Source organism: Paraburkholderia fungorum, from assembly GCF_902833645.1.
Lineage (GTDB): Bacteria > Pseudomonadota > Gammaproteobacteria > Burkholderiales > Burkholderiaceae > Paraburkholderia > Paraburkholderia fungorum.
In genome coordinates this window covers 1-115,343 of sequence record NZ_CADFGE010000008.1, presented here as the reverse complement: position 1 = coordinate 115,343, position 115,343 = coordinate 1, and the positions used below count along the sequence as shown (strand labels likewise).

The following is a 115,343-nucleotide window of genomic DNA, read 5'->3' as shown; positions in this document are numbered from 1 at the left end:
ATCGAGGCCTTCCAACGCTTTGCCGGTTCGTTCGGGCATCCGTTGATCGGTTATGAATTTGCCTCGACGCCACGGAGTCAGGTCGAGGGCGCGGTGTACACGTCGACGGAATATCCGCCGCATCGCTCGATTCCGCTGCATAACGAGCAGTCGTATACGCGCGAGTGGCCGTTGCGCATCTGGTTCCACTGCGCGCTCGCCGCGCGTTCGGGCGGCGCGACACCGATTGCGGACAGCCGCGCGATCTATCGCGCACTCGATCCGGCGCTCGTCGAGCGCTTTGCGAAGCGCGAGTTGCTGTACATCCGCAACTTCGGGCAAGGGCTCGATCTGCCGTGGGAACAGGCCTTCGGTTCGGACGACCCGAGCGTGGTCGAACGGATTTGCCGCGCACGTGGCATCGATTGCGAATGGCGCGACAGTGAAGACGGCGAACGGCTGTTGCGTACGCGTGAGCGCTGTCAGGCGGTGGCGCGTCATCCGCGCACCGGCGACAGGGTCTGGTTCAACCAGGCGAATCTGTTCCATCTCTCGTCGCTCGATGAAGACATGCAGGAAGCGTTGATCGATTCGGTGGGACTTGAAAACGTACCGCGCAACGTCTATTACGGCGACGGCGAGCCGCTCGAAGCGGATGCGCTCGCGGAGATCCGCGGTGTGCTCGATCAGCAGCGCATCGTATTTCCATGGCTGACGGGCGACGTGCTGATGCTCGACAACATGCTGACGGCGCACGCCCGCGATCCGTTCGAGGGGCCGCGCAAGGTGGTCGTGGCGATGGCGCAGAGCTATAGCGAAGGCCACGGCAAAGACGCTGGTTCGGACTGGATCGAGGGCGGGCAGCGGATGGCCGCGCCATGACGAAATCGCAGGGCGCGGCACTCGCGGCGCATTCGCTGACGGTCGGCTACCGCGATCATGTCGTGCTCCACGGTTTGAACCTGACAATCGCGGCCGGCCGCGTCACCGCCTTGTGCGGACCGAACGGCTGCGGGAAAAGCACCTTGCTGCGCACGCTCGCCGGTTTGCAGCCGGCGCTTTCCGGCAGCGTTGAAGTCGACGGCAAGCCGCTCGCTTCATACCGGCGCCGTGCGTTGGCACGCACGCTGACGATGCTTGCGCAGTTCAACCAGATTCCTTCCGGGCTCACCATACGCGAGCTGGTCGCGTACGGCCGTTACGCATATGGTGGCTGGCTGCGTGGACTTTCGCGCACGGACCATGCGGCCATCGACGAAGCGCTCGTCGCGAGCGGACTCGCCGACGACGCCGCGCGCGACGTCGCCACGCTCTCGGGCGGCGAACGCCAGCGGGCATGGATTGCGATGGCGCTCGCGCAGCAGGCGCCGATCGTGTTGCTCGACGAGCCGACCACGTACCTCGACATCCATCATCAACTGGACATTCTGCGGGAGTTGCGGCGCCTGAATCGCGAACGCGGGCTTACCATCGTCTGGGTGCTGCACGACCTGAATCAGGCGGCGGCCTACAGCGACGAAATCGTGCTGATGCGGGCGGGCCGCATCATCGCCCATGGTTCTCCCGATGCGATGCTCGACCCACGTCATCTGAGCGACACCTTCAGTGTGCCGATGCTCAAGATCGCCCATCCGCACACGGGTGCGCCGATGTGCGTGCCGGCATACGAGGACAACACCGCGGATATGGTCAGCGCTGGATTCGACGACGAGGTCTTGAGCGATGCCGCGTCGACGGGCAAGGACCTTGCCGCATGACCACGCTTGCAGCGCGCAAACGGCTGCGCCGTCACGAGTCTTCAATCGACGGCTGGCGCGCGCCCTTAAAAAGCCGCGCAGCAATGATCGGCGGCGCGCTCGTCGCGTTGATCGTCGTGGTGGCCGCATTGCGCCTCGCACCCGGTTTTCGCACGTGGCTCGCCGCGCCCGCGGGCAGCGACGCCGCGCAACTCGCCGGCATTCTGCTGTTCGACCTGAGCGCGCCGCGCATTCTGGCGGCGTTGATCGCAGGCGGCTGCCTCGCCGTGGCTGGCACATTGTTTCAGTCACTGACGCGTAATCCGCTGGCTTCGCCGGATCTGCTGGGGATCACCGGTGGCGCTCAACTCGGCTTGCTGGCCGCGATGCTCGTGCCGTCGCTGGCGGGCGTGGCGTCGGTGCCGCTCCTGTTCGTTTGCGGCCTCCTGGCCGCCGCGTGCGTGGCCGCCGCGGCCGGCGGCTGGCGTGCGACGCCGTTGCGGCTCGTGCTTGCCGGCAGCGTCTGCATGCTGCTGTTCTCCGCGCTCACCACGCTGATTCTCGCGTTTTTCGAGCAAAGCATTGTCGGCATGTCGCTGTGGGCGAGCGGCAGTCTCTATCAACCGGGCGCGGCGGGTTTGAAGATCGCGGCCGCCTGGCTCGTGTTGCCGCTCGCTGCGCTGCCCTTCGTGATCCGTCCGCTCGACCCGCTCGCACTCGGCGACGACGCTGCCGCGTCGGCGGGCGTGCGCGTCGACGCGACCCGGTTCGCGGCGATGGTCGTGGCGGTGGGTTTCGCGAGCGTTGCGGTAAGCGTGGCGGGACCGCTGTCGTATGTCGGCCTGATCGCGCCGAATCTGCTGCGCCAGGCGCGTGGCGCGAAGGCCTCGCGCCTGGCCGTGCTCGTGCCGTTGTCCGCGCTGGTGGGCGGCGCGCTCGTGCTGTGCACCGATAGCGCGGTGCTGGCGCTCGATCTCGACACGACTCTCTCGACTGGCGTCGCGATCGCTTTCGTCGGCACGCCATTGATGCTGGCGATGATTCGCAGCGGCGCGGCGTGGTCGGGTGCGTTGCCTGCTGGCCAGGACCGCGCCGCCGTGCGCGCCGGGACGCGCTTTGTGCGGATGCTCGATGCGTGGCCATGGCCGCTGACGGCGGCGGTCTTGCTGATGTTCGGCGTCCTCGTCGTCTGCGCCGGTGCGTCGTTCGGACCGACCACGATCGATGTGCATCGCTGGTTAGCCGTGCTGGATCAGCGTGATGAACTCGCGCGCATGCTACTCGATTTGCGCCTGCCGCGGCTCGTCTGTGCGTTGCTCGCCGGAGCATTGCTGGCGGCGAGCGGCGTGCTGATGCAGAGCATCGTGCGCAATCCGCTTGCCGGGCCAGAAGTGCTAGGCGTGACGCAAGGTGCGGGCCTCGCCACGCTTACGGCGCTCGTCGCGTGGCCGCTCGCTGGACATTCGACGTTGGCGGTTGCCTCGCTTGCGGGCGGCGGCGTGACGCTGGCGCTCACGCTCCTGCTCAATCGGCGGCATCGCTACGCGCCGCTGGCTGTCGCCCTGACCGGCATCGTCATCGGCACGCTTTGGACCACGCTGTCTCAATGGCTCATCACGCAACAAAGCGTGCAACCCGCACGGTTCGTGGTGTGGCTGGTCGGCGGCACATACGGACGCAGTTGGGGTGAAGTGACGGCGCTCCTGCCGTGGTGCGTGCTGGCCGCGCCGGTGTTCGCGCTGCTTGCGCGGCCGCTCGATCTGCTTGCACTAGGCGATGACCAGGCCGCCGCGCTCGGTTTGCCGATTGGCGTGCTGCGCCCGCTGGTGCTGACAGTGGCGACGCTGGCCGCATGCGCCGCGGTGGCGGCGGTCGGGCCGGTCGGCTTTATCGGCTTGATGGCGCCGCATCTTGCATCCATGCTGGGGGCGCGTACGCATCGCACGCGTTTGTGGCTAGCAGCCATATGCGGTGCGCTGGTGCTGGTCGCCGCCGATCTCGCGGCGCGCACACTGCTGGCACCGCGCGAAATTCCCGCTGGTGTGCTGACAGCGTTGATCGGCGCGCCTTATCTGCTTGCGTTGCTGATCGGGGAGGCTCGGCGCGAGAAGCGGGGTAAGCGGTGAGACGGCAAGCGGTGAGACGGCCAGCGGCGCATTCGTTAAGCGCCACATCGAGCGACGATTTCTGCGCACAGTGCTTCGCGGCCCATGCGCCGGAATCGATCGCACACTATCTGGAGCATGTTTGGCTCGGCGTACCCGACGCGAGTGGCGAATCGGCGTTGGCGCAGGACGAAACCGGCGAGCCCGTCGTCATCGCCGTAACGGACCTGGCGCACTATCGCGCCGACCTGCTCGATGCCATGCATCAGGTCTACGGCGGTGAGCGTGAAACGCATGCACGTGCCTTGCTTTCGCAATGGAGCAAGTATTACTTTGGGTTCGCGGCGACCGCCGGCTTTGTGGCCGCGGCGTTGCTGGGCCGTCCGCTCGATCTGTCGCCGGAAAGGACACATCTGGTGCTGCGGGGCGGCCTGCCCGTCGCGCTCTATCTCGCGCAGGACGCATTGCAACCGCCCGCAACCGACCCGGCAGACCGCTACGCACCGCTCGTCGATCATCTGGACGCGGTGATCGCCACGCTCAGTGCGATGACGAAAATCGCACCGCGAGTGTTGTGGAGCAATGCCGGCAATCTGCTGGATTACCTGTTCGAACAATGCGCGTCGCAATTCGATTTGACCAGCGATGCCGCCTGGCTCTTCGGCCCGCTCGCCGCCAATGGCGAGGCCAATCCTCTGCGCATGCCGGTGCGGCAAGTCACGCCCCGCGCTGCAAGCCTGCCGAATCCGTTTAGCGCGCGGCGCGTGTGCTGCGTACGTTATGAAATTCCTGGAGAGACGCAACTGTGTGGACGCTGCCCCTTGCTGTTAACCATGAGCGACGCGGAAATCGCCTTGCAGGAGGCTTCGCATTGACGAGCCGCGCAAGGTCACCGCAACGGTTCAAGCGGGTTGGCGCGGCCATCGCGGCGGCGGCTGTCTTGCTCGCCCACGCCCACGCGTTCGCACAGAACAGCGAAGCCAAGGCCGTTCGCGCCGCCGCGCACGCACGGTCAAGCTGTACACCACTCGCCGACAACCCGATCGTCTCGCAAGCCAGTCCGTCGTTGCCCGCGCAGCCCACGCGCATTGTCGTGCTTGAATTCATGTTTGCCGAAGACCTGGCCGCGCTCGGCCTCACGCCCGTCGGCATGGCGGACCCCGGGTACTACCCGGTGTGGATCGGCTACGACGAAGCGCGCCTCGCCTCGGTACCGGACATCGGCACGCGCCAGGAGCCGAGCCTCGAAGCCATTGCGGCGGCGAAGCCGGATCTGATCCTTGGCGTCGGCTTGCGCCATGCGCCGATCTTTGCGGCGCTCGAGCGAATCGCGCCCACCGTGCTGTTCAAATACGGCCCGAACTTCACCGAAGACGGCGCCCGCGTGACCCAGCTCGACTGGAGCCGAAAAATTCTCCGCACCATCGGCTGCCTGACCGGTCGCGAGGCGGCAGCGCAGGCAGTCGAGGCTAAGGTCGATGCGGGTTTTGCGCGTGACGCGCAACGCCTCGCGCAAGCGGGCCGCCAGGGCGAACAGGTTGCGTGGTTGCAGGAGCTGGGTCTGCCCGACCGTTACTGGGCATTTACCGGTAACAGCACGGCGGCCGGCGTCGCGCAGGCGCTTGGCCTCGAGTTGTGGCCCGCCGCACCCACGCGCGAAGGCACGTCGTATGTTACGTCGGAAGATCTACTGAAGCAGCCGAAGCTCACGGTGATGTTCGTCAGCGCGACCGAGCCCGGTGTGCCGCTCGCGAGCAAACTCGATTCGCCCATCTGGCGCTTCGTGCCGGCTCGCAGCGCGGGGCGTGTGGGTCTCGTCGAACGGAATATCTGGGGTTTTGGCGGGCCGATGTCCGCGCTGCGGATGGCCGATACGATGACGGAGACACTGCTCGCTCTTCCGGCGCCGTCCGCCAGCAAGTAAGCGGCCAGGTTGGCGGCTAGCCAGGCGGCTGAAGACCGCTAGTCGCTGGCCGGCCCGCTTCATCCGTGGTGCGCGCTCAGCGCTGGGCGTTCGCGTCGACACGCCCAGCATGAACTTCACCTGACTTAAGTTATCCCAGCGTGCCGTTTGCGACGGCGGTGTTCTCCACGGCTTGCGCAGTGCCGATTGTCTCGCTGACGATACTGCCGTTATCCAGCTTCAACACGCGGTCCGCGAGATGGAAGTAGCGATCGTCATGGCTGATCACGAGTACCGTCTTGCCGCGCGAGCGCAGTTCCGGCAGCAGTTGTTCATAGAACACCGCCTTGAACTGCGGGTCCTGATCGGCGGCCCATTCGTCGAACAGGTAGAACGGCCGGTCTTCCAGATACGCGATGACCAGCGCCAGACGTTTGCGCTGGCCGGTGGAAAGCTCGCGCGTGGAGAATGCGCCGTTCACCACTTGCACCTTGTGGTCGAGCGCCAGTTTCGCGACCAGTGCGTTCGCGCGGGCGTCGGCTTGCGAGCGCGACGCAGCGTTCGGATCGACGATGCCCAGCAACGCGTCGAACAGATGAAAATCGTTGAATACGGCGGTAAAACGCTGCCGGTACGCGGCGCGTTCGGCGAGGCCAATCGGCTTGCCGTCCAGTTCGATCGTGCCGCCTTCCGGTTCGTACAGACCCGTGAGCACCTTCGCGAGCGTGGTCTTGCCGCTGCCGTTGCCGCCGACGATAAACACCAGTTCGCCAGGCCTGAAAGTCAGATTGACGGGTCCGACGCGGAACATCCGTTCGTCGCGCTCGTGGAAATACGCGTGCGTGACGTCGCGTAATGTCAGGGTCTGGTACGGCGCGTGCGATGCGTTTTCATCCGGCGGCGGCGCGGTGCGCAGCGCGCCGAACTCGCTCATCACCTTTTCGATGCGATCGAGCGACACGCGCGCGGCATTCAGCGTCGGGACGTTGTTCAGCAAGCCGTCCAGCGGCAGCAGCATGAACAGAAACACCACGACGTAGCCCGATGCGGACGGCGCATCGGCATGCACGCCGAGCGCCGGCCAGAACGCGGCCACGCCCAGAAACACGTAGAACAGGAACACGATCCAGCCGACCCCGACCGCATAGGCGCTGAACGCATGGCGCCGGTGGTCGCGCACTTCGTCGATCGCCGAGCCGAGTTGACCGTCGACGAATTGACGCGAGCGGGCCTGGTGCAGCTTCAGCTCTTTCGCGCCGGTGAACAGCGCGCCGAGATAGCCGAACAGTTTGTCCTGCGAGCGGCCGGCGGCTTCGAGCGAGGCAATCGCCCGCTTGTCGCCGGCGTGATAGCCGAGTGAGCCGACCAGGATGGCGGCGAGCGCGAGCAGACAAACCGGCCAGGAGAGCCACGCCAGATAACCGAGGCAGCCGAATACGATCGAGCCGTGCATCACGAGATTGGGCAGCGCGAAGAACAGCATCGACACGTTGGTGGCGTCGTCGGTCAGTACCGACTGCACGGGCGCGGCGCCAATCCGTTCGACGTCGCGCAGTTCTGCCTCGGCGACCCGCCGCGCGACGTGCTCGCGCAACTGCGCCATCGTGTCCTGCGAGAGTCGCGCGAACAGCACGCCGGTGATGACGCGCGTGACGAGCGCGATCACCGCGCATAACGCAAATCGCATCGCAAGCGACATGTCGGCGGCGCCGGGTTGCGACAGCGCGCGGCTCAAGGTCGCGACGAGCAGCACGCTGGCGATGCCGTTCAGCACGCAGGCGGTGAGTGCGATCGCGAAGGCGCCTCGCGAGCGCTTGAGCAACGCAATGATCAGCCGCATGGCCGGTTTGCCGGCGGCACGCGCGGCGGTTGAGGGAGAAGAGGAGGGGGGCGCGTCGTAGCGCTCGTTGGCAGCGGTCATCGGCAGTGTGTCGCAGTGGGTCGCAATGGATCGGTGAAATGCAGCGCATTCAGGTGGCAAATGCGGTGACAAACGCGGTGACAAATGTGGAGACAAATTCGGGCAGCAAATGCGGGCAGCAAATGCCGGCGGCAAATCAACGGGGCGCAAAGACACGCCCCTCGCCTGATAGACGAATGGCCGCTGCAAACATTTACCGTCCGGCGCGAGTTGTCTCATCAAAGTGAGGCAGTCCGAATAATTTGACGGTGACGGTAAAGATTTGCAAGCGCGGATCGTCACACCAATGAAGCAGCCCATTGCGGCCTGCGACTTGGCCGACGCGGCCAGTTCTAACGGATTTCATGCCCATGACGAGCTTCCCGATTGCGTTGCACCACCGAATCCGCGCTTTGGCGCGTGTCGAACCCGATGCGCCCGCGTTGGCGTCGTTCATGCCGCATACCGTGCGACTTACGCGCGGCGAACTGGACAGCCGCGCGGCGCGACTCGCCGCACAGTTGCGTGAAGCGGGCGTGACGACGGAGGTGCGCGTTGGCGTATGTGTTGCGCGTTCTTGCGATCTGTTTGTCGCCTTGCTCGCCGTGCTGAAGGCGGGCGGCGTGTTTGTCGCGCTCGATCCGCGTCATCCGGCGGCACGCCTCGACTGGGTCGCCCAGGACGCGGGTCTCGCTCACGGCATTGTCGATGCTTCGGCCGATGCGGTCATGCGCGCACGTTTCGCGCAATGCTTCGACATGGCAAACGATGCTTTGGCAGACGCCGCCGCACCGCGTTTCGAGGGCGACGACGAACCGGTGCATCCGCGCGCAGCCGCGTACATGATCTACACATCGGGTTCGACCGGCACGCCGAAAGCGGTTGCCGTCGAGCACGGACCGCTCGCCGCGCACGGCGACGCGCTCGCTGAGTCGTTGCCGATTGGCGCGACCGATCGCGTATTGCATTTCGCCTCGGTGAATTTCGATGTGTCGATCGAAGCGTGGCTCGTGCCTCTCGCCGTGGGCGGCAGTGTGGTGATCAGCGACCCGCCGCCGTTTCCGCCGGAAGCCACGCACGCCTTCATGCTGCGTGAAGGGGTGACCAACACCACCTTGCCGCCCGCTTATCTACGCGAATTCGCGAACGTTTGCGAGCGCCTCGGCGTACCGCCATCGCTGCGCGTGCTGCTGTTCGGCGGCGAAGCGATGTCACAGGACAGCTTCGACGAGATTCGCCGCGTATTCCCGTCGATCAGGCTCGTCAATGGCTATGGACCGACCGAGGCGGTGATTTCGCCGATGTTGTGGCCGGTCGACCCGGATACGACGCCGATGCTCGAAGCGGGTAACGGTTACGCCTCGCTGCCGATCGGCTGGCCGATCGGACGTCGTGCGGCGCGTATCGACGGCGCAGTGCGGCGCGGCGAGGCCGGTGAATTGCTGCTCGGCGGCGTGTGTCTCGCGCGTGGTTATCATGGGCGCGCTGCGCTTACCGCCGAACGCTTCTTGCCGGACGCAAGCGGCGAACCGGGGGAGCGGATCTACCGTACCGGCGACCTCGCGCGCGAACGCGCGGACGGCTCGTTCGATTATCTCGGCCGCATCGACGATCAGGTGCAAGTGCGCGGCGTTCGCGTGGAGCCCGGCGAGATCGCGGCCTGTCTGCTGACGCATCCGGTGGTTGCCGATGCGGGTGTGATCGCCGATGCGACGGCAGGCAGGACGCAACTGATTGCCTGCGTGGTGCTGAAAGGAGCACTTGACGACGCAGCATTGCAGGCGCATCTCGGCGCGCATGTGCCACAGGCGTGGCTGCCGCATCGTTTCGCGCGCTTTGAACGCCTGCCTTACACGCTGAACGGCAAGCTCGACCGCGCCGCATTGCGCGATGCCGTGGCGGCGCTGCCGGTTGCGGCCGCCGCCGATTATGCCGCGCCCGCAACGGTCACTGAGCAACGTCTTGCCGATATCTGGCAAACGCTCCTGAACGATCCCACACCGATTGGCCGTACCGACCGGTTCTTCGCACGCGGCGGCGATTCCCTCGCGGCCATGCAATTGCAGGCGGCGATCCGGATCGAATGGGGCGTGAATTTGCGGCTCGATACGCTGTTCGACGATCAGCCGCTCGAAACACTCGCGGTGCTGATCGACACCGGCGAGACGGAATCGACGGTGAGCCGGCACCAGCAGATCACGGTGCTGCAGCCTTCGGCCGCTGCGTTCACCGACCGGGCTGCTTCGTTCGCCCAGCAGCGTTTCTGGGTGCTGGCGCAAACGCGCGATGCCGGCTCGGCCTATCACGTCGCCGTGCAATGGGACGTGCGGGGCGCGCTCGATCTCACGACCCTGCAACGCGCGCTTGATAGTCTGATCGCGCGTCAGGAAGCCTGGCGCACGACACTCGTCGAAACCGACGATGGCATGGTCATGCAGCGCATTCACGCAGCGTTGCCGGTGCGGATTGCGGAAATTGACCTGCATGCCTGCGATGAGGCCGAGCGCGTGTTGCGGCTCGCGGAGTTGACGGAGCAACACGTCGGCGCGTCGTTCGATCTATCGAATGGCCCGCTCGTGCGTGCCACGCTCATTACGCTCAGCCACAACGCGCAACGTTTCCTGTTGACGACCCATCATGCCATCAGCGACGGCTGGAGCTCGCGTTGCGCGTTCGACGAACTGCAGGCGGCTTACTCAGCGTTTGTGGCAGGACGCACGCCGCAGTTGCCTGTGCTGCCGGTCCAGTACGCGGACTATGCGCAGTGGCAGCGCGACTGGCTCGCCGCGGGCGAAGGCGAGCGTCAGCTTGCCTATTGGCGCAATGCGTTGCGCTCGGCGCCCGAACCGCTTGCCTTGCCACTCGACCGGCCGCGTGCGCCGCAACGCGACTATCGCGGCGGCCGGCTCGCATTGCGGCTGCCGCAAACGGTCTCCGCCGCGGTGCGCGAAGCCGCGCGGCGCGCCCAGGCATCGCCGTTTACCGTGCTGCTGGCGGCATTCGACGCGTGGCTGTATCGCCTGACCGGTGCAACCGACATCGTGGTCGCCGCGCCGATTGCGCATCGGCAACGCGCGGAAGTCGCGCCGCTGGTCGGCCTGTTCCTCAACACGCTGGCTTTGCGCGCGCGTGTTGCGCCAGACCAGTCGTTCGCGGCGTTGCTCGACGGCGTACGCCGCGTTGCTTTCGATGCCTTCGCGCATCAGGACGTGCCGTTCGATCAGGTGCTCGACGCCATCAAGCCGCCGGTGCGGCGTGGCGAAGAATGGCTCAAGGTCAAATTCGCGCAGCAGTTCGATCTGGAATTGACGGCTGAATTGCCGGGCGCGTCGGTGCGGATGTCGCCGGGGCTCGATCTTGCCGCCCGCTTCGACCTGGCACTCGATTTCACGGACGATCCGCGTGGCATTGAACTGGTGATCGCGTATGCGCTCGACGGTATTGATGACGCGACCGCGCAGGCCTGGCTGAATAGTTACGCCGCGCTGGTTGCCGACGCGGTGCGTGATCCGCAATGCGTGATCGCCGAACTTGATTGCGCGGATGGGCCGGAATACGACGCGGCCCGGCAGGGGCGAGCGCTTCAGCCGGAGGCGGATAGCGTGCTCGCGCTGTTCGCACGTCACGCGAGTGAAACGCCGCATCGCATCGCGCTTGCGGACGCCGATACGCAGCTTACGTTCGCCGAACTCGACGACGCGTCCGGGCGCATTGCACTCACCTTGCAGCAACGCAACATCGGCGCGGAGCAGCCGGTCGCGATCTGCATTGAGCGCTCGGTGCGTTTCGTGGTGGCGCTGCTCGGCGTGATGAAGTCGGGGGCCTGCGCGGTGCCGCTCGATCCGGCTGCGCCGCACGAGCGACTGGCGGCCGCTGTGGATGCCTGCGGCGCGCAATGGATGCTGAGCGCGGGTGGTGCGGTGGCCGCGTCAGCGTCGGGTAATGCCACGACGCTCGATATTGATTCGTTAGCGCAGACGGATGTTGCCGTTAGCGCCAACGCGAACACGAGCACTCACGCCATCCGTCCGGCACCGCTGCCTGACCAGGCCGCGTATCTGATCTTCACCTCAGGGTCGACCGGCACGCCCAAGGGCGTTGTGATCTCGCATCGCGCGCTGGCCGATTACGTCGCAGGCATGCTGGACGAACTCGCCTTTGCCACCGATGCCTCGATGGCGATGGTCTCAACCGTCGGCGCCGACCTCGGTCACACGACGCTGTTCGGTGCGCTGTGTTCGGGCCGCACGCTACATCTGTTGCCGGCTCAATGCGCGTTTGACCCCGATCGTTTCGCACACGAGATGCGCGCGCGCAAGGTCGGCGTATTGAAGATCGTGCCGAGCCATCTGCATGCGCTGCTCGACGCACAGCAAGCGGCTGACGTACTGCCTGCGCATGCACTGGTCACGGGCGGCGAAACGCTGCCGTGGTCGCTGGTCGAACGGATCGCGGCGCTTAAGCCGGCGTGCCGCGTGATCAATCACTACGGTCCGACCGAAGCGACCGTCGGTGCGTTGATCTTCGACACGTCTGCTCCGTCACACGCTGCCTTGCGTTTTCCGGAAGCTCGCCCCGCGCAAGTGCACACGGCCACGCAACCTGTGCGGATCGCGCAGATCATGCAGTCGGTGCCGCTGGGCTTGCCGCTGCCCAACGCCTACGCGTGTGTGCTCGACAGCCACGGTGCGGGTGTGCCGCCAGGTGGGATCGGCGAACTGTATCTCGGCGGTCCGGGACTCGCGCGGGGCTATCTGAACCGCGCCGCCGCGACCGCGGAGCGTTTCGTACCGCATCCGTGCGCGCCGGGCGAACGTCTCTACAGAACGGGCGACCGCGTGAAATTGCGCGCTGACCGTCGACTAGCGTTTCTTGGCCGGCTCGACGACCAGGTGAAAATTCGCGGCTATCGGGTCGAACCTGGCGAGGTCAGCGCCGCGCTGCGCGCGCTCGAAGGTGTCGCTCAGGCGGAAACGCTTGCGGTGGAGCATGAAGGGCGCTTGCGGCTTGCATCGTTCGTCGCTCCGTCCGATGGTGCGCGTCTCGATGAGCCCGCATTGCGTGCGGCGTTGGCCGCGCGTCTGCCGGATTACATGGTGCCGGCAGTAATGCTGATCGTTGCCGCGCTGCCTGTGACCGCGAACGGCAAAGTCGACCGTGCCGCATTGCGCGCGCTTGCCGCCGCGCCGGCGCCGGCCGTTGCCGAAGGCGGCGCGCCGCAAGGGGCAACGGAAGAGGCGCTTGCCGCGGTCTGGAAGGAAGTGCTCAAAGCCGAACGCGTGGGCCGCGACGACAACTTCTTCGAATTGGGTGGAGATTCGATTCTGGTATTGCAGGTGATCGCGCGTTCACGCAAACGCGGTGTGCGCTTTACGCCGAAACAGCTATTCGACGCGCCGACGCTGGCACAACTCGCCTGCGTTGCGACAACGGTGGATGTGGCTGCGCCGGCGACGCACGCCATGGCCTCCACAGTTAAAGCACAAGCGGTGTCGTCACAGACCGAACAAGCCACGACCCTTACGCCCGCGCAACTGCGCTTCTTCGCGCTGGATATTGCGCAACGTGGTCACTGGAATCAATCGATCGAACTCGATGCCGAGGCGCCGTTCGATTCCGATGCGTTCGCCCGCGCATTCGAAACGCTGCTGACGCATCACGAGATCTTCCGTCACCGTTTCGCCCCGAGTGGTCCCAGTGGAGAATGGCAACTCACATTTGCCCCACGCGCGTTCGAAACCCTCCCGCTCGCAGTCGCTTGCGCAGGTGACGAGAACGACGCGCTCGCCCGGTTCGACGCGCTGCAAAGCACGCTCGATCTCACGCACGGTCCGCTCGTGTGCGCGCTCGCCGCGCTGCTGCCCGATGGGACGACGAGGCTCTATCTGGCGATTCACCATCTGATTGTCGACGGCGTATCGTGGCGCGCGTTGCTGGACGATCTCGACGCCGCTTATCGCGCCGCGCGCGAGCGCCGCACGGTACGTTTGGCGTCGACGGGCACTCGCGCGCAGGACTGGGCGGCGCGGCTCGCTCGTGCCGCGCTCGACGTCACGAACTCGCCATTTGCCGCCGAAGTGCCGTATTGGGCGGCACTGACGGCGCCTTACGACGATCTGCCGCTTGACCATCCACAAGCCAGGGCGACGAACGCAGACGCACAAACTGTCGTCCAGACGATTGGCGCGGATTTGACGCGCGCCGCCTTGACGGAGGCAAACGCGGCCTACCGTACACAGATGCTCGAACTGCTGATCGCCGCTTTGGCACAGTCGCTCGGTCTGCCTCGCTGCCGTATCGAGCTCGAGGGCCATGGCCGCGAGGCATTGTTCGACGACGTCGACGTGAGCCGCACGCCCGGCTGGCTGACGAGCCACTATCCGCTGCAGTTCACTGTCGAAAGCACGTCGGCGGCGACGCTCTGCGTGGTCAAGGATGCGCTGCGCGCGGTGCCGAATAAGGGGCTTGGTTTCGGTGTGCTGCGCCACTACGGCGACGCGACCGTGCGCGCTGCGCTCGCCGCCGTGCCGCGGCCGCGCGTGACCTTCAACTACCTCGGGCAGTTCGATGCATCGCGCGAGGCTGCGCTGGTACCGCGCTTCGGCGGCGTGGGTTGCGAGCGCGATCCGGCCGGTCCGATCGGTAACGCGCTGGCGATTCACGCGTATGTCGATGGCGATACCGCGCGCACGCTGAAAATCCATTGGGTGTATGGCGCGACGCAGTTCGAGCGCGCGACGATCGAAGCGCTCGCCGAGCGTTTCGAAACGGCGCTGGGCGAGTTGACCACCGCATGCGCGGCGCGTCTTGCGCAACGCGGCGGCGGGGCAACGCCGGGTGACTATCCGCTCGCGCGCGCTGGGGGGCTCACGCAGGCTGCATTGGAGCGTTTGCCGCTCGATCTGCGCACCGTTGACGATATTTACCCGCTCTCGCCGATGCAGCACGGCATCCTGTTTCACTCGCTGTTCGCGCCAGAGCAATCGACGTATGTGAATCAACTGATCGCGACGTTGATCGAACCGGACGTCGAGCGTTTGCGCGCCGCGTTCGAGGGTGCGGTGCCGCGTCACGATATTCTTCGCACCGGATTTACGCCGGATGAAGCCGCGCCGATGCAGATCGTGCACCGCCAGGCGCGCATGCCGGTCGAGATCCTCGATTGGCGCGATCGAGGCGCCGCGGCACTCGATGCATTTGAAACATGGCTCGCGGAAGACCGCACGCGTGGTTTCGATCTGACGTCACCGCCTTTGATGCGCGTCGCGCTGATCCGGGTGACGGATCAGGCATGGCGTCTTGTCTGGACCCGTCACCATCTGCTGCTCGACGGCTGGAGCACGGCACGCTTTTTTGCCGACGTGTTGCGCGACTATATTGAGCCGCGGCGTCCGCAACCGTTCGCCGCGCCGGCGAAAACGCGCTACCGCGATTTCATCGCATGGCTCGCGGCACGCGACACCGAAGGGGAGCGTGCGTTCTGGATGGAGCGTCTCGCGCTTATCGACGAGCCGACCCTGATCGCCGACCGTGAGTCCAATCACAACGGCGAACCGGAAAACCCGCACGCGCCGCAACACCTCACGCGGCGTGAATCCTTTGATGCCGATACCACGGCACGTCTCACTGAAACGGCGCGCCGCCTGAAAGTCACCGTCAACACCGTGGTGCAGGGAGCATGGGCGCTCGCGCTGCAACGCATGACGCATCACAGGGCTGTCTCATTCGGGGCGACCGTGGCTGGCCGGCCCGACGCGCTGCCGGACGCCGGCACGGTGCTGGGCCTGTTCATCAACACGCTGCCGGTCATCACGGCACCGTTGCCGCAACGTTCTGCATCGACATGGCTTCAGGAACTGCAGCGCGACAATGCCGCGGCAGCGGAGCACGCGCATACGCCGCTCTACGAAATCCAGCAGTGGGCAGGCCAGGGTGGCGGGGCGCTGTTCGACACGCTGGTCGTGTTCGAAAACTATCCAGTCGATGAAGCCTGGCAAGGACGCGACGAACGCGCGCTCAAGCTGCGTGAGTTGCGCAATATCGAAGCAACCGACTTCGCGCTCACCCTGGTGATCGAGGCTGGCGCAACGCTCACGATCGACTACGGCTACGACGCCGCACAACTCGATGCAGCGCGCGTGGCCACTTTGCATCGTGCATTTGCCAATTGCCTGAGCGCTCTGATCGCCGATCCACACGCGCTGCTGGGCACGATCTCGATTGCGACCGCCGACGATCTCGCGACGCAGGCGAGCGCCAATGCGACCACTCGATCCTGGCCGCAAGCGCGGCAACAACCCCTGCACCGGCAATTCGCGCAGACGGCCGTCGCGCACCCTGACGCCATCGCGCTCGAATTCACCGATCCTCAAGGACGCGTGCAGCAGATGACCTACGGCGCGCTCGATGCGAACGCCAATCGGGTCGCGGCCGCGCTTATCGAAGCGGGCGTTCGGCCGGATACGGCGGTCGCGTTGTGCGTCGAGCGTTCGTTCGACATGGTGATCGCGCTGCTCGGCGTGCTGAAAGCAGGGGCAGCCTATCTGCCTGTCGACCCGGACTATCCGGCCGAGCGTATCGCGTATCTGCTCAACGACGCCAAACCGGCAGTCGTGTTGACGCAGCCGCATCTGCGGGACCGTGTGACCGCCGCGGTCGAGCATGTCGACGTCAAGACGCTGACCGTAGACGAACTGCTGGGCAGCGAGGTCGCGCTCGCCGCGGCGATGGAAGTGGCGCCGGAACAGCTCGCCTATCTGATCTACACATCGGGTTCGACCGGCAAACCGAAGGGCGCGGGCAATACGCATCGTGCGCTCGCGAACCGGATCGCGTGGATGCAGGACGCGTATCGGCTCGATGCGAACGACGTGGTGCTGCACAAGACGCCGTTCGGCTTCGACGTATCCGTATGGGAGTTTGTCTGGCCGCTCACGGTCGGCGCGAAACTCGCGATCGCGGCGCCGGGCGACCATCGCGATCCGGCGCGGCTGGTCGCGGCAATCGAAACGCATCGCGTCACGACGCTGCATTTCGTGCCGTCGATGCTTGCCGCGTTTGTCGCCCATCTGGAAGATTTCAAAGCGGCGGCGCGTTGCGCGAGCATCGAGCGGATCGTGGCAAGCGGCGAAGCGCTCGCACCGGAACTGGTGGCACGTGTCGCGCAACACTTGCCGAATGCGCGGCTCTACAACCTGTACGGCCCGACCGAAGCCGCCATCGACGTCTCGCACTGGACCTGCGACGCACGCGATGCAAGCGCGGTATCCGTGCCGATCGGCCATCCGATTGCGAATCTGCAACTGCATGTACTCGATGAGGCGCTGCAGCCGTTGCCGCCAGGCGCTGTCGGTGAACTGTATCTGGGCGGCGTGGGACTCGCTCGTGGCTATCTCGGCCGTACCGCGCTGACGGCGGAGCGGTTCATCCCCGATCCTTTCGTGCAGGGCGCACGTCTCTATCGAACCGGCGACCTCGCACGCCGTCGCGCGGATGGCGCGCTCGACTATCTCGGTCGTATCGACACACAAGTGAAGCTGCGCGGCCAGCGCATCGAACCGGGTGAAATCGAAGCCTTGCTGCGTGCGCAGCAAGGTGTGCACGACGCGGTGGTGGTCGTGCGTGACGAGCAACTGATCGGCTACGTTGCGCGAGGGGCGGACCATATGATCGACACGGAGGCTTTGCTCGAGACGCTGCGTGCTCAATTGCCCGCGTACATGGTACCCGCGCAACTGATCGACCTGGCGGTGCTGCCGGTGACGCCGAACGGCAAGTGCGATCGGCATGCACTGCCGCCGCCAGTTCGTCGCCAGTCTTCTGGGGAAGAGGCGGCAACGTCTTTGCAAACCGGCACGGAACGCGAACTCGCTGCGATCTGGGCGCGCGTACTGCGTCTCGAATCGGTCGGCCGCGACGACGACTTCTTCGCCCTCGGCGGCCACTCGCTGCTGGCCACGCAGGCCAACGCGCAGGCCAATCTGCATTGGACGCTGGTTCTGCCGCTGCGCACGCTATTCGACGAACGCACGCTGCAACGCTGTGCCGCCGCGATCGATCGTGCGCTGGCCGAACGCGATGCGAGCACCGGCGGGGACACCGCGAGTGCGATCGACGCACTCCTCGGTGAACTCGAACTGCAATGAGCGAACCTGCGCCCCGCCATCACGCATCACGCCCGCCTGCCCGCACTGAGCACTGAGCACTGAGCACTGAGATCACCCAGCATGACGACAGCCAAACCGGACCTGCTTTCCCTCGCGACCCGCTTCGCGCTCCTGCCGGACGCGCAGCGCAAGGCTTTTCTCACGAAGCTCGACGCCGCCGGCATCGATTTTCGCGTGCTGCCGATTCCGCCGCGCGCCGACCGGGCTGCCAGCGCGCCGGCTTCGTTCGCGCAAACGCGGTTGTGGCTGCACGCGCGCATGATCGACGAACCGGCAGCGTATCACATCACCGAGCGTCTGCGGCTCGACGGCGCGCTCGATGCGAACGCACTGCGTCTTTCATGCGACGCATTGATCGCGCGCCATGAGGCGTTACGCACGACCTTCGCCGAGGGCGCGGACGGGGTGTTGCAGACCGTGCATGCGCCGTCGCGCTGCCCGTGGCATGCGAGCGACGTGAGCACATTGCCGGCGCACGAGCGGGCGGCGCGCGCGGCCACCATCGCGCAAGCAGATGAAGCGCAGGCTTTCGATCTGTCGCTCGGTCCGCTGATGCGCGCGCATCTGATCCGGCTCGACGCAACGACGCATTGGCTCGCGCTGACGACGCATCACATCGTGTCGGACGGCTGGTCGGCGGACGTGCTGCTCGCGGAGCTGGCGTCGTTCTATCGCGCGTACGCGAAGAATGAAGCGGTATCGCTGGCGTCCTTGCCGATCCAGTATGCGGACTACGCGCTATGGCAGCGCCGCTGGCTCGATGCAGGTGAACGGGAGCGCCAACTGGCATTCTGGCGCGAGCGGCTGGACGCGGGCCGCGATGTGCTGATACTGCCGGGCGCCGCACCGCGTCCGGCACGACGGAGCGCGCGTGGTGCGCGGCACCGCTTCGTGCTGAACGTCGAGCTTGTCAAACAGGCCAGGGCGCTCGCGAATACCCGGCGTGCCACGCCGTTCGCGGTGCTGCTTGCGGCGCTCAATGCCCTGCTCGCGCGTTCCTCGGGCGAAGCGCAGATTCAGATCGGCGTGCCCGCCGCGAATCGCGAGCGCGGTGAAACGGCCGGCCTTGTCGGCTTCTTCGTCAACACGCTGACGCTCGCGACATCCGTTGCTGCCACGCAATCGTTCGCCGCCTTGGTGGATGCGACCCAGCAAACGCTCATCGACGCCCAATCGCATCAGGACGTGCCGTTCGAACACGTGGTTGAAGCGCTCGGCGTGGTGCGCAGCGCCAGCCATCATCCCTTGTTTCAGGTGATGGCAGCCTATGGCGCGCGTCGTCGTTTGCCTTCGCTTGCCGACGTTCGCATGACCGAATTGCCGTCCGGGATGCCGTTCGCCAAGTTCGATCTAACGCTGGGTTTCGAGGAAAGCGACGACGGTTCCATGGATGCCTGCTTCATCTACGCGCTCGACATTTTCGAGGCGGATGCGATTGAGCGGCTAGCCGCGCGTTTCGTCACGTTGCTGTCGAATGCGACTGCGGCGCCCGCAACGCCGGTTGGCGATTTGCAATGGCTGCCAGACGCCGAGCGCGCTCAACTGGATGCGTGGAACAACGACACAGCGGTCGATCGTCAGGATGCTTTCAGACCGGTTCATCAGCGCGTGGCCGATCATGCTCACGCACGACCGGATGCACGCGGCGTTGCGGATCTCGAACGCTCGCTCACACGCGGCGAGGTGGACGCGCGCGCCACACGGCTGGCACAACGGCTTGTCGCCGCCGGCGTGAGCGCGGAGATGCGCGTTGGGGTGGCGTTGAGCCGCTCGGTCGATCTGCTGGTCGGCCTGATCGCCGTGTTGAAATCAGGCGGCGCATTCGTGCCCCTCGATCCGGGCCATCCGCGCGAACGCCTCGCCCAGATTCTCGACGACGCCCGAATCACTCACGTCATTACCGAGCGCGCCAGTCTGGCCGCGTTGCCGGCGTCCGATCGCTTGCATCTCTGGCTGATCGACGAAGAGCCGCAGCGTGACGATCATTCGCTTACACCGATCGCGTTGCCGGCCGTATCGCCGTATCAGGCGGCCTATGTGATTTACACCTCGGGTTCGACCGGCAAGCCGAAGGGCGTGGTAGTCGATCACGGGTCGTTCGCGCGGCATTGTGCGGCGATTGCCGAACGTTACGGCGCGGGGGAAAGCGACGTCTTCCTGCTGTTCCAGTCGGTCAATTTCGACGGCGCACACGAGGGATGGTTCTCGCAGTACATGTCCGGCGCCGCGGTGGCGATCACTGCCGATACGCTATGGCCGCCCGCGCAAACCTGCCGGATGATGGTCCGCGAGGGCGTGACGATGACCTATGTGCCGCCCGGTTGTGCGACGCAGCTTGCTGAATGGGCACTCGCGCACGGCGCGCCGCCAACGCTGCGGTCGCTGACGGTCGGCGGCGAGGCGACTTCACGCGAGGCCTTCGCGCTGATGCGCCGCGCGTTTCCGAACGCGCGCATCGTCAACGGTTACGGACCGACGGAAACCGTCATCACGCCGATGCTGTGGATGTTCTATCCCACTGACGATGTCGCGAAGCTCGCCGACAGTGCGTATCTGCCGATCGGCACGCTGGTCGGCGCGCGCTCCGCGCATGTGCTCGACGCCCGACTGAATCCGCTGCCGGTGGGGGTGATCGGCGAACTGTATCTGGGTGGCGAAGGCGTGGGCGTTGCCCGTGGCTATCTCGATCGGCCCGCGCTTACTGCCGGGCGCTTCGTGCCGGATCCGTTCGGGGCGCCGGGAGCGCGGCTCTATCGTACGGGCGACCTCGTCAAGCGGCGCGCGGACGGCGTATTCGACTTTATCGGCCGTGTCGATCATCAGGTGAAACTACGCGGCTTGCGTATCGAGTTGGGCGAGATCGAGGCGCAACTCGCCGCGCATGACGACGTGCGCGAAGCGGTGGCGATCGTGCACGGCAAGGGGGCACAAGCGGCGCTGGTGGCGTATGTCGAATTGAGCGCGGAGGCCGGCAAGCGCACCACGCGTGCGGATGCTGCCGAACTCGACGCGCATCTACGTCACACGTTGCCCGATTACATGGTGCCCGCGCATATCGTCGTGCTCGATGCGTTGCCGCGCAACACGAACAGCAAGGTGGACCGCGCCGCATTGCCGGAGCCGCAGCGCGTCGCGCGGACCTATCAGGCGCCCGCCGCCGGACTCGAAACGGCACTTGCGACGATTTTCTGCGAAGTGCTGGACGTGGAGCGCGTCGGTCGTGGCGATCATTTCTTCGAACTCGGTGGGCACTCGCTCGCGGCGGTGCGAGTGGCGACGCGCGTAGCCGAGCGGCTCGCACGCGACGTGCCGGTGCGCGCGCTTTTCGAAGCGCCGGTCCTGGCTCAGTACGCGCAGCGGGTGATGGCCGCGGCGCCGAGTGAGACGGTGGTTGAAGCGAATCTCGAGTCCGGTGGACAGGCGGAATCAGGAAACGAAGCAGCGACGCATCATCCGCGCGTGCTCGCCGATGCGCAAGGTGTGTTGCCGCTGTCCGCAGCGCAATTGAGTCTGTGGTTTCTGTGGCGCGCGCAACCGCACAGCGCGGCCTATAACATTCCTGTCGCGCTGCGTCTGCGCGGACCGCTCGATCTCGACGCATTGCGCGAAGCGTTTGCCGGCGCCGCTGCGCGGCATCCGGCGTTGCGCACGCGCCTTGTCGAACGCAACGGGGCGTTGCCGGGCCAACGGATTGCGGCGCTGACGCCGTTCGAACTGCCGGTGATCGATCTGCTTTCGCGCGAAGCGACGGCCGCCGCACGAGAGTCTGCCGCTGTTGCGCTCACGGATGAAGACGCGCTGACCCCATTCCACCTGATCGACGACGCGCCACTCTGGCGCGCGCGGCTATTGCGTCTCGACGAACACGATCATGTGTTGTCGCTGGTCGTGCACCACATCGTATCGGATGGCCATTCGATCGATCTGTGGCTCGAGGAAGTCCGCACGATTTATGTGGCCATCGTGCGTGGTGCGTCACCGGCAGCGCCGGGTCGTTCATCGTCCTTGCCTCAAGCGTTGATTTTGCCGGTCGCGGCGCCACGCGCGCGTCTGTCATTCTGGCGCGACGTGCTGGCCGACGCGCCCTCGCACGTTTTACCCCCGCCGACGTCCGGCCGTTCCATGGCGCCGCGCTGGAGCGCAGGCCGCTTCGCTTTTGTCTTCTCCCCAGACGTCGTGCGGCGCGCCCGCGCAATGGCGCTCGACGTCCACGCAACCCTGCCGATGCTGCTGCACGCTGCGTTGAACGTCGCGTTCTATCGCGCGACCGGCGCGACCGATCAGCCGGTCGGCGTGCTCGCGTCGACCCGCGAATTGACGGGTGAGGCCGCGCGCCGCGCACTCGGGCTCTTTATCAACGCGGTGGTCGTGCGCACCCGGCTCGCTGAAACGGACACCCCCGCCGCGCTGCTGGCTGACGTTCGCGACGCCGCCCTCGCCGCCTATTCGCACGCGGACACGCCCTTTGCCGAGGTGGTCGCCGCGTTGCGCGCGCCGCGCCCGGAACCCGGCAATCCGCTCTTCTCGGTGATGTTCAACTATCTGCGCCCGGCTGGCGCCAAGGCACACGACTGGGCCGGCCTGACGCTCGACGATTTCAACGACGTGCGGCATCGCGTTGTATTCGAACTGGAACTCGACGTGGTCGAGCATCCGGATGGTCGCGTGACGGGGGCGTTTTCGTATGCGGACGAGCTGGTCGACGGCCGCTTCGTCGAGGCGTTGGCCGCTGACTATCTCAACGTTGTGCGGCAGTTCCTCGAGGCGCCGCATGAAGCGCTCGGTGAGTCGCCGGCGCGCTTTGCACTTGCCACGCCCGGCGTTTTTGCCGACATGAACGTTCGCGGCGCGTTGCACAACGAAGCGGCCCGACGCGCCGAGGCGCTTGAGCGCGTCTGGAGCGATCTCTTCAAAGGCAACACGCCTGCTCATCACGACGATCTGTTCGAAGCCGGTGCGACGTCGTTCGACGTCGTGCGTTTCGTCGACGCGGCGCAGGCGGCGGGGCACGCGCTCTCGATTGCCGACGTGTTCGCTGCGCCGACTTTCGCCGGTCTGAGTGCGCGGATCGTGGCGGCGGCATCGGCTGCTATCGAGGCGCGGGATGCCGGCTAAAGCCCGCGCCGCCCGACCAGCATTTTTCTCCGGCCAGCCCCACGGCGCGCCGGCTCACACCGATAAGGACATGCGACATGCACAGAGATACCGTATTTGATCTGATCGGCATCGGCTTCGGGCCGTCGAATCTGGCGCTTGCCGTGCGCCTCGCCGAGGAGGCCGGCAAGGGACGCCACGCGGACCTCGCCCACTGCTTCATCGAACGCCAGCCTGAGTTCGGCTGGCACCGCGGCATGCTGCTCGACGATTGCCGGATGCAGATTTCTTTTCTCAAGGATCTTGTCACGCTGCGCGATCCGACCAGCCGCTTCACGTTCATCAACTATCTGTTCGAGCGGGGACGTCTCGCGGATTTCGTGAACCTGAAGAGCTTCTACCCGACGCGTGTCGAGTTTCACGATTACCTCAGTTGGGTGGCCGCATCGTTCGATGAACGCGTGCATTACGGCCAGACGGTGATCGGTATCGAAGCGGTTAAGGCAATCGGTAACGTGAACGAGGTCGAAGCGCTGCGTGTATTCTCGCGCGACGAGGAGGGCCGCGAGTGGCAGCGCGTGACGCGCGCGCTGTCGGTCGGTATCGGCGGTGGCGCACACGTGCCGGAGGCCTTTGGCGCGCTCGGTTCGCACAATATCGTGCACTCGTCGAAGTATCTGACTTCGATCGACCGCGTGGTGGGCGACGCCGGCGGTCCGCGCAAACGGGTGGCCGTGATCGGCGCGGGGCAGAGCGCGGCCGAAGTATTCGTCGATCTGACGCGCCGCTATCCGCACGTCGACGCGAGCCTCGTGATCCGTTCGAGCGCGCTCAAGCCCGCCGACGACAGCCCGTTCGTCAACGAAATTTTCAGCCCGGCTTTTACCGACATCGTCTACGCGCAGCCGAGAGACGGCCGCCGTTCGTTGATCGAGCGCTTTCGCGATACCAACTATGCGGTGGTCGACCGTCCGTTGATCGAGCAGATCTACGAAATGCTCTATATGCAGAACGTGTCCGCGGAACCGCGCCACCGGCTGCTGGCGAATACGGGTATCGAGACGGCGATGCGCACGGCCAGTGGCGAGATCGAACTCACGCTGCGCGATCGCTTGAGCGGCCACGCGCGCGCCGAGCAGTTCGATGCGCTCGTGCTGGCGACGGGGTATCGCCGCGACACGCATTTTGAATTGCTCGAAGGTCTTGCGCCGCATCTGGGCGACGCGCTTGCGCAAGGCAATGTCGAACGCGATTACCGGCTCGCCACACCCGCGAGTTTCAAGCCGCGCATTTACCTGCAAGGCTGCTGTGAGGACAGCCACGGGCTTTCCGACACGTTGCTGTCGGTTCTCGCGCTGCGCTCCGACGAGATCGCCGCATCGCTTGCTCACCACACCTCACAAGACCGGTCGGCCAGCCGGACGACGCAAACAGAAGAAAACGGGATGAGCAAGGGTCGCATGGTCTTCGCTCTTTGATAAAGCACGGCCGGTTGGGCGCATAACAACCTGGAGCATCGAGAGATGGAGTGGGCAACAGGCACGAGGAATCTGATGCTGAACGCGGCGATTTATCAGATCAACCAGACCACCGTCGTCACGCCCGACCTTGCGCTCGATCCGACAGGCAGCACGTCGGTGCAGACGGGCGAGGTGCGCTCGCGCGGCATCGAACTGAGCGGCGTGGGTAACGTGACGCGTAATTTCTCGTTGATCGCGACGGCGAAGTACGACTGGTAAGCGGAAGGCGTTCGCGACGGATTGGGCTGCTTTCACGTGCCGTTCGAACGCCGCTGGTTTTTTTATCTCATTTGCAACTACTGATACGTGTTCGAATCGACTATGCCGAAGAAAAAGCTCGTTTATATCTGGTCTCTTAGAAACGCGGCCGCCGATAAGGCGGGGCAGGATATCGCTTACAGGAGCGGCACGCGCTACATGAAGTCGGTGCTGGAGTCGCTCGTGGAAGCGCTTAACGATACCGAACTCGGTGAGCAGTACTCGCTTGAGAAAGTGATCTACGACGATGATCCGGGTTCTGCGCTCGATCGCGAGAAGCTCAAGGAGTATGGGTTTTTCTACGAACCTGGCAAGCGGTGGTTCTATCCGCCGGATTTGCAGGTGCAAGGGAAGGCTGTCAACGCGCTATTGCTCGCGATTCCCTCTACGTATCGGCGTGAGCCGCTTGGGGCTGAGGGGCGGGCTGCCGGGAAGAGCCGTTTTGAGAAGCATCTGCTCGATACCTTGATTGAGCTTGAGGCTGATGTTGTCGTGCTGGATGGGTTGTTGATTATTCTCGATGAGCTGGTGCGGCCCGGAGCGCCGTTCTATCGCAAGATCGTGAACATTCACCCGGGGGTGACGCGCGAAGAATCGCCGTATGAACGGCGTGGAGCTTATGCGACGCTCGATGCTTTGTATGGGGCGCGGGGGAAGAAGGTGGTGAACTGGAAGACCATGGAGACTGTGGCTGTGGAGCCGCTTTATCTTACGGGGGCGTCGTTTCATTACGTCGATGAAGGGATCGATTCGGGGGAGGTGATTCATGATGTGCTCAATACCGAGATCGATGAGGACGATACTATTCTTGAACTACGGTGGAATAATTTTAATCGCAGTTTGTTTCCGGCTTTGAAGGAGGGGTTGGCTGTGTTGGCCGGGTGAGGGTTTGTTTGGCGTGCGCGGTGCTTTTTTTTGTGCGCTGACGGGGGTGGCCTTTCCTTGATTTGTTAGTGGTCTATTAGCGTTGCCCCTGTGCGGGGCGGCACCTACTTTTCTTTGCCGGCCGCAAAGAAAAGTAGGCAAAAGAAAGCGGCTCAAACCGCTAATTTTTAAGCGGGTCCCCCGCGCAGCCACGGTAGTGGTGCATCTGGAATCTGTCTCCTCGCGCATTCCGCGTCAGTGACAAGGCAGTCATACTTCCGGCGGCGCTGCGCGCGCCGACGCTCATTTCTTACCGCCGATCTCGATTCAGGTCTCGACCTCTTTGGGGCCATGTGTTGCCGTCATCGGATGAACCTCGGCGGTCTGTCAGTCTGATGCTTCAGCACGAATCGCAGCGGGCGACTTGTTGTGCAGGACGGGTTGCTACTTTTCCTGGCCGCCTCGATGCGCTGCCCGAAATCACAAAACTCAGCACCGCGAGCACCCATACGCCAGCGCCGCCGTATAGCATCACCCAGCCAAAGCCGTCGATTAATGCGGCGTGAACCGCTGTTCCCGTGGGATCGATTTGCGCTAGCACCGGTATTCCCGCTTTGACAGCTTCGGCATCCCCCGCGGCAACCTTCTCGGCAAGTCGGGCAAGCAGGCCCGCGTCGATCGTTGCAGGCAATCTCGCCTTCAGGTGGAACAGGATGCCGGCAATCAGGATCGCACCCATCAACGCAATGTTGATCGCGAGCGTAATCATCCGCGCACTCATGTCAATGCCAGATGCCATGCCGGCTCGCTCCACAGGAACGGCACCCGTCGTCGTGTTAGTTACGGGTGTATTCGTCAAGCCAAGACCGGCCCCGGCGAGTATGCAGCCAGGCAGCATCGTCAGCGCGCTCGGATGCGCAACGCTGCTGCCGTACTTCATCAACATGAAACCGAGGCCGATGACGAAGAGCCCCCCAGGAATCGCGATTCCCGAGCCGTAGCGCAAGATAAGTCGCTCGCCCAGCGGAGGAAACAGCAACGTCGGCAGCGTGTATGCAAGCAAGGCCAGCCCCGCAGTCACGCTGTCGTAGCCAAGTCCGATCTGGAAGTAGATCGGAATGTAAATCATGAAAGGCCAGAAACTGAAGTTCATGCCGGCGGAACCCATCAACGCACCGGAAAACTGCGGAATCCTGAATACCGAAAAATCAAACATTGGGCGTGCGCTGAGTCGCTCCGCGTACAGGAATGCCACGAAGGCAAGCACCGTCGCCACGAGAATGAAAATCGCACGCGAACTGGTAAAGCCAAGGGCGGGGCCCTGGGTGATGAAATACACCAGGCCAAAAACCGCTAGGGACAACGTGGCCATGCCCGCCACGTCGAACGTATGCGCGTGCGGATCGCGCGATTCCTGCACGCCGCCAAAGACTAGCGCCAAGGTCGCGATGGCGAGCAGCGCATGTACCCAGAAGACCCATTGCCATCCCGACACCGCCACGATCATCCCGCCAATGATCGGCCCAAAGCCCAAGCCGATGCCGAGAACAATGCCCCACGCGCTGAATGCCCGGGCGCGCTCAGGCCCCTCGTTGAACTGGTGCGAGAGCACGGCGACCTGACAGATCAGCATCGCGCCGCCACTCGCGCCTTGCAACAAACGCCCGACGATCAGCGTCGGCACGCTCTGCGCAAGCCCGCATATCAACGAAGTCAGGCCAAACAGCGCAATGCCAATGACGAAAATCCGCCGGCGGCCGAAGCGGTCCGCCAGCGTGCCGGTCGCCATCAGGACCGTGGTTACCGCAAGCGTGTAGGCGTTCATGATCCATTGCATGCCCTTGAAGTCGCCGTGCAGCACGCGCTCGAGAGTGGGCAGGATCACCGGCACACTCGAGATTTCGAGGCTGAACATCAGTGAGGCAAGACACACGGCGCCTAACGCCAGCGTGTTCTTGCGGACGGAGAAGCGGGTTTTTTGCGCCGCTTCGTTGGACGTGGGCCGGTCGGCGCACGATTGCCGCGTGGTGGAACCGGCGGCGGTCGCGGCCGTCGTGGCTGTTGTGGCCGCCGTGCCGCCGGCGCGCGGCGGTTCGTCGTGCCGTGGCGACGCGTTCCGATATCTGGACATAGGAATTCACCTCGATAGTCGATGGGCTGGGCCACCAGAGAGTGTGTAATATAGAGGGGAATTCCTGTCCCTATTGACGCCATTAAATCCAATGAGTGTGTCTTTAAAGGAACCAATTAGGTGAGGCTATGAGCGACATGCTTGATGGCGTAACGACCTTCGTGCGCGTGGTCGAAACGGGCAGTTTTGCATTGGCGGCGGAGCGCATGAATCTGACGCGCTCGGCTGTCGGCAAGGTAATCGTGCGGCTCGAAAAACGCCTCGGCGTGCGCCTGCTCAACCGCACCACGCGCAGCCAGAGTCTCACCGAAGACGGGCAAGCCTATTACGACCGCTGCGTGCGGGCATTGGCCGAACTCGAGGCGGCCGAAGCCGATCTGGATTCAGGCCGGCGCGAACCGAAGGGACGTCTACGGGTAAGCGTGCCGCAAGCCTTTGGCCATTATTGCGTCGCGCCGGTTCTGCTCGGACTGGCGCGCAGACATCCGCAACTGAAAGTCGAAATTTCGATCAGCGATCGCTTCGTGGACATGGTGGAGGAAGGTTTCGATCTGGTCGTGCGGATCGGACCGCTGCCCGACAGCGCGAGTCTCGCGGCGCGTCGGCTGGGTGTGCAGTACGCGAGCATTGGCGCTGCGCCGTCCTATCTCGCGCAACGCGGCATGCCACGCAACGTGGACGAATTGCGTGGCCACACGAGCGTCGCCTACCTGCGGGCCGGCGTCGTGCAGCCATGGGATGTGGTCGATGTCGACGGGCAAATCCGCCGCGCGCAGGTCGAGCCGCAACTTAGCTTTGACGACATGCAGGGGATTGTGGACGCCGCGATTGCCGGCTTCGGTCTGGCGTGGCTGCCGTGCTGGTTGCTGACACGTTATATGCAGACGGGCCAACTGGTCGCGGTCATGGAGAACTGTTTTCGACCCTCGCAGGACATCAACGTGGTGTGGCCGAAGAGCCGATATCTGCCGTTGAAAACGCGCTGTGCGATCGATGCGCTGGTGGCCGAGATTCCCGCCATGGTCAGGGCGCCCAGCGTGGACGCCCTGCCTCGCGCGTAGTGGTTAGAACTGCATCGTCGCGCTAGCCACGGCCGTGCGGGTCGGGGAAGGCGAGACAAAGGAGCCCCACGCGGTGGTCCAGTAGCGGCGGTTGAACATGTTGTTGATGCCCGCGCGCAATGTCACGTCCTTGCCGGCGATCTTCGTCTCATACCGGCCGCTCAGATCGAAGGTGGTATAGGCGGGCACGAACTGCGTGTTGGCTGCATCCACGGCCTGGTTGCCGACATACTTGCCGCCGAACGCCAGCGTCAGCGGACGCAGATACGACGGGTTGTACTCGATGCGTCCCGTGAAGGTAAAGCGCGGCGCGCCATAAATGCGCTTGCCTTCGATAGCCGGGTCGTCGATGTCGACGGCCTTCGTATCGAGCCACATCATGCCGCCCATCACGCGCCATTCGCTCGTCAACGCGAGCCAGCCGCTCGCGTCGATACCGGTGTAGCGCTTGGTGCCGTCCTGCACGAACAGGTTGGCCGTGTTCGTGTAGTAGTAGCCCTGGTCGACGCGGAACAGCGCGAGATTGGCGCCCCATTTCGCGTGATCCGTCTTGAAGCCGATTTCGTACTGCTTGCTCCTCAACGGTCCATACGTGGCCGGATAGTTGAGGTTGGTGTTCGACGCGGCGCCGCCCTGTTCGAGTGATTGCACATAGCTCGCATAGACCGTCGAATACGGATCGGTCTTGTACATGAGCGCGAAGGTCGGCGTGACCGGATTCGCACTGTATTGCGACGTGACGGCGCTCGACGGATCGTACTGGTGCTGGCGGAATTGCGTGTAACGCACACCGGCCAGCGCGGACAGACGCGACGTCAATTGCACGGTATCGCTGGCGTACAACGCCGCCTGCGTGATGCGTTGCTGACGATAGAGATCCGAGCCGATGCTGACTTCGTCGTTGGTCAGCAAGGTGCTGTTGTACAGATTGCCGGTGCCGAGGAAATAGCCGTTGTTCCAACCGGTGCTGTTGCTGTACTCGGCGGTTTGCGTCTGGTAGCTCGCGCCGGCCACGACGTCATGCTTGATGCTGCCGGTGTTGAACTTGCCCTCCACCATCGCGTCGACGTTCTGATAGAAGTAGCGCGTCATCGCCGCATAAAGCGTGTTCGAATAGTTGCCGGCGGCGTCGGTGACGTACAGGAAGCTATCCGAGTTGGTGCGATTCTCCTTGGCAAAGCGATACTTCACGCTCGCATGCCAGTTCTCGGAAAGACGGTAATCGAGGCCCGTGCCGAACGAGGCCATCTCGGTCTGATAGTAATTCTGCGGCTGCGTCAGCGCGTGGGTGACGGTGCTCGCGTCGGGAATCCCCAGACCGCTGCCGAAGCCGAGGCCAAACAGCGTGCCGTTGGTTTTACGCTTCTGATAGAAGGCGTCGACCGTCCATGTCAGGTCCGGCGTAATGCGGAAGTCCAACGCGAGCGACGCGACCTGGCGGCGAATATGACCGTTCTGCTCGGCGGTGTTGCCGTCTTCGTTGACGAGGTTCAGGCGATAGCCGAAACGGTTGTCGTTACCGAAGCGGCCGCCCAGATCGATCGCCTCGGTGAACACCCCGGCCGATCTGTAGCCGACCGAAATGCTGCGGTATGGATCGTCGGTCGGGCGCTTCAGCACGTAGTTGACGATGCCGCCCGGCGAGCCGAAGCCGTACATGAAACCGGATAGGCCCTTCAACAATTCCACCTGCTCGAATGGTTCGAGCGAAAGGTCGGTGTCCCACGACGGGAAAGTCTGGCCATCCACCTTGATGCTGTTCAGCGTGTCGATCGGCATGCCGCGCACCTGGAACATCGAGTTCTCGGCGACCGCGTTCTCGCTGCTGACCGACACGGCCGGGTCGTACTTGAACAGATCGTTGGCGGTCGTCGCGAACAGGTCCTTGCCTTCCTCGCTGGTCACGGTGCGAGTCGAAAACGGCGTGTCCACCGCCTTGCGCGTACCCAGCGCGCCGGCGCTGACCGTATCGGCCTGCGCCACGGCAGTGTCTTTCGCGGCGGAGACGCTTACGGCGGGCAGCGTACCGCCGGCTTCGCTTGCCGCGGCCTGCGCCCATCCCGATGACGATAGCGTGGATAACGATAATCCGACGCTGACGAACAGCCCCGCACTGAGGAGAGACGGTGTGCGGCGATGGCCGCGCATCAGCGTTGGCCGCGCTGGGCGGCTGGCGACGAGAAGATTCTGCATATTGTTTGAGTTGGGCAGGACGGTTGGGCAGGACGGCGCAACGCACCAGAAATGTGCGCGACGGCATCGTTCGGCGAGTAATGATTAAACGGATGGTCCAGACTTCGACTGCGCATGAATAGTAATGCATCTGATTCGCATTAACAATATGATTGTCTCTCAAGTCCTCTATAAGACATCTGTCTTAAGACATAGGCGAATTGGCTGTAAGCCTTGTCTGGTGGGGCTCGACCCTGTCCGCGCCGGTTCGGCGATATGTTTGTTTAGCAGCGAGTACTGGAAAACACGCATATACTCACGGTCGGGCCGTAAAAAGTAGTGCCGTGGGTCGCGCTGCGTTCCTGCTGCTTTGCCGCCATCTCGCGGCTCAGCGCCACCAACGCTCTGTCTAACACTTCACCAAGCAAAGCATCAAACATGTCCACATCGCCGAAGATCATCTACACCCTGACCGACGAAGCGCCTGCTCTGGCGACTTATTCGCTGCTGCCGATCGTCAAGGCGTTCACGCGCTCGTCCGACGTGATCGTTGAAACGCGCGATATCTCGCTCGCCGGCCGGATCATTGCTGCATTCCCGGACTACCTGAGCGCGGAACAGAAGGGTTCCGACGATCTGGCGGAACTGGGTGGACTCACCACGCGTCCGGAAGCGAACATCATCAAGCTGCCGAACATCAGCGCTTCGGTGCCGCAACTGAAGGCGGCGATTGCCGAACTGCGCGATCAGGGCTTCAAGCTGCCGTCCTATCCGGACGAAGCGAAGACCGACGAAGAGAAAGACGTCAAGGCGCGCTACGACAAGATCAAGGGCAGCGCGGTGAACCCGGTGCTGCGTGAAGGCAATTCGGATCGCCGCGCGCCGCTGTCGGTGAAGAACTACGCGCGCAAGCATCCGCACAAGATGGGCAAGTGGAGCGCGGACTCGAAGTCGCACGTGGCGCACATGAGCGGCGGCGATTTCTACGGCAGCGAAAAATCGGCGCTGATCGCAGCGGCCGGCACCGTGAAGATCGAACTGACCACCGCCGACGGAGCGACCAGGGTCCTGAAAGAAAAGACGGCCGTGCAAGCGGGCGAGATCATCGACGCATCGGTGCTAAGCAAGAACGCGCTGCGCAACTTCATTGAAGCGGAAATCGCCGACGCGAAGGCCAAGGGCGTGCTGTTCTCGGTGCACCTGAAAGCGACCATGATGAAGGTGTCGGATCCGATCATCTTCGGCCACGTGGTCTCGGTGTTCTACAAAGACGTGCTGACCAAGCACGCCGATGCGCTGGCGCAAGCCGGTTTCAACCCGAACAACGGCATTGGCGATCTGTACGCGCGCCTGAAGGATCTGCCGGCCGAAACGCGTGAGGCGATCGAAGCCGACATCAAGGCGCAGTACGCGCAACGTCCGCAACTGGCCATGGTCAACTCGGACAAGGGCATCACCAGCCTGCACGTGCCGAGCGACGTGATCGTCGACGCCTCCATGCCGGCGATGATTCGCGAGTCGGGCAAGATGTGGGGCGCGGACGGCGCGCTGCACGACGCCAAGGCGGTGATTCCGGATCGTTGCTACGCCGGCGTCTACCAGGCGGTGATCGAAGATTGCAAAAAGAATGGCGCATTCGACCCGGTCACGATGGGCACGGTGCCGAACGTCGGTCTAATGGCGCAAGCCGCTGAAGAATACGGTTCACACGACAAGACGTTCCAGATCCCGGCGAGCGGCGTGGTTCGCGTAACCGATGCAGCCGGCAACGTGCTGATCGAGCAGGCGGTTGAGGCCGGCGACATCTGGCGCATGTGCCAGACCAAAGACGCACCGGTCCAGGACTGGGTCAAGCTCGCGGTCAACCGCGCGCGCGCCACCGGCGCGCCGGCTATTTTCTGGCTCGACGCGGCACGTGCGCACGACGCGCAGATCATCAGGAAGGTCGAGCAATACCTGAAGGACCACGACACCAGCGGTCTGGACATTCGCGTCATGACGCCGGTCGAAGCCACGAAGTTCTCGCTCGAGCGCATCCGCGCGGGCAAGGACACGATCTCGGTCACCGGCAACGTGCTGCGCGACTACCTCACCGACCTGTTCCCGATCATGGAACTGGGCACCAGCGCGAAGATGCTGTCGATCGTTCCGCTGATGGCAGGTGGTGGCATGTTCGAAACCGGCGCTGGCGGTTCGGCGCCGAAGCACGTTCAGCAACTGGTTGACGAGGGCTTCCTGCGTTGGGATTCGCTCGGCGAATTCTTGGCATTGGCGGCTTCGCTCGAACACCTGAGCGGTGCGTATCACAACCCGAAAGCGCAGGTGCTGGCCAAGACGCTGGATCAGGCAACGGGCAAGTTCCTCGACAACGACAAGTCGCCGGCGCGCAAGGTTGGCGGTATCGACAACCGCGGCAGCCACTTCTACCTGGCCATGTACTGGGCTGAGGCGCTCGCTGCGCAAACCGAAGACGCAGCCTTGCAGGCGCAGTTCGCCGGCGTGGCCAAGGCGATGGCCGACAACGAAGCGAAGATCATCGAAGAGTTGGGTGCGGCGCAAGGTAAGCCGGTGGATATCGGCGGTTACTACCGTCCGAATGTCGAACTGACGAGCAAGGCCATGCGCCCGAGCGCGACGCTGAACAAGATCGTGGACGCGATTGCTTAAGATATTGAATGACGTGCTGAATGCGGTACTGAAACCGCCGCTCACGGTGGCGAGACGAGTACGGAAATAAGCCGTAAGCAAGACGATGGCGCTCTTCAGGAGCGCCATCGTCGTTTCTACGCGTGCCGAATCGGTCATGCCTGCCTTCACACGTGAACGATTTCCCAATCGCTGAGCTTCTCAGGAATTTCGAGCGTCGACGTGTCGACTTCGGTCAGTTGCGGGCAGGTGAGGCCGCGTGCGACTTCGTCGGCGGCCTTTTCCGGGCAGGAAAACTCACCAAGCGTCTCGTTGCCGTAAATGGCCTCCCAGCCACCTTGGCCCGGCAAAATGTAGAACGCTCCCTGGGTCGATCCAAAGCGAAAGCCTTTCATTTTTAGTCTCCCAATTGCCAATTAAAAACCGCGATGCCGTGGCGGCTTCAGGTAGGGGCAGGGGACTCGCTGCGACTGCGCTTTCGTCCCGTCTTTCACTGCACCCTTTTCGCTGCATCCTATGAAGCGTCGGCTCTTGTAAAAGAGTCTACGTCAGCAGGTCGTGGCGCAAGAGTGTGTTAGACGGTTCTCTCGATAAAAGAATGTCGTTTAAAAATATATGGTTACGTTCTGCATTTCGCGATGTGCAACGTGGGGCGACATTGCGAAATGGCAAATTTGTGCCACGCACCACGATTTTTTACGAAGCAAGGGCTCATGCCACATCGTGAAATTTTCGCGTGTTGGCCACATAGTGGGGCGCCATGCATTCGCCGCACAGCCAAACGTCGCGCCTGATCGCCCGGTTCAGGGAAGCACGCGCTTCAGAAAAGCGAGCATTACGTGATTGAATTGCGCCGGCCGTTGCAGCGGGGCGAAATGGCTCACGCCGGGCAGGAGAATCAGCGCCGCGCCGGGAATGCTGCGGGCGAGATAGTCGGCGTGGTCCGGTTTGATGAATTCGTCGTGCTCGCTTTGCACGATGGCAACCGGCACGCGAATCGCGGCCAGATCGCGCGCGGAATAGTTGGGCTCGGTTCGCATCATTTCGCTGACCGCGCCAACGAAGGCATCGAAGTCGTCGGGCGTGGCCGAGAGCTGCGCGTAGTCCTTGGCATGCCTCGCGAAACACCGGTCGATGATCGGCGTCGACACGAATTCTTTGGTCCCGCTCGGATCCATGTTGCAGCCGAAGAAGAACACGCCCGCAACCCGCTCCGGAGCCCGACTGCCCAGCACCATCGCGACGCAGGCGCCGTCGCTCCAGCCGACCATGGCGGCGCGCTCGAGTTGCAGCGCGTCCATCACGGCCAGAACGTCGGTGGCCATCAGCTCGTATTTATAGGGGCGCGCGTCGCGGGTGCTACGGCCATGGCCGCGGCTGTCGATCACCACCACGCGATGCCCCGCGCCAACCAGCGCCGGGACCTGGTAGCCCCAGTTGCCGCTGTGCCCCAGACCGCCGTGCAGCAGGATCACCGGTTTGCCGGTCCCATATGACGCGTACCAGATTCGCGCGCCTTCGTGCTCGATGTGGCCTTGGCTGTTCGAAACCGGCAGCGGGGCAGCGCCATGGGCTTCGAAATGGGCGAGGTCGTCGTCGTGGAATTCCATGAAGGGTGCCTTCCCGGTGAGTTCGGTAACTGAAAGTTCGGTCACGTTGCCTGTGACGCCATCAGAAAATCAACAAAGCTACGAATTTTCGCGCCTGGACGGCGCTCGGGCGGTGTCAACGCGACCGGCCGGCTGCGATTTCGATTTCAGTGAGTCTCCAACCCGGTCAGACTAGCAGGAACCGTCGCGATCAGATGGCGCGCCAACTGTTGAGCTCGCTCCTTCTCTGCCGCAGTGAGACTCGCGCCGACGCGCTGCTCGACAACGCGAGTGGCGTCGGCATAGGCACGCAAGCCAGGTTTGGCAGCAAAGCTCGCCTGCGCGCGCTGAAGCCACGCGTCGCCGAGTGCTTTGTCGCGCGTCACACCGTCACCCGAAAGATAGCGGATACCAGTTTCGTATTGCCGCAATGGCTCGCCCTCCAACGCTTCGGTCAGGGTCGAGAGTGCGTTCCAGGTGGCTTCGCTATTGTCTGCAGCAGATGTCTGCAAGCCGCTGCCCGCACTCCACCGTGTCTCGTCGGTGGTTAGCGCGAGCCAGTGCGTCGATCGTTGATTGAGCGAACGTGTCTCGCCTGCCGCCTGAGCACGCAGGGCGAGCGCGATCGTCGCCCCATCGCATCCCAATGCAGCGGCTTTGCGATGCCAGCTTAGCGCCAGCGTGTCGTCAAGCGGCACACCGGTGCCGGTTTCGTGCAGATTCGCGAGGTCGCTCGCCGCTTCACACGAGCCGGCGGCCGCAGCCTTCTCGAGCCATGCGCGTGCAAGGGTCGCATCTCGCGCAACGCCGTGTCCGGTGAGATACGCCTTTCCCACCATTTCCATCGCAGCCGAACTGCCGGCCGTTGCACGGCTCGCTGACGCAAAGGCCTCTTGCTCGTCCCGTTCACCGCCGAGTCCGGTGAAGAGGTGCCACGCGAGCGAGGCCTGCGCCGCGGCGTTGCCCTGCGCTGCCGAGCGGCGCAGCCAGTACATCGCCGCACCGAAGTCAGCCGTGACGCCGTAGCCCCGGTCGTACGAGTCGCCGAGGATCGATTCATAGACGGCGTCACCGGTACTGGCGAGGCGCCATTGCCAGTAGACCCGCTCGCGGGCTGCTGTGTCGCGGTCGGGTGTGATGCCTGCAGCCAACTGACGCATCGCGATTGCATCGCCCGCCTGCGCGGCAGCGCGGCACCAGCGCTGCGCCATCGGCGCATCGCGCGCGACACCCGCGCCGTTCGCGTAGGTGAGACACAACACACGCTGCGATACGAGATCGTTTGACTCCGCGCCACGTGTGAACCATTTGACCGCGCTCGCCTGATCGGGCGTCATGCCTTCGCCCCTGGCGTAGAGACTTCCCATTGCGGCGTAAGCCGGGCCGAATTTTTGCGCGACCGCCTTGACCAGCCATGCCTTGCCGGAGCCCTTGCTGACCGGCGACGGACGATTGAGGAGAGCCACGCCGAGCATCGTCTGTGCCTGTGGGTCGCCGGCTTGCGCGGCGAGTTCCAGATAATGCTCGGCAAGTGCATCGTCGCGCGGTGTGCCGATAGCGTACAGGTACTGCCATCCCGTTACGCGTTCGCCCTCGATGTTGCCGAGATCGGCCGCCTTGCGATACCAAATCAACGCTTGCGCTTTGTCGGCGGGCACGCCGTCGCCGGAGAACAGCATTCTGCCCACCATCACTGCGGCCGGCGCATAGCCGCGGTCCGCGCCCGTACGCGCGAGCTGGAAGGCGAGCGCCGGGTCTCTCGGCATGCCGAGCCCAGCGTCGGCGAGCGACGCGAGATTGAACGACGCGACCCCGAGTCCCTGCGCGGACGCGCGTTCGTACCACTGTTTTGCTTCAACGAGATTGCGCGTTTCGCCCTCGCCATGCTGCAGCATGACGCCGAGATCGTTTTGCGCCGGGGCAACGCCTGCCCGCGCGGCGCCCCGCATCCAGCCGATTGCAGCATCCAGGTCGATGGGGCCGCCAAGCCCGAAGCGATACTCGACCGCCAGTTCGAATTGCGCCATGGCATCGCCCTCGAGCGCGGCCTTTCGATGCCATGCGCGTGCCAACGCTGCACTGCGCGTGATACCGGCGCCGCTCGCGTACAGCTCGCCAAGCCGGCGTTGTGCGTAGATCGACCCGCGGCGAGCCGCAGTCGACATCAAGGCAAAGCCGCGTTGGGGATCACGTGGGACGCCCGTGCCGGTCAGATACAGATCGGCGAGTGCGGCACGCGCTTCGATATGGTCCTGCGCGACTGCCGCGTTGAGCCAACCGGCTGCGTTGTGCGTATCCTGCGCAACACCCCAGCCGCGCAATAGCGAGGTGCCGAGCAGAAATTCTCCGTCGGGGTCGCCGTGCGCCGCGCCTTGCATGAACCACGTGACGCCGCCCTGGACGTCGCGCGACACGCCTGGCCGGCCGCTAATCAGCAGTCGGCCGGCATTGGTTGCGCCATGCGGGTCGCCATGTCCAGCGGCACGCACAAACTCGGCGTACGCGGAGGCCAGATCGACCGCACCGCCTTCACCGTTGTAGTCCATCAGACCGAGCGTATCGGCTGCGGCGCCGTCGCCGTTGTCCGCGGCGAGCGCGAGCCAGCGCCGGGCTGCGGCATAGTCCTTCGGCACGCGCAAGCCGTCGCGGTAAAGCGAGCCGACGACGCGTTGCGCGGCTGCAGAACCGTCCACCGCGGTCTGCTTCAAAATGGCCAGACCGACGTCGTTGGGCCGCATCGCGAAGCCGAACAGCACCATCTGTCCGTAGACAATGCGCGCATCCGGATTACCGGCGGCGGCATCTGCACGACACATTGCGAGTAGTTGCTCGGGCTTCGCGAGCGGCGAGGCGGCCCACTCCTGGCCCGCGCCGAAGCGCAGTACGCAAGGCGTCGTTGGATCGCTGAACGAGGTGGACGGTGTGCTCGCGAACGAAAATGTCGGCCGGCCGGCGTCCTGCACAATCAGCGGCATGGCGCTTGCGACTATCGGCGTCACGGCCGCAGTTAGCGCGAGCGACAAAAGCACCGAAAACATGCGCGGAAGGGGTGGCGGCGCGCGATGAAACCGGCTGACGAACGCGAATCTCACGCACCGCCTCGCCGGGCCAGCATCCACTCGTTGGTGCCATAGGGTTGCAGGTCGTTCAGGCGGCCGACAAAAGCGCGCGCTGCGCCGTCGTCGTGTTTCACGTACCGCGCATAGGCGGCGGCCATGAACCAGATTTCGGCAAGCGCATTCTGGATAGTGGCCTGATTGCCGAGCGAGACGACCTGGATATATACCTGGTCGATCGTGAGCCTGCCCTGCATGTACAGCAGTAGCTCGCGGCGATAATTTCCGATTACCGGTTGCGCGGCGCGCCGAATGTAGTCATCGAAGTAAGGACTAGCGGGCGCTACCCCTGCGCTTTTTGCTCGTACGTAAAGGTACATCGTCGCCATGTAGTCCTGATCGTAGACCTCCGCACCCTTGGCGCGATCGACCAGAGCGTCGATCGCATCGGACCATTTTCCCTGCTGGATATAGGCCACTGCGGCCGAGCCCGAGACCTCGCCGTATTTTTTGTAGACCGCGAACGGGGTGGTCGCCGTTGCGGCTTCTTCATGCGCCTGCTTGCGAATCGGTGCGGCCAATCTCAGCGCGTCGTCGATGCGATTCAGCGAAACGAGGGTCGTGACTTTCGATTGCTTATAGCTTGTATTGTCCGGTGCGAATGCGATCGCTTTGTCGATCGCCGTCAGTGCCTCGGCATGCTGGCCGGTGTCGTCCAGGAACGCGGAAATGTCGCCGTATGCCTCGGCCTTCGACTGGGGCGTGGTAGCGGCTTTCAACGACTGCCGACCCTGCTCGAGCAGTTCAGCGTTCATCTCGCGCAGCGGATTGGCGTCGCCGAACGGATGGTGTCGCTCGCTAGCGGGGTTGATGCCGAGCGAAGTCAGTTTGGCGCGCATTGGTGAATCGATTTCCTGGTCGAGTGCCCAACGCGCGAACTGCACGTAGTCCGTCCGCGCTCCAGCGGCGTCGCCCGATGCTTCGCGAGCGGCGGCGCGTCTGCGATATATCTCTGCGAGAGCGGGTTCAAGTGAGACGGCCTTGGAGAACGCGTCGATGGATTCCTGAAAACGTTTCTCCGCGGCCAACGCGGAGCCGAGTTCCTGATAGTAGGGCGCGCCAACCGTCTGATCGAGGTCGTGCTTGGCCTCGTGTGCTATCCGAATCCGCTCAAGCGTTGCGCGGCTCTCGTCGTTGCGCTGATTGATTCCATATAGATGCGCGAGCAGCACGAGTTGCTGATCGCTCGGGACCGGTGTCAGTTCGATCGCGGCAAGCTGCGAATCGAGCGCGGCCTGGTTGTCCCGAAGCCCGATATTGATGAACGTTAGCGCTTGCAGCATTTGCGTCCGCATCGCGACCGGCAGGCTGTGCGAAGCAACGCATTCGTTCGCGAGACGTGCGGCCTCCGCCAGATGACCTGCAGCCATTTCACCCGCACTGTGTTGGCAGGTGGCGAGCACGTCCGGCGGCACATTCGCGGTGAGGTTCGCGGACGGCCCGGACTGCGGGCCGGTTGTTGTATGTTTTGCCGCCGTGGAGACCGGCGTCGAATTATGCGCGCACGCGCTCATGCACAATGCGGCAACGACAGCTGCTGCGCGTCGGCTTGCGGTGTTCTTCATTTTCATTTTCGAGTGGTGAAGAGGCCGGCGCTGCGTAAATGATTCTGCGCCCCAGCATCCATATCGGCAGGAAAACGAGGAACTTGAGAACGCCGGGTCAACTGCGGATTCGCGCGATGGATGTCAGAAGCAGCACCGACATCCATCGCGCAGAAGCACTACCCCTCAGCTCGAAACATAAGCTACATACGGCCCCGTCCCCCCACCCGTGGATGCCTTGCCCGAAATACCGTAGTACACGTGCCGGCCATAGAAGAACGGCATGCCGAAGTCGAACTGCCGCGTCAAATAGATGCCGAGATTATTGAACGCGTAATTCCCCGACGCGTTCAGCGTCACGCCGTTTGCAATATTGAAACCGAGCACCGTGCTCGCCGGGCTGGCTCCCACCAGTATCGAGGTTCGGCCCACCGTCGTCGTGGGGGCGTAATAGCCGCTCGCGCTGTCGACCGGAATGCTCAGGTCCGGGAAGAACATGACCGTCGAGCCGGAATCGAAGAACGTCTTGGTTTGCGCGGTTCCGTTGTACATCGACGTGAAGTCGCCGTTTCCATTCGTCCGCATCAATGTGGCGCTCGTGCCGGCCAACGCGTTGTTGGCCTGGGTGTCGATGCCGAACACCAGCGTACCCTGAGCGTTCGGGCTGCCGGTGTCGGACACCTGCGCCATCTCCAGAATCACGCCGTTGTTGTCCTGCGCGAACATCGAGACCGGATTGGTGACCTGTCCGTTGATGGGCACCGCAGTGCCGACGCCGGCGTTGGTGTAGTAGAACGTCGACACCGGTCCTTGCTGGCACGCGAGGCCACAGTCGTTCGGGCTCACGCCAATGCCGAGAATGCCGTTTGCACCGAGATCGGCCGTGGTGACCAGCGGACGGCCAACCTGACACTCGGACGGGGCGGCGGTCGTCAGTGTGCTGTCGCCGATCACCTGGATCGGCACGTTCTGGGCGGTTTCACCCGAAAGCGACACGTCCGCGTAATGGACCGTCCCCCACGCGTAGCCGCTGCCGAACAGCGCGCATTCGGCGAGCGGTTGGCCACCCACGACTTCAGGCGTCAATGTGCTGAAGGTGGATGGCTGAATTGCGGAGCTGACCAGACGCAGCCCGAACGACGCGGTATCGACGATCACATTCGGAATCTTCACGCAGTTTCCGCTGCCGTTGGTTCCTGGGGTGCAGAGCGTGACGGTGACCATGGGCTGATTATGGATGCCCGTCTTGCTGACCGTCACCCCGATCGTATTGCCGGGGCCGACGAGGGTAGGCACCGCCGAAGCGTCCGCCGCGAGGACGTTGGGTGTCGAATTGACGGTGTTCGTCGGGGCGGGCGAACTGGCGGCGGCCGGTGCGTTTGCCGCCGTGTTGCTGTTACCGCTGCTGCCGCCCCCGCCGCCACCGCAGGCAGCCAGACTGAGCCCGAGCGCCGCGGCAATGATCCATGCGATTTTGCGCACTTTTATTCTCTCGATTGATTTTTAATAGACTTACTTGATGTCGTCAGCGCTCACGCCTTGCGGCAACGTTTGCGGGAGATAGGCTCGCCCAACGAAGGAGCCCATATGGCCGCCGGTCTCCACGACCAGCGCCGACTGATGCACGACGGCTGCTCCGTAGCCGCCGCCTTGCACGGCATGTGCGTCGGTGAGGCCCTGCACGTAAGACGGGAAGTAAGTGGCGAGCAGCGTCTTGAGCGGCGGCATGGTCGGGCCTTCCCAGCTCAACGCGAATACGGTATTGGCCGCCGTGATGTACTCGTTCACCACCGTGCCCGACGGCAGCGTGGTCTGACTCACGGTGTAAGCCGGCGCGGCCGCATTGCCGCTTGCCGCGTAGCGCGCCACGGCGGCGCCGCCCAGGCTCAGTGCCCCTGCACTGGTGCTGCTGGCGGTGACGGGGTAGGTCGGCGCGCCGCCCAACCCTGCGTATGCTGGAACGACCGCGGCGAATGAGGCAGTGGCCACCACGAGCATTCGAAATTGACTGATTATCATTTTTTGGTCTTCGGCGATTTTTGGAAAATGCGCGCGAACGTTATCCTCGCGTCCACGCGATGTTAATACTAGCTTGAGTCTGTTCGATTAAAACAAACGAATAGCGAGGCGATTCGGGTTCTATTTGAAAATGAAAGATCGCCTGCCGGAAAATCAGCGATATTCAAGCCGGATATTATTCAGCACCTGGCTGCCATGCCACGCGGTTGCGTCCAGCGGCCTTTGCGGCGTACAACTGGGTATCGGCCGCGGCAAGCAGAGCGGCCGCGCTGCCGCCCCCGGGCGGCATGCATGATGCGCAGCCCACGCTGATCGTCACGTGGCCGCGTTCAGTGTCCTTGTTCGCAAGCCCTGCCGCCTCGATGCGCTCACGGATCGTTTCCGCGACCTTGACCGCGCCGTCGAGCGATGTATTCGGCAACACCACCGCGAACTCCTCGCCGCCATAGCGTGCGGCAACATCCACTGCGCGCCGGGTGCCCGACATGATGCGCGCGGCTACCTCGGCCAACACCTCGTCGCCCGTCGCGTGACCGTAGGTATCGTTCAGGCGTTTGAAGTGATCGATGTCGATGAACAGCAGCGAGAGCGGCGTTTGCTCGCGCTGCGAACGCAGCCATTCCTGCCCGAGCCGCTGGTCGAAAGCGCGGCGATTGCTCAAGCCGGTCAACGCATCGGTTTCGGCGATACGCTGCAATTCGGCCTCGGCGCGCACCTTGTCGCGCAGCGCGAAGGCAAACAGCCACGCCACGATCACGTAAGCGCCGCCGAACAGAACCGTCATCGCGCCGGCCAGCATGTTGCGTTTGCGCCAGTCGGTCAGCACATCTTCCACGGCGGGCGCGATGCCGACGATCAGGGGTGTGCCCGGCACGTGGGCATAGGTGTACAGGCGCGAGACGCCATCCAGCGAACCGTCCGAGACGAAGCTGCCGGACGGGTGGTTCGCGATGCCGGCGAAATTTGCCGTACCCGCATAGTTCGAGCCGATGCCGCGGCGCGCCGGCGGCCGGCTTGCGAGGAGCGTGCCGTTGTCGAGCACGATAAAGCCGCCGCCGTTGGGGCCGAGATCGATATTGTCGAGCAGATGTTCGAAGTACTCGATCCGGATGCTGACGAGAGCAATGCCGTCGAATGCACCCTGGGCTGTGTGGATACGCCTTGACAGTCCAACCGCCAGCGCGCCGCCGCGGACCTGCGACGGATAGGGATGCGAAATGTAGAGGCCTACCGAGGGGTTGTTCTGCTGCACGGTGAAGTAGTCGCGGTCGGCGAACGACAGCCCGGGGTAGGTGTTGCCGCTTTTCGACGCTTTGACACGGCCTTGCGCATCGAGAACATAAGCGTCGCCGGAGATCGGCGAACCCAGTCCACGATCGAACAGTACGCGCTGGCGCAGGTAGGGCGACAGGGTCCATGTTTCCAGGCGCTCGGCGTCCGACGCCACGCCGCGCAACGACATGTCGTACAGCGCGACATTGCGCGCAAGGTCGCGGCTGATAATCGCGACGAGGTTGCGCGAATTGTCCATGGCGTGGCGGAATTCGTCTTCGCGGCTGTTATAGAGCGCGACGAAAGTCAGAGCGGCCATGACGGTGGCGGCAAGCATGCCGGACAGGCCAGCCAACAGGGGATGCCGGCCGATCGTCCAGGCGATCCATTTGCGGGTCCCCCCAAACCATCTGGCCGAGCGGTACCGCAAGCTAAGAACCTGTCCATTCGACACGTGCCTGACTCCCCCTGGATGGCCGGTTCAGAGCCGGCGTGCGGCATAGGACTTTGTCTCAGTCCGGTTGCATGGTCGATTGAATCATTGAATACGCATGAGGGTCAATCGAGCCTGTCGAGCAAAATGCTGACGAAGGTTTCCGTGACGGGCGGCAGGGTTCGGCCGCGTTTCTTGATGAGGGCGATTGGACGGGTGAAGGCGGGATCGTCAACCGGACGAACCACCAACTCGGGCTCCGCTCTGACCTCGCGAGCCGAAGCCGGCAGGATGGTCACACCGAGCCCGGCGCGCACCATCGCGACGGCGCTCATCATGTAGGTCGGCTCACAGGCGATCTCCGGCGCGCAGTGGGCATTGGCAAAGGCGCTATCGACCACGGCTCGCACGCTCGTGCCTGCGGCCGTCAGCACGAGCGGCACCGCGGCGAGGTCGGCCAGCGTGATGCGCCGACGCCGCGCCAGCGCATGGCGCTTCGGAAAAACCGCCACCAGACGATCGATACCCGCATGCAGTACCTCGAAGGCGCTATCGTCCAGCGCGCCGCCAGTCAGGCCGATATCGACCTCCTCGTTGCGCACCAGCGTATTGACCACGCTGGCCACCACGTCGCGCACATGGAAGTTCACGCGCGGCACAGCCTTCTTCATGTCCTGTACGAGTTCGGGCAGGACGCTGGCCGCAAAAGTCGGCAGGCACGCAATGCGCACCGTGCCGCTGGTTCCCTCGCCGAGCGCACGTGCGTCGATCAGCACATGTTCCATATCGTGCAGCGACTTTTGCAGCAGCGGCAGCAGTTCGCGGCCGGTCGGCGTTAGCGCGACATTGCGGCTGTTGCGGTCGAACAGGCGCATGCCGACGGTTTCCTCGAGCCGGCGGATCTGCACCGTCAAGGCCGGTTGTGACAGGTGCAAGCGTGCCGCCGCACGCGTGAAGCTGCCCGTTTGCGCGACGGCGATGAACGCGCGGATGTCCCGAAGATTCAGATCCATAATGGTTTGTGATTGCTGCGATCAATTCATTTCAATTGATTTATTGTTGCCCCGAACTTACGCTCGATCGCAGTAAAAAACAACATAGGAGACAAGCACATGCTGCCACTACTGGGGCTGGCTACCATCGCCGTGCTGCTCGGCGCGATTCTGTCGAAACGGATGTCGCCGCTGGTGGCGCTCATCATCGTGCCGATTGCGGCGTCGCTCATCGGCGGCTTCGGCTTTCAGACCAGCAAGTTCGTGATCGACGGGCTCAAGAGCCTCGCGCCCGTGGTCGGCATGTTCGTCTTCGCGATTCTCTACTTCGGCACCATCACCGACGCCGGCACGCTCGATCCGATCATCGACCGCATCCTGCGCGCGGTCGGTACGCGGCCCACGCGAATCGTGATGGGCACCACCTTGCTCGCGCTGCTGATTCACCTGGACGGCTCCGGCGCAGTGTGCTTTCTCGTCACGATTCCCGCGATGCTGCCGCTCTACGATCGTCTGAAAATGGACCGGCGCGTGCTGGCCGCGGCCGTTTCGATGGCTGCCGGTATCAACTTTCTTCCGTGGACCGGGCCGATGATCCGCGCGTCGGCGTCGCTGCATCTGCCGATTTCGGCGCTGTTCAATCCGCTGATTCCCGTGCAGTTGATCGGGCTGGTGTTCGTTTTCGGCGTGGCATTCTGGCTCGGGCGGCGCGAGGAAAAGCGCCTGGGTCTTAGCGCCGCGAGCGCTTCGATACCGATGCCGGAGCGCAAGCTGACGCCGGAGGAGCAAGCCTTGCGCCGGCCGAAAAACTTCTGGTGCAACATCGTCCTGACGCTGGTCGTACTCGGCACGATGGTCGTGATGGGCGAGAAGATTCCGCCCGCGATCATGTTCATGGTCGGGCTATGCGTCGCGTTGATGGTGAACTATCCGAACGTCGACATGCAGCGCAAGCGGATCGACGCTCACGCGCGCGCCGCGCTGATGATGGCCGGCATTCTGCTCGCGGCCGGCGTGTTCACAGGCGTGATGCAGGGCAGCGGCATGCTGAAAGCGATGGCACAGGCAGCCGTCGGTTTCGTGCCGCCCGCGATGGCGGGGCACATTCCCGTCGTGCTCGGCGTGCTGTCGATGCCGCTCAGCATGCTGTTCGACCCGGACTCGTTTTACTTCGGCGTGTTGCCGGTGATTGCCGAAGTGGCCGGCCAACTCGGCGTGCCCGCCGTGCACGTCGGCCAGGCCGCGCTGCTCGGGCAGATGACGACCGGCTTCCCGGTCAGCCCCCTTACGCCAGCGACGTTTCTCGTAGTCGGCTTGTGCGGCATCGATCTTGCCGATCACCAGAAATTTACGTTTCCCTTGCTGTTCGCCGCGTCGATCGTGATGACGATTGCCTGCGTCGTGCTGGGGATATTCTCACTGTGAGCCGCACGGCTTCACTGAACGGACGCGATCATCATGACAACGACTCCACATAGACGGCCGGTGCGAATCGGCGCGGGCGCGGGGTATTCCGGCGACCGTATCGAGCCGGCGGCCGAACTGGCGGAACATGGCGCGCTCGATTACCTGGTGTTCGAATGCCTCGCCGAGCGCACCATCGCGATTGCGCAGCAGGCGCGCAGCAAAGATCCCGAACAGGGTTACGACCCGTTGCTCGAAACGCGCATGGCGGCCGTGCTGCCCGCTGCGATTCGCAACGGCGTGCGGATCGTGTCGAACATGGGTGCGGCCAATCCACTCGCGGCGGCGAAGAAGACTGCCGAGATCGCGCACTCGCTCGGACTCGGTCCGGTGAAGATTGCCGCCGTCACCGGCGACGATGTGCTCGACGTGGTGCGGCAGGGCAATTTCCGCTTCGAGGAGTCGGGGGAAAGCGTCGCGTCGTATAAGGATCGCCTCGTCTCCGCGAATGCGTACCTTGGCGCGGCGGCGATTGTCGAGGCGCTGGCGGCCGGCGCGCAAATCGTGCTGACCGGACGTGTTGCCGATCCATCCTTGTTCGTCGCGCCGTTGATCCATGAATTCGGGTGGCGGATGGACGACTGGCAAACGCTCGGGCAGGCAACCGTGATCGGCCATCTGCTCGAATGCGCGGGACAAATCACCGGAGGCTATTTTGCGGACCCGGGTTTCAAGGACGTCCCGAATCTCGCGCGGCTCGGCTTTCCCATCGCCGAAGTCGGGCAGGACGGTTCGGTGATCATTACCAAGCTCGCGCAGGCCGGCGGACGGGTGACCGAAGCAAGCTGCAAGGAGCAACTGCTGTACGAGATTCACGATCCGCAGCGCTATCTGCAACCGGACGTGGTCGCCGACTTCACGCAGGTGCGTGTCGCGCAGGAAGCGCCGGATCGCATTCGCGTGAGCGGTGGACGTGGCGCGCCGCGTACGGATACGTTGAAGGTGTCGGTCGCTTATTTCGACGGCTATATCGGCGAGGGGCAGATCTCGTACGGCGGTCCCGGCGCGCTGGCACGTGCCCGGCTCGCGCTCGATATCGTGCGGGAAAGGCTCGCCTTGACCGGTGTGGATACGCGTGAATTGCGATTCGATCTGATCGGTGTGAATGCATTGCATGGCGAAGCGCTGGCGGTCGACCACGCCGAGCCCTATGAGGTCCGGGCACGGGTCGCGGGGCGCGCCGACTCGCTGGCGCAAGCGGTACGGATCGGCAACGAGGTGGAGACGCTTTATACGAACGGGCCGGCGGGCGGTGGCGGCGTGACGAAGTCGGCACGCGAAGTCGTCGCGGTGCAATCGGTGTTGCTGCCGCGTGAGCACGCCAGGCCTACTTTCTCGCTGGTGGAGGCGTGACATGAAACTACGTGAACTTGCGCATTCGCGGACCGGCGATAAGGGCAATACGCTGAATATCTCCGTCATCTGTTACGACGCCAGACACTATGAGCATCTGCGAGCGGTGTTGAGCGCCGAGCGGGTCAAGGCGCATCTCGGCGAGGTGGTGCGCGGCAATGTCGTGCGTTACGAATTGCCTGCCATTGCCGCATTCAACTTCGTACTTGGCGAGGCGCTCGGCGGGGGCGTGACGCGCTCGCTGGCGCTGGACGCGCATGGCAAATCGTTGAGTTCGGCCTTGATGGGGCTGGAGGTGGAGGAGCCGGCTGAGGACGGCTATGCGCCGGCAGCGTAGATCGCTTGCACGGCGCGGCCACGCGGCGTGAAACGCTGAGCCGGTTCAGGCCGCCGCGGGTGAGCCTGATAAGCCCCGCTCCTGGGCTTAGCCGGCCGCCTTGCTCGACTCATGCGCGCGCCGAAGCCGCTCGCGGCTATTGCTCAGATGCATGCGCATCGCGGCGCGTGCGTCGTCGGCGTCCTGACGTTCGATGGCCCGGTAAATCATCTGGTGCTCGCCCAGCACATTGCGCAAGGTTTCAATATGATCGAGCTCCGCGATCTCGGCTGATCCGAGCCGCGTGCGCGGGCTCACCGAGCGGCCGAGTTGACTGAGCACATCGAAGAAATAGCGGTTGCCGCTGGCCCGGGCGATCTGCAAATGAAACTCGATGTCATGCGCGAGCGTGTCCGTACTCCCACGTTCGAGTTCCGACTCGAAGCGTTCCAGTGCGGCACGAATCTGCTTGAGATTCTGCTCGGTACGCCGTGCCGCGGCGAGCGCAGCCGAAGCAGCTTCCACATCGATGCGAAATTCAATGATCGCCATCACGTCCAGCATGCTGGAGAGGTCGGCGGCGGGCAACTGCATCGACTGTTCCGTGGCCGGCTCCAGCACGAACGTGCCGATGCCGTGACGCGTCTCGACCACTTTAGCCGCCTGCAGGCGCGAGATTGCCTCGCGAACCACGGAGCGGCTCACCGAGAGCTGCTTCATCATGGCGACTTCCGTAGGAATGCGGTCTCCCGGCCTCAGGGCGCCGCGGCGGATTTCGTCGGAAAGGCTGGCCACCACCTTCTCAGTCAGGCTGCTCATTTACGGTTTGTTGATTAATCTGATCGGCTGGAAATACACCCGTCGCGGGTGCGAGTGAAGTCATAGGGCGCTTCGACATAGCCATCATAGCGTCAGTCCGATTGATCGCGACTCGAAACACTCGCTCCCGGGGGATGCGCGCGGCGACGGATCGACCCTTTCCGGTCTCTACTGCAAGCGGTTTATGTTTTGTTGTCGGACGTCTTATTTTGATTGACCTTTTCCAAGGTGGGAATGCCGTGCCCGCTGCTTTTTTCACTATACCCGGCCGGAGTGCGAGGCAAGTGGCAGGGTAAACACCTTATTGGAATCGATGGAAAGAAGCGGGTAGACTGTCGTCAGACAACGTATCACGTGTTACGGAGCAGGCCGCCGGAGTGGCCGGAACTGGAGACAACCTTGACATCTGCTCTTACCGCCGCCGACGCGCTCGAATCCGCAGTCTCGAAGGTCAAGCGGCACATCTTGCCGCTGTTTCTGATCATGTTCATCGCGAACTACATCGATCGCGTGAACATCGGCTTCGTCAATTCCCACATGCAGGCGGACCTCGGCATCGGCGCCGCCGCGTACGGTCTGGGGAGCGGCTTGTTCTTTGTCGGCTACGCGCTGTTTGAAGTGCCGTCGAACGTATTGATGCAGAAGTACGGCGCGCGCGCGTGGCTGACCCGCATCATGGGCACCTGGGGGCTGGTCGCGGCGGCCATGGCGTTCGTCTGGAACGATACGTCCTTCTATGTATTGCGCTTTCTGCTCGGCATCGCTGAAGCCGGCTTCTTTCCGGGCGTGGTGTTTTACTTCACCCAATGGCTGCCGCAGAAAGAACGCGGCAAGGCCGTGGCGGTTTTTCTCTCGGGCTCCGCGCTGGCGTCGGTGCTGTCCGGGCCGATCACCGGCAGTCTGCTGTCGATTCGCGGCCTCGGCTTGCAGGGCTGGCAATGGATGTTTCTGATTGAAGGCGGTTTTTCAATCGTGCTGTGCGGTGTGAGCTGGTTGCTGCTGAAATCGCGCATTCGCGATGCCTCGTGGCTGACGGCTGAGGAGCAGGCCGTGCTCGAAAGCTCGATCGCCGCGGAGCAGGCCGAGCGTGAGGCGCACGGCGGCGCGCATCTGCCGCCGATGAAGCTGCTGAAAGACCCGCAGATTCTCCTGTTCTGCTTTCTGTACTTCGCGATTCAACTGACCATCTACGCGGCGACGTTCTGGCTGCCGACGATCATCCGCAAGATGGGTGGGCTCTCGGACTTTGAAGTCGGCATGTTCAATACCATCCCGTGGCTCATCGCCATGGTCGCGATGTACTGCTTCGCGGTGTTGTCGGCGAAATGGCGTTTTCAGCAGGCGTGGCTGGCGGTGGCGCTCGTGATCGCGGCGTGCGGGTTGTTCGCTTCGACTTCGGGTAATCCGGTGCTGTCTTTCGTGGCTATCTGTTTCTCAGCGATCGGTTTCAAGGCGGCCTCGTCGCTCTTCTGGCCGATTCCGCAGGGTTATCTCGACGCGCGCGTTGCCGCAGCCGTGATCGCGCTGATCAACTCGGTCGGCAACCTCGGCGGCTTTTTCGCACCGGCCGCGTTCGGTTATTTGCAGCAGCACACCGGCTCGATTACTGGCGGTTTGTACGCGCTGGGCGTGGCTTCGCTGATCGCGGCGGCGGCCGGTTTCCTGACCCGCAATCACCGCGTGAATCGGGACGCGTTGCCGGAGCCTTTGCATAGCAAAGCCCACTGACCAGCGAAAATCGCCGATCATGAATCACGCATTTCCCACTTTTTGCCCGGCACGGGTCCCGAGCGCGCTAATCCAGCGCGCGGACGCCCACCTGCTGGCTCGCTAACTCAACCGGGTCCATTCTCATGTCCACGAACTCATCCCAATCGAACGCTACGCCGATCGTGACCGAGCTGCGCGTCGTGCCCGTCGCCGGCCGTGACAGCATGCTGATGAATCTGAGCGGCGCGCATGGCCCGTTCTTCACACGCAATATCGTCATTCTGCGCGACAGCGCCGGACATACGGGCGTCGGCGAAGTGCCGGGCGGCGAGAGCATCCGCCAGACCATCGACGATGCGCGTCCGCTGGTCGTCGGTCAGTCGATCGGCAATCTTCAAGCTATCCTGAACAAAGCGCGTACCCAGTTCGCCGATCGTGATGCCGGTGGCCGCGGTCTGCAGACCTTCGATCTGCGCACCACCATTCACGCGGTGACAGCGCTCGAAGCCGCGTTGCTCGATCTGCTCGGTCAGCATCTTGGCGTCCCCGTCGCGGCGCTGCTCGGTGAAGGCCAGCAACGCGACGAAGTGGAAATGCTCGGCTATCTGTTCTATATCGGCGACCGCAAGAAAACCGATCTGCCCTATGCGAGCGGCGCGGAGGGGCGCGACGACTGGGAGCGTCTGCGTACCGAAGAAGCGATGACGCCCGAGGCAGTCGTGCGGCTCGCCGAGGCGGCGCAGGCGCGCTATGGCTTCAACGATTTCAAGCTCAAAGGCGGCGTGTTGCCGGGCGACGCCGAAATCGAAGCGGTCACGGCGCTCGCCGAGCGTTTCCCCAACGCCCGCGTCACGCTCGACCCGAACGGCGCATGGTCGCTCGCGGAAGCGGTGCGCCTGTGCCGCGACAAGCACGACGTGCTGGCTTACGCGGAAGATCCGTGCGGCGCGGAGAACGGCTATTCGGGCCGCGAGGTGATGGCCGAGTTCCGCCGCGCGACCGGTTTGCCGACGGCGACCAACATGATCGCGACCGACTGGCGTCAGATGGGTCACGCGATCCAGTTGCAGTCGGTGGATATTCCGCTTGCCGATCCGCATTTCTGGACCATGCAGGGTTCGGTGCGGGTGGCGCAGATGTGCAATGAATGGGGGCTCACCTGGGGCTCGCACTCGAACAACCACTTCGACATTTCGCTCGCGATGTTCACGCATGTCGCGGCGGCGGCGCCCGGCAAGATTACGGCGATCGACACGCACTGGATCTGGCAGGACGGTCAGCGCCTGACGCGTGAGCCGTTGCAGATCGTCGGCGGCAAGGTCAAGGTGCCTCAGGCCGCCGGCCTCGGTGTCGAACTGGATATGGACGAGATCGAGAAGGCGCATGCGCTGTATCAGCAACACGGCCTCGGCGCACGCGACGACGGCGTGGCCATGCAATACCTGATTCCGAACTGGAAGTTCGACAACAAGCGCCCGTGTCTGGTGCGCTAAGTCTCTTGATGATTTGAGCGGCGGCGGGTGCCGCCGCTCGTTTTCACCGACAAAATTTACGCTATTACGCTACTAAGCCATTCACGCCATGACCTCACCTCAAGAACTCAAAGCAATCGTCTCGGAAGGCCTGCTGTCGTTTCCGGTGACCGACTTCGACGAACAGGGCGATTTCCGCGCCGATACCTATGCTGCGCGCCTCGAATGGCTCGCGCCGTATGGCGCGACGGCATTGTTCGCCGCGGGCGGCACCGGCGAATTTTTCTCGCTGACCAGAAGCGACTACACGGAGGTGGTTCGCACGGCGACCGAGACCTGCCGCGGCAAGGTGCCGATTCTCGCCGGTGCGGGCGGCCCGACGCGCGTCGCGATTGAATATGCTAAGGAAGCCGAACGTCTCGGCGCGAGCGGCGTGCTGCTGATGCCGCACTACCTGACCGAGGCGTCGCAGGAGGGCATTGCCGCGCATGTCGAGCAGGTCTGCAAGGCGGTGAAGAACATCGGCGTGATCGTCTATAACCGCGCGAATTCGAAGCTGAACGCGGATATGCTCGAACGTCTCGCCGACCGTTGCCCGAACCTGATCGGCTTCAAGGACGGCGTGGGTGAAATCGAGAACATGGTGACGATTCGCCGGCGTCTGGGTGAGCGTTTCTCGTACCTCGGCGGCCTGCCGACCGCGGAAATCTACGCTGCGGCTTATAAGGCGATGGGCGTGCCGGTGTACTCGTCGGCGGTCTTCAACTTTATCCCGAAGACCGCGATGGACTTCTACCGCGCGATTGCCGCGGACGACCACGCTACCGTCGGCAGGCTGATCGATGAATTCTTCCTGCCGTATCTGGCGATCCGTAATCGCCGCCAGGGCTACGCGGTCAGTATCGTGAAGGCCGGCGCGAAGCTGGTCGGCCACAGCGCGGGACCGGTGCGTGCGCCGTTGACCGATCTGACCGAAGAGGAAATGGCGCAACTCGACGTGCTGATCAGGAAGCTCGGCGCGCAATAACCGATGCAATAAGTGCTGCAATAGCCGATGCAAGAAGCGGCGCGGGCCGCAGCCGCGAAACGGTCGCGGCCACGCCGCCGTTCAGCTCTTGCGAAACACCACGTGCGAGATGCGCTGCACGAGCAGTGCCGCCGCCAATGCCGCTACCGCCGTCAGCCATACACCGATATGAATCGACTGCACCAGCGCATCGCGTGCCGTGTCGATCAACGCCAGCGTATTGAGGCCCGACGGCTTCATATCCGCAATCAGTTTCAGTCGCGATGCTTCGTCGATCAGGATGCGCAGATCGACGAAACGCGGCTGCCATTGCGAAACGGCCGGCTCGCCGAGCACGCTCATCGTACGCGTCACCACGTCGCGATAGTGATGCTGCACCACGGTTGCCACAATGCTGGTGCCGAGCATCCCGCCCACCATCCGCGTGGACTGAAGCAGCGCCGTCGTGATACCGAAACGTTCGCGTCCGGCAATCTCCTGGCCGAACACATTCAGATTGTTCAGGATGAAACCGAGGCCGATACCGACCGCCGCCATCGGCAATTCGATCCACACGTGCGGGGTCTGCGGATTGGCGAACGCCAGCGCGATCGCGGCGAACAGCAGCAGCGCGAACCCGATCGACAGAATCCGCGTGGGCTTCTTCATGTGGATGACGATGCGCGTATTCAGCAGGCTGCCGAGGGCGATACACGCGGCGATCGGCGTGGCGAGCAGACCCGCCTGTTGCGGCGACAAGCCGAAGCCGCCTTGCAACAGCAGCGGCGCAAAGAAGATCAGCGAAAACATCACGAAGCCGGACAGAAAGCCGAGTATGAACAGCGTGACGAGTTGCGCGTCCTTGAACAGGTCGAGTGGAATGATTGGATGCGTGGCGCGTTTTTCACATACCAGCAACGCAACGGCGCCCGCGATCACGAAGGCGGCTAACGTCAGATTGCCGGTCGTCAGACCATGTTTCGGCACGGCTTCGATGAGTGCCTGAAAGCCGCCCAGCACGATGGCGACCAGTGCCGCGCCGAGCCAGTCGATCTTGACCTCGCCCTCGTGCGGCCGCTGCAGGTTGGGCAGATGCGCCCAGATGAAATAGAGCGCCGCGGCGCCGACCGGCAGGTTGATCAGGAAGGTGGAGCGCCAGCCCCAATGCTCGCTCATCCAGCCGCCCAGCGACGGACCCGCCGCGGTGCCGATCCCGTACGCGGCCGCCATCACCACCTGCCAGCGCACCCGCGCGCGAGGATCGGGGAACAGGTCCGGGATCGACGCGAACGCGGTGCCCACCATCATCCCGCCGCCGACGCCTTGCAAGCCGCGCGCGATCACGAGAAACAGCATGTCGTTCGCGACGCCGCACAGCACCGACGCCACCGTGAACGTGATAACCGCGGCGATCACGAAGCGCTTGCGGCCGAAGTAGTCGCCGAGACGGCCGAACACGGGAACGGTCACCACCGACGCCAGCAGGTACGCGCTGGCAATCCATGCGTAGTACTCGAAGCCGTGCAGTTCGGCGACGATCGAAGGCAGCGCGGTGCTGACGACGGTCTGGTCGAGTGCGACCAGCATATTGACAAGGCCGATGCCGAGCATCGCCATGAGGGCATTCCGGAAGGGCAGGGCAGTCGCAGTCGGGTTCACGGGTCTGGGAAAGGAGAGCTTTTCTGGGGAGGCGCCGCGCGGCGCGGGCCGGGTCTTGACGCGTGGTGTGTCCACTAGTTGTCTGACCTCTTATCCTGAATTATACGGGTTTCCCCCTATTTGTGATTAATTTCGAGGCATTAAGGGCATAAAAATCCGGTGCGCTTGGGCGCGGCGAGGCGGGCGCGGTTTGATATATGACGTCTGTTGATAGCGTCTTATCCGGCATTTCATCGACGTTCCGCGCTTGTAGGTCGCCCGACGCTTCTTGCACGCAGTACTTCAGCGGGAAATGAAATGTACGCGCTACGTGATTGAAAGGAGGGGTTCGGGCGCAGTGCTGCGCATCCTACCGGCTCCGCCTTCCAGAACGACCTTCGCTGGCCCCTCGGTGCTTCATCATTGAACGGGGATCCGCACGGTGAACGAGCGTCATACATAGGCACCATACACGCTGGTGCGATTCCGTCCGGATGATTGAAGTTGTCACCGTCCATCGGCAGCGCATTGGGTCAGAAAAATATCCCGAATTGTGTGTTAAAAGCAGGGTATGAGTAAAACAAACCTGCCTGAGCACGCCGCCGGATTATGACCGGCGAGAATATAACCAGGCGTCATTTCGCTATGGAGGCGTTGTGATTCGAAGCTGGCTTGGCGGGGTTCTGTTGGCAGTGTGTTTCGTAAGCAATGCTTTTGCGGGTGGCCCGGATTGCTCCCGGCCGTTCACGCTAGGATTGCACGACCACGGCCTGCTCTATTCGCTCGACACCGACAGCGGTATCGACAAAGACTTTGCGGACGAGCTGATCCGGCGCAGCGGTTGCCAGATCAAGGTCAGTCTGATGTCGCGGGCACGTATCTGGAAACTGATCGAATCGGGTGCGCTCGATTTCAGCCTTTCTGGCATTGCGAACGACGAACGCAATCAATACGCGTCGTTTGCGTGGTACTTCAGCAATAAATACTATCTGCTCGTGCGCAAGGACGCCGGTATCCACAACGTCGCGGATTTCGAACGTGATCGGCACGCGCAGCTTGGTGTGATCCGCAGTTTTCGCTATAGCGCATCGGCCAATGAACTGGTCGACAGACTGACGGCGGAAAACCGGGTCAGCCTGGCGGGAGGGCTCGAACCGCTCTACCAGGCGCTTATACTTCGGCAGATTCAGGGCATGATTATCGAGCCCTTCGATTACCCCGCACTGGACGCGAAAAAAATCCGCAATGTGACGACGATTGTCGAGTTCAACGATCCTTCTGTGCCGCACGGTCTGATCATGTCGAAGAAAGCACTCTCCGTCGGCGAACGGGAAAAGTGGCAGGCGCTGGTGGACGAAATGCGTGCGGACGGCACGGTGCGCCGAATCTTCGAAAAGTACTTCAAGCCTGAGCTGGCTGATTCCATGGTCGACTTCAAGGCGTCGCCGTGATCCGGCTACGCGCTGTCCTACTGCCGTTACTGGTTCTATCAGCGTCGCTCTGTTTGACGTGGGTCGTCTGGAATCACGAACGACAGGCGAGTCGCAAAGAGCTTCGCAGCCAGTTCGAATACACCGTGAGTGATGTGGTCGGCCGCGTCGAGCAGCGCATGGCGACCTATGAGCTGATGTTGCGCGGCGTGCAGAGCCTGTTTGCCGCGAACGGTACGATCGATCGCGAGCGGTTCCGGCGCTATGTGAACGCGCTCAATCTTGACGCGAATTTTTCCGGCGTCCACGGCGTCGGTGTAATCGAATGGGTGCCCGCGGCGAGTAAAGCGGCCCACATAGCGGGCATGCGTCAGGGCGGCATTCCGGGCTACACGATTCATCCTGACGGGCAGCGCACGGCTTATGCGCCGATTATTCAGCGCGAGCCTTTTGTTGGCATTGCTCGCAGCTCGCCCGGTTTTGACACCTGGGACGAACCGGTGCGGCGCGCCGCGCTGGAGAAGGCACGCGATTCCGGCATGGCGGCCCTGTCGGGCAAGGTAAACCTCCAGATCGGCGCGAGTCCTGACCGTCGGCCGGGTTTCATCATGTACCTGCCGATCTACGCGGCCGGCAAGGCGCAGGACGATCTCACGCAACGCCGGGCGAACATTATCGGTTGGGTCTATGCGTCGTTCCAGATGCACGACGTGATGGCCAGTCTGTACGGCGAACAGCCACCCGGCATCTCGCTGGCCATTTACGACGGCGTCGAGCCATTGGAGGCCGCGCTGCTGCATCGCGCTTCCGAGCCGAACAACCGGCGCGCCCCCGCGATCATCTCCGCAAATGAATATCTGGTTGTCGACGGGCATGACTGGATGCTCACGATGAGTGCCTCCGACGAGTTCCGATCCAGATTGGGACGCAATGCACAGGCGTTGATCGCAGGCGCCGGCACGGGCTTGAGTTTTCTGCTGGCGCTTCTGAGCTGGCTCATGATGACAGGGCGTGAGCGCGCCATGCGGCTCGCCTCGGCGATGACACGGGAGTTGCGCGAGAACGAAGAGAAGTTTCGCGCCATTGCCGACTGCACGGTGAACCTGGAAATCTGGTGGGGACCGGATGGCAAACCTCGCTGGATCAATCCGTCGGTTGAGTACTACACGGGCTATACGGTCGCCGAATGCATGGCGATGCCCGATTTCGCCCGCACGCTAATCCATCCAGAGGATGTTTCGCGGGTTGCCCCGGAATTTAAAAAGGGGCTTCAGGGTTCTCGCGGCGAGGATCTCGAGTTTCGTTGCGTGCGCAAGGATGGGTCGCTGCTGTGGCTGTCGGTTTCCTGGGTGCCGATCAGCAATCAGAGGGGCGACTTTATCGGTTTTCGCACCAGCGGCCGCGACATTACCGAGCGTAAGAAGTCAGAGGAGAAAATCCGCGAGCTGGCCTTCTACGACACGCTGACCCGCTTGCCCAATCGTGCACTGCTTCTGGACCGGCTCAGGCAATCCATGCTGGCGAGCCGGGAGAACAAGGTCTGTGGCGCCCTGATGTTTATCGATCTCGATCACTTCAAAACGCTGAACGATACGCTTGGGCACGACAAAGGCGATCTGCTCCTGCGGCAGGTCGCGTATCGCCTGTCGAATAGCGTCAACGAGGCCGACACGGTCGCGCGGGTGGGGGGTGACGAGTTCGTTGTGGTGCTGGGCAACCTGAGTCCGGATGAGGCGGTGGCCACCAGCCAGACCGAGGCGGCGGGGGCAAGAATTCTCTCCGTGCTGGGGTGTGCCTATGAACTCAACGGCATCCAGTTCCGGAGTACCGCCAGCATCGGCGTCACGGTATTCAAGGGGGAGCAGACGTCGACCGACGAGCTTTTCAAACAGGCCGATCTCGCCATGTATCAATCGAAGGAGCGCGGCCGCAATGGCATCTGTTTCTTCGACCCGGCGATGCAGACAGCGGTGTTGAAGCGGGCCGAAATGGAGGTGGGGCTGCGCAACGCGATCGAAGAGAACCGGATTGTTCTCCACTATCAGGCGCAGGTCGTCGACGGCAATTACATTACCGGTGCGGAGGCGCTGGTGCGTTGGGAGCATCCTGAACGCGGCCTGATACCGCCGGGCGAGTTTATTCCGCTCGCCGAGGAGTCTGGGCTGATTCTCGAGATGGGGCGCACTGTGCTGGCGTCCGCATGCGCTCAACTGGCACTGTGGGCGGCGAGCCCATCGATGGCGCATCTGTCCATGGCAGTGAACGTCAGTGCCCGGCAATTCCGCGAGCCGGATTTCGTGGACGGTGTGCTCGACGTCATCGACCGGACCGGGGCGAGGGCGGACCGGTTGAAGCTCGAATTGACCGAGAGTGTTCTCGTTGAGAACGTACAGGACGTTATCGAAAAGATGAGCGCCCTGCGTGCCCGCGGCGTGACGTTTTCGCTCGACGACTTCGGGACGGGCTACTCTTCGCTGGCGTATCTGAAGAGATTGCCGTTGGACCAGTTAAAGATCGATCGCTCGTTCGTGCGCGACATTCTGGTCGACCCCAACGACGCTGACATCGCGAGAACCATCGTGGCGCTTGCGCGAAGCTTTAACCTGGGTGTCATTGCCGAGGGGGTTGAAACAGAAGCGCAAAGAGATTTCCTGGCGGTTGCAGGCTGCCATGCCTATCAAGGGTTTCTTTTTTGCAAGCCGTTGCCGATCCAGGGTTTCGAACAGTTCGTGAGCCTGTTCAGTTCCGGTAAGCGGGCGGAGGGCCGCTCGGCGAGGAATGCCGGGAGAAACGTGGGCACCGGCACGGCAAGCTGATCGCAGCTGCACCTCTGCCCAATTTGCAAGACCTGCATAAGTTGCTGATTGGTGAGGATACGAAAGAAATTCTTGAGTGCGATCTCAAACTCGAGCAGGCGTCGCAGACAACTTGCAAGGAAGCGATCGCGTACCGCGAGACCCGACTGGCTCGAAACGAATCTGGCCTTGATCGATAAGGTCGGGAGTGCTGCGCGGCAAAGCACGATCTTATTGCGCCCCGATCCTGGCTAACGTAATGGCATGTTCCGGGCATGCGCTTACGCACAGGCCACATGCCCGGCATGCATCGGCGTTGGGCGTGTACGCGACTTTCATGCCGTGTACGCGCAGCTTGAATCGGTTCAGCGCGCCCAACTGCCGATAGTCCGCCGTATCGATCCGGCGGATTTCGAATACGTCTTCGGGGCAGACGACGGCGCAATCACCCTTGCCTTCGCAGCGCTTCAGATTGACCACGGGAGCGATCACGCCTGCGGGCTGCTTGCAAGCGGATGTAGATGCGCGGCTCATGCTTCGTCCTCGCGGCGCTTGCCGTCAAAAGACGCCAGGTTCTTCTGAAAGTTTTCACGCTCCTGGGGTGTCATCCGTTCCCAGCGCCGCCAGTGCCGGCGTCCATGCCAGCCGCCATGCCCGCGAAATCCGCCAAAGAGAATTCGGCTCAGGACCAGCAGGCCCAGCGCGTGCAGAAAGTCGATCGGACGGGCACCGGCGAATAGCGCGGGCATCACCCAATTCCATAGCGCCATCACCATCCATCCCAGCACGGCAATGCCCACCAGAACCAACAGTGCCTTGCCGAAGCATCTCAGTTTGAATCTCATCTAGCTGCTCCTTTTAGATATCCAGTTCGTCATAGACGGCTTGCAGGCGAACGCGCAGATGCAGTACCGCGTAGCGCTTGCGGGCCAATAGCGTGTTCACGCCGACACCGCTTTCGGATGCCAGCTCCTTGAAGCTGCGTCCTTCGAGTTCGTGAGCGACGAAGACGTCGCGCTGATTTGCCGGCAATTCGTCGAGTGCTTCTTGCAGGGCCTCCAGCAGCAACGATCTTGCATAGACGGCTTCGGGACCGGCGTCGGTGGCCGGCAGGGCGAGATCCAGCCGATAGTCCGGGTTGTCTGCGTCGTCCTGATCGTCGGCCATGTCGGCGAGCGCTTGCTCGCGGCGCTTGCGAAAGCGGTCGATGATGCGGTTGCGCGCGACGCGGAACAGCCACGCGCTTACCTGTTCGATCGGCGCGGGGAGCCGGTAGGCTTGCACGAACTCGTGAAAGACGTCCTGCAGGATGTCTTCGGCCTCGCCCTGATCGTGCACGCGGCGCCGGATGAAATTGCCGAGTTTCGACCGCTCACGCAACACGGTTGCAGTGATGTCGTTGTCGCGTTCGATCGTCGGTTTTGGGGTGCGCGGCGGTTCCATACGTCTGTAGACGATTCACGCCTGGAAATATTGTCCGTGACGTGAAGGCTGTTTCGAATCAGCCGCTACGGCGATTCTCCGGCGCTGCCGCGGCCAGGTAGCGTCCGGGCGTGGTGCCCAAGGCCCGACGGAACATGTCGATAAACGCGCTGACATTGTCGTAGCCGAGTTCGAGCGCAATCGTCGTGACCGGAATCCCATCCGCCACCCGTTCGAGTGCGCGAAGCAAGCGGGCCTGTTGGCGCCATTGCGCGAACGTCAAGCCTGTTTCGGTCACGAACCGGCGGCTCAGCGTTCGCGGCGCGAGCCCGGCCCATGCCGCCCATTCTTCGAGGCGGCGGTTATCCGCGAGGTTGCCGCCGAGCGCGTCCGTGATGCGCGCGAGCCGTGGATCGGTGGGGCTCGGCAGGCCTAGCGATTCTTCCTTTGACGCAGCGAGCTCATCGACGATGACCTCCGCAATGCGCGTCTGCGTCGCGTCGAGCTCGTTGCCCGGCCAGCTCGCGGCGCGCCGTACCGCCTCGCGCAGCAAGGGCGTCGTCTTGATCGCGCGCGCCTGCCGCGGCAGCGATTCGCAGCGCTCCTCGGTTATGAAAACACTCCACCCCGAGAAGGGGCCATAGGAGCGTATCGAGTGAACGCAATGCGGGGGAATCCAGATCGCATGGGTGGCGGGCACGACCCATTGCTGCTTGTCGAACCCGATCGATGCGAGCCCGCTCAGCGCACCCATGAGCTGTCCGCGCGCATGACTATGCGAGGGCGTTGCGCGCGATTCACTTTGTGTCAGTTCGGCCGCGGCGAGGAATGGACCTTCGGGCGAACTCACGAGAGTCGGTCGAATCAAGGGGGTAGTCATCGCAAGGGGTGGCGGGAATCCGGTATCGAATGACCTTTATACCGGAGACGGGCCGGGTCTGCATCACTAGACTGGCCTCTTCTCAAACAACACAGGAGTGCCGTGCGATGCGAGCCGAGCAAGTTCTCCCCGATCACGTCGATCGGACCGATATCAATGGCGTGACCGTCCGCAAAGGCACTGTTGCCGCTTTTCTGGCCAATGCACGCGTCTGGACCGATCCGGCCAGCACTGACGCGGCGCGCGCCGTGGCCGCCACGGACATCGTCGCGGCCCTGCCGGCCCTGCGTGCCGTCGGCCTGTTCGATGTACTTGAGATTCGCGACGTCCGGCTGCGTGAGTGGATCGACTCATCCTCTTGCGGATCTCGGCGCGCACTGGGGAATGCCCAGTAGCATCCGGCGCGCAAGCGCCAAGATCAGCTCTTGCCGGGCACGCCTTACGAATTCGCTTGCCGGCTATCGCGACAGAACCAGCGCCGCGATGTCGCGGGGGCCGGCACCACCTCCGCCACCTCGCGCCACCACTTCGTGCCACGGTGCGGCGTGCCCAGATCCAGCCGCTCGCCCATGCGAGGCGTCGCGAGCGCAATGCCCCGGGCGGCAGCGAGCCCAACCACACGCTCGTACGGTTCCTGCCAGCGATGCATCGCCAGATCGAACGTGCCGTTGTGAACCGGCACCAGCCAGCGTCCGCCCAGATCGACGTGAGCCTGGACGGTCTCGTCGGGCTGCATATGGACGTACGGCCATTGAGCATCGTAGGCGCCGGTTTCGAGCAGCGTCACGTCAAATGGACCGAGCCGCTCGCCGATGGTCCTGAAGCCGTCGAAGTAACCGGTGTCGCCGCTGAAAAACACGCGTAGCGCGTCGTCGACGATCACCCACGAGGCCCACAAGGTGCTGTTGCCGTCGAACAGACTGCGACCGGAGAAGTGCTGCGCGGGTGTTGCAGTAAACGACAGACCGTCGATTTCAACGCCCTGCCACCAATCGAATTGACGCACCTTCGACGCCTCGATACCCCATTCGATCAGGCGGTCGCCGACACCCAGCGGCGTCAGGAACACGCCGGTCTTCGCGGCGAGCGCCAGCACCGTTTCGCGATCCAGATGGTCATAGTGATCGTGCGACAGAATCACGCCGCGCAACGGCGGCAAGTCTTCGAGTGCAATGGGCGGGGCATGGAAGCGCTTCGGGCCGAACCGCCGGAACGGCGATGCACGCTCGGCGAAGACGGGATCGGTCAGCCAGAACTGACCGCGCAGCTTAAGCAGCATGGTCGAATGCCCGAGGCGATAGAGGCTGCGGTCCGGCGCGGCGTCGAGTTGTTCGCGTGACAGCGTGTCGACGGGCAGCTTGCCCGCCGGCACCGTACCGTCCGGTTTCCGGAACAACACATTCCACGCGATGCTCAGGGTCTTGCCGATACCCTCGACCGGACGCGGCTTGACGTTCCGAAAGCGCTCGCCGTCGTGTTGAGCCGACATGTCGAACAATTCGCGCCCGCGTCGCGCCGCCGTCAGGCCCAAGGCGCGGCGAATAGAACTGGTAAACGATGCCATGCAAACCGCCTCGATACAGAAAGTAGACTGTTGAGTGTAGTTTATTTTTGAGAAAAGTAAACTACCCGGTGTAAAATTTAGCGATGAACACCAGTCAACCCCTTCTGCGCCTGACCGACCGCAAGCGCGCTGCCATCATCGAGGCGGCCATCGAAGAATTTCTCGCGGCCGGTTTCGACGCGACCAGCATGGACCGTATCGCGGCCCGCGCGAGCGTCTCGAAGCGGACGGTCTACAACCATTTCCCCAGTAAGGAAGTGCTGTTCGCCGCGATCCTGCGGCAGTTGTGGGAGTCGAGCGACACAGGCGAGGCGCCGGCTTACTCCGCCGCGCATCCATTGCGTGCGCAGTTGCTCCAGCTTCTGTTAAAGAAGCTGAGCCTATTGAATAACGAGGCATTCCTGGCCCTCGCGCGCGTCGCGATCGCGGCGGGCATTCATTCGCCGGAGCGCGCGCGGGAGATGGTGACCCGCATGGGTGAGCGGGAGGAGGATTTGACGGTGTGGATTCGCGCGGCCGCAGCCGATGGCCGCCTGAAGACCTCGGACCCGGTATACGCTTCGCAGCAGTTGCAGGCCCTCGTAAAAGCATTCGCTTTCTGGCCGCAGGTGACGATGGGGCAGCCGCCTCTCGGCGTGGATGAACAGAAGCACGTCGCGGAATCGGCCGCCGATATGTTTCTCGCGCGCTACGCGTGACGCGTTGCGCGTTGCCGACGAGACGCGTTACGCGTCTTTCAACCAGGGCATTTCCACGGGCGACACCACCAGGCACCGGGACTCCCGTTTCAGTTCGAAGATAAACCCGACCAGGATCATGGAGTCGGCGTATGGGATCGGAAATACGTGAGGATTATCCGCGGCGCGTAGCGGGTGCGCCGGCGTATCCGCTGTCTTCGCGGCGTTCTCGCGGACGCTTTCCAACTCGTCGACCATGGCCTGCCCACTGACTTTCTGGACGCGGCTACGCAGGTCGCTGAAGGGTTCGATGCGCGCCCCGTCTTCATTGTATTCGGGCACTTCATAGATGAACCAGGACATGTGCGTCTCCAGAGAAAAGGGCAAGCATTCTAGCAGGGGCTTTACGCGCGCTATCTTCAGCACCGTGGGAATCGAACCGCGTTGCGTCCCCGCCATGAAAGAACTGAGACAAAGGAACTGAGACAAAAGTCTCATCCGGCTTGATGCTGCACTGCGGTGTGATCTTCCGGAACACGCATGCTAAAAGTCATCCTGAGCGCGCACCTGGCGATGTGCGCCGAGCAGACCGGAGACATTCATGCCTTATGTTCCGCAGGTTAGACACATCGACCGGATCCGCAGGTTGATCGAAGGCCGCACGCCCGATCGCGGTACCGATTCCGCGCGGCTGGCTTCGTCGTACTGGCGCTCGCTCGAGCAATATCATCTCGATCCTGGTCTAACAAAAGGTCCGCGCATTCTGACCGCGCCGGAACTGCGCGACGTGCAACATCGTGAAGAGTCGGTTTTGCGGGCCTCGGGAGAATGCCTTTCGCGTCTGCATGAGACGGTACGCGAAGCTGACTACTGCGTGATGCTCACCGACGCGCAAGGTGTGACGATAGATTATCGCGTCGACCGGGATCGGCGCCACGACTTCAAACGGGCAGGGCTTTATTGGGGCTCCTGCTGGTCCGAGCAGGAAGAGGGAACCTGTGGCGTGGCGGCCGTATTGCTGGATTCCCAACCGATCACGGTGCATAAGACAGATCATTTTCGCGCCGCGTTTACCACGTTGACTTGCAGCGCCTCGCCCATCTTCGGGCTGGAAGGCGAACTGATCGGCGTGCTGGATGCATCGGCGATTCGCTCGCCTGACGAACGCGAAAGCCAGCGCCTGATCAACCATATCGTGCGTCATAGCGCGGTGCTGATCGAGGATAGTTTCTTTCTCAACGCGACCACGCATCACTGGGTGTTGCTGGCCCACCGGAACCGTCATTACGTGGAGGCCCAGCCGGAAATTCTGATCGCTTTCGACGTGCATGGAAATGCGGTCGCGGCAAACCGCCGGGCCAAGGAATGTGTGCCGGGCCTCGACCAGTTGCCGCGGCCTGTCTCCGAGCTATTCGATGTCCGCGCCGAACGACTTCTGGATGTCAGGCCGGGCCGCGACATGGTTTCGATGAAACTGGTGGGCAGCGGTTCGCCTCTGTATGCGCGGGTTCGCCCACCTGTCATCCGGGCGCAACGTCAAGCGGCGCCGAAGCACCGGAATCCCGCCCGCGAGGCGCAACCCACCCTCTCCGGGATCGACGCCCTTGAGCGCGATCGCATCGTCGCGGCCCTGACGGATGCGAAATGGCACCCCGACGAGACCGCCCAGACGCTCGGCATCTCGCGGGCGACGCTTTACAGACGGATCGCGAAGTTCGGCATTGTCCCGCCGCACCGGCGCTAGCGGTCCACCGTTATCCAGCGGGCAAAGAACCCGCGTATCACTTCGACGTTTCACTAATCCGTATCGAATGGAGGAGCAACCATGCCTGAAAATAATGCAAGCCAGACTATTACACATGTTCTGGAGTCCCTGGAATCGGCGCTCAAACGCGGCGATACCGCTGCGGCCGTCGCGTTGTTTCAACCGGAATGCTATTGGCGCGATCTGGTTGCTTTCACCTGGAATATTAAAACCATGGAGGGCCGGGACCAGATCGGCGCCATGCTCGACGCCCAACTTGACGCCATCAAACCCACCCGGCTGAGGATTGCCGAAAACGAAACGCCGACCGAAGCCGATGGTGTGGCCCAGGCGTGGATCACGTTCGAAACACAGGTCGCCCGCGGCAGTGGTTTTATCCGTGTAAAAGACGGCCTGATCTGGACCTTGCTGACTACCATGGCCGAACTGAAAGGCCACGAGGAGCCCAAGGGCCAGCGTCGCCCGATGGGCGCGGAACATGGCGCACGCACGGATCGGGTCACCTGGAAGGAGCGCCGCGAAGCGGAGGCGCGGACGCTGGGTCGTGCGGAGCAACCTTACTGTCTGATCGTGGGAGGAGGACAAGGTGGGATCGGGCTGGGTGCGCGGTTGCGCCAGTTGGGAGTGCCGACGATAATCGTGGACAAGAACCCACGTCCTGGCGATCAGTGGCGCAACCGCTACAAGTCGCTGTGTCTACATGATCCGGTCTGGTACGACCACATGCCGTATTTGCCGTTCCCCGACAACTGGCCGGTCTTTACGCCCAAGGACAAGATCGGCGACTGGCTTGAGATGTACACCAAGGTCATGGAGTTGAACTACTGGGGGTCGACCACCTGCAAGTCCGCGCGCTACGACGAAGCGGCGGCCGAATGGGTGGTCGAGGTCGAGCACGGCGGCGAGACGCTGACGCTGCGGCCCAAGCAGCTTGTGCTGGCGACGGGCATGTCGGGTAAGCCGAATATCCCCTCATTCAAAGGCATGGACGTGTTCAAGGGCGAGCAGCATCACTCGTCGAAACATCCGGGGCCGGACGCTTACAAGGGCAAGAAAGTCGTGGTGATCGGCGCGAACAATTCGTCGCACGATATCTGCGCGGCGCTGTGGGAGGCGGGCGTCGACGTCACGATGGTGCAGCGTTCGTCCACGCATATCGTCAAGTCGGATTCGTTGATGGAACTTGCGCTCGGCGATCTTTATTCCGAGCGCGCGGTGGCGTCGGGCATGACGACTTCGAAAGCCGATCTGACCTTTGCGTCGATCCCGTACAAGATCCTGCATACGTTCCAGAAACCGGTCTTCGATGCCATCAGGCAGCGCGACGCGGCGTTCTACGACCGTCTGGAGAAAAGCGGCTTCATGCTCGATTTCGGGGACGACGACTCAGGGCTTTTCATGAAGTATCTTCGGCGCGGGTCGGGTTATTACATCGATGTGGGCGCCGCCGATCTTGTCGCGGACGGCAAGATCAAGCTGAAGAGCGGCGTGGATGTGGTCGAACTGAAAGAGCACTCTGTCGTGCTCAGCGACGGCACCGAACTGGAAGCGGATCTCGTCGTCTATGCGACCGGCTATGGATCGATGAACGGCTGGGCCGCCGATCTTATCTCGCGTGAAGTGGCGGATAAAGTGGGCAAGGTGTGGGGGCTGGGCTCGAATACGACGAAAGACCCGGGACCGTGGGAGGGTGAGCAGCGCAACATGTGGAAACCGACGCAGCAGACTGCCTTATGGTTCCATGGCGGTAATCTGCATCAATCGCGCCACTACTCGCAATACTTATCGCTGCAGTTGAAGGCGCGCATGGAGGGGATTGCGACGCCGGTATATGGCCTGCAGGAAGTGCATCATCTCTCCTGACTCCTGATGCAGACGTGAGGGTGATGCATACCTCGTCGCCCCCCGTTTGACAGATATCAGGTGTGGGGCGGCGCGCCTCGATGGATCGGCGCGCTGCCTTCTGTAATGAAACGATGTACGACGCGCGGCTTAACCCGGATTGATCTCGTCCTGGCTGCGCCGTGTCGTGCGGGGGCCGAGGACTCGCACGGTGATAGCCACGATCAACAGGGCCACCGCAATAATGCCGAACATAGCGCCCGCTCCTTGCTGGCTCAATACGGGGAGCAAGATGAACGGCAGCATCGCACTAACAATGCGGGACAACGAATAGGTGCTGCCGATTGCAGTCGAGCGCACGCTGGCTGGAAAAATTTCCGCTTGATAGACATGGTACGCATTGCTGAATACGTTCGACGCGCAGGTTGTCAACACGCCAAATAGAACGATCAACCCCGAGTTGTTCGAATAGGCAAAACCCAAGCCAAAAACCGCAATGGACAAGATGGCGCCGATCACCAGCGTCCTGCGTTCTATCCAGTTGAGGAGCGGGATTGAAAGCAAAGAGCCGACCGGGTAGCCGAGAAACGACAGCGCGATAAACAACGTGCCGTCGGTGATGTCAAAGCCGCGGCTTTTCACCACTGTGGCGGCCAGTGTGCCAAAGCCGTAGTAGCCAAATCCCTGCAGCAGATGGAAGATGGCCAGCATCAGGTAGCGTTTGTTGTACGGAGGGCGGCGTAGCAGGGCCACGCGCTCACCTAAAGTCATTGCATTGCGCTTGACGGTCGCCTCAGGCGAGATGACCGGCACCGTCACCCCGGCACTGTCGGCAAAGCGCCGAAGCATTGCGTGAGATTCGTCGACGCGACCCTGCGCCAATAGCCAGCGCGGGCTTTCGGGCAACTTATGCTGTACGAGCAGAACCAGTACTGCGCCCAGGCTGCCGATCACCAGAATAACGCGCCAACCCGCCACGGCACCAAAGTGCAGAGGGTTGAGCCAAAGCGCGAGGAATCCGACTAGCGGCACGGCAACATACGACGCGGTGTAGGCCCAGGCGGCCATTCGTCCGCGGCGTTCCTTGGGCAGAATCTCGGACAGGAAACTATCGGCGACGGGATAGAGTGCGCCTACGCCAATGCCGGTGAGGAAGCGGCAGATCACCAGCATCCCGGCATTGACCGAGAATGCGCCTAGCAGTGAAAAGCCGCTGTACCAGATCAGATTGAACAGGAAAGCCTTGCGCCGGCCAATCCGGTCGGCCATGCTGCCCAGAAAAAATGCGCCGAAGAACATGCCGACAAAGGCCGAGGCCAGCAGCAGCTTGAAGTCCATGCTGTGTCTGTCGATACCGTACTCGCCCTGCAGCGCCGCGCCGATCGAGCTGACAAGGAAAATCTCGAACATATCGAAGAACAGGCCTATGCCGATCACCCACACTACAAATCGATGCAGTGAGCCCGCAGGCATGTTGTCCATCCAGCCGCCCAACGTGGTGGCCTGAACATCCTGGCGGTGTGATTCGTCGGTTGAAACCGGCTCGGATGAAGCGATGCGCGAATGGGCGCCTGCTTTTGCGCCCACGCCCAGATTGCTGCTGTTCATGCTTGTCTCCGTTACTTTATTTTCGGGGGCGGCTTATGCGCCGTTCACCACGTTGATCGGTGCGCCCGCATGGAACGCAGCGAGGTTCGCTTCGATGCCGGCATTGAGCCGGTTCGCGGCATGCGTCGCCGCCCAACTGATGTGCGGCGTGACGATGAGGTTGCGATGCGCGCACGCCAGCAGGGGCTCATGCGGATCGGGTGGTTCCTGCGGGAGCACGTCGAGCGCGGCGCCGCCGAGGTGGCCGGTGGTAAGCGCATCGATCAGTGCTACCGAATCGACTAGGCCGCCGCGCGCGCTATTCACGAGCAACGCGCCGCGTTTCATCGCGCGAAGTGTGGGCGCGTCGATCAGCTTGCGCGTCGCTTCGGTCAGTGGACAGTGGAGCGAGAGAACGTCGGCGGAGCGCACCACCTCGTCAAATGACGTGAAGCCTTCGCGAACCGTCAACCGTCCGCGGTGCTCCGCAAACAGCACATTCATGCCGACCGCGCGGGCCAGCCGGGCGAGCGAACTGCCGATCGCGCCGCGCCCGATAATGCCGAGCGTCGAACCGGCGATGTCGAGAATCGGCGCGTCGTGTACGCAGAAATTCGGCGAGGCCGCCCAACCGATGCGAGCGGTCTCACGATAGGCGAACAGATTGCGCCGCAACGCGAAGATCGACGCGAGCGCCCACTCCGAGACGCTCTGTGCCGAATACCCCGGCACGTTGGATACGATCACGCCGGACTCGCGGCAGGCGTCGATATCGATGCAATCGAAACCCGTTGCGGCAATGCAGATGAAGCGGAGTTTCGGCAGGCGTTTCAGATCGGCCGCGCGGATCGGCACTTTGTTCGTGATCGCAATGGCGGCATCTTCGAGCGCATGAACCACGTCGGCGGCGCGCGTGGCGAGGCGGGCGGACCATTCGCCCGCCCAGGCCGGCGCGGTGAGCGGCACGGGCAACGTGCCGCTGTCGAGCAGGACGATGTTCATCGAATCACCGCCTGGCAAAGGGTGGGCTGCAAAGGCACGTGAATCAGATTGCTGACCGGCATGTGAATGTGACCGGTTCGTAGGGAGCGTGGTGTCATGACATCAACCCGCGAGTTCGGAAATCTCGATCAGATTCAGATCGGGATCGCGCACGTACACCGATCGAATCTTCTGTGTGGCGCCGGTGCGCGCAACCGGGCCTTCGATAATCGGCCATTGGCAGCGGGCGAGATGCGCAATGACATCGTCGAGCGGCACGGTGGCGATGAAACACAGGTCGAGCGCGCCCGGCACGGGAACATGCGCCTTCGGCTCGAATTCGGCGCCGCGCACGTGGACGTTGATCTTCTGATTGCCGAAGCGAAACGCAATACGTCCTTCGCCAAACGTCTCGAGTTGCATCTGCATGACCTCGGTGTAGAACCGCTTCGTTGCAACGAAGTCGACGCAAGTCAGTACGAGGTGATCGAGGTGATCGATGAGTGCCATGTCAGGTTCCTGAAGAAAATGCGCGTTGTTCTGGCAGGCCGTCGGTCGCGATGCAAGGCGCCGGGTGCAGATCGAGGCGGCGTCCGGCCTTGAGCAACTGGCTCGGCACGTCGTGGCCGATCAGTCCGGGAAGCAGCGCCGAGGCGGACAGCACGGCATCGAGATCGACGCCGGTGTCGTAGCCGTCGAGTTCGAGCATGTGCACGAGTTCCTCGGTGCAGACATTGCCCGTTGCACCCGGCGCGTAGGGGCACCCGCCGAGTCCGCCGAGCGACGCGTCGAAGCGGTCGATACCGGCTTGCAGCGCGGCGAGCGTGTTGGCGAGCGCCATGCCGCGCGTGTTATGAAAGTGCAGCGTGAGGTCAAGGGCGGCAAAACGCTCGCGCGCGGCGGCGCACAGCGCCCCGACCTGCGATGGATAGGCCATGCCGGTGGTGTCGCACAAGGTCACGCCATGCACGCCGAGATCGGCGAAGCGCTGCATCCAGTCCAGCACGTCAGCCGGTTCGATATCGCCTTCCATCGGGCAGCCCATTGCGGTGGAGAGCGACACGTTGATCGCCACCTTCGTTTGCCTGACCACGCCGATTACGTCGCGCAATTGTGCGAACGATTGTTCGCGGCTCATGCGCAGGTTCGCGTGGTTGTGGCTCTCGCTCACCGACATCACGAGATTGACTTCATCGACACCGCACGACAGCGCGCGCTCGGCGCCGCGCAGATTCGGAACGAGCACGGTGTAGATAACGCCTTGATGCCGCTTGATTTGCTGCATGACGGCTTCGGCATCGCGCAAGGCCGGAATCGCTTTCGGCGAGGTGAACGAGGTCACCTCGATCCTCGCGTAACCGCAGGCGCTCAGACGGTCGATCAGTTCGATCTTGGCGTCGGTGTCGACGAACCGGGCCTCGTTCTGGAAACCGTCGCGAGTGGCGACCTCGTGGATATACAGACGTTTGCTGCTCATGCGGGGCTCCTGTTCAGATGATGCCGCGGGCGCGCCAGGCGTCGCGAGTCGTCGTGCCGATGCCGAGGTTTTCCAGCACCTTGTCGGTGTGCTGGCCGAGGGTGGGCGCGCAGGTGTTTGCCGTGCCCGGCGTCGCGCTCAGCTTCGGGACGATGCCGGGCAGTTGCACCGGCGTGCCGTCGGGAAGCTGGCTGTCGAGGATCATTTCGCGTGCGTGGTAGTGCGGGTCGTTCGCGATGTCGGCGACGTCGTAGATCTTGCCGGCGGGAATGCGCGCGTCATTGAGCGCGGTGAGCACCTCGTCGAGTGTGTGGCGGTGAGTCCAGTCGGCAATCGCTGCATCCAGCCGCTCGACGTTGTTTACGCGGCCATCGTTCTGGGCGAGGGTGGGATCGTCCGCGAGGTCCTGGCGGCCGATCAGTTCCATCAGGCGCCGGAAGATGCTGTCGCCATTGCCGGCGATCAGTGCATATTTGCCGTCGCTGCAGCGATAAGCATTCGACGGCGCGATCCCCGGCAGGCTGCTGCCCGCCGCTTGACGCACGGCGCCGAATGTCGAGTACTCGGGCAGCAGGCTTTCCATCATGTTGAAAACCGACTCGTAGAGCGCGACGTCGATCATCTGGCCCGCACCGCCGTTCTGATCGCGATGGCGCAGCGCGAGCAGGATGCCGATCACGCCGTGCAAGGCGGAGAGGGAATCGCCGATGGAGATGCCCACGCGCACCGGTGTGCGGCCGCTTTCGCCGCTCAGATGCCGCAAGCCGCCCATCGCTTCGCCGATGACGCCGAAGCCCGGACGGTCGCGGTAGGGACCGGTCTGCCCATAGCCGGACACGCGCAGCATCACGAGACCAGGATTTAACGCATGCAGTTCCTCCCAGCCGAGACCCCATTTTTCGAGCGTGCCGGGACGAAAGTTCTCGATCAGCACGTCGCTTTGCGCGACCAGTTGACGAACCACGTCCTGAGCTTCGGGCGAGCGAAGATCGAGCGTGACGGATTCCTTGTTGCGCGATTGCGCCGCCCACCAGACGGATGTGCCCTCATGCAGCAGGCGCCATTTACGCAGTGGGTCGCCCGTGCCGGGTGGTTCGATCTTGATGACATGCGCGCCGAACTCGGCGAGCATTTTTCCAGCGAAGGGGCCGGCAATAAGCTGGCCCATTTCGAGCACGCGAACGCCATCCAGCGGCTTCGTCATGGTTGTCTCCTTGCAAACGTCGTCTCTTGACGCTTACTTTGCGACAACCCGCCCATGCTGAAAATCAATGGATTCTCAACGACCCTTTCCAGAATGGAAAGGGTCGGCGAACTCAGGCTTCGGTATGGCCGGACATGAAGTCGTACAGGCGCAGCGCTTCAGGCGACAGCGTTTCGCGCGACAGCGTGCCGATCCACAACGCGCGATGCGCCCACGGGTCGGTCAGTTTCACGGCGCGCAGGCCCGCTGCGAGAATTTCCGGGCGCACGGCGCCCTCGGGGAGTACGCCGATGCCGAGCCCGTGCTCGATCATCCGGCAGATACCGTCGAAGCTGTGCACCTGGATGCGCAGCTTGAGCACCCGGTCCGCGCTGAATGCGGCATCGAGCAGCCGCGCGAGCAGCGAGCTGCCTTCGTTCAGGCCGACGTACTCGAAGTCGAGCGTGTCGGCGAAGGCGACTTCTTCGAGGGCGGCGAGCGGATGGCCGGCCGGCACCAGCAGCACGAGTTTGTCCTCGCGATAGATGGCCTTGTCGATACCCGGCGACAGCACATTGTCCGCAAAGATGCCGATATCGGCGTCGCCGTTGCGGATCGCCGCGACGATTTCGTCGCTCAACCGTTCCTCGAGTGAAATCTTCACACCGGGATTGCCGGAGAGAAAAGCCTGCACATCGTGCGGCAGGAACTGGATGACCGACGACGTGTTGGCCCAGACTCGCACGTGTCCACGCACGCCGGCGGCGTAGTCGCTCATTTCGTTGGCCATGCGGTTCACGCGCTCGACCACTTGCCTCGCATGCGCGAGCAAACCCTTGCCGGCGGCGGTCAGCTCGATGCCGCGCGGTTGCCGCAGCATCAGTGTGCAATCGATGCTATGTTCCAGATCGGTCATGCGTTTGCTGACCGCGGAGAGCGTCAGGCAGGTACGCTCGGCCGCCTTCGTCAGGCTGCCGAGTTCCGCGACGACGATGAAAACGCGCAGGGATTGCAGGTCGTAGTGTGAGGAGCGGGGCATGGCTGCGGTTCGTTTAGCGGGCGGGACGGCGACAGTCCGCGCGGCGGGTCCTCGCGCGCTGGACCGACTTCATGTAGAGCATAGCAGGGCGATGGAGTTGGACAGGCGCGCGTGCGGCACGAAATACGGCCTGCCGCCTGTCGTGCGCGGGCTTTGGGCGGTTTGAGCGTCACCGCACAGACTGGCGGCGCGGGCGGTACGATTCTGAAATCTCAACGATCTGCTACCTTATGTGCTTGGGCTTCTCGAGGCAATCCAGCAGAACGATCGCGCTACGATGATGAAACCATCCACTCTTCGCATGCTAGTCGCCCTTGTGTCGCTGGGCGTGGGATTATCTTCTCCTGTGTGCAATGCCTATGCGCTCGACGCCCAACTGAACTGTCAGTCGAATCCGCATGATTTCATTGCTCCGCTTCTGGACGACCAATCGATCGATCCGAAGCCGATGCGCATTGAAGCGAATTCGGTCAATGCGTTTCGTCCCGCACGCGGCAGCAACCTGACAGCGTTTGGCTTTCATGTCTCGGCCGTTTTCGGCTACGCGCAGAACGATCCGATTTTCAAACAGGGCAGCGGCCAGCCGCTCCAGTCTTCAACATATGGCGTGGTGGTGAGAGGATCTGCCTCGTCGGTTGAGGCGAGGGTACGGCAGGCTGGCAGCAATGCAGGCATTCGCGAAGTCGTACCGCTTTTTCTGACCGCGATTTATTGCGGTGGGCATTGAGGCTGATCCTGACCCTACTCAGCTCGTCCATTTCCACAATAGCGCCGGGGCAATCCAGGTCGCCGCTGGATCCTGAACGCAGGCGAGCCACGGACGGGACTTTTCAGCCCAACCCGTGGCTCGCGCGCCAGTCTTTAGACAGCGTTTTTCACCCGCGCTGATCGATCAACCCTTGGCCCATGCGGCGGCCGAGGCCATCGCGAAGTCCCGATACGATCTTGGCTGCCGCCCGAGCAGCGCGGCGAGGCGTTCGATCTCGGCTTTCGAAGCGACTGCGCCGTCCAGTTGATAGCGGCGCATCATCAGACGCATGTCGTAGGCGAGCCAACCTGGCGCGACCGCCTTGAGACGCTGTTCGAGGATGTCGAGATCGTCGCCGCCATAGCGGACCGGACGTCCCAATGCTTCGGCCCAGATCGCTGCGATGGCGTCCGACGTCAGCGCATCCGGCCCGACGAGTTCATAGGTCTCACGTGGCAGCCGGTCGGCGGTGCGCTCGCGGCGCAGGAGTTCGCGTGCGGCGGCCTCGCCGATATCGCGGACGTCGACCATCGAAATACCTTTGCTGCCAATCGGCATGCCGTAGACACCGTGTGTCAGCAGCGGGTCTTTCTGCCGGACATCGTTCTGGATGAAATACGCGGGGCGCAGCACCGTCGCCGGCAGATCGGTGTGCTCGATCATGCGTTCCACCGTGTGCTTGCCGGTGAAGTGAGGCACATCGACATACTCCGCGCCCTTGAAAACCGACAGATAAACGATGCCCTTCACGCCGGCTTCCCGCGCGACACTGAGCGTCTGCAGCGCTTGTGTCAGTTCGTCGGCGGCGTTGGGGGCGAGCAGGAACAAGGTGCTGACGCCGTTCATTGCGCGCCGTATTGCGTCGATGTCGGACAGGTCGCCTTTAACCGCGGTGACGCCGGCGGGAAATTGGGCTTTTTCCGGCGAGCGGGTCAGAGCGCGCACTTCGGCGCCGCTGCCGTCCAGATGGTCGAGAACCTGCTTGCCGATTACGCCTGTGCTGCCGGTTACGAGGATTGCCATGATTTTCTCCTGGGGTTGAATGGACCGGCTTAGTCCGTGAGACGAACAATATTCGTTCCATCGATTGATCGAAAGTGACAAAATCCAGACACCTCGTCTCATAAATGGAACGATCATGGATTTGACCTCGCTGGCGGATTTCAACGCGGTTGCCTTGCACGGCGGCTTCGGGCCGGCCAGTCGCGCGCTCGACCGGCCCAAGGCCACGCTGTCACGGCGCGTGGCCGAGCTGGAAGATGACCTTGGCGTGCGGCTGATCGAGCGGGGCGCACGCAGGTTGCGTCTGACGGAAGAAGGTCTCGCGCTCCACGAGCGCACGCGGGGACTCATGACGGAGATTCAGGAGGCGGGTGAAGCAGTCGCGTCGCGCGCGCCGGTGCCGCGCGGGCGCTTGCGCATCAGCGCACCGATCGTGTTCGCGCATGTCGTGCTGTGCCGGATCGCGGCACGTTTTGCGCTGGCCTATCCGCAGGTCGAGCTCGAGATCATCGCGGAAGACCGGCTTGCCGATCCGGTGGAAGACGGCTACGACCTGGTGATCCGTATCGATCCGCGGCCCGACGCGCAACTCGTCGGGCGGCGCATTCTCAGTGACGAGCGTTTCGTGGTCGCGGCGCCGGGCATGTCGATACCGTCGGCGATGCCCACAAGCGAAGCCGATGCGCTTCAGGTGCCGGCCGTCATGTTCGCCGCGGCGCCACCAGGCGCGCTCTGGAACATGCGCACGGAAGCCGGCGAAGTGAGGGTCATCCAGCCGATGCCGGTGCTGCGGATGTCGTCGCTATTGATGGTGCGCGAGGCGGTGCTGCAAGGCGTGGGCGCAGCGCTCCTGCCGCGCCTGCTGGTCGAGCAGGATGTGCGCGCGGGCCGGCTCGTTTGCTGGGGCACGGCAACGGGTGCGCCGGTGGAGGTCTGGGCGCTCTATAGTTCGCGCCGCTTGCTGAGCGCCAAGGTCCGCGCGTTCATGGACATGCTGAAACCGGACACAGTCATGGTCTGACTGACTACTCCCTCAACCGCGCAAGCTTGCGCAGTGAGTGTGCGATAGGCACCGACATCAACTTCAGCGATACTCGCGAGCCTGGCGAATGGTCGAAAAAAATGCCTTCTGAATTTTTCACGCTTTTCTCGATGATACGGTGATTGATGTTATCGAGGGACCCCTGTCAGGAGAGCATCGCCCATGGTTAGAAAACGAATTCGCGCTACGCTGCACGGCGCGGCAATCGCAGCAATCGCGACGATTAGCGTGTTTGCATCAGCGTGTCAGGCTCAGTACACCACCGACTGGCTGGCGAACACATTCGGAACGCTTGCTACGCACGTGGGCAACACAGCGCGCTCAATGTGGGTCGCGCCGGAAGGCGTGATCTACACCGCATCCATGTGGGATGAAAACGAGGGCGGCGTTGCGATCTACCAGAATGGCAAAAGTATCGGTTCGATTGGAATCAACAGCGAGTTTCAGGGCGGAGCCATCACGGGGAATGCCACGTCCATCTTCGCCGCCTTGCAGTACAGCACCAAGTACGGCAGCGGGGCGGTAGGACGCTACAACCGCGCGACTCAGCAACGCGATCTTCTCATTCCCGTGAGCACCTGGAATGCCGTCAAGCGGGCCGACGTGATTACCGGGCTCGCGACAGCCGGTTCGCTCCTTTATGCGAGCGATTTTTTGGGTAATCGCGTTCGCGTCTATACGACCGATGGCGTGTGGCAGCAGGACATTAGCGTGTCGGGTCCCGGTGCGCTCGCTTTGGATAGCGCGGGCAATCTCTGGGTCGCGCAGCAAAGCGCGGCCACGGTCGTTGAGTTCAGCCCGGGCGGCGCGCTGTTGAACACGATCCAGATGCCAGTCGCCTCGCGACCCTCCGCGCTGTACTTCGACGCATCGTCCGGACAACTGATGGTTGGCGATCAGGGCCCCGACATGAATATCAAGCGTTATACCGTCTCGGGTACGCCGACCCTGGTCGGCACGTTCGGCATTCAGGGCGGCTATCTCGACACCACTACTGGCGTCAGGGGCCAGGTTGGCGACAAGCGCTTCACGCGTGTTGTCGGCATCGGCAAAGACGCAGCCGGCAACCTGTATGTGCTCAACAACCCATGGGGCGGAGGTTGGGACCTCGGCCGCAACGGCGGCACCGACATTCACGCGTACGACAGTAACGGCAATCTGCAATGGAAGCTTCAGTCGCTCAACTTCGAGGCGGTCGCCGCGCCGGATCCGCTTACCGATGGTGCCTATTTCTATGGCGGCACGAACATTTACACCGGCACCGCCGGCGGCACCTTTGTCGCGAATACGGTCGACCCATTCAGCTATCCATCCGATCCGCGACTCAACATGAACGATACGCAGCGCGACGAGCACTTCGGTCAGCTTGTCAGCGTGGGCGGAAACCGGATCCTCGTTGCGTCCGGCCAGAACCCCGGCATCTTCTACTTCTTCCATTTCAATTCGGCGAGCGGCTACATTGCGATCCCGGACGCGTCGATTCCGGGTCCGGCTTTCAACACGACACTATCGGTCACGGGGGGATTTTGCATCGACAGCAGGGGAGACGTGTGGGCCGGTCTGGACAGGACGAATCACATCTACCACTACCCGTTGACGGGTTTCGATGGCGAAGGCAAGCCGATATGGGGACCCGGAATCGCCATTTCCATTCCGCAGAGTATCCGCCCATTGACGCGCATCATCTACCTGCCGGAGAGCGACACCATGATCCTCGCGCAAGGCATTGCCGGCAGTTGGGACTGGACGGCGATGCAATCGAGAATCGAGGTGTATCACGGCTGGAGCGCGGGCAACACCACGAAGCCCAATCCGGTGATCAACCTCACCAGCGCCAATCCCAAGTCGATCACGGCGGCGGGAAACTACCTGTTCGTCGGTTACGTGCATACAGTGCCCAACATCGACGCTTTCAATCTTACGACGGGGAATCTCGATACGACGCTGATCAATTCGAGCGTGGGGACGGTCGACGTGGGCAACGACGTGGATTCGATGTATGGCCTCAGGGCTTACCTTAGGTCGGCAGGTGAGTACGTGATCACGAAAGACAACTACAACGGCTCCAGCGTGATCGTTTATCGCTGGACACCCTGAGCGGTTTTTCTGCCGCGATTATGATCGGATGAAAGACGCGGTGCGCCGTTAACGCCTGGTTGATTTCACGCCGAGCGGTTCTGACCGGATATTCATTTAGCGTCGCTCGTATTTATATTAATAATATAAAACGTGCGATGCTATTTCACACGCGAGCTATTTATTTTTCTCCGGTAAGAGTCAAAGATTTGCGTTTTCCGCAGCTCTATGAGGCAGAGATTTTCCATTCCCCCGGCTTTGGAAAACTGTCGGAGGCGTTTCCCCCGAGATTCTTTGAACTACTACTTATCGAGCGCCATCGCGGTCACGTTACATGAATGAAACGTTTATAATTCGTCAGCCAAAAACTGGCAGTAACTAATGCCGGGCACACGCCCGAAATTCACGTCGATCGAGTAAAGCTTGCGTGGCAGGCGTTCGCGCGACGTTGAGCGGCGTTACTCAACCAACGGGTGCGAAGGAGTCAAGCGACTCTAACGCTACCGGTCAGCAACTTTCATGGATGTTGCGCTAACGGAATTGGGCTCGAAACCCAATTAGTTTCGTTTAGGGCGCACTAGCCGTGTTCTGGATTTTCCTCGACCGAAATCGAGGTGGCCAGGTTCGCCGTAAATCACTGAAGAACTTCATCACGCAGACTTTTTTGGTTGATGGTAAGGATTACGTAATAAATATCTGCTGACCACCGGCAGATCGAGACGCGTGACGTGCTTCCGGCTGGCGCCGCGCGGCGCTCGAATGTCAGGCGGTGTCTGCCAGCGGGTAACGACACATTGGAAGCGTCAGCTTCATCAGCAATGAATGCGTCATCGCGTTCACCGATTCAACTCTCTCTGTACCCAGAACAACGTCAAAGTGGGACGACCTGGTTCGATCTCGCTCAATCCTCGGGGATAACCTGATTCTTAGCGATACACATTGACAATGACGAGAAATTTGAAACTTCTAGGGGTTGCGGCAGCGACCGTACTGGCATGGTTTGGCGCGGAAAACGCGCAGGCCGCGACGAGCACCATCACAGTCGCGGGACTCCAGTACAAGTTGTGCGCGCAAGAGAATGGCACCTGCAAATTCCTCGGCACGGCTTCGGTGGTGTTCGGTGCCGTTCCGCCCACCGCGCCGTCGGCCATGCTGACGGCGCCGGCTACCTTTAGCAACGGCGTTGGGTGTTATGTCGGCGCGGTTTCGCAGACAGATCCTGCATTCGGCTATGGCAAGTCATGCTGGGTGAGGGCGGTTGCCGCCAGCGCTACGCCGACGCCGACGCCGACGCCGACGCCAACGCCGACGCCAACGCCGACGCCAACGCCAACGCCAACGCCAACGCCAACTCCGACACCGACTCCAACCCCAACCCCGACGCCTGGCAGTTCAACCCTCTCATGCGGCACGCCCACGCACACCGCAGGCGGAACCGCCAACGGAGTGATCAGCGCCGACACCCCCACCACCGACGGCCTGCGCATTTTCCAGAACAACGCACCGTTCAAGCTCACGATTACGACGAACGCGCCGAGCGCGGATACCGTCGTCTGGTCCGTGGCGGATTCGAATGGCGCGATCAAGACGCAGGGCAGTTTCGCGGTGAGCGCCGGTGTGCAAACCAACTCGATTCCGTGTACATCGACGTGGTCCGGCTATGGCGCGCTGACCGCGACGCTGCGCTCGAACGGCGGTACTTTGCCCAACAGCGGCACGCGTCCGGTGGGCATCGCAACCTTCGGCGTGCTGCCGAATCTGACGCCGGTGCTGGGCACCGTCACATACGCACATCAGGATCAGCACCGCTTCGGTATGCAGGGCTTCAATGGGAACATCGCCGCACTGCATGACATGGGCGTCTCGTGGACCATCGACGACCGCGAGGTATCGTCAATGGAACCCAATGGCCCCAACACCTACACGCCGAGCGTGAACGATCTCGATCCGTTCTACAAGGCAAATCCCGATCAGATGCGCATCGTGCGTCTTGATGGACTGCCGGCCTGGGATTCGAAGACGGGTCAATATAACGACAGCTACTATGCACCGTCGAACATGCCGGAGTTCCAGAGCTTCATGGCCAAGGTCGGCACCGATACCAGCCTGATTCGCGCCGCAAACTACCCGAACCAGCAGAGCAACTATTATCAGGTGACGTGGGAGCCGAGCCTCGGCTGGGCGGATAGCAACGCGAACTTCGTTGCCATGTACAAGGCTGCGTACCAGGGCATTCATTCGACCGATCCGAATGCCGTCGTGATGGGCCCCACCAACCCGTTCCCGGCGAATTGCAGCACCTGCACGACCGGCTATCTGCAAACGTTTGGTGCGCTGGGTCTGTGGAATTACATTGATGCGGTCTCGACGCATGGCTACTGGAATGCGGGCACCTATCCGGCTCATCCGCCGGAATTGCAGGACTCCGATCCGAGCACGGCAAACCAGGCGAACGCGCTCGATAACCAGATTGCGCAATTGCGTTCGGTGATGCAGGCCGGTAAGCCGAACATGAAGCTCTTCGTTACCGAACAGGGCACGAGCTACGATCCGGGTCTTAACTATGGTCCCACGGTGCCGTCACAGAACCAGTTGTTTGCCCAGGCCGCGGTTGGCGTGCGCTCGCACATTATTGTGCTGGGTGGCGGCGCGCAGTTGACGACGCTTTTCTACGGCGCCGACTATCCCGGCGAAGTGGGATACGGCACGTTCTTCGACCTGAATGACGCTCAAGGCGCATACGGTGCGTCGAACCTGTCGCCGAAACCCGAGGCGATGGCCTTCGCCACGATGACGCGTGTGCTGGACGGCACGAATACATTGGGCCGGATCACGGGTACGCCGTCGGGAACCTTTGCGTATGCGTTCCAGCAACTCGGTAACGGCAAGGTGGTGACGGCTGCATGGGCGCATAGCAATGCGCAGTGGCCCACGAGCGGCGGTCTCTACAGCCAGACCTACTCGACGAGCTACACCCTGCAGGTCGACAGCCCGGGTACGTCGGGCAATGTGACGAAGATCGACGGCTATGGCAACACCAGCACGCTTGCCTATACGAACGGGCAGGTCACGCTGACCCTCACGGAAGTGCCGCAGTACATCGTGTCGAACAACGCGACGGTTGCCAAGGCCAACGCGACTGTTCCGCTCGGTTATACGGGCCAGTAACGCCACGCAGTACCGGCGCGCCGCGGGTAACGCCGCGGCGCGCCGATCAATTCAGGCTGCCGCGTCGCGCAGATCTCTGATGTGTTGATAGACGGTTGCGCGTCCCATTCCCAGCACGTTTGCGACGTAGTTCGCGGCACTTTTCCCTTTGAACGCACCTTCGGCCCACAGCGCTTCGACCAGTTCGCGACGATGGTCGCGGGTCAGTGAGTTCAATGCCAACTGACGCTCCTGAAGCCAGGCGTGAAGAAACGTGTTGATACGTTCCTGCCAGTCGTCCTTGAACAGTTCTTCGGGTTGCTTGACCACACCCGCACCGGAAATCACCCGGTCGATGACATGTTTCATGTCCTCGAAGACCGCAATGTTGTAGTTCACGCACATCACACCAACGGCAACCCCGGCATCGTCAAACAGCACCGTGCTGACGCAGCGCATCCGCCGGCCGTCCCAATTGATCTTCTCGTAGGGGCCGACCGTGCCTGACTCCACCGAGTGGTCGATTTCTTCCAGTGCCGATTCGTCGCCCAGCTCACGCTTGGACAGGTTGTTGGCTATGTATGCGACGGTCTGACTTTGCAGGTCATGGATGACGACTTCGACGTAGGGGAAAAAGAGCAGCGCGATACCATCGGCGACACGGCCGTATCGATCCAGAAGAAGCTTGCGTGCGGCCGTTGTCTTAGTCTTTCGCATAGGGATGGGGGGCAATTCCAGAGATCGGAAAGTTTGCAACGTGTTGCGTCGCGGTGCGGAGAATCGGTGCGACGCGCGTTATTTTGCCATGTAGCTGTGCTGCGCAACGATGTGTCTGAACAATTCGTTGGCGATCGCCACGTCTTCAAGCCCGAGTCCGATTGAGCGGAAAACGACGTGCTGTTGCCCGGAGGGTTTTCTGGCCATGCCGGACACCAACTCCGGCAGATCGCCAAGCACGCGATCCGGCGACCAGTCATGCAACTGCGCTGCCAGCTTCATTTCCCCTGCACTGCCTGGCGTGGTTGGCCGGTAGTCGCAATAGACTTCCATGCCCGGCAGCCATGCCGGTGAAATTTCGTGAGCGTTCGCGACGTTCGTACTGATCGACGTAATGAGCGCCGGCTTTGTCAGCCTGTCTTCCGAAAGTACCGGTGTGCCTGAGGACGTGCACAATGCAACCACGTCCGCATCGCGCAGGCAATCTTCAAGTCGGGTGCAAACCAGCACGCGCTCATCAAGGGCTCCGATCGCCGCGCGTTTTGCTTCGTTCCCGGCAAGCTCGGGAGAAAATACGCTGATCAGATCCCATGGCCGTAGCGCCGCGAGATGGCGCACATGAGCTTGTCCCACCGCGCCCGCCCCGACAATGGCGAGCCGGCGCGCGTTCGGCGCCGCAAGGTGATCCACCGCGAGTGCGGTCGCACCGGCGGTGCGCTCGACGGTCAGCAATCCCGCATCGCACCACATCAAAGGCTGCCCCGTTTCCATCGACATCAGCGCGGTCCATGCGGTGATGACCGGTTTCGACTCAGTCACGATGTACGGCGACAACTTGGCACCGAACACCTTGGCTTCCGCCAGCACCCCGAGGTAGGTGATGAAGTCGCCGGCCCTTTGCGGAAAAGGCGTGAAGGTCTGCGCCGGCTGCACCGCGGCATTGTTCGCAAGCGCGAGAAACATGCGTGTCAACGCACCGCGCACATCGAGATGAGGCAGGGCTTTACGCACCGCGTCCTGCTGGACGATCAGCGGGAATACTTTGTCTGTGCTGCTCATGGGCTTGCTCTCCAGATCGTTGCCGGCGTGCGGCGTCAGCACGATTCTAAAGTCAAAAAGTCCAGTCTGGACTTTTATTTTTGAAAATTGCTTGCAATTACCAATGTCCAGAATAGACTGTTGTTCCAGAGCGAGTGTGAGAAGCCTGTCTCCTTTGTTTCTCATGTGGCTTCCAGACGGCGCCTTGTCAGCGACCGTTCTCGCCCTGAATTCGCGACCTTCCAACCACTTTGGGATCCATCATGTCTCTGAAGCTTTCACTGTCATTTTTCGTCGCGGCTGCGTTAATCGGTTCGGCCGGCACTGTCAGCGCGGAAACTCAAAGCGCCTTGCGTTTCGGCATCGAGGCAGCGTATCCGCCGTTCGAGAGCAAGTCGCCGACGGGGCAATTGCAAGGATTCGACGTTGATGTCGGCAATGCGGTGTGTGCAAAGATGGGGGTGAAATGCGAGTGGGTGGAGAATTCGTTCGACGGCTTGATTCCCGCGTTGCAGGCGCGCAAATTCGATGTGATCAATTCCGCCATGAACATCACGGACAAGCGCAAGCAGTCCATCGATTTCACGCCGCCTATCTACGTGGTGCCGATCGTGATGGTGGCCCGGCGCGGTTCGTCCCTGCTGCCCGACGTGAAGAGCCTGCAGGGCAAGCGCGTCGGTGTGCTGCAGGGATCGTCGCAGGAGGATTTCCTCAAGCGCCACTGGGCGAATGCCGGCGTATCGGTCGTCTCCTATCAGGACCAGGATCAGGTGTATGCCGACCTCGTTGCAGGACGACTGGATGCGGCCGTCCAGGAAGCGCAGACGGTTGAAGACGGTTTTCTGAACAAGCCCTCAGGCAAGGACTATGCGATTGTCGGCCAGCCACTCAGCGATCCGGCAACGCTTGGCGAAGGCACCGGTTTTGGCTTGCGTAAGGGCGACAAGGCGCTGGCCGGAAAGATCGATGCCGCGCTCGACGCCTTGAAGAAGGACGGCACGCTCAGCAATCTTTCGCAGAAGTATTTCAAGCGCGACATCATCGCGAAGTAACTTATGGATTTCGATGTAATCGTGTTGGGCGCCGGGATCGTCGGCGTGTCGTCGGCGCTGCATCTGCAGGATCGTGGCCGCCGCGTGGCGCTCGTCGATCGGCGTGGCCCTGGTGAAGAGACCAGTTTTGGCAATGCAGGTTTGATCGAACGCTCGTCGGTGGTCCCTTACGCGTTTCCGCGCGATTTCGGAACACTGCTGCGCTACATGCGCAATCGTTCGATCGACCTGTACTGGGACTATAAGGCTGTGCCGACTTTTGCCGCGTGGCTCGCGCGATTCTGGTGGGAGTCGTCGCCGGAGCGCTTGGAAGCGGCCGCACGCGACATGCTGCCGTTGATCCGCCAAAGCGTCGACGAACACGATGTGCTGATCGAGCGTGCCGGTCTTCAGAGACTCGCGCATGACGGCGGCTGGATCGAGGCATTTCGCACGCGCTCCGAATATGAACGGCAGGCATCAGCCGCCGAGGTCATCGCGAGTCAATATGGGTTGCGCGTGGTGACGCTCGATGCCGCGCGACTGCTGGCGCGCGAGCCTGGGTTGGGCAGCGGTTTCTGTGGCGCCCTGCATTGGCAGGACCCGAAGAGTATTTCCAACCCAGGCGCGTTGACGAAGGGATATGCACGGTTGTTCGAGGACGGCGGCGGAACGTTGCTGACCGGAGAGGCAAGTACGGTGCGTCAGGAGGCCGATGCGTGGACTGTGCAGACGTCCCAAGGCAGGATCAGTGCCAACGAGGTGGTCGTGGCACTCGGCCCGTGGTCCGATAAAGTTTTTGAGCCGCTCGGATATCGCATACCGCTGCGCGCGAAGCGCGGCTATCACATGCACTACGAGGCCACGAAACCACTGCTCTCGGTGCCGCTTGTGGATACGGAGCGAGGGTACGTGGTGGCGCCAATGGAAGGCCGCTTGCGTTTGACGACGGGTGTTGAAATCGCCCGCCGGGATGCACCGCCAACGGGTATTCAACTTGCGCGCGCAGAAAGCGTCGCCCGGCCGGTTTTCGGTTTGGGGCGCCGGCTGGACGACGCGCCATGGATCGGCTTGCGTCCCTGCACGCCAGACATGCGGCCCGTCATAGGGCGAGCGCCTCGCCATCGAGGACTCTGGTTCGCGTTTGGCCACAACCACCACGGATTGACGATCGGTCCCGTGACGGGCCGTTTGCTGGCGGAAATGATGACGGGCGCGACGCCTTGCGCCGATCCCTATCCGTTTCGTCCCGAGCGGTTCCGGTAAGCGAGCCGGCTATGTCATATATCAAGCCGAAGTTGGGAACGACCGCGCTGCTGAAGTACGATCTGCCGATCTCGTCGGTGGAGTTTTGCGCTACGCTGATCGAACAAGCCGGCGTGATGTTCACCCTCGGGCAGTGCGCTCGATATGGAAGGCTATGTGTGCGTTGGATATACGAATAATCGGCAGATGCTGGAAACGGGGTTGACCGGAGTATCCGGGTTCCTGCCTCATTCCTGAGTACCGCACCAGCGGTTATAGCTGTTGCGTTCGGTTTTCCAGTTATTTGTCATACAAATAGATGCGCTACGTCTTTCGCGGGAATGCTAATCCCTCTTTATCTCTTAATTGCGCGTTTGGGTTTGTCGATCGAGATAGTGTTCGCTATCGAGCCAATATGGCCGGACTTCCTTGAAAATAATTTAATCTCGCAAAGGTTTGCGGGAGATTTAATTTTTCTGTTTAATTAATGCCTTCGAAAATCGCCGGATCGAAGTTTATTTCTGCGGCTAACCCGCAAAAAAAAGCCGACACATTGTGTCGGCTGAAAAGACTCTGGCGTCCGAGGATTGCATGCCAGAACCTGAGAGACGGTAATCAGTCAATTTTACGAATTCAGTGCGGGTGGTGGAAATTTTTGCCGCATGCTTAAATTTAACAATTTCGCGCCGGATCGTTGCAGAACAAGCTTGTCTTTTTAGATAGCCGACTTCGCTGGGGAGTGATCATAAACTAAAAGCCTCGGTTGAGCATAAAGGCGTCAAAAAATTTTGCTGATCGGGCGTCACCGAATTCAACGTCAGGAAACCCTGACGTTGGCGTAGGGATTTCCTTGGTTGAATGCTGTCTCTTCCTAATAGCGCGCGTTGCGATCGCGTAGTGAGTCAATTGGGCGTTATTACACTGCAGGGGCGAATCCCGCCGTACTGTACTGACTGGTTAGTAACAATATTTTATGAATAGGCGGCCCAGGAAGCGCGCGGAAAGGCGCATAAGCACGCTCGTGAAAACACTGCACGGCATATTGACCGCTTTTAAGTAAAGCCTGAATTCGGCAGGGTTCCTCGCATTGGCGCTATGCTAACGGCTCCGCCTACTTCGAGGAATGACCGATGACACAGAGCACAGGATCGATGATCACGTTTCACCGTCCGGACGGCAAGGAAGTCCAGGGCTATCTGGCGAGGCCGCATAAAGCAGAAGGCGCGCCTGCCATCGTTGTGATTCAGGAGTGGTGGGGGTTGAACGACCAGATCCGCGGGGTGGCCGACCGTCTCGCGCAAGCCGGCTATCTGGCGCTGGTGCCCGATCTTTACCGCGGCAAATCGACGGTGGAGGAGGAAGAGGCGCACCATCTGATGAGCGGGCTTGATTTCGGCGACGCCGCTACTCAGGACGTGCGGGGCGCCGTTCAGTACCTGAAGCAGCATGCGGCGAGCGTCGGTGTGACCGGCTATTGCATGGGTGGCGCGCTCACCTGGCTCTCGCTATGCAATATCCCGGAGGTGGCGGCCGGCGTGGTGTGGTACGGCTTTCCGCCGCTCGAATACATCGACGCGTCGAAAATCAAGGTTCCTGTTCTTGGCCATTGGGCGACCCAGGACGAGTTCTTCCCGGCAGAGACGGTCGATGCTTTGGAGGCGAAGCTCATCGCAGCCAATGTCGACTTTGAGTTTCATCGCTATCTCGCGTATCACTCGTTTGCTAACGAGACGGCAGTCGGGCCGGGCCGTATCTCCCGGACCCAATTCGATCCGGTCTGGGCGCAGCGGGCCTGGGACCGCACCCTGACGTTTTTCGGCCGTACGCTCTGGAAGTAACCGGCGAGCGCGAGCCTGCACTGCATGCCGGGCGCAATGATCTTCACGCGCCCATCAAGCAGGGTTTGGCCGTTGCCAAAGCACCGCCCACCAATCAGGCCTTGGCGGGCGGTGCAACCGATGGTTGCGCCTCAGCGGCGCTCGAAGATCCGAAGCGCAGGCCCGCGCGCCCACACTGGCCTACGAGGATAACCAGCCCCGCCCGATCGGCCACGCCAGTAATTTGCGGTACACGGTAACAAGGCCGCGCATCACCGTGGCGCCGGCCAGCCGCCACAGCGGGGCGGTCAGCAGGTAGGCCACGCATGCCATGCCTACTGCGCCAACCATGTCGAGCGGGAAATGCACGCCGACAAAGATGCGTGCCCACGCCACCGCGAGACCGGACAGCAGGATCAGCATGCCGCACCGTCTCATGCCGCCCAGCAACAAGCTCGGTGCGATGCACGAGACGATCGTCCCATGGTCGCTTGGGAACGATGGGTCGGGCGCGTGTTCCAGAAACGTATGACCGAGTCCGATCACGAAAGGCCGGGGATGCGGCCAAACCAGACCGACAATCTGATTGAGCCCGAGGGCGAGCAGGGTTACGCAAAACGCGCGCACCGCGACTTCGCGCTGACGCTCGTCGCCAAAGAACCATATCGCGGTCAGCGACAGCGGAACGAGATAAATGACGTACTCAGCAATCATGCGCGCCATGTCGATTTGCCAGGCTGGCGTCGACGGCGTTGCATTGATCATCAGAAAGAGCGCCTGATTGAAGGCTTCGAGTGGGTTCATGCAGGGAGGTTTTTGAGGGGCATGTGATGGATCGCGTCCCGGATCTTAGCGGGGCCAGCTTAGGAAATGCTTAGGCGCGGGCAGAAGCAATGGATCGAATCGTCTGCTGGCGTGCTCGTCGGCGCGTGCCGCTGAATTCAGCATGCCTCTAAGCGCTCTGCTGGGGCGTTCGCTGTGGCGCTATGCAACACCTGAGATCGTGGCGCAAGAACTTTTGCTCGACGATTGCGGTTGACGCAGCGTGCTCGCGCCTGCGCCGTTGGAGTCCGGCAGTGGCGTCAATCATTCGCCGCACGTGCCGATTCACGAAAGCCGCTGCCACGCCGCCTCGCCGGAGGCCCGGACGCAACGGCGTTGTTCCAGGCACTTCGCGCGATGATCGACGACAAGACCCGCCTCAACATGAAAAAGGAATCCCGCACGCAGGCACTCAGAATCGTGCCACTCCGTTACCGCTCAGTTACCCCTCAGTTACCCCTCAGTTACCAAACAGCGAGCTCTGTGTCCCACGAGCGGGCGCCGGGCGCGCCGTTTTCGTCGGAGCTTCCCAACTAGCCATTGCCGTTGCCGTTGCGGTGGTTGAAGCCGTAGCCGATTCCGCCGCTGCTTCCAGCGAAGTTTGCCCGGCTTCAAGCGACAGAAGAAACATCTTGTTGGCGAGGCCGCCGGCAAAGCCGGTCAGATCGCCGGACGCACCGATCACGCGATGACATGGCGCCACGATCGAGATCGGGTTTCTGCCGTTCGCCGCGCCCACGGCCCGCACCGCGTTGATGTTTCCGATTTGCGTAGCGATGTCCGAATAACTGCGTGTTTCGCCGAACGGGATCGTCAGGAGCGCCGCCCAAACCTTCTTCTGGAACTCCGTTCCCTGGAAGTCGAACTCGAGGTCGAACCGGTCTCTCGTTCCCGCGAAATATTCGTTTAGTTGACGCTCGGTTTCGAGCAGGATCGGGCGGTCAGCCGCTTCGATCGATTCCGGCAGGCGCACCCGGTTCGGCTTGTCGTTCTCCCAGAGAATGGCGGCGAGCCGGTTGCCGTTAGCAACGAGCTTCAACTCGCCGACGGGCGAATGCATTAACTTGTACGCGTATGTCACTTTGCTTGCTCCTGGGGCTGGCTGGGGGCCGGGATGGCTTGACGCGAGCGGCTGCAAACTCGCGGCGCCTTGACCCTCCGGTATCTGACAGCTTAAACGCTGTTCGCGCCGAGGTCACGCCGGATCTTGCTATCCAATTCCGCACGCGGCCCGGGACTCAGTAGAATTGATACCTTCGACGCATCGCTTACCGGCGAGCGGATATTTTCTCTACGACTGTGACCACGACCCTCGAACAACTGCGCGCCGGACAACTGGCGGGTACCCGCCGACTCACTCTGGCGGACGGCCTGAGCGAATTTCCACGTGAGATTTTCGATCTGGCCGACACGCTGGAAATTCTCGATCTGTCGGGTAATGCACTTTCAACGCTGCCGGATGATTTGCCAAGGCTGCGAAAGCTGCGCATCATTTTTGCCTCTGACAACCGGTTCACTGAATTGCCGGAAGTGCTGGGGCAGTGTTCACAACTGAGCATGGTCGGTTTCAAGGCCAATCGTATTCGCGAGGTTTCGGGTAAATCGCTGCCACCGTTGTTGCGTTGGCTGATCCTCACCGACAACGAGGTCGAAGTCCTGCCGCCTGAAATCGGCGCCTGCTCGCAACTGCAGAAGTTGATGCTTGCCGGTAACCGGCTGCGCGCATTGCCCGAGGAAATGGCAGCCTGCTCGCGGCTCGAACTGCTGCGTCTCGCGGCGAATCAACTGGACGAACTGCCCGCGTGGTTGTTGTGCCTGCCGCGGCTTGCGTGGCTGGCGTACGCCGGCAATCCATTCAGTGAAGCGCTGGCCGCGTCAGTCCTGATCGACACCCCGATCGCGGCTATTCAATGGAATGCGTTGGAACTTGAAGCGCAGTTAGGCGAGGGTGCGTCCGGTGTCATTTATCGCGCGGCGCTTTCCGCCCGTCATGACGAGGCGAGCAGGCCGGTGGCCGTCAAATTGTTCAAGGGTGCGGTAACGAGCGACGGATTGCCCGACTGCGAGATGGCGGCCTGCATTCGTGCCGGCGATCATCCGAACCTGATTCCGGTGGTGGGTAAGGTGAAGGACCATCCAGCCGGCGCACATGGCCTGGTGATGGAGCTGATCGATCCGCAGTTCGCCAATCTTGCGGGCCCACCCAGCCTCGAGTCATGCACGCGCGACGTCTATCGTGAAGGCATGCGCTTCGGGTTGGCCTCAGTATTACGTATTGCGTACGGTATCGCGTCAGCGGCGTGTCATCTGCATCGTCAAGGGGTGATGCATGGCGATCTGTACGCGCACAATATTCTGTACGGCGCTGGCAGTGAGCAGGGTAGCGTATTGCTGGGCGATTTTGGCGCGGCGTCTTTCCACATCGCCGATAACGGGGACTTCAGTGATGCATTGCAACGTCTCGAAGTCAGGGCGTATGGTTGTCTGCTCGAGGAATTGATCGAGCGATGTGACGGACTGGATGCGAACGTGGATATCGCGGCGAAGCTGGTAGCGTTAAAAGCGCATTGCCTGAGCGAGGACATTGGCAGCCGGCCGTTGTTCGACGATATCGCTGCCGTTCTGCGGCCGCTATCGGGCGCGGGCGATCGGGACACAGCAGCGTTGGCGGCAGTTTGATCCGTTTTAGGGGCGGACGCGATGCAAACAGCCGTCCGTGTGTGTCCAAGGAGAGAAACTCAATGACACAGAGGATGCGCCGCCGCTTGCTGGTTGCCGCCACGCTGGCCGCGGCAGGCCTGACAGGTACGGTTCGTGTCGATGCAATGCAGGGCGGCAAGCTGAAGATTGCCCTCGTCTTGAAGTCGATGTCCGATCCGTTCACGGTCGCGATGCTGAACGCTGCGCAGAATTATCAGAAGCACTATGCGTCGCAGTTCGCTTTGACCATTCGGGGAACGGCAACGGAGGACGGTACGGCTGTACAGATACGAATGGTCGACGAACTGATCAAAGCGAGGATGAATGCGATCGTCATCGCGCCGACTGACTCGAAGGCGTTGACAGCGGTCGTAGCGCGGGGCGTCAAGGCGGGCATCATCATAATTACCATCGACAACCCGCTTGACGACGCGTTGCAGGATGCCGCTCACATCTCCGTGCCCTTTGTCGGCCCGAACAACCACAAGGGCGCGAAGCAGGTGGGCGATTATCTTGCGCAGCGACTCAAGGCGGGCGATCAGGTCGGGATCATCGAAGGGAGCTCCGCCGATCGCAATGCGCAGCAACGCACGGCCGGCGGCAAGGACGCAATGACCGAGGCCGGCATGAAGATCGTCGCCATACAGTCCGGCGACTGGGATTACGCGAAGGGGCGGGACGTCGCGTCGAAGATGTTGGGAGACTATCCGCAGATCCGTGCATTGATGTGCGGTAACGACAATATGGCCATGGGTGCGGTAGATGCTGTTCGCGACGCGGGGAGAACCGGTGGTGTTTATGTCACCGGGTATAACGACAGCGATGCGATTAAACCCTTGCTCGCCGACGGCCGCGTGCTCGCGACCATGAATCAGTTTGCCGATCGGCAAGCTGTATTCGGTGTCGACGTGGCGTTGAAGGCAGTGACCGAACAGCGAAAGGAAAGTGACTTGTCGCAAGTCATTGAAACGCCGTTGCAACTGGTGACCGGCGCGGGGCACTGAGGCTGCGATGCTGGAGTGGGCGTCGATTCAGATGAGCCTCAAGATAAGGATGCCGAATGATATGCCGGTTTGAGATTCATATCCATAGTTCGACATGACGGGTTGACGGTACGCGTTAGGCACTTTGCTAACGGTCGCGCCAATCAGCCAGAAGACCGTCCGAATCCTCACTTTTCCGACTCCGATTCTTTTCGACTAACGGCCATTCCAAAAGGATGTTTTGCGGGTTGACAGCGACTTTCACGGCAATTACTATTCGTCCGTTCTCACTAAGGGGCCGATGCCTTGGACAGTAGCAGTAGTCGATCTTCGAACAGTTTGTCTGCCTGACCGGCAGGACGCCCGCCTCTTCTAGCCGCCGTCCCGCCAGCAGGCAGGACGGTGCGCGTCGTAGTTTCGCCGTAGTTTCGCAATACCTCCCCCGCACCGTTTTAGTACCGCGTCGACGCGCGTGATTTCGCTCGTCCGCTTGAAGGACGTCGTGAGCCTGACTCGCGACGGTGATCGCTCACGCCTGCGCAATTCATGCAGCGCGTGGTTGAAAAGACATGCTCGTGCAGACAAAGCGCGAGAAAGGAGAAATCATGCCCGACAGTGACTCTTGTCCCTTACGCGATTCAAACTCTCTTTCCGCCTGAAGGAAGTCCACACCGTTCCTCGCCTTTCTCTCGTTGAGCTTTGGCGTCGTGGTGCCGGCCTTCCAGCCGGCGCACGCGAACAACCTCCGGGCCGCAGCCCGGACGGAGGAACATTATGCATTTCGCTCTTCTCGTACCCGAGTTGCCTCACATTCGTGAGGCTCGTGCTCACTACGACTCGCTGCTGACGCTGCGTATCCACGAACATAAAACGCCCACGGCCATTGCCCGTTGGTGGACGGGGTTGTGGAGCCGCGCGCACTGACGTCGCTGCGTGCCGGATAGCGATCCGGCACATGCCCGTGCCTGCTCCGTCGTATTCCGGAGTCAGGTCGCGCAACCATAGAAAATCACCTTGAAAAAAGAAGTGTCGCGGCGGCCAGTGGCCGCCCGCCACGGGGAAAACTATGTCCAAGCATTCTTACCGTTCTCATCCGTCCCCGCGTAAGCAGAGGGGCTTCATTACCACGTCCACCTCCAACGAGCGCAAGCACGCTGCGCGCATCGTCAGCGAGGCCAACAACAGTATCAACACCACGCTGCTGCATACGCAAAGCTCGCTGGATGGCCTTGTCGAGGCCGACGCCGAGGAGCGTCTGCATCAGAATGGCCCGAACGAAGTGGCACATGACAAGCCGCCTCACGTCGTCGTGCAATTGCTGCTGGCCTTCAAGAATCCGTTCGTGATCGTGCTGCTTGTGCTCGCGGCAATCAGTTACCTGACCGATGTTTACTTTGCCGCCCCGGACGATCGCGACTGGACCGGCATCAGCATCCTGCTCACCATGGTGACGGTTAGCAGCCTGCTGCGATTTTTTCAGGAGTACCGCTCAAGCAAGGCCGCTGAGCGACTGAAATCGATGGTGCGCACGACTGCCACCGTTGTGCGTCGCGCATCCAAATCGGCGCCGCCGGCAAAGCGCGAAATCGCAATGTCCAGTCTGGTTGTCGGCGATATCGTCAGTCTGCAGGCGGGTGACATGATCCCTGCCGATATCCGGCTGATCCACTCGCGCGACCTGTTTATCAGTCAGGCGGCACTCACCGGCGAAGCACTGCCAGTCGAGAAATACGACACGCTTGGCGCCGTGATGGAGAAATCCGCGGATGCCGGTTCGACCGGTCAGGGCGATCCGCTCGAGTTGGCCAATATCTGCTTCATGGGCACGAATGTCGTAAGCGGTACGGCGACCGCGGTTGTGGTCGCCACCGGAGCCGACACGTACTTTGGCGCACTCGCGCAGAACGTCACTAGCCACAAGCGGGTTGAAACCAGTTTCGACCGCGGCGTGAGCAGCGTGTCATGGTTATTGATACGTTTCATGCTGGTCATGGTGCCGATCGTATTCATGATCAACGGGCTGACGAAGGGCGACTGGCTGTCCGCGCTGACATTCGCGCTTGCTGTCGCGGTGGGGTTGACGCCCGAGATGCTGCCCATGATCGTATCGGCGAATCTTGCGAAAGGGGCCGTTGCAATGGCGCGCCGCAAGGTGGTGGTCAAGCGCCTGAATTCGGTGCAGAACTTCGGCGCAATGGACGTGCTGTGTACCGACAAGACCGGGACGCTCACGCAGGACAAGATCATCCTCGAGCATCACCTCGATATTCATGGCGATAAAGACCCGCACATCCTGGGACTCGCCTGGCTCAACAGCTTCCACCAGAGCGGGCAAAAGAATCTGATCGACATTGCGGTCGTCAACCACGCGAACCAGGCGGGAATGGCCGTGAAACCGACGCATTACACGAAGGTCGATGAACTCCCCTTCGATTTCGTCCGACGGCGTTTGTCGGTGATCGTCGCGCGTGCCGGCGGCGATCAACTGATGGTGTCGAAGGGGGCGGTCGAGGAAATGCTGGTGGTTTCCACGCACATTCAGGACGGCGACGCGATCCGCGAACTGGGTGCGAAGGAGCGTCAGGACCTGATTGCCCGCTCGCAGGAGTACAACGAGGATGGCTACCGGGTACTGGTTGTCGCCACCCGCGAGATCCCTCAGGCCGAGGCAAAACTGCAATACAGGACCGTGGATGAGGCCGGACTCGTGGTGCGCGGGTTTCTGACGTTCCTCGATCCGCCGAAGGATTCCGCGGCGCCTGCGATTCGCGCATTGCACGACAACGGCGTCGCCGTGAAGGTGCTGACGGGAGACAACCCGATCGTCGCATCGAAGGTTTGCCGGGACGTCGGCCTTGAGCCCGGCACACCGCTGCTCGGACGCGACATCGAACAGATGGACGATGACCGGCTTAGCGAAGTAGTCGAACGGACGACCGTGTTCGCGAAGCTCGCGCCGCTGCAGAAGGCCCGCGTTGTGAAGGCGCTGCAGGCGAACGGGCACACGGTCGGTTTCCTCGGCGACGGTATCAATGACGCGCCGGCGCTGCGCGACGCCGACGTGGGGATTTCGGTCGATAGCGGTGCGGACATCGCCAAGGAAACGGCCGACATCATCCTCCTCGAGAAGAGCCTGATGGTGCTGGAGGAGGGCGTGATCAAGGGCCGTGAGACGTTCGGCAACATCCTCAAGTATCTGAACATGACGGCGAGTTCGAACTTCGGCAACGTGTTCTCGGTGCTGGTGGCGAGCGCGTTCCTGCCGTGGGAGCCGATGCTTGCGATGCAGTTGCTGATCCAGAACCTGATCTATGACCTGTCGCAGATGTTCCTGCCCTGGGACAAGATGGACCCCGAGTTTCTGAAGAAGCCGCGCAAGTGGGAAGCGGGCAACATTGGGCGCTTCATGGTCTGGCTCGGGCCGACGTCCTCGGTGTTCGATATTACGACTTACTTCCTGATGTGGAGCGTATTCGGCGCGGGTGCGTTGTATCACCTGCACGGCGGCAACGGTGGCCAGATCATCATGAATTCGGGCTGGTTCGTTGAAGGTCTCGTGTCCCAGACGCTCGTCGTGCACATGCTGCGTACGCAGAAGATTCCGTTCCTGCAGAGCACGGCAGCGCTGCCCGTGTTGCTGTCGACTTTCGCCGCGATCGCGGTCGGCTGCTGGCTGCCGTTCTCGCCACTGGCTGACACGCTCGGCTTCACGGCGTTGGCTCCAAGCTATTGGGGCTGGTTCATCGCCACGATGGTGGGCTACATGATGCTCACTCAGGTCGTCAAAACGGTCTACATCCGTCGCTATGGGCGGTGGTACTGAACCGGCTGTTTGCGCGGTCGCCGGCAGGGGCCGGCGGCAATGCGGTGTGGTCCGTGGCTCGGATCACCATTCGTTTAACTGATCAATTTAAAAAAGGCTTTCCGCATGTCGAACAACAAAAACACGTCCTTCATCCGCGTCTCGATTTGCATGGCAATTCTCGCGCTGGCGAGCGGGTATGCACAGGCACAAAGCAGCGTAACGCTGTATGGAGAAATCGATGCGGGTCTCGCGTATTTGAGCAACGTCGGCGGTCATGCCCAGTATCAGGCAACCTCGGGACTGATCGACGGGAGCTACTGGGGCCTGCAGGGTTCGGAGGATCTCGGTGGCGGAAACAAGGCGATTTTCCGCCTTGAACGAGGGTTCTCGGCACAGACAGGTGCCGCGCTGAACGATCATCCTTATTACGTCGGCCTTGGCAACGATGGGTACGGGACCGTCACGTTGGGCCACCAGTACGATTCGATTCACGATTACTTCGCGCCGTTCACGCTAACGGGTGCCAGCGGCGGGACAGCATTCGCTCATCCGTTTGACAACGACAACGCCAACAACTCGTACCTGGCTCGCAATTCGGTTAGGTATGCGAGCCCGACGTTCGGCGGCTTCAGTTTCGGCGGCATGTATGCGTTCTCAAATGGTGCCGGCCAGTTCGCGAACAACCGCGCGTACGGCGTGGGCGCGAACTATCAGAATGGATCGTTCAGCGCGGGCGCGGCCTGGCTGCATGGCAATGGCCGGGGCAACACGGCAGGCGGTGCATACGACACAGTCGCGCTGCCGGGCGTCGACCGTGACGTGTTCCAGGCGAGCGTGCAGACGCAGAATACCTACGGCGTGGGGGCAAACTATGCGATTGGCGGCTTCACGTTGGGGGCGGCGTGGTCGCGCTCCACGTATAGCGGTGTGCGCAACGCCGACTCCGGAGCGTCCGCTCCGTCGATTGGATTCAGCAACTATGAAGTGAACGGCGTGTACCAGTTGACGCCTGCGGTGTCGCTGGCCGGCATGTACACGTACACGAAGGGCTCGGGTGCGCATTGGCACCAGGGCGCGTTGCAGGCTGACTACCAGCTCTCGAAGCGTACCGATACGTATGTCGAGACGCTCTATCAGCGTGCATCGTCGGGCGCGCCCGCGGTCATTAACACGGCGGCTCCGTCCACAGGCAGCAATCAGTTGCTGATTGCCGGCGGCATCCGGCATCGCTTTTGAGTGGACGAACGTCTTGCTACCAGGTGTACTTCGCGTTGGCTAGCAGCGTTCGCCCATTGCCGAATGCGCAGACCGAATAGGACTGGCAACCGCTGATGTAGTGGCGGTCGAACAGGTTGGCCGCATTCAGCATGAAACGCCAGTTGCGGGTCTGGTAGTGCAGTGCCGCGTCGTACAGCACATAGCTTGCAACTGTCAGCGAGTTGTCCGGCGCACCGGCGGACGCGTTCTGGTAGCGGACGCCACCTCCCAACCCGAAGCCGGCGAGCGCTCCCGTATGCGATGCCCAGTCGGTCCACAGCGACGCCATCTGGCGAGGGCGAGGAATGTCGACCGGCCAGTTGTTCAGCGACGCGTCGTTTGCCTTTACATTCTTCACGTCCTGATAGATGTACGACGCGATCACGGAGAGTTCGCGCGTCACGTTTCCGACCGTGCTCAGCTCGATACCGCGCGAGCGCACCTCACTGGTTTGCACCGAAGACATTCCGGTCGGGCACGAACTATTTTCACGCGAATTCGCCGGCGGCCGATTTGTTGGCGGCGGGTTCGCAGTCGATCGCGGTCGGATCGACGACCGTTGTCAACGGAGACAACGGTGTCGGTATCGGCGACGGAGCGGTTGTCGATGCAACGGCGCCCGGCGGTGTCGCGATCGGCCAGCAATCGCATTCGGCCGCGGGCGAGGTCGATATCGGCAATCGGCAGATCACCGGTGTGGCTGCCGGCAAGGCCGGAACCGACGCGGTGAACGTAAGTCAGCTTGCCGCAGTCACCACGCAGTTGACCACGCTGATCAATAACCAAAGCGGGGGCGGCGGCGGTGCCCCCTTCTCGTCCACCCCGGGTTCTTCACCCGCGTCCACGGGTCCGAATTCTTCGGCGGGCGGGCAGGGCTCGGTAGCTTCCGATTCGAATAGCACCGTTTATCGCTTAGCCTGGTTTTTCTTGCGGGATGTTCGAGCGCTTCCGGGCCGACGTTCAATGCTTATACGGTTACGGCCGCGGACGGTTCCAGGCTTCATCAGGTCGAATGTCACGGGATATTCGAAGGACCTGCTACCTGTATGAAAGTCGCCGAGCGGATATGTCACGGAGAACCGGTTCGCCCGGTGCAGAAAGTTGGACGCCTGCTGCCGGATAGTGACGAGGCCGATGTCACGCGACGGCTCACATTCGCATGCGGCGAGGCGCCGGATACGCCGGTTGCAGCGGCTTCACCGCCGGCCGCAGCCGAGGCGCCAACGGTCGCGCAATTCGCATTGCAAAGCGATGCGCTGTTTGCGTTCGGGCAATCAAGCCGCGCTTCGATGTTGCCGGGTGGGGCGGCGAGCCTCGACGAGGTTATCGCGCGTATCAAGCAGCGCAGCGGCGTTCAGTCCATTTCGGTTGTAGGCCATACCGACCGTCTTGGGCCTGAAACGGTCAACCAGCCGTTGTCTCTCGCGCGTGCCCAGACGATAAGGGAGTACATGATCGATCATGGGCTGAACGGTGAGTTGATTCATGCAACAGGCGTGGGCTCCCGCGATTCAACAACGCAATGTCCGGACGGTGGGAGCAGGGCTGTCATCGATTGCCTGCAACCGGACAGGCGCGTTTCCATCGAAGTTCGGGCGCAATGAGATGACCGTGCGCCGAATGGGTTCGCAATAACCGGGTGAACCTCGGCGCTGGGCGTGTACGCCCAGCGCCGTCAACTTACGCTTTATTCGTCAATCTTTCACACACCGGAATCCCGCGTACACATATTGATAGTGCGGTTGAAACCAGTTGCGAAAAGCCGGCCGCAACATGCATTGCGCGGTGCGCGCCGAGCCGCCCTTGAGCACGTAATGCTGCCCATCGAAAAAGTTGGCGGAGTAACCCGGATAAAACGGAAAGGCTTCAAACCCCGGCAGGGCGTCGAACACGGTCGAGGTCCACTCCCAGCCATTGCCGAACTGACCTTCCACGCCGAATGCGCTGACGTTGTCGGGATGCGCATCGACCGGCTGAGGGTTCCAGCTACGAAAATCGAAATTGCCCGACGCCGCGTGCGGCGCACCGTGTGCCGCGCGTTGCCATTGTGCTTCGCTGGGCAGCGCCTTGCCGGCCCAGCGCGCGTAGGCGCTGGCCTCGGCATGACTCACGTACACCGGCCAGTCGGGCGGCAGCGGTATTTCGTCGAACATCGTGCGCAGCATCCAGCCGCTGTTCTGAGCGCTTCCGGTTGGCTGCGACCAGCAGGCCGGATGCTCGATTTGTTCCGCTTCTTTCCAAGCCCAATCCTTGTCGGTCCACCATTTCGGTTCGCGATAGCCACCTGACTCGATGAACTCGCAAAATGCGCTGTTCGTTACCATGTGGCGATCGATCTCGAACGCCGGCACGTCGACGCGCAGTTCGCCGAACTCGTTGTCCCAGCCAAAACGGCCACTCTCGCGTGCCATGCCGAGCACCGTGGTGCCAGCCGGCACGCTGACCATCGAGGACAACGCCTCACGCGGTTCGGCACGGGTATGGACCGCCTCGCACGACGGGGCGACCTTCTGTGCAAGCGGCAGCTGATGCAGCATGTACGCGAGCGTTTCAGCATGCATCAGACGATGCTCGATCGCGACGTTCAGTAACTGCTCGGCCGCGCCGGTTTGCATGCCCTCGTGCCCGACACGCGCCGAGTCGCTCAGCGCATCGAGTTCACGATCGATCTGTTCGCGGGCGCGCAACCCGTAGCCGCGCACGGCGTCGAGCGATGGCCAGTCACTGGGTTGATCGGTCGGAAAGCCGCCGTCGACGGGATCGATCCCGAAAGCGAACAGTTGGTCGAGGTGCGGATCGAATGCAGGCAGATCGCACAGGCGCTGATCGAAAAGGTTACGATCGAAAGCTTCCAGATGGCCGACATAAAACACGATCCGGTGGCGCTCACGGATCGGCCGGTCATACAGGAATTCGGGTTTGACGATGGAAAACAGCGCGTCAGTCACTTGACGCGCATCAATCAGGCGCTGGACGAGCGGGTGATGCGGGGCGGGGTCGCGATTCATTTCGCCGGGTCTCCTTGCGGGGGACGGACTAAAGACTGTACCCGCTCGCAGGAGCTATGCCAAGGCGAATGCGCGCCTAAAGGCGAATGGACCGGGACGCGGCGGCGCGGGCCAGCTCCGGCGCGTATGGCTTACACCTTCTGCAAGCCTTCCAGGTCGACGATGCGGATATGTTTGCCCTGTGTATCTATTAGACCGCGCTTTTGAAATCTTGACAGGGTGCGGCTCACAGTTTCGAGCGTCATTCCCAGGTAGCTGCCCATGTCCTCCCGGGTCATGCGCAAGTTGAATTCCGCCGACGAATAACCACGCTGGGCGTTGCGTTGCGACACATCGAGCAGAAATGCCGCCACGCGTTCGTCGGCCGAAAGTGAGCCGAGCACCATCATTTGCCCGGCTTCGCGGACGATCTGCTCACCCAGCAGTTTGTGCAGGCGCTCCTGCATCGAGTTGATTTCGCGACACAGGGACTTGAGGGCAGGGTAGGGAACAATGCAAACGGTGCTGTCTTCGAGGGCGACGGCGCTGCATGCGTGCACGTCATCGCTCATGCCGTCGAGCCCGAGTGCTTCACCGGCGAGGCGCAGGCCGGTGACCTGCTCGCGGCCGTCACGGTGCGCCATGACGGTTTTCATGGAGCCGGACCGCACCGCATAAATGTTGTCGAAACGATCGCCGCTGCGATACAGCGCTTCACCGCGCTGCACCGAGCGCGCGGTGCAAATAAGGGCTTCGAGTTTGGGCAGTTCGTCTGGCGACAGGCCTTGCGGCATGCAGAGCGCCCGCATCGCACAGCTCGAACAGCGAGCGGCGGTGCGCGCGGTTGCCCTCACCGGCGCGGCACGACGGGCGCCACGCGCAGGCGACGAAATCACAGTGGATTCGGCAGTGCCGGCCGAGCGGGTCACAGCGGTAGGAGTTAGCATGTTTTTCAGCCGTTTGTAAGGGTGATGACTGATTGTCCCACCGCCCATGCTCCCCGTTTAGCGACAAAATGACGCGTTAACGCAGTTAGGCCTCTTGAGCGACGTCACCCTCGCGTTGCTGCTTGTGGTTACGGACTGCTATGTATCCTCGCCGCCCTGCTCGGCCCGCATTTTAGGGATAGCGCGCGGTATGTACCGACCATGACGGTGAGCGCATACAACGGCCATGTATGTCGCTCAACATGTTCAGGCGCTGTCGCCGGATTTGCCTGCCGCGGATGGAATCAGCAGCACCGGCAAGGTCGCCTGGCGCACGCAGCGCTCCGCGACGCTGCCAAGAATCAGGCGCTGAAAACCACGGCGGCCATGCGTGCCCATCACCAGCAGATCGGCGTTGAAGTCAGCGGCAGCTTTGAGTACGACCACTGAAACGTCGTCGAGCGAAGAAGCTTCGCCCACGGCGAGTTCACCCTTGACGCCTTGCGCAGCCATGGCCGCCGCGAATTCCGCGCCGAGTTCCTTGCCTTCCTCGACGAGGCGGTTACGCAGAACGGAAGGGTCATAGCCTGGCGCTTCGAAATACATCGGCGTGTTTTCGACGACGTAGAGCGGTTGCATGACGGCGCCGGTGGACTTCGCGAGTGCGAGCGCTGCGTCGAACGCACGGCGCGAGGTATGGCTGCCGTCGACGGCTACAAGGATGCGTGTGTACATATCGACTCCGCGTCTGAAGGGGTTGAGTGCCGCAGCCGTTCGGCCGGCCGGGCTCGTTGACAATTGGATTACGATGCGAGCTTAAATGATCGCTGAAAAAGATGCATCGACACAGGATGTAAATCAAACACTTGTCAAATTCTGAGATAACAATGCTTCAGGCAACGAGCGCCGCGCCGCATGCGTTTGCGGCATTTCGGACAAGCCATGACGCAGCGTCCAGCCGGGGCATGGCGTGAGGTTTGCCTTACAATCGGAACCTATTCAGACAAGCTGCTTCAGTCCCGCTGATGAACGAGCGCAAAACGACGGGCTTGCCCGACAAGATCTACGGCGACATCCTGAATCGCATTCTTGAAGGCGAGTACAAGGAAGGTGAGCGGCTGCCGACCGAGCACGCACTGGCCGAACGCTTCGCGACTTCACGGCCGACCGTGCGCGAGGCGCTCGCGCGCTTGCGGGCGGACGGGATCATCATGACGCGGCACGGCTCGGGCACCACGGTTGCGCGCCGCCCGGACCCCGATGTGCGCCGCTTTGCGCCGCTCGAAACGCTGTCTGACATCCGCCGCTGCTATGAATTTCGCATCGTGACCGAGGCGGGCGCTGCCGAGCAGGCGGCGCTCAAAGCCGACGCCGATGACATCGACGCGATCCAGCATGCGTGGGATCAGTTGGAGCGCATCATAGAAACACGGGGCATCGGTGCGCAGGACGATTTCATGTTCCACCTGGCGGTGGCGCGCGCGTCGAAAAATCCTTTTTTCATCACGGTCATGTCGTTCATCGAGGAACAGATTCTGTTCAGCATGAACCTGTCGCGTAATCTGTCGCTCGTGAAGACGGTGGAGCGGCAACGGCTGGTGCAGGATGAACATCTGGCCGTGCTCGAGGCGATCCGCCGCAAGGACGGTCCCGCCGCGGCGAGGGCGATGCGGGCGCACCTCGAAAATGCGCTCGAACGGATGTTCGGCTCATGACATCCCGCGCATCTTCCTGAAGGATCGCAACTAGACGCTCGCCGCTCGTCTGTCGTGTTCAGGCAACACCAGATAACACCCAGTTAGCACCAAAAGACGCCAGGAAACGGCATCCCAACAAGCGGCAACCGTAGCCCCGCGCCGAATATCATGTCGGAGCATCAGGCGGCGACGGCCATCGGCCCGAACAGGGCGGTGCGGGTTTTCGGACTGACGGCGATATCCAGCGCCACGGCCCGCTCCACGCCGATCTGCAGAGGTGATCCGAGCCGGCTGATATCGATACCGGTCTTACGCAGCAGCCGCTCAATCGGCGTGGTGGTCACCGTGACGTAACGCGTGATGCCCATCCGGTCGGCGAATGTCACGAGTTCGTGAATCGCCTGCATGGTCAGGTCGGCAAAGCCGAACGACTGCTCCTCGCCGCTGGTTTCGATTGCGAACCGGCTGAGTTCCCAGATATGCCGCCCGACCGGTGCGTCCGCGCCATGCAGCAACTGCGGGAAAGTGTCTTTCAGCATATTCGGCCCTTCGGTTGGCATCAGACGCCAACAGCCCCGCACCTGCCGGTCGTCGCCCTGAATCAGCATGTAGTGCGGACCAAGGGCGTCGTAGCCGTCGATCTCCATGCCCGCAATAGTCGGGATGTCCCATCCGAGCCGCCCATGGAACACCCGGGCCCGCAAGCGGTACATCTCATTGATGTCCGCATTGTCAAATTCCTGCCGCATTCCAATCCGAATCGCTGTTTGCATGGCGTTCTCCTGAACGTGTTGGGGTACCCAATACGCAAGAAAACTTATGCATTTTGAATCGCTCTGCCACCTACCTACCTGGATAGGTGTGGATGCTAATCGGATAACGCAGAATTCAAGACAAGCCTCAGCACTCAACCGACCGGACCGAAAAAATGGAACTTCTCGACAATCACTGGCAGGTGCAACCCTCCGTCCAAAGCCGCTCGGCGGAGCCTTCATCGGTGGTGGATCGGGTTCTGATCATTGCCTACCGCAAGAAGAAAAAAGAGAGTCAGCGCCGCTTCTGGGCACGCTTTGGCGTGACGCAATCGCGTGGCAGCCGGTTCGAATCGGGCGCGGAGATCCCGGCGCCCGTGTCGATCCTGCTGGGCCTCTATTTCACCAAAACGGTTTCGGACGCGGATCTTGGCCGGGCTGAACGGGTCTTGTACAGCCGTGACGCCGCCGCCTTGCTCAACCCGGGTCAATAAGCCCCATCTGCGCGGCGATTACGGCCGCCGCGCGCCTTGAATTCACACCGAATTTCGTCCTGATGTTCTTCATGTGGAAGTTCACCACGGCTTCCGAACAGTTCAGGATATGGGAGATCTCCCAGGTGGATTTGCCACGCGCGGTCCATTTCAGGCACTCGCGTTCGCGAGGCGTGAGCTTGGGCAATAAGGTCTGGGTGTGCGCATTCAAATGGCGCTGACTGGTATCGATCACCAGATCGCGCAATAACACCAGATTTGGCAATGCAACGTTGACATGGCGCCAGAATGCGTCGGACGGATTGCTGTCGTTGACGAAGCACATCATGCCGGCTTCCTGGTTTGGTCCATGAATCGGCAAAGTGACACCGGCGCGCAGGCCGTGCGAGCGGGCTTCCTCATACATCGACTGTTGCTGTGCCGTGCTGAAAATGTCGGGCGACCAGATCAGCGGCGTGGCACGCGTTGCGCAATGCGAGACTGTCGGGTCGATGTGGACGAGACCCTGTTCGTCGTACGTGCGTCGCCACTTTGGCGCGTAGGTGCTCCGCACATAGGCATCTTCGAGGCGAATGGTCGGACGCGGCAACATGGCGATCAACAGCTTGTCGAAGCCCCACGTTTCTGCAAGGCCCGCAATCGCACCGAACCATTCCGCTTCATCCGCGGCGTTCAGTAGTGGCGCCATTTCCTCGATAAAATGTAGCGACAATTTGTGTTCTCTCAGACTCGCAAACATCCCGTTGCGGTTAATTGCGGTGCGGTGATCCGCCCGGCTGTTTTTATCTTCACAATCTATCACTAAAAATTATTCCGCAAGCCGAGCGCGATTTCTAAAGAAACAGCACCAGCGCGGGTTCTGCAAAGAAGCGAACGAATCGCTCTTTATAACGGATTTCTTTGACCCGATTAACATTCACGGGTCGAAAAAGTGGGTAATTTTCTCGTAGTGCAGGTTTTGATGCTTCTGATTGGCAACATTACCGTCAAACCCCTGAACGACATTTATCCGGATTCCAGGCGAAACGACTCCGCTTTCCCGATCGTCAATTCCCGCCTCGCCTGCCATCATTCACTCGTACCGGCCATGCGCTATTGTCATACAAAAGCGCCTAGCCGGCTTTGGCAACTTCCCCTTAGCCTTATCGGCCTCGGGTCGGGCTTGTGCGGCATCGCCTGTGCACAGGTTGTCTGACAGCATTGCGAGGCGCTACTATGCAGTTCAACGCTGTCCGAGCATCATGCGAAGATCTGTCGTGCGGCGCGGGTCCTGCTGGCCGGCGTTGGCTTGCTGCCCCCCATCAACCTTCATCACCCAAAGCCCAAGCATGACCGACACCAGCCGACGCTATCCCGATCCCTCCATTCGCCTGTTCGACCCGCGTTTTAAATCGTTGATCGTGGCGTCCGCTTCTGTCGAGTGCCTGTATCAAGGCACACGCTGGTCGGAGGGACCGGTCTGGTTCGGCGACGGCCGGTATCTGCTGTGGAGCGACATTCCCAATGACCGCATCCTGCGCTGGGACGAAACGAACGGCGCCGTGACCACGTTTCGCCAGTCGTCGAACAATGCGAACGGCCATACACGCGACCGCCAGGGCCGGCTTGTCAGTTGCGAGCACCTGACGCGGCGCGTCACGCGCACCGAGTATGACGGTTCGATTACGGTGCTCGCCGAGCGTTATCGCGGCAAGCGCTTCAACTCGCCGAATGACGTGGTCGTGAAGTCGGACGGTTCGATCTGGTTCAGCGACCCGACCTTCGGCATCGACGGCTTCTATGAGGGAGAACAGCAGGAATCGGAGTTGCCTGCATGCGTGTACCGCATCGACGGTCAATCCGGCGAAGTGACCGTGGTCGCCGACGACGTGCTGGGCCCGAACGGTCTCGCGTTTTCGCCGGACGAATCGGTGCTGTACATCGTCGAATCGCGAGGCGAGCCGCGCAAGATTCGTGCTTTTGATGTCGACATAAGTGGCGATAGCGCCGTGCTGTCGAACAACCGCGTGTTGATCGACGCGGGCGCAGGGACACCCGATGGCTTTCGCGTCGATACACATGGCAATCTCTGGTGCGGCTGGGGCATGGGCACCGACGAACTCGACGGGGTGCGCGTTTTCACGCCGCAAGGTGAGCCGATCGGCCACATTGCGTTGCCGGAGCGCTGCGCGAACGTGTGCTTCGGTGGGCGCCATCGCAACCGCTTGTTCATGGCGGCGAGTCACGGCTTGTATTCGCTCTACGTGAATACGCAGGGCGTCCAGGGCGGCTGAATACACCAGGCGTTGGGCTGCGGTAGCGTATGTTGCCTGACAACTCGCTATTCAGCCCGCGTGCTGACCTCGGGTTTGCCCTTGGACGAACTGCGCAACCCATTGAACTACAAGGATTCCTCGCCAAAACGGGCTGATTGACGGGCAAAGTGCCGTGGTGAGTATTTGCTTGACATCGGCAGTTACGCTTCGCTATGTTCCATTGGTAGAAGAAAGACACCGCCAAGGGCGCATCGGGCCGGCGGACTTCATACCGGGAAGCGAGGAGACGCAATGACTGTTTCAGGCAGGTTGGCGCTCAGGCTGGTGTCCGTAACGCTCGTGGCAAGCGCCGCGTTTGCACCCGCCGCTCACGCGGCCGATCCGGTAACGCTCAATATCGTCGATGTGGCCGGCGATCTTCAACTCACCCAGAAGGGTTTCGAGGCCTTCAAGGCGAAGTATCCCAATCTCGTCGCCAACCTCACGTTCACCAACGCGCCCGCGCCGCAGTTGCCCGGCAAGATCAAGGCGATGCAGGCTGCCGGGCGTTCCGACATCGATCTCGTCCTGACCGGCACTGACGCACTGGCCGCCGGCATCGAGCAGAATCTCTGGATGAAACTGCTGCCGGACAATGCGGCGGCTTTTCCCGGCGTGCTCGATAAATACGCGCCCGGTCCGCGCAAGATGCAGGATCTCGCACAGGGCTATGGCCTCGAAGTCGCGTATATGCCGGCCGGTCCCTTGCTCGAATACAACCCCGCCAAAGTCAGCGATCCACCCAGAACGCCTGCGCAACTCCTGCAATGGTGCAAGGCGCATCCGGATAAGCTGATCTACGCGCGGCCGGCGAACTCCGGTCCGGGCCGCACCTTCCTGATGGGCTTGCCTTACGTGCTCGGCGACAAGGATCCGCAAGATCCGGTTCACGGCTGGGACAAGACGTGGGCCTTTCTCAAGCAGTTGAACGATTGCATTCCTTACTATCCGGGCGGTACTTCGGCCGTGATGAAAGAGCTCGGTGAGGGCTCACGCGATATGACCGTGACGGTCACCGGATGGGATATCAATCCGCGCGCGCTCGGCATCGTGCCGGCGGATTTTCGTGTGCAGGCATTCGACAACATGACGTGGGTGAACGACGCGCACTACATGGTGATTCCAAAGGGTGTGCCGAAGGAAAAGCTCGACGTGCTCTACAAGCTGATGAACTTCATGCTCGAGCCCGCGCAGCAGGCCATGACCTATGACGACGGTTACTTCTACCCGGGGCCGGCAATCAAGGGCGTGAGCATCGAGCAGGCGCCCGCGCACAGCCAGGATGTGCTGAAGAAATACGGCCGGCCGGAATACGCGAAGCTGCTGGCCGAGCGTCCGCATGTTTTACCGCTGAACGCCACCGCGATGGTCGCGGCTTTCAAGAAGTGGGACAGCGATATCGGCGCGCAGAAGACCAAGTAGGCCGCGAATTAACACGCGTATCCGCTCTCAGCCTGCCGCCGCGATTCGTGCGTCAAGCGTCACGCGTATCAGGAAACCGCCATGAAGCATCACTTTGAGCAGTTGCGGCTCGATTCGGTGAGCCGCAGTTTCACGAATGCGGAAGGGCAGGCGGTCGCGGCTTTGCAGGATCTCGATCTGAACATTCGGCGTGGCGAATTCATCGCGCTGCTCGGACCTTCGGGCTGCGGTAAATCGACGGCGCTCAATTGCATTGCCGGTTTGCAGCCATTGAGCGGGGGTGGCATCTGGCTCGACGATAAACGCATCGACGTGCTGCCGCCGGAAAAGCGCGGCTTCGGCATGGTGTTCCAGAACTATGCGCTGTTTCCCCATATGAGCGTGCTCGACAACGTCGGCTTCGGACTGAAGATGCGCGGTGTCGGCAAGAGCGACGCCATGCGCCGGGCGCGTGAAGCGCTGCAGCTCGTGCAACTGGTCGGGCATGAGCGCAAGCTGCCCGGACAGTTATCCGGCGGTCAGCAGCAGCGTGTCGCGATTGCGCGGGCGATCGTGATCGAACCGCCGCTGATTCTGATGGACGAGCCGCTGTCGAATCTCGATACGAAACTGCGCATTGAAATGCGCGCGGAAATTCGCCGCATCCATAGCCAACTCGAACGCGCGACGCTCTATGTGACGCACGATCAGGACGAAGCGCTGTCCATGGCTGATCGTATCGTCGTGATGAAAGAGGGCGTGGTGCAGCAGATCGGCACGCCGAAAGAGGTCTACACGCGGCCACGAAACTTGCATGTCGCGCGGTTCATGGGTTATCGCAACGTGGCCGAATTCGTGCTCGAAGGCACGCAGGGCGATGGGGTCGCGGTGAGCGCGAACGGCGTGCGTCTGATCGGGACGCCCATGGACGGTTTCAACGGCAAGCGCGTGAGCGTCGCGTTGCGCCCTGAGGACATGGAGCGTGCAGCACCTGACGCGGGAAACGCGTTCGACGCGCTGGTCACCACCGTGGAATACGGCGGCCACGATTCCCTGCTGCGGGTGAAGACCGCGTTCGGCGATTTGTGGGCACGCATCGCTGGCGAATTCGAAGAGGGCGAGCGCATCAGTCTGCGCGTGCCGCCGTCGCGCACGCTGGTCTATGACGCAGAGGCCGCATGAACACACCCACGCTGTCACCGCCACGCGCATCCGTTGCGCCGCGCGACGCCAAAGCGTGGCTGGTTGCGCCGGCGCTGATTTTCATCGCCGCTTTGTTCATCTATCCGTTCGCGTACGGCTTGATGCTGTCGTTCAAACCGATGAACGGCGGCGGCCTGTGGGCCAACTATCTGACGTTCTTCACCGATACGTCGATGTGGCCGACCATTCTCGTCACGCTCAAGCTCGCTGTGCCCGCTACGCTGATCAACGTCGGCGTGTCGGTTCCCGTGGCGTTCGCGCTGCGCCGCAATTCGCCTTATCAGAAGCTCATCACGACGCTGCTGGTGATTCCCGTCACGCTCGGCACCGTGCTGATCGCCGACGGCATGCTCACGTACTTCGGCCCGAACGGCTGGTTTCCGCAGGCGTTGCAAGGCCTGCATCTCTATACCGACGAAGTGCGCTTGACGCATAACTTCTGGGGCGTGCTGATCTCGCTGATCGTGTCGGGTTTTCCGTTTGCGTTTTTGCTGACGCTGTCATACGTGACCGGCATCGATCCGACGCTCCCGAGCGCTGCCGCCACGCTCGGCGCGAGTCCGTGGCAGCAGTTTCGCCGCATCTATCTGCCGCTGCTGGTGCCAGGTTTGACGATGGCCGCGTGTTTGTCTTTCGTGCAGGCGTTCTCGGTGTTTCCGTCTGCGGTGCTGCTGGGGGTGCCGGCGGGGCCCACGCGTGTGATGTCGATCGCCGCGGCCGAAGCGGCGTTCGAAAGCTACGACTATTCCCTCGCTTCCACAATCGCGATGGTGATGGGCTTCGTGCAGCTTCTGGTGGTTGCCGCCATGCTCGGCGCGCGCCGCTTCTTCTACCGCGGTCCGACGACGGGAGGCAAAGGCTGATGGCTGCCGATCAGCGCGCCGCGCATGCTGCGTGGTCCGCGTCCGACTCGAACGAAAACCACGACGGCGCACAGCAACCCGGCAAGCGCATGAAGCAGCGCGCCAGTGTGCCGGGCCGCATCTGGCTTGTGCTGGTGTGGGGGGCGATGGTGTTTTTCCTCGTCAACGTGGTGTTGCTGATTGCGACGGTCGCGGTGAACTCGGTCGCGACCCGCTGGTTCGGCACCTTGTTGCCGCAAGGTTTTACGCTGCATTGGTACGCGCAGGCGTGGAGCGATTTTCAACTGGCGAGCGTGTTGTGGGTCACGGTCGAAGTGGTCGGGGCGGTGGTGGTGTTGTCGGTTCTGCTCGGTGTGCCCGCGGCGTATGCGCTCGCCCGCGTGCAGTTTCCGGGCAAGCGCGTGGCAATGCTGATTTTCCTTTTGCCTTTGATGGTGCCACCCGTGACCTACGGCATTCCGATGGCGACCGTGATGTACAAAGTCGGTCTCGCGGGCACGCTGGGCGGCGTGATTCTCGCGAATCTGGTGCCGGCGCTGCCGTTCGTGATCCTGGTGATGACCCCGTTCATCGAGCAGATCGATCCCAATCTCGAAGCGGCGGCACGCATTTTCGGCGCCAACACGTTCCGCTATTTCCGCTACGTGCTGCTGCCCTTGCTGGTACCCGGCATGCTGGCCGCGGGCTTGCTCGTTCTGGTGCGCACTATCGGCATGTTCGAGCTGACATTCTTTACAGCGGGGCCGGCCACGCAAACGCTCGTGGTCGCGTTGTACTACGCGGTATTTTCAACCGGTGTGCGCGCCCCGCAGTCGATCGATGCGATGGCGATGATCTACATGGCGATCACGCTGATCTGGGTGCTGATTGCACTGCAGTTCGTCAGCCCGACGCAGATCGTGTCCCGCGTGAAAGAGCAGAAGCGCTGAACTGCTGAATCCCGGTGCCGGGGTGCGCAAAGCGGCACAGGCGAACGAGGGCGCACGCAGGCGCAGAGCCCGGGATTCAACGAGCCTGCTGAGCGTTCAATACCCCACGCGATACACCCGGCCCGTTTGCGCGCCTTCCACGCTGCGCAGATAGGCCTGCGCGGCACGTTCGGCGCTCACCGGCTCGAAGCCGCGGAAGTAGGGGGCATACGCATCGAGCGCTTCGGTCAGTACCGTCGGGCTCACCACGTTGATGCGGATGCCGCGCGGCAACTCGATCGCGGCGCCCCGCACGAAACCTTCCAGGGCCAGATTCACGGTGGTTGCATTCGCGCCTTCGCGAATCGGCTCGTCGCCGACAATGCCGCTCGTCAGCGTGAACGAGCCGCCGTCGTTCACGTACTGCTGGGCGCCCAGCACGACGTTGATCTGACCCATCAGCTTGTCGCGCAGACCAACCCAGAATTGCTCGACGCTCATCTCCGGCAGCGGGCCGAAATGCAGCTTGCCGGTGGCGGTGACGACGCCGTCGACCTTGCCGATCTCGCCAAAGAGGCGCTCGATGCTGGCCGGGTCCGTGCTGTCGACGCGATACTGGCCGCGCGTCGCGCCCACTTCGATGACTTCATGGCGCGCTTTCAATGCTGCGCTCACTGCCTGGCCGACCGTGCCCGTGGCGCCGATCACGACGATCTTTTTCATTCGCTGCTCCGTTGGGTGGTGAATCTGACGTCGATTGTGTCGGCGTTCGGCGAGCGGAAATAGCCTGTTCGGCTTGCAGGACTTGCAACCCGGAGTTTCCAATCCGTGACGGGACGCGCGCCGTCATTCAAACGGCGCGCGCTTGGGAATGGACTGAGTAATCGATGGAAACGGGCCAATTCAAACGAATACGCGCAGTGCTCGACGTGTCCGCGGCGTCCGTGCTTCCAATATTTATTTCGACCGATGTAATTCGATTACGCGAGTGGGTCGTAAATGATTAAGGGCGTAGTGAATGCGCCCGCGTTCGCGACGGCTGCGGATCGAGTGCGGATCGTCGAACGGATCGTCGGCTGAATCGGGTCCTTGCGGCTCGACCATGCCCTTGTCGATGACCGTGCAGCCGGGTTCGAGCGCCAGCAGCAGGTGATTGCCGCCAACCCGGCTGTCGAAGCCGGCCATACCGTCGTGCGCCTCCGGCACGCTATTGATCAGGGTGGCGTTGCTCGTCGTGATTTCGTCGGGCGAGATCGGGCTGTGGCCCGCGATGCGGGCGGCTTCGAGGTTCTTGCCGTCGGTGTCGACCGTGCTGTCGTGGGTGCGGTCGTTGTGCAGCTCCGTCGTGCGAGGGCCGCTGGTGCGCGGTTGTTGGCTGGCGCCTGCTGGCTTGTTGATATCGCTGTTCATCATGCATTCTCCGTTGAAGAGGACATGGTTGAAGTGCGGCAAAACCCGTTCCTGCTCCGCACGATTTTGTTGTGCGGTGAGTTTGTACTGCGCGTGCCGCGCTTGCCTCGCGCTTATGTGCACTGATGTATGCGGGCATTTCGCCTCGCGATTGCGTCCGGCAATCCTTTCGTTTTTTTTAATGGACGCCTATTTTCTACAGAGTATGATCTTACTCCGACAAGTGAAGCGCGGTTAAATTGACGACATGCGTTGACGACATGCGTCCGGTTGTTTTTACATGGCCGACAATGGGCAAACGCGCTACTCAGAACATCTTACGGGGCCGTCAGGGCGGGTGACACATGCACTTCGAAGCTGCATTCACACATCGCGGCTATTTGCTGAACTGCGCGCCGGCGCGCGCGGGCGATGGTACTTGGCAACCTTATGTAGTCATCTCCCGCTCGAGCGACGGCGAACTGGTCGCCAACCGTTTTTTCCCCACCGACTTGCGTTTTCCTGACGAAGTCGCCGCTATTGCCCATGCGCGCGACTGGGCGGTGCGCTGGATCGACGCGAGCAGCGTGACCATCTGAAGCATCCGGCATGCCGGGCAGCCGCGCCGCGTTGCGCGGGCCACGGCAAAACGCGGTAATCTCTTGGGACAATCACTCTGAACCGTACCTGGCGTACGGCGCTGTCCTTTTATGCCTAACGTGCCTTCCCCCAACTGGGGCCTCGAACAGATCGTTGCGGACTTGCGCGCCTCGCGCGAGGAGTTGCATCGCACGCGGCATCCGCTCGGCATTCGCGAACTGCCGTCGCGCGATGCGGTGGTCGCCATTGTCACCGGCTTGCGTGCGGCACTGTTTCCGACGCACTACGGCGCTCCCGATCTGACTGACGAAACGGTCGACTATTACGTTGGCCATACACTCGAAAGCACGTTGCGATTGCTTGCCGAACAGATCCGGCGCGCCTTGCGCTTTCTGCCCGAGTTCGGGGAGACGCCCGATGCGGATCTGAAGGCGCGTGCGTACGAGGTCGCGCGGGAATTCGGCACGCAGTTGCCCGGGATTCGCGCATTGCTGGTGAGCGATATTCAGGCCGCTTTCACTGGCGACCCGGCCGCCCAGCACATCACGGAAATTCTGCTGTGTTACCCGGGCGTATGGGCGATGACGCATCACCGTCTTGCGCACGCGCTGCATCGCCTCGGCGTGCCCTTGCTCGCGCGCTTCATCAACGAGATTGCGCACTCCGCGACGGGCATCGACATTCACCCGGGTGCGACCATCGGGCCGAGTTTCTTTATCGACCACGGCACGGGCGTCGTGATCGGTGAGACCGCGATCATCGGCGAGCGTGTGCGCGTTTATCAGGCCGTGACGCTCGGCGCGAAAAGCTTCGCGGCCGACCTTGACGGCACGCTGATCAAGGGCAACGCGCGCCATCCGATCGTTGAAGACGACGTCGTGATTTATGCCGGCGCGACGATTCTCGGCCGCGTGACCATCGGTCGCGGTTCGGTGATTGGCGGCAACGTGTGGCTGACGCATAGTGTGCCGCCGGGCAGCAGCGTGTCACAGGGCAAGATCCGGGAGAGCGACCGCACGGACGAGGGGCGAGGCTGATGAGCGGGGCGGCTTGCCTGTCAACTTGTGCTTTGCAGCGTAGCGTGGCGCGCTGCCATTCGACTGGCAACTCACGGCCCGTTTTCGCCGCGTACATTCGCGCCTGTTGTGCCGCGCCGCACGCTCCTTAATTTCTGACAAGGCGAACCATGCCGCACGGCCGCGTTCACATGCCTCGTTGTGCGATTGCCGGCGTTGAGGCGACGGTAGCCGAAACGGCGCATTCGTTTCCGCGCCATTCGCACGACCGGTTCGGTGTTGGCGTCATCGTGGCTGGCGGGCATCGATCGTCGAGTGGGCGCGGCGTGGTTGAAGCGCGGGCGAGCGATGCGATCATGGTGAATCCGGGGGAGGTGCATGACGGCAGCCCGCTTGACGAACGCGGCCGGGCATGGCGCATGTTGTACTTCGAGCCTTCGATGCTGGCCGATGTTGCGGTCGAGCTGAGCGGTGCGGCTGCGCACGAGGTCGAACTGACGCAACCTGCGATACACGATCCGTTGCTGAAGAGCTTGTTCGAGCGCGTGTTCGCGGTAGCGGTCGAAGCGCAAACCGTACCGGACGATCTGGTGCGGGAGGAGGCGATGCTCGAATTGCTTGGGTATCTGATCCGAACGCACGCGAGCGCGAATGGACGTTCGCGACTATTACCGTCATTGAGCCCGATTGCGCGAGCGAGGGCTCGCATCGACGACGACCCTTCGTCACCGCTCACGCTAGCCGATCTGGCGGCGGACAGTGGTATGAGTCGTTTTCAGTTACTACGCGGCTTCGCGCAGGAGACGGGACTTCCGCCGCACGCCTACCGGATGCAGCGCCGGGTGATGCTTGCGCGACAACTGATCGCCGGCGGAGCGAACCTGGCCGCAGCCGCGGCTGCCGCCGGATTTGCGGACCAGAGCCACATGACGCGGGCGTTTGTCCGATTGCTGGGGATTACACCGTCGAACTACGCATCGGCGAAGCGAGCATAACCGCAAGAAGGGGCGCACAGGAGGGTGGTTGAACAACCGCCACGGCGCGCGCAGCGCCGCCGGAAGTATGATGCCCTTGTCACCGGGGCGGAATGTGCGAGAACACAGATTCCAGATGCACCACTACCGTGGCTGCGCGGGGTACCCACTTATGAGCTGGCGGTGTGAGCCGCTTTCTTTTGCCTACTTTTCTTTGCGGCAGGCAAAGAAAAGTAGGTGCTGTAGTGGCCTAATAAAGCTGGACACCTCAAAAGGTAGACTTATATCCAGACAGAGAGGTGTCAGATGGGAAGACGGGAATTCTCGAAGCAGTTCAAGGAAGATGCGGTCGATCTGGTGCTGCGGCAGGGCTACACGGTCACGAAGGCCGCGCGGGCGCTGGGAATTGGCGAGACGGCGTTGCGCCGCTGGATGGGTGATCGCCTGCCACACGGTGCAGTGACGGAGCCACCAAAGGAAGGCTCGACGCCTGCCCAGACCCGCATTCAGGAGCTGGAAAGGCGGGTGGCCGAACTGGAACGGGAGCGCGACATTTTAAAAAAGTCCACAGCCTTCTTTGTCAAGGAACTGGATCGCAATACGAAGTGATCCAGCGCGCAGGGAAGGCTTATCCGGTAGCGGCTGTTTGCCGGGCTGTGGGGGTGGCGCGCAGCAGTTACTACGCGTGGAAGGCGCGCGGTGCCCGCCCGCATCCGAAGCGACAGATGGCACTGCGTGAAGTGTGTGCAATTCACGCGCAGTACGACCAGACGTGTGGCAGTCGACGCATGTCGCAGGAACTGCGCCGGCGCGGTCACAACGCGGGACGACATCGCGCCCGCAACCTGATGCGCGAAGCCGGTGTGCAGGTCCGTGTGGCGCGCACCCATCAGTATCCGAAGGGAGGCGCCACCGCGACGCTGGCGCCTAACCTGCTGGAGCGGGCATTCGATGTCGCAATGCCCAATCGGGTCTGGGCCGGGGATGTGACGTATGTCTGGACGCAGGAAGGCTGGCTGTATCTGGCCGTCGTGATGGACCTGTTCTCGCGGCGTGTGGTCGGATGGGCCTGCTCGGCCTCGCCCGACACCAACCTCGTGATACGCGCTTTGCGACTGGCGCTGGACGTGCGCCGGCCCGCCTCAGGGCTGATGTTCCATTCGGATCAGGGCTGTCAGTACACCAGCCATGTGTTCCGATACTTCCTCAGCCAGAACGGGATCACGCAGAGCATGAGTCGTAAGGGCAACTGCTGGGATAACGCGGTAGTAGAACGTTTCTTCCGCAGCCTGAAGACCGAGCGGGTCAGGCTGCGTCCGTACCGGAGCTATCTCGAAGCAAAGACGGATGTCACTGATTACATCCTGACGTTCTACAACCAGCAGCGGCTGCATTCGGCGGCCGGCAACATGCCGCCCGCCGAATACGAAGTCACCATGCAGAAAAAGTGGAAAGCGGAAAAAGTGTCCAGGATTACTTGACCACCACA

General features: G+C 62.2%; 85 protein-coding genes and 4 pseudogenes (1 of these 89 running past the window's edge). 51 read left to right on the top strand and 38 right to left on the bottom strand.

The features are described 5' to 3' along the window. The 5 genes from HWX91_RS23730 to HWX91_RS23710 all read left to right on the top strand — a co-directional run. Positions 1–861, top strand: partial view of a TauD/TfdA family dioxygenase gene (locus tag HWX91_RS23730; protein ID WP_028195022.1) — the 3' portion only. The gene continues 192 nt to the left of window position 1, outside the view; the window shows 861 of its 1,053 coding nt (coding positions 193–1,053); its start codon lies beyond the left edge, outside the window; the stop codon is at positions 859–861. Continuing rightward, positions 858–1,736 carry an ABC transporter ATP-binding protein gene (locus HWX91_RS23725; protein WP_028195021.1) on the top strand — a complete coding sequence of 293 codons (879 nt, stop codon included), beginning with the start codon at positions 858–860 and terminating at the stop codon, positions 1,734–1,736. The genes HWX91_RS23730 and HWX91_RS23725 overlap by 4 nt, the downstream gene beginning before the upstream one ends. Beyond that, a complete protein-coding gene (gene fhuB / locus HWX91_RS23720) occupies positions 1,733–3,841 on the top strand; it encodes a Fe(3+)-hydroxamate ABC transporter permease FhuB (protein ID WP_028195020.1) in 2,109 nt (702 codons plus the stop codon). The genes HWX91_RS23725 and fhuB overlap by 4 nt, the downstream gene beginning before the upstream one ends. Positions 3,842–3,939: 98 nt before the next feature. Beyond that, the gene (fhuF, locus tag HWX91_RS23715) at positions 3,940–4,695 is read left to right on the top strand and encodes a siderophore-iron reductase FhuF (RefSeq protein WP_042274216.1); all 756 of its coding nucleotides are present in this window, start codon (positions 3,940–3,942) and stop codon (positions 4,693–4,695) included. Next, entirely contained in the window at positions 4,692–5,744 is a 1,053-nt protein-coding gene (locus HWX91_RS23710) for an ABC transporter substrate-binding protein (protein ID WP_042274151.1), read from the top strand. The genes fhuF and HWX91_RS23710 overlap by 4 nt, the downstream gene beginning before the upstream one ends. Before the next feature lie 130 nt (positions 5,745–5,874). Here the strand turns inward: HWX91_RS23710 and HWX91_RS23705 are convergent, their stop codons facing one another. Next, entirely contained in the window at positions 5,875–7,644 is a 1,770-nt protein-coding gene (locus HWX91_RS23705) for a cyclic peptide export ABC transporter (RefSeq protein WP_030099824.1), read from the bottom strand. Between the two features lie 350 nt (positions 7,645–7,994). On the opposite strand from HWX91_RS23705, the gene HWX91_RS23700 reads away from it, so the two are divergent. The 5 genes and pseudogenes from HWX91_RS23700 to HWX91_RS23680 all read left to right on the top strand — a co-directional run bounded on the left by HWX91_RS23700 (position 7,995) and on the right by HWX91_RS23680 (position 25,546). Further along, complete coding sequence (locus tag HWX91_RS23700; RefSeq protein ID WP_028195017.1) at positions 7,995–17,768, top strand: non-ribosomal peptide synthetase; 9,774 nt, start codon at positions 7,995–7,997, stop codon at positions 17,766–17,768. 81 nt (positions 17,769–17,849) lie between these two features. Then, a complete protein-coding gene (locus tag HWX91_RS23695) occupies positions 17,850–22,904 on the top strand; it encodes a non-ribosomal peptide synthetase (RefSeq protein ID WP_028195016.1) in 5,055 nt (1,684 codons plus the stop codon). Positions 22,905–22,981: 77 nt separating this feature from the next. Next, complete coding sequence (locus HWX91_RS23690) at positions 22,982–24,361, top strand: lysine N(6)-hydroxylase/L-ornithine N(5)-oxygenase family protein (protein ID WP_028195015.1); 1,380 nt, start codon at positions 22,982–22,984, stop codon at positions 24,359–24,361. A gap of 66 nt (positions 24,362–24,427) precedes the next feature. Continuing rightward, positions 24,428–24,613: pseudogene (locus HWX91_RS23685) on the top strand (hypothetical protein); the annotation flags it as partial. A gap of 111 nt (positions 24,614–24,724) precedes the next feature. Further along, complete coding sequence (locus tag HWX91_RS23680; protein ID WP_028195013.1) at positions 24,725–25,546, top strand: formyltransferase family protein; 822 nt, start codon at positions 24,725–24,727, stop codon at positions 25,544–25,546. Positions 25,547–25,925: 379 nt separating this feature from the next. On the opposite strand, the gene HWX91_RS23675 is transcribed toward HWX91_RS23680, so the two are convergent. Then, positions 25,926–27,656, bottom strand: coding sequence for an MFS transporter (locus HWX91_RS23675; protein WP_081832955.1), 1,731 nt, complete (start codon positions 27,654–27,656; stop codon positions 25,926–25,928). Positions 27,657–27,784: 128 nt separating this feature from the next. Between HWX91_RS23675 and HWX91_RS23670 the strand changes: the two genes are divergently transcribed. Beyond that, positions 27,785–28,717: a LysR family transcriptional regulator gene (locus HWX91_RS23670; protein WP_028195012.1), complete on the top strand. Its 933-nt coding sequence runs from the start codon at positions 27,785–27,787 to the stop codon at positions 28,715–28,717. 3 nt (positions 28,718–28,720) lie between these two features. Here the strand turns inward: HWX91_RS23670 and HWX91_RS23665 are convergent, their stop codons facing one another. After that, entirely contained in the window at positions 28,721–30,910 is a 2,190-nt protein-coding gene (locus tag HWX91_RS23665; RefSeq protein ID WP_028195011.1) for a TonB-dependent siderophore receptor, read from the bottom strand. A gap of 417 nt (positions 30,911–31,327) precedes the next feature. On the opposite strand from HWX91_RS23665, the gene HWX91_RS23660 reads away from it, so the two are divergent. Beyond that, positions 31,328–33,556 (top strand): NADP-dependent isocitrate dehydrogenase, encoded by a 2,229-nt coding sequence (locus HWX91_RS23660; protein WP_028195010.1) that lies wholly within the window; start codon positions 31,328–31,330, stop codon positions 33,554–33,556. Between the two features lie 146 nt (positions 33,557–33,702). Here HWX91_RS23660 and HWX91_RS23655 read toward each other — a convergent pair whose 3' ends face one another. The 8 genes from HWX91_RS23655 to HWX91_RS23620 all read right to left on the bottom strand — a co-directional run bounded on the left by HWX91_RS23655 (position 33,703) and on the right by HWX91_RS23620 (position 44,521). After that, positions 33,703–33,930: a hypothetical protein gene (locus HWX91_RS23655; RefSeq protein WP_025496652.1), complete on the bottom strand. Its 228-nt coding sequence runs from the start codon at positions 33,928–33,930 to the stop codon at positions 33,703–33,705. Positions 33,931–34,338: 408 nt separating this feature from the next. Continuing rightward, positions 34,339–35,145 (bottom strand): alpha/beta fold hydrolase, encoded by an 807-nt coding sequence (locus HWX91_RS23650; protein ID WP_028195009.1) that lies wholly within the window; start codon positions 35,143–35,145, stop codon positions 34,339–34,341. Positions 35,146–35,291: 146 nt separating this feature from the next. Next, complete coding sequence (locus tag HWX91_RS23645) at positions 35,292–38,216, bottom strand: SEL1-like repeat protein (RefSeq protein ID WP_052660635.1); 2,925 nt, start codon at positions 38,214–38,216, stop codon at positions 35,292–35,294. Next, positions 38,213–39,805, bottom strand: coding sequence for a hypothetical protein (locus tag HWX91_RS23640; protein ID WP_028195008.1), 1,593 nt, complete (start codon positions 39,803–39,805; stop codon positions 38,213–38,215). Before HWX91_RS23640 ends, HWX91_RS23645 begins: the two co-directional genes overlap by 4 nt. Positions 39,806–39,970: 165 nt before the next feature. Beyond that, positions 39,971–41,266 (bottom strand): DUF3443 domain-containing protein, encoded by a 1,296-nt coding sequence (locus HWX91_RS23635; protein WP_028195007.1) that lies wholly within the window; start codon positions 41,264–41,266, stop codon positions 39,971–39,973. Positions 41,267–41,296: 30 nt separating this feature from the next. Next, positions 41,297–41,803 carry a DUF2844 domain-containing protein gene (locus tag HWX91_RS23630; RefSeq protein WP_244144127.1) on the bottom strand — a complete coding sequence of 169 codons (507 nt, stop codon included), beginning with the start codon at positions 41,801–41,803 and terminating at the stop codon, positions 41,297–41,299. Between the two features lie 175 nt (positions 41,804–41,978). Then, positions 41,979–43,412, bottom strand: a complete 1,434-nt coding sequence (locus HWX91_RS23625) for a sensor domain-containing diguanylate cyclase (RefSeq protein WP_102857566.1) — start codon at positions 43,410–43,412, stop codon at positions 41,979–41,981. Between the two features lie 221 nt (positions 43,413–43,633). Further along, positions 43,634–44,521, bottom strand: a complete 888-nt coding sequence (locus HWX91_RS23620) for a LysR family transcriptional regulator (RefSeq protein ID WP_028195004.1) — start codon at positions 44,519–44,521, stop codon at positions 43,634–43,636. Between the two features lie 99 nt (positions 44,522–44,620). Here HWX91_RS23620 and HWX91_RS23615 point away from each other — a divergent pair, with 99 nt between their 5' ends. The 3 genes from HWX91_RS23615 to HWX91_RS23605 are packed head-to-tail and all read left to right on the top strand — an operon-like array spanning position 44,621 to position 47,654. Then, positions 44,621–45,925, top strand: a complete 1,305-nt coding sequence (locus HWX91_RS23615; RefSeq protein WP_028195003.1) for a CitMHS family transporter — start codon at positions 44,621–44,623, stop codon at positions 45,923–45,925. 33 nt (positions 45,926–45,958) lie between these two features. Beyond that, positions 45,959–47,317 carry an acyclic terpene utilization AtuA family protein gene (locus tag HWX91_RS23610; RefSeq protein ID WP_028195002.1) on the top strand — a complete coding sequence of 453 codons (1,359 nt, stop codon included), beginning with the start codon at positions 45,959–45,961 and terminating at the stop codon, positions 47,315–47,317. A 1-nt stretch (position 47,318) separates the two neighbouring features. Further along, positions 47,319–47,654, top strand: coding sequence for an AtuA-related protein (locus tag HWX91_RS23605; RefSeq protein ID WP_028195001.1), 336 nt, complete (start codon positions 47,319–47,321; stop codon positions 47,652–47,654). Positions 47,655–47,741: 87 nt separating this feature from the next. Here HWX91_RS23605 and HWX91_RS23600 read toward each other — a convergent pair whose 3' ends face one another. Next, the gene (locus HWX91_RS23600) at positions 47,742–48,452 is read right to left on the bottom strand and encodes a FadR/GntR family transcriptional regulator (protein WP_028195000.1); all 711 of its coding nucleotides are present in this window, start codon (positions 48,450–48,452) and stop codon (positions 47,742–47,744) included. 399 nt (positions 48,453–48,851) lie between these two features. Between HWX91_RS23600 and HWX91_RS23595 the strand changes: the two genes are divergently transcribed. The 3 genes from HWX91_RS23595 to kdgD all read left to right on the top strand — a co-directional run bounded on the left by HWX91_RS23595 (position 48,852) and on the right by kdgD (position 52,661). Beyond that, positions 48,852–50,180, top strand: a complete 1,329-nt coding sequence (locus tag HWX91_RS23595; RefSeq protein ID WP_028194999.1) for an MFS transporter — start codon at positions 48,852–48,854, stop codon at positions 50,178–50,180. Positions 50,181–50,305: 125 nt separating this feature from the next. Beyond that, entirely contained in the window at positions 50,306–51,655 is a 1,350-nt protein-coding gene (gudD, locus tag HWX91_RS23590; protein ID WP_028194998.1) for a glucarate dehydratase, read from the top strand. A gap of 88 nt (positions 51,656–51,743) precedes the next feature. After that, positions 51,744–52,661 (top strand): 5-dehydro-4-deoxyglucarate dehydratase, encoded by a 918-nt coding sequence (gene kdgD / locus HWX91_RS23585; protein WP_028194997.1) that lies wholly within the window; start codon positions 51,744–51,746, stop codon positions 52,659–52,661. Positions 52,662–52,742: 81 nt separating this feature from the next. Here kdgD and HWX91_RS23580 read toward each other — a convergent pair whose 3' ends face one another. Further along, entirely contained in the window at positions 52,743–54,251 is a 1,509-nt protein-coding gene (locus tag HWX91_RS23580) for an MFS transporter (RefSeq protein WP_028194996.1), read from the bottom strand. A 683-nt stretch (positions 54,252–54,934) separates the two neighbouring features. Here HWX91_RS23580 and HWX91_RS23575 point away from each other — a divergent pair. From HWX91_RS23575 to HWX91_RS23565, 3 genes and pseudogenes are all read left to right on the top strand, one after another. Next, positions 54,935–55,729, top strand: a complete 795-nt coding sequence (locus HWX91_RS23575; RefSeq protein WP_028194995.1) for a substrate-binding periplasmic protein — start codon at positions 54,935–54,937, stop codon at positions 55,727–55,729. Further along, positions 55,726–58,524, top strand: a complete 2,799-nt coding sequence (locus HWX91_RS23570) for a bifunctional diguanylate cyclase/phosphodiesterase (RefSeq protein WP_042274145.1) — start codon at positions 55,726–55,728, stop codon at positions 58,522–58,524. Before HWX91_RS23575 ends, HWX91_RS23570 begins: the two co-directional genes overlap by 4 nt. Positions 58,525–58,538: 14 nt before the next feature. Next, a pseudogene (locus HWX91_RS23565) lies at positions 58,539–58,758 on the top strand (bacterioferritin); the annotation flags it as partial. On the opposite strand, the gene HWX91_RS23560 reads toward HWX91_RS23565, so the two are convergent. The 4 genes from HWX91_RS23560 to HWX91_RS23545 are packed head-to-tail and all read right to left on the bottom strand — an operon-like array spanning position 58,735 to position 60,805. Beyond that, positions 58,735–59,037 carry a 4Fe-4S binding protein gene (locus HWX91_RS23560; RefSeq protein WP_028194994.1) on the bottom strand — a complete coding sequence of 101 codons (303 nt, stop codon included), beginning with the start codon at positions 59,035–59,037 and terminating at the stop codon, positions 58,735–58,737. The pseudogene HWX91_RS23565 and the gene HWX91_RS23560 overlap by 24 nt on opposite strands. Further along, entirely contained in the window at positions 59,034–59,348 is a 315-nt protein-coding gene (locus HWX91_RS23555; RefSeq protein WP_028194993.1) for a hypothetical protein, read from the bottom strand. Before HWX91_RS23555 ends, HWX91_RS23560 begins: the two co-directional genes overlap by 4 nt. Before the next feature lie 13 nt (positions 59,349–59,361). Next, complete coding sequence (locus HWX91_RS23550; RefSeq protein ID WP_028194992.1) at positions 59,362–59,946, bottom strand: RNA polymerase sigma factor; 585 nt, start codon at positions 59,944–59,946, stop codon at positions 59,362–59,364. A gap of 58 nt (positions 59,947–60,004) precedes the next feature. Beyond that, positions 60,005–60,805 (bottom strand): AraC family transcriptional regulator, encoded by an 801-nt coding sequence (locus HWX91_RS23545; protein ID WP_028194991.1) that lies wholly within the window; start codon positions 60,803–60,805, stop codon positions 60,005–60,007. Between the two features lie 107 nt (positions 60,806–60,912). Here HWX91_RS23545 and HWX91_RS23540 point away from each other — a divergent pair, with 107 nt between their 5' ends. Then, entirely contained in the window at positions 60,913–61,200 is a 288-nt protein-coding gene (locus HWX91_RS23540; RefSeq protein WP_028194990.1) for a hypothetical protein, read from the top strand. Positions 61,201–61,244: 44 nt separating this feature from the next. On the opposite strand, the gene HWX91_RS23535 is transcribed toward HWX91_RS23540, so the two are convergent. After that, on the bottom strand, positions 61,245–62,369 hold the full coding sequence (locus HWX91_RS23535; RefSeq protein ID WP_028194989.1) for an MBL fold metallo-hydrolase: 1,125 nt from the start codon (positions 62,367–62,369) through the stop codon (positions 61,245–61,247). Positions 62,370–62,452: 83 nt separating this feature from the next. Between HWX91_RS23535 and HWX91_RS23530 the strand changes: the two genes are divergently transcribed. Then, the gene (locus tag HWX91_RS23530; RefSeq protein ID WP_028194988.1) at positions 62,453–63,067 is read left to right on the top strand and encodes a TetR/AcrR family transcriptional regulator; all 615 of its coding nucleotides are present in this window, start codon (positions 62,453–62,455) and stop codon (positions 63,065–63,067) included. 27 nt (positions 63,068–63,094) lie between these two features. On the opposite strand, the gene HWX91_RS23525 is transcribed toward HWX91_RS23530, so the two are convergent. Further along, on the bottom strand, positions 63,095–63,409 hold the full coding sequence (locus HWX91_RS23525) for a hypothetical protein (protein WP_028194987.1): 315 nt from the start codon (positions 63,407–63,409) through the stop codon (positions 63,095–63,097). A 238-nt stretch (positions 63,410–63,647) separates the two neighbouring features. Here HWX91_RS23525 and HWX91_RS23520 point away from each other — a divergent pair, with 238 nt between their 5' ends. Then, positions 63,648–64,790: a helix-turn-helix domain-containing protein gene (locus tag HWX91_RS23520; protein ID WP_028194986.1), complete on the top strand. Its 1,143-nt coding sequence runs from the start codon at positions 63,648–63,650 to the stop codon at positions 64,788–64,790. Between the two features lie 81 nt (positions 64,791–64,871). Next, positions 64,872–66,674, top strand: a complete 1,803-nt coding sequence (locus HWX91_RS23515; protein ID WP_028194985.1) for an NAD(P)/FAD-dependent oxidoreductase — start codon at positions 64,872–64,874, stop codon at positions 66,672–66,674. Between the two features lie 129 nt (positions 66,675–66,803). Here HWX91_RS23515 and HWX91_RS23510 read toward each other — a convergent pair whose 3' ends face one another. From HWX91_RS23510 to HWX91_RS23485, 6 genes are all read right to left on the bottom strand, one after another. Then, positions 66,804–68,261, bottom strand: coding sequence for an MFS transporter (locus HWX91_RS23510; protein ID WP_028194984.1), 1,458 nt, complete (start codon positions 68,259–68,261; stop codon positions 66,804–66,806). 33 nt (positions 68,262–68,294) lie between these two features. Further along, positions 68,295–69,242, bottom strand: coding sequence for a D-2-hydroxyacid dehydrogenase (locus HWX91_RS23505; RefSeq protein ID WP_028194983.1), 948 nt, complete (start codon positions 69,240–69,242; stop codon positions 68,295–68,297). 102 nt (positions 69,243–69,344) lie between these two features. Continuing rightward, complete coding sequence (locus tag HWX91_RS23500; RefSeq protein WP_028194982.1) at positions 69,345–69,731, bottom strand: VOC family protein; 387 nt, start codon at positions 69,729–69,731, stop codon at positions 69,345–69,347. Between the two features lies 1 nt (position 69,732). Then, a complete protein-coding gene (locus HWX91_RS23495; protein WP_028194981.1) occupies positions 69,733–70,698 on the bottom strand; it encodes a hydroxymethylglutaryl-CoA lyase in 966 nt (321 codons plus the stop codon). A 13-nt stretch (positions 70,699–70,711) separates the two neighbouring features. Then, positions 70,712–71,902, bottom strand: a complete 1,191-nt coding sequence (locus HWX91_RS23490; protein WP_028194980.1) for a CaiB/BaiF CoA transferase family protein — start codon at positions 71,900–71,902, stop codon at positions 70,712–70,714. A 112-nt stretch (positions 71,903–72,014) separates the two neighbouring features. Continuing rightward, positions 72,015–72,920: a LysR family transcriptional regulator gene (locus tag HWX91_RS23485; protein WP_028194979.1), complete on the bottom strand. Its 906-nt coding sequence runs from the start codon at positions 72,918–72,920 to the stop codon at positions 72,015–72,017. Between the two features lie 301 nt (positions 72,921–73,221). On the opposite strand from HWX91_RS23485, the gene HWX91_RS23480 reads away from it, so the two are divergent. Beyond that, positions 73,222–73,647: a hypothetical protein gene (locus tag HWX91_RS23480; RefSeq protein ID WP_235430041.1), complete on the top strand. Its 426-nt coding sequence runs from the start codon at positions 73,222–73,224 to the stop codon at positions 73,645–73,647. A gap of 165 nt (positions 73,648–73,812) precedes the next feature. Here HWX91_RS23480 and HWX91_RS23475 read toward each other — a convergent pair whose 3' ends face one another. Then, on the bottom strand, positions 73,813–74,691 hold the full coding sequence (locus HWX91_RS23475) for an NmrA/HSCARG family protein (protein WP_028194977.1): 879 nt from the start codon (positions 74,689–74,691) through the stop codon (positions 73,813–73,815). A gap of 115 nt (positions 74,692–74,806) precedes the next feature. Here HWX91_RS23475 and HWX91_RS23470 point away from each other — a divergent pair, with 115 nt between their 5' ends. The 3 genes from HWX91_RS23470 to HWX91_RS23460 all read left to right on the top strand — a co-directional run bounded on the left by HWX91_RS23470 (position 74,807) and on the right by HWX91_RS23460 (position 80,956). Next, a complete protein-coding gene (locus HWX91_RS23470) occupies positions 74,807–75,691 on the top strand; it encodes a LysR family transcriptional regulator (protein WP_028194976.1) in 885 nt (294 codons plus the stop codon). Positions 75,692–75,874: 183 nt separating this feature from the next. Further along, positions 75,875–77,809, top strand: a complete 1,935-nt coding sequence (locus HWX91_RS23465) for an SMP-30/gluconolactonase/LRE family protein (protein WP_028194975.1) — start codon at positions 75,875–75,877, stop codon at positions 77,807–77,809. A gap of 924 nt (positions 77,810–78,733) precedes the next feature. Further along, the gene (locus tag HWX91_RS23460; RefSeq protein ID WP_176035678.1) at positions 78,734–80,956 is read left to right on the top strand and encodes a hypothetical protein; all 2,223 of its coding nucleotides are present in this window, start codon (positions 78,734–78,736) and stop codon (positions 80,954–80,956) included. 51 nt (positions 80,957–81,007) lie between these two features. Here HWX91_RS23460 and HWX91_RS23455 read toward each other — a convergent pair whose 3' ends face one another. Both HWX91_RS23455 and HWX91_RS23450 read right to left on the bottom strand, forming a co-directional pair. Continuing rightward, positions 81,008–81,652 carry a helix-turn-helix transcriptional regulator gene (locus tag HWX91_RS23455; RefSeq protein ID WP_028194973.1) on the bottom strand — a complete coding sequence of 215 codons (645 nt, stop codon included), beginning with the start codon at positions 81,650–81,652 and terminating at the stop codon, positions 81,008–81,010. A gap of 78 nt (positions 81,653–81,730) precedes the next feature. After that, positions 81,731–82,711 carry an ornithine cyclodeaminase family protein gene (locus HWX91_RS23450; RefSeq protein ID WP_042274134.1) on the bottom strand — a complete coding sequence of 327 codons (981 nt, stop codon included), beginning with the start codon at positions 82,709–82,711 and terminating at the stop codon, positions 81,731–81,733. 242 nt (positions 82,712–82,953) lie between these two features. Here HWX91_RS23450 and HWX91_RS23445 point away from each other — a divergent pair, with 242 nt between their 5' ends. The 4 genes from HWX91_RS23445 to HWX91_RS23430 all read left to right on the top strand — a co-directional run bounded on the left by HWX91_RS23445 (position 82,954) and on the right by HWX91_RS23430 (position 86,804). Next, positions 82,954–83,742, top strand: a complete 789-nt coding sequence (locus HWX91_RS23445) for an ABC transporter substrate-binding protein (protein WP_028194971.1) — start codon at positions 82,954–82,956, stop codon at positions 83,740–83,742. A gap of 3 nt (positions 83,743–83,745) precedes the next feature. Next, positions 83,746–84,987, top strand: a complete 1,242-nt coding sequence (locus HWX91_RS23440; protein WP_028194970.1) for an NAD(P)/FAD-dependent oxidoreductase — start codon at positions 83,746–83,748, stop codon at positions 84,985–84,987. 11 nt (positions 84,988–84,998) lie between these two features. Further along, positions 84,999–85,166: a hypothetical protein gene (locus HWX91_RS23435; protein ID WP_235430043.1), complete on the top strand. Its 168-nt coding sequence runs from the start codon at positions 84,999–85,001 to the stop codon at positions 85,164–85,166. Between the two features lie 930 nt (positions 85,167–86,096). Then, positions 86,097–86,804 carry a dienelactone hydrolase family protein gene (locus HWX91_RS23430; RefSeq protein ID WP_028194969.1) on the top strand — a complete coding sequence of 236 codons (708 nt, stop codon included), beginning with the start codon at positions 86,097–86,099 and terminating at the stop codon, positions 86,802–86,804. Between the two features lie 180 nt (positions 86,805–86,984). Here HWX91_RS23430 and HWX91_RS23425 read toward each other — a convergent pair whose 3' ends face one another. Further along, positions 86,985–87,587: a phosphatase PAP2 family protein gene (locus HWX91_RS23425; RefSeq protein WP_028194968.1), complete on the bottom strand. Its 603-nt coding sequence runs from the start codon at positions 87,585–87,587 to the stop codon at positions 86,985–86,987. Between the two features lie 478 nt (positions 87,588–88,065). Further along, positions 88,066–88,686, bottom strand: coding sequence for a methylated-DNA--[protein]-cysteine S-methyltransferase (locus tag HWX91_RS23420; RefSeq protein WP_028194967.1), 621 nt, complete (start codon positions 88,684–88,686; stop codon positions 88,066–88,068). A 218-nt stretch (positions 88,687–88,904) separates the two neighbouring features. Here HWX91_RS23420 and HWX91_RS23415 point away from each other — a divergent pair, with 218 nt between their 5' ends. From HWX91_RS23415 to HWX91_RS23395, 5 genes are all read left to right on the top strand, one after another. Continuing rightward, on the top strand, positions 88,905–90,284 hold the full coding sequence (locus HWX91_RS23415) for a leucine-rich repeat-containing protein kinase family protein (protein ID WP_028194966.1): 1,380 nt from the start codon (positions 88,905–88,907) through the stop codon (positions 90,282–90,284). Positions 90,285–90,346: 62 nt separating this feature from the next. Beyond that, the gene (locus tag HWX91_RS23410; protein ID WP_028194965.1) at positions 90,347–91,309 is read left to right on the top strand and encodes a substrate-binding domain-containing protein; all 963 of its coding nucleotides are present in this window, start codon (positions 90,347–90,349) and stop codon (positions 91,307–91,309) included. Between the two features lie 753 nt (positions 91,310–92,062). Further along, complete coding sequence (locus HWX91_RS23405; protein ID WP_167346805.1) at positions 92,063–92,212, top strand: hypothetical protein; 150 nt, start codon at positions 92,063–92,065, stop codon at positions 92,210–92,212. A 142-nt stretch (positions 92,213–92,354) separates the two neighbouring features. Then, a complete protein-coding gene (mgtA, locus tag HWX91_RS23400; protein ID WP_081832954.1) occupies positions 92,355–95,111 on the top strand; it encodes a magnesium-translocating P-type ATPase in 2,757 nt (918 codons plus the stop codon). Positions 95,112–95,216: 105 nt separating this feature from the next. Beyond that, the gene (locus tag HWX91_RS23395) at positions 95,217–96,329 is read left to right on the top strand and encodes a porin (protein ID WP_028194963.1); all 1,113 of its coding nucleotides are present in this window, start codon (positions 95,217–95,219) and stop codon (positions 96,327–96,329) included. Positions 96,330–96,345: 16 nt separating this feature from the next. Here the strand turns inward: HWX91_RS23395 and HWX91_RS23390 are convergent. Beyond that, positions 96,346–96,888 (bottom strand): annotated as a pseudogene (locus HWX91_RS23390) (TonB-dependent receptor domain-containing protein); the annotation flags it as partial. On the opposite strand from HWX91_RS23390, the pseudogene HWX91_RS23385 reads away from it, so the two are divergent. Both HWX91_RS23385 and HWX91_RS23380 read left to right on the top strand, forming a co-directional pair. Further along, positions 96,822–97,253: pseudogene (locus tag HWX91_RS23385) on the top strand (adhesin); the annotation flags it as partial. The pseudogenes HWX91_RS23390 and HWX91_RS23385 overlap by 67 nt on opposite strands. Before the next feature lie 143 nt (positions 97,254–97,396). Further along, the gene (locus tag HWX91_RS23380) at positions 97,397–97,954 is read left to right on the top strand and encodes an OmpA family protein (RefSeq protein WP_081832953.1); all 558 of its coding nucleotides are present in this window, start codon (positions 97,397–97,399) and stop codon (positions 97,952–97,954) included. Between the two features lie 90 nt (positions 97,955–98,044). Here the strand turns inward: HWX91_RS23380 and HWX91_RS23375 are convergent, their stop codons facing one another. The 3 genes from HWX91_RS23375 to HWX91_RS23365 form a co-directional block, all read right to left on the bottom strand. Continuing rightward, the gene (locus HWX91_RS23375) at positions 98,045–99,358 is read right to left on the bottom strand and encodes an SUMF1/EgtB/PvdO family nonheme iron enzyme (protein ID WP_028194960.1); all 1,314 of its coding nucleotides are present in this window, start codon (positions 99,356–99,358) and stop codon (positions 98,045–98,047) included. Positions 99,359–99,489: 131 nt separating this feature from the next. Further along, entirely contained in the window at positions 99,490–100,284 is a 795-nt protein-coding gene (locus HWX91_RS23370) for a helix-turn-helix domain-containing protein (RefSeq protein ID WP_244144133.1), read from the bottom strand. A 246-nt stretch (positions 100,285–100,530) separates the two neighbouring features. Beyond that, positions 100,531–100,998 carry a universal stress protein gene (locus tag HWX91_RS23365; RefSeq protein WP_028194958.1) on the bottom strand — a complete coding sequence of 156 codons (468 nt, stop codon included), beginning with the start codon at positions 100,996–100,998 and terminating at the stop codon, positions 100,531–100,533. Positions 100,999–101,288: 290 nt separating this feature from the next. On the opposite strand from HWX91_RS23365, the gene HWX91_RS23360 reads away from it, so the two are divergent. Next, positions 101,289–101,978, top strand: coding sequence for a FadR/GntR family transcriptional regulator (locus HWX91_RS23360; protein ID WP_028194957.1), 690 nt, complete (start codon positions 101,289–101,291; stop codon positions 101,976–101,978). Positions 101,979–102,139: 161 nt separating this feature from the next. Here HWX91_RS23360 and HWX91_RS23355 read toward each other — a convergent pair whose 3' ends face one another. Further along, positions 102,140–102,733: an acyl-homoserine-lactone synthase gene (locus HWX91_RS23355; protein WP_028194956.1), complete on the bottom strand. Its 594-nt coding sequence runs from the start codon at positions 102,731–102,733 to the stop codon at positions 102,140–102,142. 155 nt (positions 102,734–102,888) lie between these two features. On the opposite strand from HWX91_RS23355, the gene HWX91_RS23350 reads away from it, so the two are divergent. Beyond that, entirely contained in the window at positions 102,889–103,206 is a 318-nt protein-coding gene (locus tag HWX91_RS23350; protein WP_028194955.1) for a helix-turn-helix domain-containing protein, read from the top strand. Here HWX91_RS23350 and HWX91_RS23345 read toward each other — a convergent pair. Continuing rightward, a complete protein-coding gene (locus tag HWX91_RS23345) occupies positions 103,190–103,894 on the bottom strand; it encodes a helix-turn-helix transcriptional regulator (RefSeq protein WP_028194954.1) in 705 nt (234 codons plus the stop codon). The genes HWX91_RS23350 and HWX91_RS23345 overlap by 17 nt on opposite strands. A 640-nt stretch (positions 103,895–104,534) precedes the next feature. Between HWX91_RS23345 and HWX91_RS23340 the strand changes: the two genes are divergently transcribed. From HWX91_RS23340 to HWX91_RS23320, 5 genes are all read left to right on the top strand, one after another. Continuing rightward, positions 104,535–105,479 (top strand): SMP-30/gluconolactonase/LRE family protein, encoded by a 945-nt coding sequence (locus tag HWX91_RS23340; protein WP_028194953.1) that lies wholly within the window; start codon positions 104,535–104,537, stop codon positions 105,477–105,479. A gap of 273 nt (positions 105,480–105,752) precedes the next feature. After that, positions 105,753–106,922 carry an extracellular solute-binding protein gene (locus HWX91_RS23335; RefSeq protein ID WP_028194952.1) on the top strand — a complete coding sequence of 390 codons (1,170 nt, stop codon included), beginning with the start codon at positions 105,753–105,755 and terminating at the stop codon, positions 106,920–106,922. A gap of 81 nt (positions 106,923–107,003) precedes the next feature. Further along, positions 107,004–108,083: an ABC transporter ATP-binding protein gene (locus tag HWX91_RS23330; RefSeq protein WP_028194951.1), complete on the top strand. Its 1,080-nt coding sequence runs from the start codon at positions 107,004–107,006 to the stop codon at positions 108,081–108,083. Continuing rightward, positions 108,080–108,967, top strand: coding sequence for an ABC transporter permease (locus HWX91_RS23325; protein ID WP_042274128.1), 888 nt, complete (start codon positions 108,080–108,082; stop codon positions 108,965–108,967). The genes HWX91_RS23330 and HWX91_RS23325 overlap by 4 nt, the downstream gene beginning before the upstream one ends. Beyond that, positions 108,967–109,896 carry an ABC transporter permease gene (locus tag HWX91_RS23320; protein ID WP_028194949.1) on the top strand — a complete coding sequence of 310 codons (930 nt, stop codon included), beginning with the start codon at positions 108,967–108,969 and terminating at the stop codon, positions 109,894–109,896. The genes HWX91_RS23325 and HWX91_RS23320 overlap by 1 nt, the downstream gene beginning before the upstream one ends. 96 nt (positions 109,897–109,992) lie before the next feature. Here the strand turns inward: HWX91_RS23320 and HWX91_RS23315 are convergent, their stop codons facing one another. Beyond that, on the bottom strand, positions 109,993–110,598 hold the full coding sequence (locus HWX91_RS23315) for a short chain dehydrogenase (protein ID WP_028194948.1): 606 nt from the start codon (positions 110,596–110,598) through the stop codon (positions 109,993–109,995). A 234-nt stretch (positions 110,599–110,832) separates the two neighbouring features. Further along, the gene (locus tag HWX91_RS23310; RefSeq protein ID WP_028194947.1) at positions 110,833–111,285 is read right to left on the bottom strand and encodes a DUF3005 domain-containing protein; all 453 of its coding nucleotides are present in this window, start codon (positions 111,283–111,285) and stop codon (positions 110,833–110,835) included. Positions 111,286–111,629: 344 nt separating this feature from the next. Between HWX91_RS23310 and HWX91_RS23305 the strand changes: the two genes are divergently transcribed. From HWX91_RS23305 to HWX91_RS23290, 4 genes are all read left to right on the top strand, one after another. Beyond that, complete coding sequence (locus HWX91_RS23305) at positions 111,630–111,863, top strand: hypothetical protein (RefSeq protein WP_028194946.1); 234 nt, start codon at positions 111,630–111,632, stop codon at positions 111,861–111,863. 111 nt (positions 111,864–111,974) lie between these two features. Continuing rightward, positions 111,975–112,901 carry a serine O-acetyltransferase EpsC gene (gene epsC, locus HWX91_RS23300; protein ID WP_028194945.1) on the top strand — a complete coding sequence of 309 codons (927 nt, stop codon included), beginning with the start codon at positions 111,975–111,977 and terminating at the stop codon, positions 112,899–112,901. A gap of 170 nt (positions 112,902–113,071) precedes the next feature. Then, positions 113,072–113,875: an AraC family transcriptional regulator gene (locus HWX91_RS23295; RefSeq protein ID WP_244144126.1), complete on the top strand. Its 804-nt coding sequence runs from the start codon at positions 113,072–113,074 to the stop codon at positions 113,873–113,875. 285 nt (positions 113,876–114,160) lie between these two features. Then, positions 114,161–115,335, top strand: a protein-coding gene (locus HWX91_RS23290; protein ID WP_244144125.1) for an IS3 family transposase whose coding sequence is annotated in 2 segments (ribosomal slippage) — positions 114,161–114,419 and positions 114,419–115,335 — 1,176 coding nt in all. Because the reading frame shifts where the segments join, the coding sequence is not laid out codon by codon here. Positions 115,336–115,343: the final 8 nt, after the last annotated feature.

Excerpts from the sequence above, each read along its gene's own strand:
- HWX91_RS23700 (WP_028195017.1), top strand. The coding sequence starts at position 7,995 with ATGACGAGCTTCCCGATTGCGTTGCACCACCGAATCCGCGCTTTGGCG.
- HWX91_RS23480 (WP_235430041.1), top strand. The coding sequence starts at position 73,222 with ATGCTAGTCGCCCTTGTGTCGCTGGGCGTGGGATTATCTTCTCCTGTG.
- HWX91_RS23395 (WP_028194963.1), top strand. The coding sequence starts at position 95,217 with ATGTCGAACAACAAAAACACGTCCTTCATCCGCGTCTCGATTTGCATG.
- HWX91_RS23380 (WP_081832953.1), top strand. The coding sequence starts at position 97,397 with ATGAAAGTCGCCGAGCGGATATGTCACGGAGAACCGGTTCGCCCGGTG.
- HWX91_RS23295 (WP_244144126.1), top strand. The coding sequence starts at position 113,072 with ATGCCTCGTTGTGCGATTGCCGGCGTTGAGGCGACGGTAGCCGAAACG.
- HWX91_RS23610 (WP_028195002.1), top strand. The coding sequence starts at position 45,959 with ATGACAACGACTCCACATAGACGGCCGGTGCGAATCGGCGCGGGCGCG.
- HWX91_RS23445 (WP_028194971.1), top strand. The coding sequence starts at position 82,954 with ATGTCTCTGAAGCTTTCACTGTCATTTTTCGTCGCGGCTGCGTTAATC.
- HWX91_RS23435 (WP_235430043.1), top strand. The coding sequence starts at position 84,999 with ATGTCATATATCAAGCCGAAGTTGGGAACGACCGCGCTGCTGAAGTAC.
- HWX91_RS23580 (WP_028194996.1), bottom strand. The coding sequence starts at position 54,251 with ATGCTCGGCATCGGCCTTGTCAATATGCTGGTCGCACTCGACCAGACC.
- HWX91_RS23615 (WP_028195003.1), top strand. The coding sequence starts at position 44,621 with ATGCTGCCACTACTGGGGCTGGCTACCATCGCCGTGCTGCTCGGCGCG.
- HWX91_RS23505 (WP_028194983.1), bottom strand. The coding sequence starts at position 69,242 with ATGAACATCGTCCTGCTCGACAGCGGCACGTTGCCCGTGCCGCTCACC.
- fhuB (WP_028195020.1), top strand. The coding sequence starts at position 1,733 with ATGACCACGCTTGCAGCGCGCAAACGGCTGCGCCGTCACGAGTCTTCA.
- HWX91_RS23605 (WP_028195001.1), top strand. The coding sequence starts at position 47,319 with ATGAAACTACGTGAACTTGCGCATTCGCGGACCGGCGATAAGGGCAAT.
- HWX91_RS23465 (WP_028194975.1), top strand. The coding sequence starts at position 75,875 with ATGGTTAGAAAACGAATTCGCGCTACGCTGCACGGCGCGGCAATCGCA.
- HWX91_RS23510 (WP_028194984.1), bottom strand. The coding sequence starts at position 68,261 with ATGAACAGCAGCAATCTGGGCGTGGGCGCAAAAGCAGGCGCCCATTCG.
- HWX91_RS23455 (WP_028194973.1), bottom strand. The coding sequence starts at position 81,652 with ATGCGAAAGACTAAGACAACGGCCGCACGCAAGCTTCTTCTGGATCGA.
- HWX91_RS23535 (WP_028194989.1), bottom strand. The coding sequence starts at position 62,369 with ATGGCATCGTTTACCAGTTCTATTCGCCGCGCCTTGGGCCTGACGGCG.
- HWX91_RS23550 (WP_028194992.1), bottom strand. The coding sequence starts at position 59,946 with ATGGAACCGCCGCGCACCCCAAAACCGACGATCGAACGCGACAACGAC.
- HWX91_RS23665 (WP_028195011.1), bottom strand. The coding sequence starts at position 30,910 with ATGCAGAATCTTCTCGTCGCCAGCCGCCCAGCGCGGCCAACGCTGATG.
- mgtA (WP_081832954.1), top strand. The coding sequence starts at position 92,355 with ATGTCCAAGCATTCTTACCGTTCTCATCCGTCCCCGCGTAAGCAGAGG.
- HWX91_RS23500 (WP_028194982.1), bottom strand. The coding sequence starts at position 69,731 with ATGGCACTCATCGATCACCTCGATCACCTCGTACTGACTTGCGTCGAC.
- HWX91_RS23320 (WP_028194949.1), top strand. The coding sequence starts at position 108,967 with ATGGCTGCCGATCAGCGCGCCGCGCATGCTGCGTGGTCCGCGTCCGAC.
- HWX91_RS23705 (WP_030099824.1), bottom strand. The coding sequence starts at position 7,644 with ATGACCGCTGCCAACGAGCGCTACGACGCGCCCCCCTCCTCTTCTCCC.
- HWX91_RS23515 (WP_028194985.1), top strand. The coding sequence starts at position 64,872 with ATGCCTGAAAATAATGCAAGCCAGACTATTACACATGTTCTGGAGTCC.
- HWX91_RS23335 (WP_028194952.1), top strand. The coding sequence starts at position 105,753 with ATGACTGTTTCAGGCAGGTTGGCGCTCAGGCTGGTGTCCGTAACGCTC.
- HWX91_RS23650 (WP_028195009.1), bottom strand. The coding sequence starts at position 35,145 with ATGGAATTCCACGACGACGACCTCGCCCATTTCGAAGCCCATGGCGCT.
- HWX91_RS23370 (WP_244144133.1), bottom strand. The coding sequence starts at position 100,284 with ATGCTAACTCCTACCGCTGTGACCCGCTCGGCCGGCACTGCCGAATCC.
- HWX91_RS23345 (WP_028194954.1), bottom strand. The coding sequence starts at position 103,894 with ATGGCGCCACTACTGAACGCCGCGGATGAAGCGGAATGGTTCGGTGCG.
- HWX91_RS23350 (WP_028194955.1), top strand. The coding sequence starts at position 102,889 with ATGGAACTTCTCGACAATCACTGGCAGGTGCAACCCTCCGTCCAAAGC.
- HWX91_RS23360 (WP_028194957.1), top strand. The coding sequence starts at position 101,289 with ATGAACGAGCGCAAAACGACGGGCTTGCCCGACAAGATCTACGGCGAC.
- kdgD (WP_028194997.1), top strand. The coding sequence starts at position 51,744 with ATGACCTCACCTCAAGAACTCAAAGCAATCGTCTCGGAAGGCCTGCTG.
- HWX91_RS23330 (WP_028194951.1), top strand. The coding sequence starts at position 107,004 with ATGAAGCATCACTTTGAGCAGTTGCGGCTCGATTCGGTGAGCCGCAGT.
- HWX91_RS23485 (WP_028194979.1), bottom strand. The coding sequence starts at position 72,920 with ATGCCCCGCTCCTCACACTACGACCTGCAATCCCTGCGCGTTTTCATC.
- HWX91_RS23410 (WP_028194965.1), top strand. The coding sequence starts at position 90,347 with ATGACACAGAGGATGCGCCGCCGCTTGCTGGTTGCCGCCACGCTGGCC.
- HWX91_RS23470 (WP_028194976.1), top strand. The coding sequence starts at position 74,807 with ATGGATTTGACCTCGCTGGCGGATTTCAACGCGGTTGCCTTGCACGGC.
- HWX91_RS23375 (WP_028194960.1), bottom strand. The coding sequence starts at position 99,358 with ATGAATCGCGACCCCGCCCCGCATCACCCGCTCGTCCAGCGCCTGATT.
- HWX91_RS23625 (WP_102857566.1), bottom strand. The coding sequence starts at position 43,412 with ATGCTTGCCGCCACCGTCATGGCCGCTCTGACTTTCGTCGCGCTCTAT.
- HWX91_RS23660 (WP_028195010.1), top strand. The coding sequence starts at position 31,328 with ATGTCCACATCGCCGAAGATCATCTACACCCTGACCGACGAAGCGCCT.
- HWX91_RS23460 (WP_176035678.1), top strand. The coding sequence starts at position 78,734 with ATGACGAGAAATTTGAAACTTCTAGGGGTTGCGGCAGCGACCGTACTG.
- HWX91_RS23490 (WP_028194980.1), bottom strand. The coding sequence starts at position 71,902 with ATGACGAAGCCGCTGGATGGCGTTCGCGTGCTCGAAATGGGCCAGCTT.
- HWX91_RS23305 (WP_028194946.1), top strand. The coding sequence starts at position 111,630 with ATGCACTTCGAAGCTGCATTCACACATCGCGGCTATTTGCTGAACTGC.
- HWX91_RS23530 (WP_028194988.1), top strand. The coding sequence starts at position 62,453 with ATGAACACCAGTCAACCCCTTCTGCGCCTGACCGACCGCAAGCGCGCT.
- HWX91_RS23690 (WP_028195015.1), top strand. The coding sequence starts at position 22,982 with ATGCACAGAGATACCGTATTTGATCTGATCGGCATCGGCTTCGGGCCG.
- HWX91_RS23555 (WP_028194993.1), bottom strand. The coding sequence starts at position 59,348 with ATGAGATTCAAACTGAGATGCTTCGGCAAGGCACTGTTGGTTCTGGTG.
- HWX91_RS23310 (WP_028194947.1), bottom strand. The coding sequence starts at position 111,285 with ATGAACAGCGATATCAACAAGCCAGCAGGCGCCAGCCAACAACCGCGC.
- HWX91_RS23425 (WP_028194968.1), bottom strand. The coding sequence starts at position 87,587 with ATGAACCCACTCGAAGCCTTCAATCAGGCGCTCTTTCTGATGATCAAT.
- gudD (WP_028194998.1), top strand. The coding sequence starts at position 50,306 with ATGTCCACGAACTCATCCCAATCGAACGCTACGCCGATCGTGACCGAG.
- HWX91_RS23430 (WP_028194969.1), top strand. The coding sequence starts at position 86,097 with ATGACACAGAGCACAGGATCGATGATCACGTTTCACCGTCCGGACGGC.
- HWX91_RS23475 (WP_028194977.1), bottom strand. The coding sequence starts at position 74,691 with ATGGCAATCCTCGTAACCGGCAGCACAGGCGTAATCGGCAAGCAGGTT.
- HWX91_RS23560 (WP_028194994.1), bottom strand. The coding sequence starts at position 59,037 with ATGAGCCGCGCATCTACATCCGCTTGCAAGCAGCCCGCAGGCGTGATC.
- HWX91_RS23680 (WP_028195013.1), top strand. The coding sequence starts at position 24,725 with ATGCCGAAGAAAAAGCTCGTTTATATCTGGTCTCTTAGAAACGCGGCC.
- HWX91_RS23525 (WP_028194987.1), bottom strand. The coding sequence starts at position 63,409 with ATGTCCTGGTTCATCTATGAAGTGCCCGAATACAATGAAGACGGGGCG.
- HWX91_RS23405 (WP_167346805.1), top strand. The coding sequence starts at position 92,063 with ATGCATTTCGCTCTTCTCGTACCCGAGTTGCCTCACATTCGTGAGGCT.
- HWX91_RS23450 (WP_042274134.1), bottom strand. The coding sequence starts at position 82,711 with ATGAGCAGCACAGACAAAGTATTCCCGCTGATCGTCCAGCAGGACGCG.
- HWX91_RS23600 (WP_028195000.1), bottom strand. The coding sequence starts at position 48,452 with ATGAGCAGCCTGACTGAGAAGGTGGTGGCCAGCCTTTCCGACGAAATC.
- HWX91_RS23675 (WP_081832955.1), bottom strand. The coding sequence starts at position 27,656 with ATGTCCAGATATCGGAACGCGTCGCCACGGCACGACGAACCGCCGCGC.
- HWX91_RS23540 (WP_028194990.1), top strand. The coding sequence starts at position 60,913 with ATGCGAGCCGAGCAAGTTCTCCCCGATCACGTCGATCGGACCGATATC.
- HWX91_RS23670 (WP_028195012.1), top strand. The coding sequence starts at position 27,785 with ATGAGCGACATGCTTGATGGCGTAACGACCTTCGTGCGCGTGGTCGAA.
- HWX91_RS23520 (WP_028194986.1), top strand. The coding sequence starts at position 63,648 with ATGCCTTATGTTCCGCAGGTTAGACACATCGACCGGATCCGCAGGTTG.
- HWX91_RS23495 (WP_028194981.1), bottom strand. The coding sequence starts at position 70,698 with ATGAGCAGCAAACGTCTGTATATCCACGAGGTCGCCACTCGCGACGGT.
- HWX91_RS23630 (WP_244144127.1), bottom strand. The coding sequence starts at position 41,803 with ATGATAATCAGTCAATTTCGAATGCTCGTGGTGGCCACTGCCTCATTC.
- HWX91_RS23620 (WP_028195004.1), bottom strand. The coding sequence starts at position 44,521 with ATGGATCTGAATCTTCGGGACATCCGCGCGTTCATCGCCGTCGCGCAA.
- HWX91_RS23355 (WP_028194956.1), bottom strand. The coding sequence starts at position 102,733 with ATGCAAACAGCGATTCGGATTGGAATGCGGCAGGAATTTGACAATGCG.
- HWX91_RS23695 (WP_028195016.1), top strand. The coding sequence starts at position 17,850 with ATGACGACAGCCAAACCGGACCTGCTTTCCCTCGCGACCCGCTTCGCG.
- HWX91_RS23315 (WP_028194948.1), bottom strand. The coding sequence starts at position 110,598 with ATGAAAAAGATCGTCGTGATCGGCGCCACGGGCACGGTCGGCCAGGCA.
- HWX91_RS23545 (WP_028194991.1), bottom strand. The coding sequence starts at position 60,805 with ATGACTACCCCCTTGATTCGACCGACTCTCGTGAGTTCGCCCGAAGGT.
- HWX91_RS23340 (WP_028194953.1), top strand. The coding sequence starts at position 104,535 with ATGACCGACACCAGCCGACGCTATCCCGATCCCTCCATTCGCCTGTTC.
- HWX91_RS23440 (WP_028194970.1), top strand. The coding sequence starts at position 83,746 with ATGGATTTCGATGTAATCGTGTTGGGCGCCGGGATCGTCGGCGTGTCG.
- epsC (WP_028194945.1), top strand. The coding sequence starts at position 111,975 with ATGCCTAACGTGCCTTCCCCCAACTGGGGCCTCGAACAGATCGTTGCG.
- HWX91_RS23640 (WP_028195008.1), bottom strand. The coding sequence starts at position 39,805 with ATGAAGAACACCGCAAGCCGACGCGCAGCAGCTGTCGTTGCCGCATTG.
- HWX91_RS23325 (WP_042274128.1), top strand. The coding sequence starts at position 108,080 with ATGAACACACCCACGCTGTCACCGCCACGCGCATCCGTTGCGCCGCGC.
- HWX91_RS23725 (WP_028195021.1), top strand. The coding sequence starts at position 858 with ATGACGAAATCGCAGGGCGCGGCACTCGCGGCGCATTCGCTGACGGTC.
- HWX91_RS23655 (WP_025496652.1), bottom strand. The coding sequence starts at position 33,930 with ATGAAAGGCTTTCGCTTTGGATCGACCCAGGGAGCGTTCTACATTTTG.
- HWX91_RS23365 (WP_028194958.1), bottom strand. The coding sequence starts at position 100,998 with ATGTACACACGCATCCTTGTAGCCGTCGACGGCAGCCATACCTCGCGC.